The 91,265-nt window shown below is 71.6% G+C and carries 83 protein-coding genes, 2 tRNA genes and 1 riboswitch (1 of these 86 only partly in view); of the genes, 36 read left to right on the top strand and 49 right to left on the bottom strand.

Annotated features, from left to right (window positions below):
* The first annotated feature begins 166 nt into the window (after positions 1–166).
* From ABT057_RS28975 to ABT057_RS28965, 3 genes are all read left to right on the top strand, one after another.
* Positions 167–673: a GNAT family N-acetyltransferase gene (locus ABT057_RS28975; protein ID WP_352346548.1), complete on the top strand. Its 507-nt coding sequence runs from the start codon at positions 167–169 to the stop codon at positions 671–673.
* A 51-nt stretch (positions 674–724) separates the two neighbouring features.
* A riboswitch (cobalamin riboswitch) is annotated at positions 725–853 on the top strand.
* A gap of 125 nt (positions 854–978) precedes the next feature.
* A complete protein-coding gene (locus tag ABT057_RS28970) occupies positions 979–3,354 on the top strand; it encodes a ribonucleoside-diphosphate reductase subunit alpha (RefSeq protein WP_352346547.1) in 2,376 nt (791 codons plus the stop codon).
* The gene (locus tag ABT057_RS28965; protein WP_352346546.1) at positions 3,354–4,367 is read left to right on the top strand and encodes a ribonucleotide-diphosphate reductase subunit beta; all 1,014 of its coding nucleotides are present in this window, start codon (positions 3,354–3,356) and stop codon (positions 4,365–4,367) included. The genes ABT057_RS28970 and ABT057_RS28965 overlap by 1 nt, the downstream gene beginning before the upstream one ends.
* A 9-nt stretch (positions 4,368–4,376) precedes the next feature.
* Here the strand turns inward: ABT057_RS28965 and ABT057_RS28960 are convergent, their stop codons facing one another.
* Complete coding sequence (locus tag ABT057_RS28960; RefSeq protein WP_352346545.1) at positions 4,377–5,156, bottom strand: hypothetical protein; 780 nt, start codon at positions 5,154–5,156, stop codon at positions 4,377–4,379.
* Between the two features lie 30 nt (positions 5,157–5,186).
* On the bottom strand, positions 5,187–5,342 hold the full coding sequence (locus ABT057_RS28955) for a hypothetical protein (RefSeq protein ID WP_352346544.1): 156 nt from the start codon (positions 5,340–5,342) through the stop codon (positions 5,187–5,189).
* A 93-nt stretch (positions 5,343–5,435) separates the two neighbouring features.
* On the opposite strand from ABT057_RS28955, the gene ABT057_RS28950 reads away from it, so the two are divergent.
* Positions 5,436–6,407 (top strand): helix-turn-helix domain-containing protein, encoded by a 972-nt coding sequence (locus ABT057_RS28950; RefSeq protein ID WP_352346543.1) that lies wholly within the window; start codon positions 5,436–5,438, stop codon positions 6,405–6,407.
* A gap of 2 nt (positions 6,408–6,409) precedes the next feature.
* On the opposite strand, the gene ABT057_RS28945 is transcribed toward ABT057_RS28950, so the two are convergent.
* From ABT057_RS28945 to ABT057_RS28900, 10 genes are all read right to left on the bottom strand, one after another.
* Complete coding sequence (locus ABT057_RS28945; protein WP_352346542.1) at positions 6,410–7,786, bottom strand: bifunctional albaflavenone monooxygenase/terpene synthase; 1,377 nt, start codon at positions 7,784–7,786, stop codon at positions 6,410–6,412.
* Positions 7,783–8,880 carry an epi-isozizaene synthase gene (gene cyc1, locus ABT057_RS28940; protein WP_352346541.1) on the bottom strand — a complete coding sequence of 366 codons (1,098 nt, stop codon included), beginning with the start codon at positions 8,878–8,880 and terminating at the stop codon, positions 7,783–7,785. The genes ABT057_RS28945 and cyc1 overlap by 4 nt, the downstream gene beginning before the upstream one ends.
* A gap of 274 nt (positions 8,881–9,154) precedes the next feature.
* Positions 9,155–9,805: a peptide deformylase gene (def, locus tag ABT057_RS28935; protein ID WP_352346540.1), complete on the bottom strand. Its 651-nt coding sequence runs from the start codon at positions 9,803–9,805 to the stop codon at positions 9,155–9,157.
* A 94-nt stretch (positions 9,806–9,899) separates the two neighbouring features.
* Positions 9,900–10,880 carry a tetratricopeptide repeat protein gene (locus ABT057_RS28930; RefSeq protein ID WP_352346539.1) on the bottom strand — a complete coding sequence of 327 codons (981 nt, stop codon included), beginning with the start codon at positions 10,878–10,880 and terminating at the stop codon, positions 9,900–9,902.
* 105 nt (positions 10,881–10,985) lie between these two features.
* Positions 10,986–12,251: an HD-GYP domain-containing protein gene (locus ABT057_RS28925; protein ID WP_352346538.1), complete on the bottom strand. Its 1,266-nt coding sequence runs from the start codon at positions 12,249–12,251 to the stop codon at positions 10,986–10,988.
* Complete coding sequence (locus tag ABT057_RS28920) at positions 12,248–13,555, bottom strand: HD-GYP domain-containing protein (RefSeq protein ID WP_352346537.1); 1,308 nt, start codon at positions 13,553–13,555, stop codon at positions 12,248–12,250. Before ABT057_RS28920 ends, ABT057_RS28925 begins: the two co-directional genes overlap by 4 nt.
* Before the next feature lie 132 nt (positions 13,556–13,687).
* Positions 13,688–13,999 (bottom strand): mycothiol system anti-sigma-R factor, encoded by a 312-nt coding sequence (gene rsrA / locus ABT057_RS28915; RefSeq protein WP_352346536.1) that lies wholly within the window; start codon positions 13,997–13,999, stop codon positions 13,688–13,690.
* On the bottom strand, positions 13,996–14,856 hold the full coding sequence (locus tag ABT057_RS28910; protein ID WP_502973974.1) for a sigma-70 family RNA polymerase sigma factor: 861 nt from the start codon (positions 14,854–14,856) through the stop codon (positions 13,996–13,998). The genes rsrA and ABT057_RS28910 overlap by 4 nt, the downstream gene beginning before the upstream one ends.
* A 92-nt stretch (positions 14,857–14,948) precedes the next feature.
* A complete protein-coding gene (locus ABT057_RS28905; RefSeq protein ID WP_352346534.1) occupies positions 14,949–15,614 on the bottom strand; it encodes an alpha/beta hydrolase family protein in 666 nt (221 codons plus the stop codon).
* On the bottom strand, positions 15,614–16,429 hold the full coding sequence (locus ABT057_RS28900; protein ID WP_352346533.1) for an SOS response-associated peptidase: 816 nt from the start codon (positions 16,427–16,429) through the stop codon (positions 15,614–15,616). Before ABT057_RS28900 ends, ABT057_RS28905 begins: the two co-directional genes overlap by 1 nt.
* Before the next feature lie 50 nt (positions 16,430–16,479).
* Here ABT057_RS28900 and ABT057_RS28895 point away from each other — a divergent pair, with 50 nt between their 5' ends.
* The 4 genes from ABT057_RS28895 (at position 16,480) to ABT057_RS28880 (ending at position 20,076) form a co-directional block, all read left to right on the top strand.
* On the top strand, positions 16,480–17,202 hold the full coding sequence (locus ABT057_RS28895; protein ID WP_352346532.1) for a M50 family metallopeptidase: 723 nt from the start codon (positions 16,480–16,482) through the stop codon (positions 17,200–17,202).
* A 116-nt stretch (positions 17,203–17,318) separates the two neighbouring features.
* Positions 17,319–18,653 carry a 3-phosphoshikimate 1-carboxyvinyltransferase gene (gene aroA / locus ABT057_RS28890; protein ID WP_352346531.1) on the top strand — a complete coding sequence of 445 codons (1,335 nt, stop codon included), beginning with the start codon at positions 17,319–17,321 and terminating at the stop codon, positions 18,651–18,653.
* 2 nt (positions 18,654–18,655) lie between these two features.
* Complete coding sequence (rsgA, locus tag ABT057_RS28885; RefSeq protein ID WP_352346530.1) at positions 18,656–19,666, top strand: ribosome small subunit-dependent GTPase A; 1,011 nt, start codon at positions 18,656–18,658, stop codon at positions 19,664–19,666.
* Between the two features lie 86 nt (positions 19,667–19,752).
* Positions 19,753–20,076 carry a DMT family transporter gene (locus ABT057_RS28880; protein ID WP_352346529.1) on the top strand — a complete coding sequence of 108 codons (324 nt, stop codon included), beginning with the start codon at positions 19,753–19,755 and terminating at the stop codon, positions 20,074–20,076.
* On the opposite strand, the gene ABT057_RS28875 is transcribed toward ABT057_RS28880, so the two are convergent.
* Complete coding sequence (locus ABT057_RS28875; protein WP_352346528.1) at positions 20,070–20,690, bottom strand: TetR/AcrR family transcriptional regulator; 621 nt, start codon at positions 20,688–20,690, stop codon at positions 20,070–20,072. The two genes, ABT057_RS28880 and ABT057_RS28875, sit on opposite strands and share 7 nt — an antisense overlap.
* Before the next feature lie 140 nt (positions 20,691–20,830).
* Between ABT057_RS28875 and hisN the strand changes: the two genes are divergently transcribed.
* From hisN to ABT057_RS28845, 6 genes are all read left to right on the top strand, one after another.
* A complete protein-coding gene (gene hisN, locus ABT057_RS28870; RefSeq protein WP_352346527.1) occupies positions 20,831–21,631 on the top strand; it encodes a histidinol-phosphatase in 801 nt (266 codons plus the stop codon).
* A 192-nt stretch (positions 21,632–21,823) separates the two neighbouring features.
* A complete protein-coding gene (locus ABT057_RS28865; RefSeq protein WP_352346526.1) occupies positions 21,824–22,216 on the top strand; it encodes a CBS domain-containing protein in 393 nt (130 codons plus the stop codon).
* A 122-nt stretch (positions 22,217–22,338) separates the two neighbouring features.
* A complete protein-coding gene (locus ABT057_RS28860; protein ID WP_352346525.1) occupies positions 22,339–22,755 on the top strand; it encodes a Fur family transcriptional regulator in 417 nt (138 codons plus the stop codon).
* Positions 22,756–22,851: 96 nt separating this feature from the next.
* Entirely contained in the window at positions 22,852–23,619 is a 768-nt protein-coding gene (locus ABT057_RS28855; protein ID WP_352346524.1) for an ABC transporter ATP-binding protein, read from the top strand.
* A complete protein-coding gene (locus ABT057_RS28850) occupies positions 23,616–24,479 on the top strand; it encodes an ABC transporter permease (protein WP_352346523.1) in 864 nt (287 codons plus the stop codon). Before ABT057_RS28855 ends, ABT057_RS28850 begins: the two co-directional genes overlap by 4 nt.
* Positions 24,476–25,612 (top strand): ABC transporter substrate-binding protein, encoded by a 1,137-nt coding sequence (locus ABT057_RS28845; RefSeq protein WP_352346522.1) that lies wholly within the window; start codon positions 24,476–24,478, stop codon positions 25,610–25,612. The genes ABT057_RS28850 and ABT057_RS28845 overlap by 4 nt, the downstream gene beginning before the upstream one ends.
* A 41-nt stretch (positions 25,613–25,653) precedes the next feature.
* On the opposite strand, the gene ABT057_RS28840 is transcribed toward ABT057_RS28845, so the two are convergent.
* The 4 genes from ABT057_RS28840 to ABT057_RS28825 form a co-directional block, all read right to left on the bottom strand.
* A tRNA-Met gene (locus tag ABT057_RS28840) sits at positions 25,654–25,727 on the bottom strand.
* Between the two features lie 77 nt (positions 25,728–25,804).
* Positions 25,805–27,736: a tetratricopeptide repeat protein gene (locus ABT057_RS28835; protein WP_352346521.1), complete on the bottom strand. Its 1,932-nt coding sequence runs from the start codon at positions 27,734–27,736 to the stop codon at positions 25,805–25,807.
* Between the two features lie 207 nt (positions 27,737–27,943).
* Positions 27,944–28,017, bottom strand: a tRNA-Met gene (locus ABT057_RS28830).
* Positions 28,018–28,058: 41 nt separating this feature from the next.
* The gene (locus ABT057_RS28825) at positions 28,059–31,046 is read right to left on the bottom strand and encodes a UPF0182 family membrane protein (protein WP_352346555.1); all 2,988 of its coding nucleotides are present in this window, start codon (positions 31,044–31,046) and stop codon (positions 28,059–28,061) included.
* A 164-nt stretch (positions 31,047–31,210) separates the two neighbouring features.
* Between ABT057_RS28825 and ABT057_RS28820 the strand changes: the two genes are divergently transcribed.
* Complete coding sequence (locus ABT057_RS28820; protein WP_352346520.1) at positions 31,211–31,753, top strand: PPA1309 family protein; 543 nt, start codon at positions 31,211–31,213, stop codon at positions 31,751–31,753.
* 21 nt (positions 31,754–31,774) lie between these two features.
* Here ABT057_RS28820 and ABT057_RS28815 read toward each other — a convergent pair whose 3' ends face one another.
* From ABT057_RS28815 to ABT057_RS28800, 4 genes are all read right to left on the bottom strand, one after another.
* Positions 31,775–32,869 (bottom strand): YlbL family protein, encoded by a 1,095-nt coding sequence (locus ABT057_RS28815; protein WP_352346519.1) that lies wholly within the window; start codon positions 32,867–32,869, stop codon positions 31,775–31,777.
* A gap of 54 nt (positions 32,870–32,923) precedes the next feature.
* Positions 32,924–33,055 carry a hypothetical protein gene (locus tag ABT057_RS28810; RefSeq protein WP_352346556.1) on the bottom strand — a complete coding sequence of 44 codons (132 nt, stop codon included), beginning with the start codon at positions 33,053–33,055 and terminating at the stop codon, positions 32,924–32,926.
* 199 nt (positions 33,056–33,254) lie between these two features.
* Positions 33,255–33,716 carry a molybdenum cofactor biosynthesis protein MoaE gene (locus ABT057_RS28805; RefSeq protein ID WP_352346518.1) on the bottom strand — a complete coding sequence of 154 codons (462 nt, stop codon included), beginning with the start codon at positions 33,714–33,716 and terminating at the stop codon, positions 33,255–33,257.
* Between the two features lie 82 nt (positions 33,717–33,798).
* The gene (locus tag ABT057_RS28800; RefSeq protein WP_352346517.1) at positions 33,799–34,908 is read right to left on the bottom strand and encodes an SDR family oxidoreductase; all 1,110 of its coding nucleotides are present in this window, start codon (positions 34,906–34,908) and stop codon (positions 33,799–33,801) included.
* A 195-nt stretch (positions 34,909–35,103) separates the two neighbouring features.
* On the opposite strand from ABT057_RS28800, the gene ABT057_RS28795 reads away from it, so the two are divergent.
* Together ABT057_RS28795 and ABT057_RS28790 are read left to right on the top strand one after the other, a co-directional pair.
* Positions 35,104–36,570, top strand: coding sequence for a zinc-dependent metalloprotease (locus tag ABT057_RS28795; protein ID WP_352346516.1), 1,467 nt, complete (start codon positions 35,104–35,106; stop codon positions 36,568–36,570).
* On the top strand, positions 36,567–37,082 hold the full coding sequence (locus tag ABT057_RS28790; protein WP_352346515.1) for an NUDIX hydrolase: 516 nt from the start codon (positions 36,567–36,569) through the stop codon (positions 37,080–37,082). The genes ABT057_RS28795 and ABT057_RS28790 overlap by 4 nt, the downstream gene beginning before the upstream one ends.
* Positions 37,083–37,156: 74 nt before the next feature.
* Here ABT057_RS28790 and ABT057_RS28785 read toward each other — a convergent pair whose 3' ends face one another.
* From ABT057_RS28785 to ABT057_RS28770, 4 genes are all read right to left on the bottom strand, one after another.
* Positions 37,157–37,912, bottom strand: a complete 756-nt coding sequence (locus ABT057_RS28785) for an AIM24 family protein (RefSeq protein ID WP_352346514.1) — start codon at positions 37,910–37,912, stop codon at positions 37,157–37,159.
* A gap of 18 nt (positions 37,913–37,930) precedes the next feature.
* On the bottom strand, positions 37,931–38,611 hold the full coding sequence (locus ABT057_RS28780) for an AIM24 family protein (protein WP_352346513.1): 681 nt from the start codon (positions 38,609–38,611) through the stop codon (positions 37,931–37,933).
* 11 nt (positions 38,612–38,622) lie between these two features.
* A complete protein-coding gene (locus ABT057_RS28775) occupies positions 38,623–40,260 on the bottom strand; it encodes a TerD family protein (protein WP_352346512.1) in 1,638 nt (545 codons plus the stop codon).
* Between the two features lie 120 nt (positions 40,261–40,380).
* Positions 40,381–40,977, bottom strand: a complete 597-nt coding sequence (locus ABT057_RS28770) for a M48 metallopeptidase family protein (protein ID WP_352346511.1) — start codon at positions 40,975–40,977, stop codon at positions 40,381–40,383.
* 240 nt (positions 40,978–41,217) lie between these two features.
* On the opposite strand from ABT057_RS28770, the gene ABT057_RS28765 reads away from it, so the two are divergent.
* Together ABT057_RS28765 and ABT057_RS28760 are read left to right on the top strand one after the other, a co-directional pair.
* The gene (locus ABT057_RS28765; protein WP_352346510.1) at positions 41,218–42,447 is read left to right on the top strand and encodes a TOMM precursor leader peptide-binding protein; all 1,230 of its coding nucleotides are present in this window, start codon (positions 41,218–41,220) and stop codon (positions 42,445–42,447) included.
* Entirely contained in the window at positions 42,440–43,807 is a 1,368-nt protein-coding gene (locus ABT057_RS28760; RefSeq protein WP_352346509.1) for an ABC1 kinase family protein, read from the top strand. The genes ABT057_RS28765 and ABT057_RS28760 overlap by 8 nt, the downstream gene beginning before the upstream one ends.
* Before the next feature lie 32 nt (positions 43,808–43,839).
* Here ABT057_RS28760 and ABT057_RS28755 read toward each other — a convergent pair whose 3' ends face one another.
* The 5 genes from ABT057_RS28755 to ABT057_RS28735 form a co-directional block, all read right to left on the bottom strand.
* Positions 43,840–44,070, bottom strand: a complete 231-nt coding sequence (locus tag ABT057_RS28755) for a hypothetical protein (protein ID WP_352346508.1) — start codon at positions 44,068–44,070, stop codon at positions 43,840–43,842.
* A 106-nt stretch (positions 44,071–44,176) separates the two neighbouring features.
* On the bottom strand, positions 44,177–44,500 hold the full coding sequence (locus ABT057_RS28750; protein ID WP_352346507.1) for a putative WhiB-interacting protein: 324 nt from the start codon (positions 44,498–44,500) through the stop codon (positions 44,177–44,179).
* The gene (locus ABT057_RS28745; RefSeq protein WP_019072119.1) at positions 44,497–44,865 is read right to left on the bottom strand and encodes a WhiB family transcriptional regulator; all 369 of its coding nucleotides are present in this window, start codon (positions 44,863–44,865) and stop codon (positions 44,497–44,499) included. The genes ABT057_RS28750 and ABT057_RS28745 overlap by 4 nt, the downstream gene beginning before the upstream one ends.
* A 163-nt stretch (positions 44,866–45,028) precedes the next feature.
* Positions 45,029–45,352 carry a hypothetical protein gene (locus ABT057_RS28740; RefSeq protein WP_352346506.1) on the bottom strand — a complete coding sequence of 108 codons (324 nt, stop codon included), beginning with the start codon at positions 45,350–45,352 and terminating at the stop codon, positions 45,029–45,031.
* Positions 45,353–45,497: 145 nt separating this feature from the next.
* Complete coding sequence (locus ABT057_RS28735) at positions 45,498–47,735, bottom strand: ATP-dependent DNA helicase UvrD2 (protein ID WP_352346505.1); 2,238 nt, start codon at positions 47,733–47,735, stop codon at positions 45,498–45,500.
* Between the two features lie 171 nt (positions 47,736–47,906).
* On the opposite strand from ABT057_RS28735, the gene ABT057_RS28730 reads away from it, so the two are divergent.
* Positions 47,907–48,149 carry a mycoredoxin gene (locus tag ABT057_RS28730; RefSeq protein ID WP_352346504.1) on the top strand — a complete coding sequence of 81 codons (243 nt, stop codon included), beginning with the start codon at positions 47,907–47,909 and terminating at the stop codon, positions 48,147–48,149.
* Positions 48,150–48,205: 56 nt separating this feature from the next.
* Here the strand turns inward: ABT057_RS28730 and nudC are convergent, their stop codons facing one another.
* The 5 genes from nudC to ABT057_RS28705 form a co-directional block, all read right to left on the bottom strand.
* Positions 48,206–49,150, bottom strand: coding sequence for an NAD(+) diphosphatase (nudC, locus tag ABT057_RS28725; RefSeq protein WP_352346503.1), 945 nt, complete (start codon positions 49,148–49,150; stop codon positions 48,206–48,208).
* Between the two features lie 150 nt (positions 49,151–49,300).
* Positions 49,301–50,713, bottom strand: coding sequence for a dipeptidase (locus tag ABT057_RS28720; RefSeq protein ID WP_352346502.1), 1,413 nt, complete (start codon positions 50,711–50,713; stop codon positions 49,301–49,303).
* 10 nt (positions 50,714–50,723) lie between these two features.
* Positions 50,724–54,272, bottom strand: coding sequence for a UvrD-helicase domain-containing protein (locus ABT057_RS28715; protein WP_352346501.1), 3,549 nt, complete (start codon positions 54,270–54,272; stop codon positions 50,724–50,726).
* A 44-nt stretch (positions 54,273–54,316) separates the two neighbouring features.
* Positions 54,317–57,643 carry an ATP-dependent helicase gene (locus ABT057_RS28710; protein ID WP_352346500.1) on the bottom strand — a complete coding sequence of 1,109 codons (3,327 nt, stop codon included), beginning with the start codon at positions 57,641–57,643 and terminating at the stop codon, positions 54,317–54,319.
* A 168-nt stretch (positions 57,644–57,811) separates the two neighbouring features.
* Positions 57,812–58,198 (bottom strand): MGMT family protein, encoded by a 387-nt coding sequence (locus ABT057_RS28705; protein ID WP_352346499.1) that lies wholly within the window; start codon positions 58,196–58,198, stop codon positions 57,812–57,814.
* A 186-nt stretch (positions 58,199–58,384) separates the two neighbouring features.
* Here ABT057_RS28705 and ABT057_RS28700 point away from each other — a divergent pair, with 186 nt between their 5' ends.
* The 3 genes from ABT057_RS28700 (at position 58,385) to ABT057_RS28690 (ending at position 64,500) form a co-directional block, all read left to right on the top strand.
* The gene (locus ABT057_RS28700) at positions 58,385–61,111 is read left to right on the top strand and encodes a lysylphosphatidylglycerol synthase domain-containing protein (RefSeq protein ID WP_352346498.1); all 2,727 of its coding nucleotides are present in this window, start codon (positions 58,385–58,387) and stop codon (positions 61,109–61,111) included.
* A 124-nt stretch (positions 61,112–61,235) separates the two neighbouring features.
* Positions 61,236–62,783 (top strand): alpha/beta hydrolase, encoded by a 1,548-nt coding sequence (locus tag ABT057_RS28695; protein WP_352346497.1) that lies wholly within the window; start codon positions 61,236–61,238, stop codon positions 62,781–62,783.
* Positions 62,784–62,937: 154 nt separating this feature from the next.
* The gene (locus ABT057_RS28690; protein WP_352346496.1) at positions 62,938–64,500 is read left to right on the top strand and encodes an alpha/beta hydrolase; all 1,563 of its coding nucleotides are present in this window, start codon (positions 62,938–62,940) and stop codon (positions 64,498–64,500) included.
* A gap of 65 nt (positions 64,501–64,565) precedes the next feature.
* Here the strand turns inward: ABT057_RS28690 and moeZ are convergent, their stop codons facing one another.
* The 7 genes from moeZ to ABT057_RS28655 all read right to left on the bottom strand — a co-directional run bounded on the left by moeZ (position 64,566) and on the right by ABT057_RS28655 (position 73,340).
* On the bottom strand, positions 64,566–65,744 hold the full coding sequence (gene moeZ, locus ABT057_RS28685) for an adenylyltransferase/sulfurtransferase MoeZ (RefSeq protein WP_352346495.1): 1,179 nt from the start codon (positions 65,742–65,744) through the stop codon (positions 64,566–64,568).
* A 63-nt stretch (positions 65,745–65,807) separates the two neighbouring features.
* Positions 65,808–66,566, bottom strand: a complete 759-nt coding sequence (locus ABT057_RS28680; protein ID WP_352346494.1) for a spherulation-specific family 4 protein — start codon at positions 66,564–66,566, stop codon at positions 65,808–65,810.
* Positions 66,554–67,516, bottom strand: a complete 963-nt coding sequence (locus ABT057_RS28675) for an NAD-dependent epimerase/dehydratase family protein (protein WP_352346493.1) — start codon at positions 67,514–67,516, stop codon at positions 66,554–66,556. The genes ABT057_RS28680 and ABT057_RS28675 overlap by 13 nt, the downstream gene beginning before the upstream one ends.
* A gap of 286 nt (positions 67,517–67,802) precedes the next feature.
* A complete protein-coding gene (locus ABT057_RS28670; RefSeq protein ID WP_352346492.1) occupies positions 67,803–69,080 on the bottom strand; it encodes a hypothetical protein in 1,278 nt (425 codons plus the stop codon).
* Positions 69,077–70,795 carry a DUF3492 domain-containing protein gene (locus tag ABT057_RS28665; protein ID WP_352346491.1) on the bottom strand — a complete coding sequence of 573 codons (1,719 nt, stop codon included), beginning with the start codon at positions 70,793–70,795 and terminating at the stop codon, positions 69,077–69,079. Before ABT057_RS28665 ends, ABT057_RS28670 begins: the two co-directional genes overlap by 4 nt.
* 246 nt (positions 70,796–71,041) lie before the next feature.
* Positions 71,042–72,361 carry a DUF3152 domain-containing protein gene (locus ABT057_RS28660; RefSeq protein WP_352346490.1) on the bottom strand — a complete coding sequence of 440 codons (1,320 nt, stop codon included), beginning with the start codon at positions 72,359–72,361 and terminating at the stop codon, positions 71,042–71,044.
* 7 nt (positions 72,362–72,368) lie between these two features.
* Positions 72,369–73,340, bottom strand: coding sequence for an alpha/beta fold hydrolase (locus ABT057_RS28655; protein WP_352346489.1), 972 nt, complete (start codon positions 73,338–73,340; stop codon positions 72,369–72,371).
* A gap of 267 nt (positions 73,341–73,607) precedes the next feature.
* Here ABT057_RS28655 and ABT057_RS28650 point away from each other — a divergent pair, with 267 nt between their 5' ends.
* From ABT057_RS28650 to ABT057_RS28635, 4 genes are all read left to right on the top strand, one after another.
* Positions 73,608–73,838: an Rv3202a family protein gene (locus tag ABT057_RS28650; RefSeq protein ID WP_352346488.1), complete on the top strand. Its 231-nt coding sequence runs from the start codon at positions 73,608–73,610 to the stop codon at positions 73,836–73,838.
* A gap of 198 nt (positions 73,839–74,036) precedes the next feature.
* Positions 74,037–74,678 carry a TetR/AcrR family transcriptional regulator gene (locus tag ABT057_RS28645; RefSeq protein WP_069771643.1) on the top strand — a complete coding sequence of 214 codons (642 nt, stop codon included), beginning with the start codon at positions 74,037–74,039 and terminating at the stop codon, positions 74,676–74,678.
* 145 nt (positions 74,679–74,823) lie between these two features.
* A complete protein-coding gene (locus ABT057_RS28640; RefSeq protein ID WP_030784015.1) occupies positions 74,824–75,051 on the top strand; it encodes a DUF3107 domain-containing protein in 228 nt (75 codons plus the stop codon).
* A gap of 218 nt (positions 75,052–75,269) precedes the next feature.
* On the top strand, positions 75,270–75,542 hold the full coding sequence (locus ABT057_RS28635) for a hypothetical protein (RefSeq protein WP_352346487.1): 273 nt from the start codon (positions 75,270–75,272) through the stop codon (positions 75,540–75,542).
* A gap of 22 nt (positions 75,543–75,564) precedes the next feature.
* Here the strand turns inward: ABT057_RS28635 and ABT057_RS28630 are convergent, their stop codons facing one another.
* Positions 75,565–76,338, bottom strand: coding sequence for a ferritin-like fold-containing protein (locus ABT057_RS28630; RefSeq protein WP_352346486.1), 774 nt, complete (start codon positions 76,336–76,338; stop codon positions 75,565–75,567).
* Between the two features lie 520 nt (positions 76,339–76,858).
* Between ABT057_RS28630 and ABT057_RS28625 the strand changes: the two genes are divergently transcribed.
* Positions 76,859–79,102, top strand: a complete 2,244-nt coding sequence (locus ABT057_RS28625; protein WP_352346485.1) for a DEAD/DEAH box helicase — start codon at positions 76,859–76,861, stop codon at positions 79,100–79,102.
* A gap of 123 nt (positions 79,103–79,225) precedes the next feature.
* Positions 79,226–80,125: an alpha/beta fold hydrolase gene (locus ABT057_RS28620; RefSeq protein WP_352346484.1), complete on the top strand. Its 900-nt coding sequence runs from the start codon at positions 79,226–79,228 to the stop codon at positions 80,123–80,125.
* A gap of 38 nt (positions 80,126–80,163) precedes the next feature.
* On the opposite strand, the gene ABT057_RS28615 is transcribed toward ABT057_RS28620, so the two are convergent.
* Entirely contained in the window at positions 80,164–81,060 is an 897-nt protein-coding gene (locus tag ABT057_RS28615; protein ID WP_352346554.1) for an NYN domain-containing protein, read from the bottom strand.
* Positions 81,061–81,263: 203 nt separating this feature from the next.
* On the opposite strand from ABT057_RS28615, the gene ABT057_RS28610 reads away from it, so the two are divergent.
* The gene (locus tag ABT057_RS28610) at positions 81,264–81,416 is read left to right on the top strand and encodes a DUF8834 family protein (protein WP_007384531.1); all 153 of its coding nucleotides are present in this window, start codon (positions 81,264–81,266) and stop codon (positions 81,414–81,416) included.
* Positions 81,417–81,493: 77 nt separating this feature from the next.
* Here the strand turns inward: ABT057_RS28610 and ABT057_RS28605 are convergent, their stop codons facing one another.
* The 3 genes from ABT057_RS28605 to ABT057_RS28595 form a co-directional block, all read right to left on the bottom strand.
* A complete protein-coding gene (locus ABT057_RS28605) occupies positions 81,494–82,099 on the bottom strand; it encodes a MarC family protein (protein WP_352346483.1) in 606 nt (201 codons plus the stop codon).
* A gap of 52 nt (positions 82,100–82,151) precedes the next feature.
* Positions 82,152–83,009, bottom strand: a complete 858-nt coding sequence (locus ABT057_RS28600) for a PHP domain-containing protein (RefSeq protein ID WP_352346482.1) — start codon at positions 83,007–83,009, stop codon at positions 82,152–82,154.
* A 133-nt stretch (positions 83,010–83,142) separates the two neighbouring features.
* Positions 83,143–83,784, bottom strand: a complete 642-nt coding sequence (locus ABT057_RS28595; RefSeq protein WP_352346481.1) for a DUF6758 family protein — start codon at positions 83,782–83,784, stop codon at positions 83,143–83,145.
* 160 nt (positions 83,785–83,944) lie between these two features.
* Between ABT057_RS28595 and ABT057_RS28590 the strand changes: the two genes are divergently transcribed.
* On the top strand, positions 83,945–85,180 hold the full coding sequence (locus ABT057_RS28590) for an MFS transporter (protein ID WP_352346480.1): 1,236 nt from the start codon (positions 83,945–83,947) through the stop codon (positions 85,178–85,180).
* Between the two features lie 40 nt (positions 85,181–85,220).
* Here the strand turns inward: ABT057_RS28590 and ABT057_RS28585 are convergent, their stop codons facing one another.
* Complete coding sequence (locus ABT057_RS28585) at positions 85,221–85,805, bottom strand: suppressor of fused domain protein (RefSeq protein WP_352346479.1); 585 nt, start codon at positions 85,803–85,805, stop codon at positions 85,221–85,223.
* A gap of 473 nt (positions 85,806–86,278) precedes the next feature.
* Here ABT057_RS28585 and ABT057_RS28580 point away from each other — a divergent pair, with 473 nt between their 5' ends.
* A complete protein-coding gene (locus ABT057_RS28580; protein ID WP_352346478.1) occupies positions 86,279–87,424 on the top strand; it encodes a magnesium and cobalt transport protein CorA in 1,146 nt (381 codons plus the stop codon).
* A gap of 32 nt (positions 87,425–87,456) precedes the next feature.
* Positions 87,457–87,972 (top strand): hypothetical protein, encoded by a 516-nt coding sequence (locus tag ABT057_RS28575; protein WP_352346477.1) that lies wholly within the window; start codon positions 87,457–87,459, stop codon positions 87,970–87,972.
* A gap of 11 nt (positions 87,973–87,983) precedes the next feature.
* On the opposite strand, the gene ABT057_RS28570 is transcribed toward ABT057_RS28575, so the two are convergent.
* The gene (locus ABT057_RS28570) at positions 87,984–88,733 is read right to left on the bottom strand and encodes a hypothetical protein (RefSeq protein WP_352346476.1); all 750 of its coding nucleotides are present in this window, start codon (positions 88,731–88,733) and stop codon (positions 87,984–87,986) included.
* A gap of 199 nt (positions 88,734–88,932) precedes the next feature.
* Between ABT057_RS28570 and ABT057_RS28565 the strand changes: the two genes are divergently transcribed.
* The 3 genes in view from ABT057_RS28565 to ABT057_RS28555 are tightly spaced (at most 42 nt apart) and all read left to right on the top strand, a layout consistent with a single transcriptional unit that may run on beyond the window.
* Entirely contained in the window at positions 88,933–90,219 is a 1,287-nt protein-coding gene (locus ABT057_RS28565; protein ID WP_352346475.1) for a magnesium transporter MgtE N-terminal domain-containing protein, read from the top strand.
* A 6-nt stretch (positions 90,220–90,225) separates the two neighbouring features.
* Positions 90,226–90,825, top strand: a complete 600-nt coding sequence (locus ABT057_RS28560) for a DUF1003 domain-containing protein (RefSeq protein ID WP_352346474.1) — start codon at positions 90,226–90,228, stop codon at positions 90,823–90,825.
* Positions 90,826–90,867: 42 nt separating this feature from the next.
* On the top strand, positions 90,868–91,265 hold the 5' portion of the coding sequence (locus tag ABT057_RS28555) for an Mrp/NBP35 family ATP-binding protein (RefSeq protein ID WP_352346473.1). The gene runs 736 nt beyond the window's last position; 398 of the gene's 1,134 nt are visible here — the first part of the coding sequence; it begins with the start codon at positions 90,868–90,870; its stop codon lies off the right edge, out of view.

Below are 91,265 nucleotides of genomic sequence, written 5' to 3'. Positions count from 1 at the left end.
GGCTGCACACCTACAATCACCACCGCGGACACACCGCGCTGCAAGGCCAACCACCCGCCAGCCGCGTCCCCAACCTCACAGGGCAATACACCTAGGCCACCGCGTCGGAGGGCCGTCGGAGAATTCCGGCGGCCCTCCGTCTTGTACGTGGTGCACACTGCCCGGCATGGACATACAGATCAGGGAAGCGGACCCCGCCGAATACGAGGCCCTCGGCGACATCACCGCCCGTGCCTACCTCGACGACGGCCTCCTCGACTACGGCCTGGACGACGAGTACCTGCCCGTGCTGAAGGACGTCGCGAGGCGGGCGGCAGCCGCCGAGGTCCTCGTCGCCGTGGAGGGCGAGCAACTCCTCGGCGGTGTCACCTTCGTCGCCGCGGGCGGCCCGGTCGCCGACATCGCGCGTCCCGGTGAGGCCGAGATCCGCGCGCTCGCGGTCGCCCACGAGGCGCGGGGCAGAGGAGCCGGTGAGGCCCTCGTGCGGGCCTGTCTCGACCGGGCGAGGGCCACGGAGGGCTGCACGGCCGTCGTGCTGTCGACCCAGCGCTCCATGCACGCGGCGCACCGCATCTACGAACGGCTCGGCTTCGTCCGCACACCCGAGCGGGACTGGAATCCCGTGCCGCACTTGGACAACCTCACTCTGCTCGCCTATCACCTGACGCTCTGAAACCAGCCGACACAACATCTGGGGGTGGCGTGACGGGTGAGCACAAGATGTATGCTCATGCTCGCTGTCGTCGCAGGGGAATCCGGTGCGAATCCGGAACTGTCCCGCAACGGTGTACTCATCCGTGTTCGCACACGTATGGGAGTCAGTCCGAGGACCTGCCGACAGCGCGCCCCGGCCGTCCCGGCCCGGGTGCCTTGACGTCCGGGCCTCGTGGAGTGGGCCGGTGGACGCGACGCCGTGCGCGCTCGTGTGCTGCCCCCCGCCCTCCGCCAGGCCCCCTGCCGAGCGAGGGAGAGCCCCACGTGACCATCGCGCCAGCCGATCCGGCCTCAGCCATCCAGCCGGACATCGACGGTCCCGGGACCGCGCTGCTGCGGACCCTGACCGAGCTGACCGCCGACCTCCCCGACGCCGACCCCGGCCGGGTCGCCGCCGCCGCACTGCGCGGCCGGTCCGCGCGGGGAGCCTTCGACGAGGTCACCGCGGAACTGCGCGAGCTGGCCACGGAGGCGGCCGCCGGCCTGATCTCCGAGGACCCCGCGTACTCGAGGCTGGCCGCCCGGCTGCTGACGATCTCCATCGCCGCGGAGGCCGCCTCCCAGGGCGTGGCCTCGTTCACCGAGTCGATCGCCGTCGGCCACCGCGAGGGTCTCATCGCCGACCGCACCGCCGACTTCGTGACGCGGCACGCGGGCCGGCTGGACGCGCTGATCGACACCGGTGCCGACGACCGTTTCGGCTACTTCGGCCTGCGCACCCTGCACAGCCGCTACCTCCTGCGCCACCCCTACACCCGCAAGGTCGTCGAGACCCCCCAGCACTTCCTGCTGCGGGTCGCCGCCGGTCTCGCCGAGGACGACACGCCGAGGTCGGTGGACGAGGTCGCCGCGCTCTACGGGCTCATGAGCCGGCTCGACTACCTGCCGTCCTCCCCCACGCTGTTCAACTCCGGTACCCGGCACCCCCAGATGTCGTCCTGCTACCTCCTCGACTCGCCGCTGGACGAGCTGGACTCCCTCTACGACCGCTACCACCAGGTGGCCCGGCTGTCGAAGCACGCCGGCGGCATCGGTCTCTCGTACAGCCGGATCCGCTCCCGCGGGTCCCTCATCCGAGGCACCAACGGGCACTCCAACGGCATCGTGCCGTTCCTGAAGACGCTGGACGCCTCCGTCGCCGCCGTGAACCAGGGCGGGCGGCGCAAGGGCGCGGCCGCCGTCTACCTGGAGACCTGGCACTCCGACATCGAGGAGTTCCTGGAGCTTCGGGACAACACCGGTGAGGACGCCCGCCGTACGCACAACCTGAACCTCGCCCACTGGATCCCGGACGAGTTCATGCGCCGGGTGAACGAGGACGGGACCTGGTCGCTGTTCTCCCCCTCCGACGTGCCCGAACTGGTCGACCTGTGGGGCGAGGAGTTCGACGCGGCGTACCGGAGGGCGGAAGCGGCCGGGCTCGCCACGAAGACCATCCCGGCCCGCGATCTGTACGGCCGCATGATGCGCACCCTCGCGCAGACCGGCAACGGCTGGATGACCTTCAAGGACGCGGCCAACCGCACCGCCAACCAGACCGCCGAGCCGGGCCGGGTGATCCATTCCTCCAACCTCTGCACGGAGATCCTGGAGGTCACGAACGACGGCGAGACGGCGGTCTGCAACCTGGGTTCGGTGAACCTGGGGGCCTTCGTGGCCGGGGGCGACATCGACTGGGAGCGGCTGGACGAGACCGTCCGCACGGCCGTCACCTTCCTCGACCGGGTCGTCGACATCAACTTCTACCCGACCGAGCAGGCGGGCCGTTCCAACGCCAAGTGGCGGCCGGTGGGCCTGGGCGCGATGGGCCTGCAGGACGTGTTCTTCAAGCTGCGGCTGCCCTTCGACTCCCCGGAGGCCCGCGCGCTCTCCACCCGGATCGCCGAGCGGATCATGCTCGCCGCGTACGAGGCCTCCGCCGACCTCGCCGAGCGCGGCGGCCCGCTGCCGGCCTGGGAGCAGACCCGTACCGCGCGCGGGGTGCTGCATCCCGACCACTACGGCGTCGAGTTCACCTGGCCGGAGCGCTGGGCGGCGCTGCGGACGCGGATCGCGGCCGTCGGCATGCGCAACAGCCTCCTCCTGGCCATCGCGCCGACCGCCACCATCGCCTCGATCGCGGGCGTGTACGAGTGCATCGAGCCGCAGGTGTCCAACCTGTTCAAGCGCGAGACGCTGTCCGGTGAGTTCCTCCAGGTCAACTCCTACCTGGTGCAGGACCTCAAGAAGCTGGGCGTGTGGGACGCCCGCACCCGTGAGGCGCTGCGCGAGGCGAACGGTTCGGTGCAGGACTTCGTCTGGATCCCCGAGGACGTACGGCAGCTGTACCGCACGGCGTGGGAGATCCCGCAGCGCGGCCTGATCGACATGGCCGCCGCCCGCACCCCGTACCTGGACCAGGCCCAGTCCCTGAACCTGTTCCTGGAGACGCCGACCATCGGCAAGCTCTCCTCGATGTACGCGTACGCCTGGAAGTCGGGTCTGAAGACGACGTACTACCTGCGTTCGCGCCCGGCGACCCGGATCGCCCGCGCCGCCCAGGCGGCCGCACCGGCCACCGTCCCCGTACAGCAGGCGGCCGACCCCGACGCGGTCGCCTGCTCCCTTGAGAACCCCGAGTCCTGCGAGGCCTGCCAGTAATGTCCAGCCGTAACACCCATCTCCTCGACCCGGGCTTCGAGCTGACGCTGCGTCCCATGCGCTACCCGGACTTCTACGAGCGCTACCGGGACGCCATCAAGAACACCTGGACCGTGGAGGAGGTCGACCTCCACTCGGACGTCACCGACCTCGCCAAGCTGACCCCGGCCGAGCAGCACCTGATCGGCCGGCTGGTGGCCTTCTTCGCGACCGGCGACTCGATCGTCGCGAACAACCTGGTGCTGACGCTGTACAAGCACATCAACTCCCCGGAGGCGCGTCTGTACCTGTCGCGCCAGCTGTTCGAGGAGGCCGTGCACGTCCAGTTCTATCTGACGCTGCTGGACACCTACCTGCCCGACCCGGAGGACCGCGCCGCGGCCTTCGACGCCGTGGAGAACATCCCCTCCATCCGGGAGAAGGCCGGGTTCTGCTTCAAGTGGATCAACGAGGTGGAGAAGCTGGACCGCCTGGAGACCCAGGCCGACCGCCGTCGCTTCCTGCTCAACCTGATCTGCTTCGCCGCGTGCATCGAGGGCCTGTTCTTCTACGGCGCCTTCGCGTACGTCTACTGGTTCCGCAGCCGGGGTCTGCTGCACGGCCTGGCCACCGGCACCAACTGGGTGTTCCGGGACGAGACCATGCACATGAGCTTCGCGTTCGACGTGGTCGACACCGTCCGCAAGGAGGAGCCGGAGCTCTTCGACGAGGAGCTGCGGCAGCAGGTGACGGACATGCTGCGGGAGGCCGTCGAGGCCGAGCTGCAGTTCGCCCGTGACCTGTGCGGCGACGGCCTCCCGGGGATGAACACCGACTCCATGCGGCAGTACCTGGAGTGCGTCGCCGATCAGCGCCTCACGCGCCTGGGCTTCGCCCCGGTGTACGGCTCGGAGAACCCGTTCTCCTTCATGGAACTGCAGGGTGTTCAGGAGCTGACCAACTTCTTCGAGCGCCGTCCGTCGGCGTACCAGGTCGCGGTGGAGGGCACCGTGGACCTGGACGAGGACTTCTGACCCCGCACGTCACTTCAGGGTGACCGCGTCCCCGGCCGAGACGATCCGAGCGGTCGTCGTCGTGCCGGGGAAGTACCAGCGCCAGCTGCCGGCCGCCGTGACGGTGACCTTGGTGCCGAGTTTGCCGGCGCTGCCCGTCTTCACCGTCTTGACGGTGCTGTAGTGGGCGGTGCCGGCCTTCCGGAACTGGAGCCTGACCTGCTGCCCGGTGAACCCGTGGTACTTCAGGTCCTCCCAGTTGGCCCGGGACAGCTTGCCGGTGACGGTGAGCTTCGTGCCCTTGGTCACCTTCGTGGGCGTGATGACCGTGGTGAGCTTCGAGGCGCGCTTGACCTTGTACCGGGCGATGTTGTCGGAGATCCAGTAGTCGCCGTCGTTGGCCTTGACCGTGGCGTTGACCTGCCAGACACCGGCTGCCTTGTTGCTGTCGGTGTCGCTGTAGCCGGGGATCCAGGCCGGGGTGATGCTCATCGTGGCGGTGCACACCGACGTGGTCGACGACTGCTTCCTGCAGGTCGTGCCGGTCCATTCGGCGAAGCCGCCGCCCTCGGCACTGTACGCGTAGAAGGTGCTCGCATCCGTGAGCCCCTTGATGCCCGAGTTGTCCTTGGCCGTGACGGCCACCGGGAACGTGATGGTCTTCGAGGTCCCCACGATCACGTTCCTGCCGCCGTTGACGACCGTCTTCGTGACCCGCACGTCACCCCGGCCCTCGGCGTGCGCGCCGGTCGCCGTCACCAGGACGAGGGCCGCGGCCCCGCCGGCCGCGGCCCAGACTGTTCTTCGCATGGTCCTCCCCTGACAGTTGGTCAGAAGAGGCTACACGCGGGTGCGGATCAACCGTCCCGCGTTTCTGATCTCGCGGTCGACGCGCCGCTCGCGGACGAGGCCGGCCACCGACGGGGCGAGCAGGAGCGCCAGGATCCCGAGAACCGTGAGCATTCCGATGAGTCCTTCGATCTGGTTCGTGTTCATGGTCACCACTGTCGCGCCGGACGCTCCTGACCGGGAGTGGCAGGACTGCCGTACACCTTCAAATTCCTGCCACCGAGGGTGCAGACTGGAGGCATGCTGAAGAACGTGGCCGCGGTCCTGCTCGACGGGGTGCATCCCTTCGAACTCGGTGTCGTGTGCGAGGTGTTCGGTCTCGACCGCAGCGAGGAGGGGCTGCCGGTGTACGACTTCGCCGCGGTCTCCGCGGAGGGCCCGGTGCTGGGCACCCATGTCGGCGGGCTCACCGTCTCCACGCCGTACGGCCTCGACCGGCTGGAGGAGGCCGACCTGATCGCCGTGCCGGCCTCGGACATGAAAGTCGACCGGGGGGAGTACCCGCCCGAGCTGCTCGCCGCCCTGCGCCGGGCCGTGGACCGGGGCGCCCGGGTGCTCAGCATCTGCTCGGGCGTCTTCGTGCTGGGCGCCGCGGGGCTGCTCGACGGGCGGCGGTGTGCCGCGCACTGGCGGCACGCGGACCTGCTGGCCCGCCGTCACCCCCGGACGATCGTCGAACCGGACGTCCTCTACGTCGACGAGGATCCGGTGATCACCTCGGCCGGCACGGCCGCCGGCATCGACGCCTGTCTGCACCTCGTCCGCAAGGAGCAGGGGCCCGAGGTGGCCAACGGCATCGCGCGGCGGATGGTCGTACCGCCGCACCGGGACGGCGGCCAGGCGCAGTACGTCGCGCGGCCGCTGCCCCGGTCGTCGTGCGACACCGTCGGCGGGGTGCTGGCGTGGATGGAGGAGCACCTCGACCAGGAGGTCACGGTCGAACAGCTCGCCGCCCGCGCCCACATGGCCCCGCGCACCTTCGCCCGCCGCTTCCAGCAGGAGACGGGCACCACCCCCTACCGCTGGCTGCTGCGGCAGCGGGTGCTGCTGGCCCAGCGGCTGCTGGAAGCCACGGACGAGACGATGGACGAGATCGCCTGGCGCACCGGCTTCGGTACGGCGGGCGCTCTGCGCCATCAGTTCGTACGGTCCCTGGGCACCACGCCCAACGCCTACCGGCGGACCTTCCGCGGCCCGCAGGCGGCCGCCTGACGTCAGGGCCTGTCCGGCACCGCCCGCAGCAGCAGGCGGCGGGGGCGGAGGGTGATGCCTATGCGGGTGCGGGGGTCCGAGCCGGGGACGTGCTCGAAGCGGAACGCGTTCGCCACCGTCGCGGCGAGCAGCGTGAGCTCGGCCATCGAGAAGTGGTCGCTCGGGCACTTCCGGTTGCCGACGCTGAACGGCGCCATGGCGTGCTTCGGCACCGCCTCGGAACGGCCGGGCAGCCAGCGGTCGGGGTCGAACTCCGTGTTCCGTTCGTACGACAACGGATCGCGCTGGATCGCGTACGGACTGTAGATGATGTCGGCGCCGGCGGGAATGCGGTATCCGCCGAGCTCGGTGTCGGCCACGGCACGCCGGGTCAATATCCAGACGGCCGGATGCAGCCGCATGGTCTCGATGACGACATTGGCGGTGTGCCGCAGCTTTCGGACGTCGTCGAATGCGACCGGCCGGTCACCGACGACGTTTTTCACCTCGGTGCGGATCTTGTCCACCTGATCCGGGTGCTCGGTGAGAACGAGGAGCAGCGACATGACCAACGAGCCGACGGTTTCGCTGCCCGGGGTGAGTATCGCGATGACCTGGTCGTGGATCTCCTGTTCCCCGATCGGGTCGCCATTGTCGTCCTTCGCCTCCAGCAAAGCCGTCAGCAAATCGTCCGGTTTTTTACCGGAGGCACGGCGGTCGGCGACGATCTCGTCCACGAGCCGATGCAGATCGGCCAGTGCCCGGTTGAATTCGCGGTTGGCCGGAATCGGCACCCGATAAAGCGGTCCGAGGGGTACCACCATGCGCTGGTACATACCGGCGAACAGGGTGGCGAGCGCGGAGGTGATGCGCTCGGCGCGGGCGTCCATGTAGCTGCCGCGCATCAGACAGCGGGCGGAGATGCGCACCGACACCCGGAAGGACTCCGCGGTGACGTCGACGACCTCGCCGGTCGCCCAGCGCTCGACGAGCGCGTGCGCCTCCTCCTCCATGACCGGGCCGTAGGCGGGGATGGCGTCGAGCCGGAAGGCGGGCTGGATGGTGCGCCGCTGGCGCCGGTGCAGCGGGCCGTTGGCGGTGGCCACGCCCTCCTTGCCGAGCAGGCTCTCCAGGGACTCCCACAGGGGGCCGGCGATGATGTAGTCGGAACTGAGGGCGAGCGCCCCGGTGAGCTCCGGCGTGGTGACGGCGTACACCGTCTTGGGGCCCAGCCGGATGCGGACGACGTCGCCGTGGTCGCGCAGCCGGGTCAGGAAGGCCAGCGGATCTCGGGCCAGCTTCAAGCCGTGTCCGAGGAGTGGCACCCCGCCACCGGCCAGGGGTGGCTCACGCAGTTCGGGCACCTCGGGGGTGACGGGCTTCACCGATTCGACGGTCATTTCTCACCTGCCGCTTCGTTGTTGACGTACGGGGGCGTGGACCGGTCGTCCCAGCTGTCGACCATGTAACGGCCGGACTCGTGGTGGAACCAGTAGACGGAACTGAACCAGTTCCGCATGTTGGCGAGGCAGGCCCGTACGGCGGCGCCGATTTCCTTTCCGCGGACCGTCCCGTCGGACAGCCCTTCGGCGAGCCGTAACACGTCCTTTTCGACCGCGAGGAATTCTGTGATGCATTCCTCGACGCGCCGCCGGACTTCTTCCACCGCCTCTTCGAGGGTCAGTCCCTCATGGGTGACGAGACTTATTCCCAGGTTGTGCACCTCGTCGCCCGCTATTTCTTTCGGCAGCGAACAGAGGTCGTTGTACCAGGCGGCGAAATCCTGGCTCAGCAGAGCCGCCCGCCGAAAGGCCGGGTGTTTCCGCACCGGGTCCGGGAGTTCACGTCCGGCGCTCAGCTCCAGGAGGTCGTTCCAGATCCGGTGCGCGAAGGTGAGCCGGCGCAGTGCGAGGTATTCCTCGACGCCGGGGACCCTGCCCTCGACGCGATTGCGGAACTCCCGGTCGTACGCCTCGATCACGGAGTGGAAGTGGCGTGCGAACCGGGCGTTCCAGGTGCCGGGCAGGAAGGCGAACAGCCGGGTCGCGCTTTCCGCGAGAGCTGCGACCAGCGGATCCCGGTGATGCAGGTGGTCCGCCGGGGCGTCCAGGGCCGCGTGCAAGCGGAACCTGAGCCGCCGCCAGTCCGAGGCGCGGCCGTGCACGACGTCGCGGTCGTGCCGGTCGTCCCAGACGAAGAACCATGCGCTGTAGTCGGCTATGGCCTGGAGAACCTCGTCGGAGGCGCCGAGGTAGTAGCCCGCCATCAGGTCGGTGTAGCACAGTCCGTCGGCATATTCTTCGACCTTGGCCGCCGGCATGAGGCGTTTTTCCAGCAGCCAGGAGCGGGTCTTCTCCTGCAACCGGGGCCAATACGGATGCAGTTGCCGGGGAAAGGCCGCCTCGATGACCGGAAGAGAGAGCGAGGGCGGGACCGCGGGCGCGGCCGCCGTCGCCGTGGTGCTGTATGTGGTGCTGCATGGGAAAGCTGGCACGAACAACCCCTCTCAGCCGCCAGTGGGCACACGCCCCTCCCGCCGTGCCGGGCGTGCGCCGTTGCGTATCCCCGCACTTCCCATTCAGCACTACAACTGACGTCTCTGGGAACGGATTTGCTTCATTCACCATCCCGACACGCTGAGAATCCACTCGGGCGTGACTGGTTATCGATCAGCGTATGTGCATAAGCGATCGAACATGCGACGGACATACGAACGACGCCCGTCCGGGTGCTTTCCCGGCCAGGCGTCGTGGGTGAGCTGGCGTGGATCAGTCGTTGGCGACCACCGGGTAGCGGGGTTCGTTCTCGGCCATCTGCCGCAGGGCGTCCTTGCGTTCGCGCTTGGACAGCCGGTCGATGTAGAGGTACCCGTAGAGGTGGTCGGTCTCGTGCTGCAAACACCGAGCGAAGTAGCCGGTGCCGCGCACCTTGATCGGGTTGCCCTTCTCGTCCTGCCCGGTCACCTCGGCGTAGTCGGGGCGGGCGAGCGGCGCGTAGGCGGTGGGCACCGAGAGGCAGCCCTCGTTGCTGTCGTCCAGACGGCGCCTGTCGGCGGGCAGTTCGACCACCTTGGGGTTGCAGACCACACCGACGTGGCGCACGCCCTCGTCGTCCGGGCAGTCGTAGACGAAGACCTTCAGATCTACACCGATCTGGTTGGCGGCCAGGCCCACGCCCTCGGCGGTGCGCTGCGAGGCGAACATGTCGTCCACCAGCTTCAGCAGTGCGTCGTCGAACTCGGTGACGTCCTTGCACTCCTTGTGGAGGACCGGGTTCCCGACGACGGTGATCGGCCGCGAGGTACCGCGCTCGCGGTAGGCCTGCTCCCGCTCCTCGGTCTCCTCGGTGTCGATGACGAAGCCCTCGTCGTCCACGGGGAGCACGCCCGCGTGCTGCTGATCGGTGTCCTGCTGCGCCATGACCGACGTATGCCTTCCTGAACTGTGTCTTCTGGGGGCGACCCCCGGACCCCCGGTCAGGGGGTGAATGTGCGATACAGGGTACGGGGATCGGTCAGCAGACCTCTTCCAGATCCCGCCAGTCCCTCGAATCGGGGCTGTCGGCGACCCATCCGTCCAGCAGCCCCCTCACCAGCGCGGCCGGCGCGGCCACCCCGCACTCCCGCTCCGGCACCCACAGCTGCCCGTCGGTCCGGTGCCCGAGCGGCCCGGGATGCCCCGGCTCACTGTGGTCGTGCGGGTCGAGATGCTCGCCGTCGCCCTCGTCGGACGGCATCCGCGACTCCGAGCACATCCGGCACAGCAGCCGCACCGAGGACGACCAGTCCTCCGCCGCGAACCCCGCGTCCGCGGCCAGCTGCTCCAGCGCGTCCCGGTCGGCCTCCGTCGCCGCCTCCAGGAGGACCACCCAGGTCGGCACGGGCGACGGCGCCCACAGCTCGATCTCGTCGAAGACGGGGTAGGAGTGCCCGGCGGCGGTGGTCCGCTCGCCGTGCGGCACCCCGTCGTGCAGCACGACCTCGCCCCAGCGTCGGCCCGACGACGGCAGCGGGATCGACAGCACCTCCATGCGGGCGGGGTCCAGCCGCCGCCCCCACACCACCTCTGCCTCGCCCTCCGGCGACAGCCGTACGGCCGCGCTGCCCAGGTCCATGCCGGTGACCTCGACGGAGCCGGCCGCGCTGCCGGGCACCTGCAACCCGTAGGCCTGCCAGGCACGGCGGGCCAGCGGCCAGTCCTGGAGGGCGGTGGCGGCGATGCCGACGTTCCACCAGTCGGGGGCGCCGGTCTCCCGGTCGAGCAGGGCGACGGCGCGCAGACCGGCGGTGCGGGCCTGCTCCCAGTCGTGCCGGAACTTGTGCAGCAGGGCGAGGTTGAACCAGGACTCCGACAGCCAGGGCTCCAGATCGGCGGCACGTGTCAGCAGCGCGCCCGCGTCCTCGTACCGCCCGTCCCCGATGAGCGTGAACGCGCGGTCGGTGGCCTGCCGCCAGGAGGCGGAGGGCCGGTGCCGTCCCTTGCCGAAGATCCTCACGATTCCCGCCTGCCAGTTCCGTTCTGTGGGCTGGCCAGTGCCCCCGGACACTCTCTCCCTCGCATCCAACCACGTGTGGCTGGAAGGCCGCTCATTACCCATGGGTTACCCAGCCTTGGGCAGGGTCAGACAGTCCCGTGAGAGCACCCTGGCCAGCGCCTCCACGACCTCCGGCGCGTACTCCGTGCCGGTGCCCAGGCGCAGCTCCTCCAGAGCGGTGAGGGGCCCGCCCGGCCCGGCGCCCTGCACCTTCTCGTCGTACGCGTTCACCACCCGGACTATGCGGGCCGCCACCGGTTGCTCCGGGTAGGGGTCCGCCTGCCGCTCGACGACGGCGGCGACCTGGGCGCTCGCCCCCGTCTGGCGGACGACGGCCCCGCCGAGCAGCGCGATCCGCCGCTGCTCGGCCGCCGGGAGGCCGGCGGTGGCCCCGGCCGGGACCGGGTCGACGAGGCTGAGCTGGCCGATGTCGTGCATCAGGGCGGCGTGCTCCAGAACGGCTCGCTCGGCCTCCGGCAGCCCCAGGTCCCGGCCGACGGCCTGGCTGAGCGCGGCGACCCGGCGGGCGTGGCCGACCGGGGTGTATCCGGCGATCTCGGTGGCCCGGGCGAGGGAGGCGATGGTCTGCCGGTAGGTGGCGCGGACGGCGGCGTACCGGCGCAGGGACAGCTGGGTGAGCAGCAGCGGCACCGAGAAGACGGGCAGCGCCCACAGTCCTACGACGGCGACGGCGAGCGCCATCACCGCGCCGGTGACGCACACCGCCGAGCCGATCCCGGGCACCGCGCGCAGTTCGTCGCGCAGCAGCGGGGGGAACGGCCAGCCGGTGCGGGAGTGCGCGAGCGCGGCGGCGACCACGGCGTCGCACAGCACGGTCAGCACGAGCAGCGCCAGCAGGAGCAGGGCGTACCCCGGGCCCCGCCAGCGGTCGAAGACGCCGTGGCTGTAGAGGGGCTGGAAGCAGACGGCGGCGAAGCCGACGGCCAGGACGCGGCGGACCAGGTGGTCGAGGACGGGCCCTTGTCCGCGGGCGAGGTGGGGCACGCTGCCCAGCAGCGAGGCGGCGGCCACCACGGTGACCACCTGGGCGACCCCGTGGTGGGAGGGGTGGCCGGCGTGCTCGCCCAGCAGGGCGTACGACAGCGATCCGGCGGAGCCGAGCGGCGCGGCCTCGCGCAGCCCGGGCCGGGCTCCCCGGATCAGCTCACCGACGGCGACGAGCATCCCGAAGGCGAGGGCGACGGAGCGCTCCTCGAGGCCGGTGCGGAAGGTGACCATGAGAGACACGCCGGCGAGGAGCCCGGCGGTCGCGGTCAGGACGTGGGCGGTGCGCGCGGGAGCAGGGGTTTGTCGTGGGCGGTGTTCGCTCATCGGGCGACCCCCGGGCGGTCGGGCGCCGTCGGGGCGGGCACGGTGGGGTGGGTTTCGTCGGCGGTGACCACCGGGTGCCAGCCGTCCCGCTCGATCACCCGCACCAGGGCCGCCACCATTCTCGGGTCGAACTGTGTCCCCGCGCACCGCTCCAGCTCGGCCAGCGCGGTCCGCACCGGCCGGGCCCTGCTGTAGGAGCGGGTGGACGTCATCGCGTCGAAGGCGTCGGCGACGGCCACCACCCGTGCGGGTTCCGGGATCTGACGGCCCGCCAGTCCGTACGGGTAGCCGCTGCCGTCGATCCGCTCATGGTGGTGGAGGATCGCCGAGCGGGCCTCGCCGAGGAAGGAGATGCCCCGGGTGATCTCGTGGCCGTACTCCGGATGCAGCTCGATCACGCGGCGTTCCTCGGGGGTGAGCGGTCCGTCCTTGCGCAGCAGCCGGGTGGGCACGCCGAGCTTGCCGACGTCGTGCAGGATCCCGGCGAACCGGAGGACCTCCACCCGGCCCTCGTCCATGCCCAGTTCGCGCGCGATCAGCATCGAGGCCTGCCCGACGCGTTCGCTGTGGCCGCGCGTGTAGCCGTCCTTGATGTCGACGGCCTGCACCAGCGCGCGGATCGTCGCCCGGTGCGCGGCCCGCTCCCGGTGGTACTGGGCGAACACCCACCAGGAGACTCCCATGGGGAACAGCACGAGCAGCGCGGCCACCGGCCCGTAGGGGCTGCGCCACAGCACGGCCATCATCAGCCCGGCGAGCCCGTGCACGGCGAGCGGCGCGAGGGAGCGCAGGAAGAGTCCTCGGCAGACCTTCCGCGGCGGCAGCCCCTCGGCCAGTGCGAACATCCCGCCGTCCAGCACGGCGAGCACCGCGCAGAGGACGAGGACGGCCGCGCCCGCGGGCAGCAGTGCGTACGGCACGCCCGCCGCGGCCACGGCGTGCTGCCCGCCCAGCGCCGTATGGGTGTGGGCCGCGGCCCACACCGCGAGGCAGGAGCGGGCGGCCCGCCAGACGCGGCGCACCAGGGAGGGGCCCTGCTCGACATGCGACAGCAGGGCCCCGGTGAGCGGGACGAGCGCGGCGGCGGGCGGCGGCAGCAGAAAGGCGCCGGCGAGCAGCACGGAGGAAGGGGTCCCGGCGAACCGGCGCCGGGCGATCTGCTCGCCCCCGGCGTACACCGCGGCGAGGAGTGCCACGGCCCACCAGGGCGCACGCCGACCGGCGAGGAGGGGGGCCAGGCAGAGCAGGGAGGCGAGGGCGGCACCGGCGACGTAACCGCGCGCCCGCGCCGGCACTCCCTCCATGACGCCTCCCCAGCCGTGCCCGTGCAGGCCTCGTCCTGGTTCGGGAGCCTAGGGTGGCGTGGGGTGGCTGTGGGGCCGTATCACCCCTGGATTAGCACATTCGGGTGACGACGGCGCTTTCCGGCAGGAGTGTCACGATTCCTGCGGTGTGACCGGCGCGGCCGTCACATCGTGCTCCGGCACGGCCTGGCCCGAGCGGATCAGATCGATCCGGCCCATCACCTTCGCGCGAAGATCGCTCGGCACGTCGTCATGCCCGCAGCACCGCTTGACCAGCTTCTTCACGGCCTGCTCCAGCCCGTACTTCTCGAGGCACGGCGAGCACTCCTCGAAGTGGTGCTGGAACTTGTCCCGGTCGAGAGGGGGCATCTCGCTGTCGAGATACTCGTACAGGTGGTCGAGGACCTCACTGCAGTCCGTCTCGTGCGGATCTCCGCAGCTCATGAGCCCGAACCTTTCGCTTCGTTCGACTCTCCGGCGCCGGCCGGGACCAGCCCGCGCTCACGGGCGTAGTCCTCGAGCATGCCGCGCAGTTGACGGCGGCCCCGGTGCAGCCGGGACATCACCGTACCGATGGGTGTCCCCATGATGTCCGCGATCTCCTTGTACGCAAAGCCCTCGACGTCGGCGAGGTACACGGCGATGCGGAACTCCTCGGGAATGGCCTGAAGTGCTTCCTTCACGTCCGAGTCGGGCAGGTGGTCGAGCGCCTGCGACTCGGCGGAGCGCAGACCTGTCGACATGTGCGACTCGGCGCGGGCGAGCTGCCAGTCCTCGATCTCCTCGGCCGCGGAGCGCTGGGGTTCGCGCTGCTTCTTGCGGTAGGAGTTGATGAACGTGTTGGTGAGGATCCGGTACAGCCAGGCCTTGAGGTTGGTGCCCTCACGGAACTGGTGGAAGGACGCGTACGCCTTCGCGTACGTCTCCTGCACCAGGTCCTCGGCGTCCGCCGGGTTGCGCGTCATGCGCAGCGCGGCCGAGTACATCTGGTCGAGGAATTCGAGCGCGTCCCGTTCGAAGCGCGCGCTGCGCTCCGCGGTCGACTCGTCGCTCGCTCCCGCGTCCATGCCCTGGCCCTCGGGCAGCTCCGCCTGGCCGTTGTCGGTCCCTGCGTCGGTACCGGTGACCGGACCCACCTCCTCAAGATCGCGGGCAGGGCCGAAACCGACCCCACTCGAATCGGAGGATAGACGACTACCCGTGGCCGCCGCCCCTCGAATAGGGGTGGCCTTGGCCGCGTGCAGCACCGTCCAGTCCAGGTCAGTGCGGCTGCCACGGCTCGGGCAGATGGTCGAACCCATGCGGCGGACTTCCTCTCCCACGACGTCGGTGCTGCGTGTTCAGCACTTCTGTCCGGCTCAACAGCGGGCCGCGGCGCATCATTCCCGAAGCTTTACCCCAGTGACCCGGTCCACTTCACGACCGCGTCCGTGACGACCGCCACGGCCTCCTCCTGCCCGAGCCGTGCCCGCTTGGGCACCGCGAGGCCGTGATCGGCGTACGGCACCCGGACGAGTTCGTAGTCGCCCTCGGGGAACTCCTCGGGCCGGCCGAAGGTGTCGTTGCCGCCCTGGACGACGAGGGTGGGCACCCCCGCGCCGAGCAGTTCCCCGGCGCGCGACTTCTCCGGCCTGCCCGGCGGGTGCAGCGGGAAGCTGAGCGCGAGGACGGCACGGGCGCCGAGTTCCACGGCGGTACGGCAGGCCACGCGAGCGCCCGCGCTGCGCCCGCCGGAGATCACCGGGAGCCCTTTGCCCGCGACCGTCGGCCAGATGCCGCGCCAGCCGGTGTCGAGGGTCTTCGGCGCGGGCGCGACCTTCTTCCCGGCGACGCGCCAGGGCTGCTCGACGAGGGCGACGCTCACGCCGTGCGCCGGGAGGACGGCGGCGAGGGCCTTCAGGTCACGGGCCTCGATACCGCCGCCGGCACCGTGGCTGACGGCGAGGACGAGCCGGGGCCGCTTCGCGGGGTGCCAGGTGACGCGGGCGTCGCCGGCGTCCGTGGGGACGATCTCGCTGGTCTCGCTGGTCTCGCTGGTCTCAGTGGTCTCGCTGGTCATCAGAAGAGTGTGCCCTCCTCGGGCCCCTCCAGCTCCTTCAGCAGCTCCGCGTTGTTGTTGCGGACGTTGCTGACGGCGGAGGACACGGGATAGGCGCGCATCAGGCCGGCCGGCGGGGGTTCGAGGAGGGACCGCAGGTCGTCGGGGTCGGTGCGGGCCGGGTCCAGCCAGGCGTCCCAGCGGTCGGGGGTGAGCATCAGCGGCATCCGGGGGTGGATGTCGGCGAGGGCGTGCGGGCCGTCGGCGGGCGCGACGGCGAGCGGGGTCGTCTCCGCCTCGGTCGTGATCACCGAGCAGGTCACCCACCAGGCCTGCGGATGGTCGTCGGGCAGGGTCCGGTCCCGCCAGAACTCGTACAGCCCGGCCATGGCGAACACCGACCCGTCGGCCGGCAGCACGAAGTACGGCTGCTTGCGGGGCCGCTTCTTCTTCCCCTCCACCTCCAGCTCGCGTTCCTCCTTGGCGGTGACCCACTCGTAGTAGCCGTCGGCGGGCAGAACGCAGCGCCGGGCGGCAAAGGCGCGGCGGTACGACGGCTTCTCGTGCACGGTCTCCGCGCGCGCGTTGATCATCCGGGCGCCGCCCTCGGGCGACTTCGCCCAGGACGGCACGAGTCCCCACTTCAGCTTGCGCAGCTGCCGAACCGGGCGTTTGTCGCCGGCGTCTTTCAACGGACGGTCGAGGACGGCGTAGACCTCCTTGGTCGGCGCCACGTTGTAGTCGGGGGCGAGGGTCTCCTCGGGATCCCACTTCTCGATTTCAAAGATTCCCGCGAGATCCTCAGGCCTGCGACTCGCTGCATACCGTCCGCACATACGTGCCACACTGCCAGACTCGACACCACCAGAGGGAGCCACCGCCGAACATGGACAGCACCGCCGCCACAGCGCTGCCCGACCTCTGGGACCGGCTCCTCGGCACCCAGACCGACCCCGATCTGTGGGTGGTGATCGCCACCGCGGCCGCGGCCCTCGCGGTCGTCGTACCGCACCCCCTGTGGCGGATATCCCGCAACGCGATCACCATCGCGCACGAGGGCGGCCACGGCCTGGTCGCGCTGCTCACCGGGCGCCGGCTGACCGGCATCCGGCTGCACTCCGACACCAGCGGCCTGACCGTCAGCCGCGGCAAGCCGCACGGCATCGGCATGATCCTCACGGCGGCCGCCGGCTACACCGCTCCCCCGCTCCTCGGCCTCGGCGGCGCCGCGCTGCTCGGCGCGGGCCGCATCACCCTGCTGCTCTGGCTGGCGACGGCCCTGCTGGTGGCGATGCTGGTGATGATCCGCAACGCGTACGGCGCGCTGACGGTCGTGCTGACGGGGGGCACCTTCCTTTTGGTGTCGTGGCTGGCGGGCCCCCAGGTGCAGGCGGCGTTCGCGTACGCGGTGGTGTGGTTCCTGCTGCTGGGCGGCGTACGCCCGGCCTTCGAGCTCCAGATGAAGCGACGGCGCGGCGGGGCGGGCGAATCGGACGCGGACCAGCTGTCGCGCCTGACGCACGTACCGGCCGGGCTGTGGCTGTTCCTGTTCCACGTGGTGAGTCTGTGCGCGCTGATGGGCGGGGGAAGGTGGCTGCTGGAGATGTGACGCCCCGGAGGGGCGCGCACCACAGGGGCACGGGGCCGTGCTGATGTGCGGCTGCGCCGCGGGGCGCGACCAGCCACGACGGCGCCGTATCCACCCACCGGCACTAAAGTAGCCGCATGCCCGAAACCCCCGCACAGTCCACCGCCACCGCCCCATGGCCCGCCCCCACCGCGAGCGAGGCCGTCGACGCGACGGTCCACGTGCCGGGGTCCAAGTCCGTCACCAACCGCGCCCTCGTCCTCGCCGCCCTCGCCTCCGAGCCGGGCTGGCTGCGCCGCCCGCTCCGCTCCCGCGACACGCTGCTGATGGCCGAGGCGCTGCGCGCGATGGGCATCGGCATCGAGGAGGGCGTGGGCCCGGACGGCACCGGTGAGGCGTGGCGCGTGCTCCCGGCGGGGCTGCACGGCCCGGCCACGGTGGACGTCGGCAACGCGGGCACGGTGATGCGCTTCCTCCCGCCGGTCGCCGCCCTCGCCGACGGCCCCGTCCGCTTCGACGGCGACCCGCGTTCGTACGAGCGTCCCCTGCACGGTGTCATCGACGCGCTGCGCGTCCTCGGCGCCCGGATCGACGACGACGGCCGGGGCGCGCTGCCGCTGACGGTGAACGGCTCCGGTGCGCTGGACGGCGGCCCGGTGGAGATCGACGCCTCGTCCTCGTCCCAGTTCGTGTCGGCCCTGCTGCTGTCCGCCCCGCGCTTCAACCAGGGCGTGGAGGTCCGCCACACCGGCTCCTCGCTCCCCTCCATGCCGCACATCCGGATGACCGTGGACATGCTGCGCACGGTCGGCGCGCAGGTGGACACCCCGGAGTCGGGCGGCGAGCCCAATGTCTGGCGGGTCACGCCGGGGGCGCTGCTGGGCCGGGACCTGACGATCGAGCCGGACCTGTCGAACGCCCAGCCGTTCCTGGCGGCGGCGCTGGTGACGGGCGGCCGGGTGGTGATCCCGGGCTGGCCGGACCGCACCACGCAGCCGGGTGACCGGCTGCGCGAGATCTTCACCGAGATGGGCGGCTCCTGCGAGCTGGCCGACCACGGCCTCGTCTTCACCGGTTCCGGTGCGATCCACGGCATCGACGTCGACCTGAGCGACGTCGGTGAGCTGACCCCGGGCATCGCGGCGGTCGCCGCCCTCGCCGACTCCCCCTCCACGCTGCGGGGCGTGGCCCATCTGCGGCTGCACGAGACGGACCGGCTGGCCGCCCTCACCAAGGAGATCAACGAGCTCGGCGGGGACGTCACGGAGACGGCCGACGGCCTGCACATCCGTCCGCGCCCCCTGCACGGCGGGACCGTCCGGACCTACGACGACCACCGCTTGGCGACCGCCGGTGCGATCATCGGCCTGGCGGTGGACGGTGTGCGGATCGAGAACGTGGCGACGACGGCGAAGACCCTGCCGGACTTCCCCGAGCTGTGGACCGGGATGCTCGGGGTTCAGGGACTTTAGCCATGCGCCGCTACGGCAAGCACACCGACGAGGACGACATCCGCAGCCGCCCGAACCGCAAGGGCAACCGGCCCCGGACCCACATCCGGCCCAAGCACGAGGACGCCGCGCCGGGCATGGTCCTCACCGTCGACCGCGGCCGTCTCACCTGCCTCGTCGAGGACCGGATCGTCATGGCGATGAAGGCCCGTGAACTGGGCCGCAAAGCGGCGGTCGTGGGCGACCGGGTCGCCCTGGTCGGCGACCTGTCCGGCAAGAAGGACACCCTCGCCCGGATCGTCCGCATCGAGGAGCGCACATCGGTGCTCCGCCGCACCGCGGACGACGACGACCCGTACGAGCGGGTGGTCGTCGCCAACGCCGACCAGCTGGCCGTGGTCACCGCCCTCGCCGACCCGGAGCCCCGTCCCCGGCTGATCGACCGCTGCCTGGTGGCGGCCTACGACGGCGGACTGACCCCGCTCCTGGTCATGACGAAGTCGGACCTGGCGTCGGCGGACAAGCTGCTGGAGCTGTACGGCCACCTCGACATCCCGTACGTCGTCACCAGCCGCGAGGAACTGGAGAACGGCGACGCGGCCGACCGGGTGCGCGAGCTGCTGGCCGGCCGGATCACGGCGTTCGTCGGGCACTCGGGCGTCGGCAAGACCACCCTGGTCAACGCGCTGGTCCCGCAGGCACAGCGGCGGGTGACCGGTCATGTCAACGCGGTGACCGGCCGCGGCCGGCACACCACGACCTCGGCGCTGGCACTCCCTCTGGCGGGCACGGACGACTGGGTGATCGACACCCCGGGCGTACGGTCCTTCGGCCTGCACCACGTCGACCCGTCCCGGGTGATCCTCGCCTTCCCCGACCTGGTGCCCGGCACCGAGGGCTGCCCCCGCGCGTGCAGTCACGACGAGCCGGACTGCGCGCTGGACGCGTGGGTCGCCGAGGGCCACGCGGATCCGGCCCGCCTGTACTCGCTGCGGCGACTGCTGTCGACCCGGGAGCGCACGGAGGGCGACTGACCTCCGCGTTGTTTGTGGGGCGGCAGGTCCGGTAAGTGCATAATCGCACCGAGCCGGACCGGGCAGTACACACGGGAGGACAGCACATGGCGTGGCTGCTGGTCATCGTCGCAGGACTGCTCGAAACCGGCTTCGCCGTGTGTCTGAAGCTGTCGCACGGCTTCACCCGGCTCTGGCCCACCGTCGCCTTCTGCGCTTTCGCCCTGGGCAGCTTCGGTCTGCTGACCCTCTCCCTGAAGAAGCTGGACGTCGGCCCGGCCTACGCGGTGTGGACGGGCATCGGGGCCGCGGGCACCGCGATCTACGGCATGGTCTTCCTCGGCGACCTGGTCTCGATCCTGAAGATCGTCTCGATCAGCCTGGTGATCATAGGGGTGATCGGGCTGCAGCTGTCGGGCTCGGCTCACTGAGACCCGTTGGTGTGCCGTTGCAGGACGCACCGGACCAGATCCCCCACCCCGCCCTCGCCCGCCGGCGGGGCCGCCACACAGGACAGGGCGAGTCGGACGGCGAGTTCGCAGCCGCGGGCCAGGTCGGCTGCCTCCGCCCGGGCTGCGCCGGGACCGCCGAGCACGGTGACGGCCCGGTCCCGGACGGCCACGACCAGGTCGCCGGGGGACGGCAGCGGCCCGTCCGCCCGCCGCTGCGCCGGCACGGCGGAGGAGGACGGGACCGCCGAGAGCGTCGGCGAGGGCAACCGCTCGCTCCAGCAGCCGGTGAGCACGGCCCGTACGAGCGGGTTCTCCCCTGCGGCGGAGGTGGTCCACTCGGCGGTGGCGACCAGCCGCTCGCGGATGTCCCCGGGTACGGCCAGGGCCCGCTCGACACCGGCGAGGTAACCGTCGGCCTCCCGCCGCACCAGTGCTCTGGCCAGGCCTTCCTTGCTGCCGAACTCGTTGTAGAGCGTCTGCCTGGACACTCCGGCGGCCGCCGCGACGTCCACCATCCGCACCGCGGCCCACGGCCGCAGGGCGAGCGCCGAGAAGGCGGCGTCCAATAGGGATTCCCGCGCTGCAGGCATCATCGCCTCCCGGGGCGAGCGGATGCTGCCCAGGGTTGACGCGCGCGGGGGCACTGTCAAGGGGCCGGGAGGGCAGTCACGGGGCCGGACCGGACCATGGCCCGATGTAGCCCCCCGCTCCCCCGCCGGATACCGTTCGTGCCATGCCGGACTACCTCGACGACCTCCGCCTCGCGCACGTCCTCGCGGACGCCGCCGACGCCGCGACCATGGACCGTTTCAAGGCCCTCGACCTCAAGGTCGAGACCAAACCGGACATGACTCCGGTGAGCGAGGCCGACAAGGCCGCAGAGGAGCTGATCCGAGGCCAGCTCTCCCGCGCCCGGCCGCGGGACGCGGTCCTCGGGGAGGAGTACGGCATCGAGGGAACGGGCCCGCGCCGCTGGGTGGTCGACCCGATCGACGGCACCAAGAACTACGTCCGCGGGGTTCCCGTCTGGGCGACCCTGATCTCCCTGATGGAGGCCGGTGAGGGCGGCTACCAGCCGGTCGTCGGCGTGGTCTCGGCCCCGGCCCTGGGCCGCCGCTGGTGGGCCGCGAAGGGCTACGGCGCCTTCAGCGGCCGTAGCCTGTCCTCCGCCACCCGGCTGCACGTCTCCCGGGTCTCGAAGCTGTCGGACGCCTCGTTCGCGTACTCCTCGCTCTCCGGCTGGGAGGAGCGCGGCAACCTGAACGGCTTCCTGGACCTGACCCGCGACGTGTGGCGCACGCGCGCGTACGGCGACTTCTGGCCGTACATGATGGTCGCCGAGGGCTCGATCGACCTGTGCGCCGAACCGGAGCTGTCCCTGTGGGACATGGCCGCCAACGCGATCGTCGTGACGGAGGCCGGCGGCACGTTCACCGGTCTCGACGGCCGCCCGGGCCCGCACAGCGGCAACGCTGCCGCGTCGAACGGCCTGCTCCACGATGAGCTGCTGAGTTATCTCGACCGGCGCTACTGAACCCACACCGGGAACCACAGATGAGCGCGTGCGCCCTCAATTGGCCCTGCGCGCCCTCTTGTTGACCCTGCCTTTACCTGAGACTCTGAGGATCCCCCCACTTGTGAACTTGTGAATCGATGCACTTGCGGACCCGCCCCCGCGGCGGCCCCCGCCGGACGCACCGGTTCCGGTAGGAGGTGGCTCCATCCCATGCTCGTCCGCGACGCCATGAGCACACTGGTCCTCACCATCGGCCCCGACCACACCCTCCGCCAGGCCGCCGCCCTGATGTCCGCCCGCCGGGTCGGCGCGGCCCTCGTCCTCGACCCGGACGCCGGCGGAATGGGCATCCTCACCGAGCGGGACATCCTCAACTCCGTCGGTCTGGGCCAGGACCCGGACACGGAGCGCACCCACGCCCACACCACCAACAACGTGGTCTTCGCCGCAACCACCTGGACACTGGAGGAGGCGGCCGAGGCCATGGCCCACGGCGGCTTCCGCCACCTGGTCGTCCTCGACGGCGGCGAACCGGCGGGCATCGTCTCGGTCCGCGACATCATCCGCTGCTGGGCCCCGGCGCGACAGCGCGTCCCCGCCTGAGCCCGCCCCCGCACCACCGGCATGGACAGTCCCGATCCCATAATGGACAATGTCTAAGTCAGGGTTCGCTCCAATATGACACCTGATCGGGAACTGTTCCCCCTGCTGTTAGGCTGGTGCGCATGAGTGACCTTCTGGAACGGCTGCGCGGACGCGGATGGCGGATGACCGCGCAGCGACGTGTCGTGGCCGAGGTCCTCGACGGTGAGCACGTCCACCTGACGGCCGACGAGGTGCACGTCAGAGCTGTCGCCAAGCTGCCCGAGATCTCCCGGGCCACCGTCTACAACACGCTCGGTGAGCTGGTCTCGCTCGGCGAGGTGCTCGAGGTCGCCACCGACAAGCGCGCCAAGCGCTACGACCCCAACGCGCACCGCCCGCACCACCACCTGGTCTGCGCCCGCTGCGGCGCGATCCGTGACGTCCACCCGACCGGCGACCCGCTGGCCGACCTCCCCGACTCCGAGCGCTTCGGCTTCTCCGTCTCGGACGTCGAGGTGACGTACCGCGGCGTCTGCCCGAACTGCGCGGCGGCCTGACAGCCCCTCCCGAAGCCCCGGCATCCTCCGCGGACGCCGGGGCTTCGTGCCGCACGCGACCTTCCGGAATCTGACGGGTCGTCATATCGTCGCCCCGTGGGAGAGCCGTATCCGAAACTCAGCGCACACGATCTGACCCGAACCTTCGGCCGGGGCCCGGGGGCGGTCGACGCCCTCGGCCCGCTCGACCTGGCCGTCGCCCCCGGCGAGTTCCTCTGTCTCGTCGGACCCTCCGGCTGTGGCAAGTCCACCCTGCTGCGCATCGCGGCGGGCCTGCTGCGCCCGAGCACCGGCACCCTCGAGATCCGCACGAACAGCCCCCGCCCGGCCGCCATGATCTTCCAGGACTACGGCATCTACGACTGGAAGACCGTCCGCGCGAACGTCCGCCTCGGCCTGGACATCCAGCGCGTCCCCCGCCGCGAGGCCGACGCCAGGGCCGACGACTGGCTGGCCCGCATGGGCCTCGCCGACTTCGCGGGCGCCTACCCCGCGACCCTGTCCGGCGGCATGCGCCAGCGGGTGGCGATCGCCCGCGCCCTGGCCGTGGAACCGGAGATCCTGCTGATGGACGAACCCTTCGCCGCCCTGGACGCCCAACTGCGCACGATCCTCCAGGACGAACTCCTCGCCCTCACCCAGACCACCCGCACCACCACCCTCTTCATCACCCACAGCCTGGAGGAGGCGATCCTCCTCGGCGACCGCGTCCTGGTGATGTCCGCCCGCCCCGGCCGGATCATCGCCGAACGCCAACCGCCGTTCCCCCGGCCCCGCACCGGCGCGATCCGCACGACACCGCAGTTCACAGCCCTGCAGGGCGAGCTGTGGGAGCTGCTGAGGAGGGAGGCGGTGCCTACGTGAGCACGCTGACGAAGAGCGCCGGGGACGCGGTACTGGTCCGCCGCCCGGGCCCCGAGGAACTCCATCCCGCACGCACCCATCGCCGCCGCAGAGCCCTGGAGCTGTCCCTCGCGCTGGCCGTCCCCGCCGTCCTGATCCTGCTCTGGCAGCTGGCCGCGTCGCGCGGCTGGATCGACGACCGTGTCTACCCGGCCCCCTCCACCATCCTCGCCGACGGCTGGGACCGGGCCGCCGCGGGCGACCTGTGGCCGGATGTGCGGGCCACCCTGCAACGCGTCCTGGCGGGCTACGCGATCGGCACGGCGGCCGGCTACGCCCTGGGCCTGCTGATGGGATCGCTGTCGCTGGTCAGGGCCGCCCTGGAACCGCTCCTGGACGCCCTGTACGTGGTCCCCAAACTGGCCCTGCTCCCGATCTTCCTCAACATGTTCGGCCTGGGCGAGGGCCCGCAGGTGGCCCTGGTCGCGGCGACGGTCTTCTTCTTCGTGTGGATCTCCACCATGGCGGCGGTGATGGCGGTCCCCACCAGCCACCGCGACGCCGGCCGCGTCTTCGGCGCCTCCCCGTGGCAGATGTTCCGCCACGTCCTCCTCCCGGCCTCGCTCCCGTCGGTCCTGGTGGGCGCGCGCATCGCGGCGGGCGTGGCGGTGCTGGTCATCGTCGCCTCGGAACAGATAGCGGCGACCGACGGTCTGGGCCACCTGATCTTCGACTCCCGCGCGCTGTTCCAGAACGACGTGATGTTCGTGGGCATCGTGTGCGTGGCGGCACTGGGCGTGCTCTTCTCCGAGGCCGTACGGCTGCTGGGTCGCCTGCTGACGCCGTGGGCACCGCGGGACAAGGGAAGGGGACGGTCATGATCCGTGGGATGTCCGGCGTCCTGGTCGTCGTGGGCGCACTGCTGCTGTCCACGGGGTGCGCGGACGAGAAGGAGCCGCCGGTGTCCACCGCGCCCCGGACCATCCGTCCCGTGGCAGGCTGCGGCACCGGTTCCTGGACCGACTCCTCCGACCTGTCCCCGACCCGCGCCCCGGCCCGTTGCGAGCCGGGCGCCCCCGCACCCGAACCGCTCGCGAAGAAGCGGAAGCTGACCATCGCGACGGGCACGCTGAGCGCGGAGTACCTGGCACCGCTGGAGGTCGCGCTGGACAAGGGCGAGTTCGCGAAGGAGGGCCTGGACGTCGAACTCAAGGTGCTCCCGACCCCCGACGCCCTGCCCCTGCTGGCCAAGGGCGAGGTGGACGCCCTGTGGGCGGCCCCGGAGGCGGCCGTGATGAACGGCGTCAAGGGCGGCTTCGACATCCGCTGGGTGGCGGGCAACTTCTCCCCCGACCCGGCGTCGAAGAGCGGCCTGTGGGTGAAGCTCAAGGACGGCGAGACGGCGGCGGACGTCCCCATGTCCGGCCGCCGGCTGGGCACGATGATCGGCAAGGGTTCGGTGATCGCGTACCCGATGGAGAAGGCCCTCAAGAGCCACGGCGGCGACCTCTCCCGCATCCGGTACCAGCAGCTGGGCTCGGCGGACGTCCTGACCGCCCTGCAGAACGGTGGCGTGGACTCGGCCTGGCTGCTCGACCCGGTCTGGCGCAGGGTGGACGGCGACCCGTCCTACGCCTTCCTCGGCGGCCAGCCCCAGGGCGAACCGCTGGGCGGGCTGCTGTACGGCCCCAAGCTGCTGAACGACGACGTCGACGCGGGGGTGGCCCTGCTGAGGGCCTACATCCGCACGGTGAACACCTACTTCGCGGCGGACTACAAGAAGGACGCGGCGTTCGTCGGCTACCTCTCCGGACTTCTGAAGATCGACCGCAAGATCCTGGAGTCCACCCCCGCCCTCCGCATGGACTGGGAGATCCGCGCCGGCACCACGGACCGCCTCCAGGCCGCCTACGCGGCCCAGGGTGTGACGGAGGGCACGCCGCTCCCGGAGTCGAAGACCGTGGACCGCAGCCTCTACGCGGAAGCCGTGGGCCACAACGGCCGCAACGACTGAGGGCCGGAATCCGTATCCGGATTCCGGCCCTCGGCCTTCAGTAGCGGGGACAGGATTTGAACCTGCGACCTCTGGGTTATGAGCCCAGCGAGCTACCGAGCTGCTCCACCCCGCGTCGATGAATGCAACGTTACGTGACGAGGGAGGGCAGAAGCAAATCAGTTGTGCGCAGTCCGCTTCCCGCCCCGCCCCTCACGCCGACAGTTCCTCCCTGAGCGCGTCCCGCAGCCGCGCCGCCCGCTCGGTGACCTCCCCCGGCCCCAGCGCCACGGCCCGGTCGGCCCACCGCTTCCCCTCCGCCAGTTCACCCCGACGCGCGTAGACCAGGGCCAGCCGCAACGCCGCCCGTCCGTGCCCGTCATCGGCCGCCCGGGTCCACCACACCACCGCCTCCGGCTCGCTCCCCTCCCGCACCAGAAGCAGCCCCAGATTGAACGCCCCGTTGCGCGAACCGGCCTCGGCGGCCTCCCGGTACCACCGCGCCGCCTCGCACACGTCCCCCCGCGCCGCGGCCAGCATCCCGACCCGCACCTGCGCCCGCCGGTGCCCCTGCTGGGCCGCCCGCTCGTACCACTCCTCGCACTCGGTCTTCTCGTGCACGATCTCGCCGAGCTCGTGCGCCGGCTGCGGCGGCCGGCGCGCGTCCAGCACGGCCGCCAGCCGGTACGCCGCCTCCGCGCTCCCCCCGCCGGCCGCGCACCGCAGATGCCGTTCCGCCTCCCGCTCGTCGCCCTCCCGCAGCCGGGCGATCCCGACCTGCAGCGCCGCCTCGGTGTGCCCGGCGGCCGCCGCCCGCTCGTACCACCGCAGCGCCACGGCGTCCTCGCCCCGCCCAGCGAACAGGATCCCGAGGTTGAAGGCGGCGTCGACGCTCCCGGCCTCCGCCGCCTTGGAGAACCAGGGCTCGGCCCCGGCGGTGTCCCCGACCTGGAGCAGCAGAATGGCCAGCGCGTTCGCGGCCTCCCGGTGCCCGGCGTACGCCGCCCGCCGGTACCACTGCTCGGCCTGCGGGGTCCGCCCCTGCTCGGCGCAGAGCAGCCCGAGGTTGTAGGCGCCGTTGTCGTCCCCGGCGTCCATCGCGGCCCGGTACCAGCGCTCGGCGGTCTGGGTCTGTCCCCGCTCGGCGTGCAGCGCCCCCAGGGCGTTCGCCGCGTTGCCGTCGCCGTCCTGGGCGGCCCGCAGCCACCAGATCGCCGCGTTCTCCGTGTCACCGGCGTCGCGCAGCAGGAACCCGAGCGCGCAGGCGGCCCGCGCCTCACCGTCCTTGGCAGCGGTCAGGTACCAGCGTCCGGCCTCCTTGAGCTCGCCCCGCCGCTCCAGGATCGAACCGAGGTGCAGCGCGGCCCGCTGATGCCCGCGCGCGGCGGCCTGCCGGTACCACTGCTCGGCGTCGGCGCACGACGGGACGCCGTCACCCGCCGCGCCCTCCTCCGTGGCCGGAACGCGGCTCTCCCCGCCCTCCCTGACGCCTCTGACGTCCCTGTCGCCTCTGTCTCCCCTGTCGTCCCTGCCGCCTCTGCCGTCGTTCGGCCCACGCTTGTGTTCCAGTGCCCGCGCAAGGCGGTACGCCGCCTCCCGGTGTCCCCGCTCGGCGGCGGCCCGCATCCATCGCTCGGCCCCGGCGTCCCCGCGGTGCTCCAGCAGATCGGCGAGGGCGTACGCCCCCAGCGCGTGCCCCTGCTCGGCGGACTGGCGCAGCCAGTACTCGGCGGCCGGTTCGTCCCCGCACTCGCGGCAGTGCCGCCCCAGCGCGTGCGCGGCCGCGGCGGAGCCGGCGACGGCGGCGATCCGCCACCATCCGGCGGCCTCGTCGGCGTACCCGCGCTGGTGCAGGAGCACGCCGAGATTGTTGGCCGCGGCGCGGTCGCCGGCCGCGGTGGCCGCACGCAGCTGCGGCTCGGCGCCGTCGAGGTCGCCGCGCCGCAGCAACATGGCCCCGAGGACGCTCGACGCCTCGGCGTCGCCGGCCTCCGCCGCGAGCCGCAGCCGCATCTCCTCGACGGCCTCCCCCGTCTCGACGGCCATCGCCGTCTCCCCCGTCTCGTCCGGGGTCACTTCCTCACCGGAAGGCTGCACAAACCGCCCTGTCTCGAACAGAGTTGCCTTGTCCCCCATAACGTCCATCGTCGCACCACCTGCAACCCGGGTACACCTGGTATACCGCAGCCAGTGAGGTCACTTCAGCGTTTTGTCGACATGCCCACAGAGAGACAAGTCAAACACAGTTCACCCAACTCGCCATACCGGCGCGGCGGTCCGTCTGCCCGGTACATGCGTTCGCACACCACGAAGGCCCGGATCCGTTTTCCGGATCCGGGCCTTCGTTTGCAGTAGCGGGGACAGGATTTGAACCTGCGACCTCTGGGTTATGAGCCCAGCGAGCTACCGAGCTGCTCCACCCCGCGTCGTGTGAAACAACCGTATCACGACGCGGAGGTGGTCCTGATCAGCCGCTGCTACCTGGGCTGCTGCTCGGGCTGCTGGTCGGACTCGGACTGCCGCTGGGAGCAGGGCTCGCGGTCGAGCCGCTGCCGGCGCTGCTGCCCGGACTCGGGCTGCTGCTCGCCTTGTTGCCCTTGTCCGCCTCGGTCTGCGCGTCCTCGGCCCGCTTCAGCGCGGCCTCGAGATCCTTCTGCGCCTTGCCGTACGCCTCCCAGTCGCCCTTCTTGAGGGCGTCCTGCCCGGCGGTGAACGCCTTCTGCGCGTCGTTCAGCGCCTCCTGGACCGTCGGGTTGCCGGACGTCGGCGGTGTCGTCGTACCCCCGCCGTCGTTCTCCGGCGGTGTCGCACTCTCGGCGCCGAAGACCTTGTTGAGGGCCTGATCGAGGGTGTCCTCGAAGGCGGTGTTGCCTCCGAAGGTCACCAACACCTTTCTCAGCAGGGGGTATTTGAGTCCGCCACCCCGTACGTAGATGGGCTCCACGTAGAGCAGGCCCCCGTCGAGCGGCACCGTCAGCAGGTTGCCGTACTCGACCTTGGAATTGCCGCGGCTCAGCAGGCTGATGGTCTCGGCGATGTCCTGTTCGGAGTTGAACTGGCTCTGCACCTGTTTGGGGCCGTTGACCGTGGTGTTCGTCGGCAGTTTCAGGATTCTGATCTTGCCGTAGTCGGGACTGCCCGCCTCCGCGTCGACCGACATGAAGGCGCTCAGGTTGTCCCGGCCGTTCGGGGTGAACGTCGTCGTCAGCGAGAACACCTGCGAGTTCTGGTCGGGCATCTTCATGCTGAGGTAGTACGGCGGCACCGCGCTGCCCGACTCGTTCGTCGGGTCGTCCGGCACCTGCCACACCTCGCTGCCGCTGAGGAACGTCTGCGCGTCCTCGACGTGGTAGCGGCTGAGCAGCTCGCGCTGGACCTTGAACAGGTCCTGCGGGTACCGCAGATGGGCCATGAGGTCGTCCGAGATGTCGCTCTTGGGCTCGACCGTTCCCGGGAAGGCCTTCATCCAGGTCTTCAGGACCGGGTCCTGGGTGTCCCACTGATAGAGCTCGACCTTGCCGGTGTAGGCGTCGACAGTCGCCTTCACCGAGTTCCGGATGTAGTTGACCTGGTTCTGCTGGGCCACCACGGCGCGCGAGTTGTTGTTCGCGGTCAGCGAGTCGGCCGTGGTGTCACCGAGGGTCGTACGGGAGGCGTACGGGTATCCGTTCGTCGTCGTGTACGCGTCGACGATCCACTGGATCCGGCCGTCCACCACGGCCGGGTAGGCGTCGCCGTCGATGGTCAGCCACGGCGCGATCGCCTCGACGCGCTCCTTCGGCGTCCGGTTGTACAGGATCCGTGAACCCTCGCCGATCGCCCCGGAGTAGAGGATCTGCGGCTCGCCGAACGCCACCGCGTACGCCGCCCGGTTGACCGGGTTGGAGAGACTGACGCCGCTCTTGCCCGTGTAGGTGTAGGTCCGCTCGCCGCTGTCGTCGGAGTAGTCGATCTCCTTCTGGGGGCCGCCGACGATCGAGTACTCGGTGGTCTTCTCGCCGTAGTAGATGCGCTGTTGGTACGTCCCGAGGTCGCCCTTGGACGGCAGGTCGTACTCGGTGAAGACCGGGCGGCCCTGGTCGTCCGCCTCGGTGCCCTTGGCGGCGACCACGCCGTAACCGTGGGTGTAGCGGAAGTGGTCGTTGATCCAGTTGTTCTTCGGGATGCCGTTGAGATTCAGCTCGCGCAGACCGATGACCGTGTCCTGGTCCTTGCCGTCCTTGCTGTACCGGTCGACATCCAGATTGGTCGGGAACGCGTAGTAGTTCCGGATCTGCTGGAGCTGCTGGAACGTGGGCGACACGACGTTCGGGTCCATCAGGCGGACACTCGCCGTGGAGTCGACGACGTCGCGCAGCTTGGTCTTGTCCTTGGTGGGGCTCGTGCCGGCGTAGTCGCTGACCTTGGTGTCGTCGATGCCGTACGCCTCACGCGTCGCCTTGAGGTTCTTCTCGACGTACGGCGCTTCCTTGGCCTGCTCGTTCGGCTGGACCTGGAACTTCTGGACGATCGCCGGGTACAGCCCGCCGATGAGGATCGCGGAGAGCACCATCAGGCCGAAGCCGATGACGGGCAGCTGCCAGGTGCGCCGCCACAGGGTGGCGAAGAACAGCAGGGCGCAGATGACGGCGATGCAGAACAGGATCGTCTTGGCCGGCAGGTAGGCGTTGGCGTCGACGTACCTGAGGCCCGTCCAGCTGTCGGTGGCCTTGAAGTCGCTGGACTTCACGGCGAGACCGTACCGGTCGAGCCAGTAGGCGACCGCCTTCAGCGCGACGAAGATGCCGAGCAGCACCGAGAGATGTCCGGTGGCCGCGGAAGTCGCCCGCGCGCCGGGGCTGGTGACGCGCAGCCCGCCGTACAGGTAGTGGGTGAGCGCGGCGGCGATCAGGGAGAGGATCGTGGCGGCGAAGCCGAAGCCGAGCAGGAACCGGTACCAGGGCAGGTCGAAGGCGAAGAACGACACGTCGAGGTGGAACTGGGGGTCCTTCTGGTGGAAGGGCACGCCGTTGACCCACATCAGCCAGGTGCGCCACTGGCCGGCCGCCGAGGCGCCCGCGATCAGGCCCACCAGGGCGGCGATGCCGAGCAGCAGCCACCTCTTGTAGGGCCTGATGCCCATGCGGTAGCGGTCGAGGCTCTGCTGTTCCGCGGACATCGCGGCCATGGGCGGCTGCACCCGGTGGGCCAGCCAGATGTTGAAGCCCACCGCGAGGGCCATCAGCAGACCGAAGACGAAGAACAGTCCGATCTTGGTCCAGAGCGTGGTGGTGAACACCGACGAGTAGTTCACCGACCGGTACCACAGCCAGTCCGTCCAGAACCCCGCGAACATGGTGAACGCCATGCCGAGGACGGCAAGCACGCCCAGTGTCATGAGGAGGGTCCGGACCCGCCGGGACGGGCGGCCCACTCTGATCCGCGGCCCTGTCGGGCCTCCGCCGCGGTCCGGCATCTGGAAAGCCAAGGTTCGCACCTCGAAGTCGCTGTTTGATCCGTCAGGCCCGCGTGTTCGTGGACCGTACGTGGCCCCCCGTGATCGTGGACCCACACCTATGCAACTTACTCACCGTTTACTCGGTTCCCGATTCCGGCCAGGAACGAGAGAGGATTGTGACCATGTCCAACACTCCCATGGCGGCGAGTCCGCTCACCTGGGCCGTGCTCGAGATCGACGAGTACGCCTCCGGCCTCGGCTGGGACCAGCCCGCCCGCCTCTTCGCACTCGTAGACACCGCACGGCTGCGGGCTCAGGAACCCGCGCTCGCCGCCCAGCTCGGCCTTGACGACGCGCCCGAGACCACCGGTCTCACCCCGATCGAGCAGGACGAAGTGCCAACGGACAAGCCGCTCGACGAGTTCCTCGCCACGATCGCCTGGCCGGACGCGGTCGTCGGCTGCGCGCTGACCGTGGAGCGGCTGATGCTGCCCCCGTCCGCCGAGGCCCAGGTCCCGCAGGGGCTGAGCGAGGCGAAGCTCGCGCAGTGGGTGGCCGAGCATCCGGACCGCCAGGAGGTCCGGATGACGGTGGCGGTCCTGCGCGACGGCACCCGCGACTCGGCCCTGCGTCTGCGCGAGAAGGACGCGCCGACGGAGGTCCTCACGGGCGCGGGCCTGGTCCCCGGCCTGGCGGAGGCGCTGTCGGCGACCTTCGAGGAGTAGCCGCCGGGCTGCCCGCCGGTGTTACTTTCCGGTGCACTTCGGCAGTTCGGCGGTGTCGCCGCTGCGGAGGTCCTCGAGGGCGGCGAGGGCGTCGTCGATGGTGTTCACCTTGACGAGCCTGAGCCCCGAGGGGGTGTCCTTGGCGGCGGCCGCGCAGTTGTCCGCCGGGGTGAGGAAGTACTGCGCCCCCTGGCTCCTCGCGCCGACGGTCTTCATCTCGATGCCGCCGATCGGCCCGACCTTGCCGTCGTCGTCGATGGTCCCGGTACCGGCGACGAACTTGCCGCCGGTCAGGCTGCCGGGCGTGAGCTTGTCGTAGATCCCGAGCGCGAACATCAGCCCCGCGCTCGGCCCTCCGACATCGGCGAGCTTGATGTCGATGCTGAACGGGAAGGTGTGGTCCGTCCCCGCCGAGATCCCGACGATCGCCCGCTTCTCACCGCTGTCGTCGGAGGTGGCGGTGGTGATGGTGACGTCCTGGGTCTTCGTGGCGGTCTTGTTCGCCTTCTCCGCGGCGGCCTGCTCCTTGGCCGGGACGATCCTGAAGACGACGTCCTGCCCCGGCTTGTGCTTGGTCACCAGCTTCGCCACGTCGCCGGGCTCCTTCACCGTCGTACCGTCGACGGCCTTGATCACATCCCCGGCGTGCAGCCTGCCCTCCGCCGGGGACCCCTTCACCACGGTCGAGACGATCACCCAGGACGACACCGGGATGTCCAGCTGCTCCAGGGCGGCGACCTTGGCGCTCTCCTGGGACTGGCTGAACTCCTCGGCGTTCTCCTGGGTGGACTGCTCCTCGGTCTTCCCGTCGGGGTAGAGCGTGTCGTGCGGCACGACCTTGTTGTCGTGCGCCAGCCACCCGTAGACCGCCTCGACGAGGTTCATCCGGTAGTCGGCACTGGTGACCCGCACCGTGGTCATGTTCAGGTGGCCGCTCGTCGCATAGGTCTTCCGCCCCGCGATCTGCAGCACGGGCTCACCGCCGTGCTCGCCCAGCGTGTTCACCGTCGGCCCCGGGGACATCTCCGAGTACGGGACTTTGATGAGCACTCCCGCGCACAGGAGCGCGATCAGCATCAGGGTGGAGGCGAGCATCGTCGCGGTGCGGCGTGGCATGGCACGACAGTACGGGACGCGTCTGTCAGCGCACCGTCAGGGCCGCCACCCGGGTCAGGTACCGGAGTGCGACTTCTCCATGGCTGCCCGGAAGCGGGCGTATCCGTCCAGCTCGGGTCCGTCGCCGCGGGTCCTGCGGGTGCGGTTGGCCCAGCTCCCCCACAGTCCGGCAGCGATCGCAGCCACAAGCGGAATCAGCAACCAGGCGAGCGCCGCCATGCCGACCTCCCAACCCCGTACCGCAACTGACTGATCAGCAGATTAACCATCCGCACTGACAACGCTCACGGCAGGGGTGCGGTTACGCAACCGGAGGTCGCTGTGCCGAGCGGCTCGAGCGGGCTGGGGGGAACCTGGTGGACGGGTTCTGGACCGGGTGGGCCGCTCAGCAGGCCCCCACCCACTCCTCGGTCCCGTCGGAGAACTTCTGGTGCTTCCAGATCGGCACCTCGTGCTTGAGGTCGTCGATCAGCTTCCGGCAGGCCTCGAAGGCCTCCCCGCGATGCGGACACGACACCGCCACGACCACGGCGAGATCCCCCACGCCGAGCTCTCCGACCCGGTGCACGGCCGCCAGCGCCCGCACCGGGTACTCGGCGACGACCTTCTCCGCGACCCGTCGCATCTCGGCCTCGGCGCTGGGATGGCACGAGTACCCGAGCGCGTCCACATCCGCACCGCCGTCGTGATTCCGCACGGTCCCCACGAACAACGCGATCCCCCCGGCCGCGTCGTCCCCGACGGCCCGGAAGACCTCGTCCAGCGAGAGCGGGGTGTCACGGACGGCGATCAGCTTGACGGGATCCTGCGCGGCCGACTCGCCGGGATGATCGTTGGTGGATGCCATGCCTCCATCGTGCCGCACGCCCCGAAGCAGGGGAAATGGCGTCGTCACGCGGTACGCGCGCGTGCGGGTTCCCGCCCCGCCGTCACCGACGCCGCGCCTTCCGGGCCCTCCGCACCACCGCCGCCGCGCCCAGCAGCGCGACCGTCGCCCCCGCGGCCCCCGCCGCCGTCGCGTCCTTCCGCCCCAGCCGCCGCCCGGCGACCGTGTGCCGCCCGGCCACCTCCTCCAGCAGCTCCGCGAGCACCTCCTCATTGGTCCACTGCGCCCGCCACCCCGCGTCGTGCAACCGCGACCCGCTCACCACCCACGGGTACATCGTGTACGCCAGATCCCCCGCCGGAGACGGCGTCAGCCCGATCCGGTGCAGGCGGGCCGCCGCACCGAGCGCGACCGCCGACGGCAGCTCCATCCGCCGGATCCCGCTGAGCTCCTCCACCTCCTCCTGCTCCAGCCAGCCGTCGCACCCGACGGCCAGTTCCCCGTCGACCTTCTCGAGGACGGCGTACTCCAGAGCGCTGCACAGATCCTCGACATGGCAGAACTGCCAGGCCGGCCGGGACCCGGCCACGACCAGCAGCCGGGGCGACTCGAAGTACCGGGTGAGCGCCGTGTCCGTACCGCCCACCAGCACCGCCGGCCGCACCACGGTGACGTTCAGCCCCGGATGCGCGCGAGGCGCCCGCCGCGCCAGCCGCTCGATCTCCAGCAGGTCCCCGACGCCCGTCGCCTCCGCCGTCGCCCGCAGCTCGGCGTCCTCCGACAGCGGCAGCTCGTTGTCCTCCAGCGCCCCGTAGACCATCGCGGAGGTGCACAGCACCACCCGGTGCACCCCGGCCGCCGCGGCCGCGGTCAGCACGGTCTGCGTACCGCGCACGTTGTAGGCCGTCCGGGCGGCGCTGTCACTCCCCAGGTCGAGATCGAGCGCCAGGTGGACCACGACGTCCGCCCCGCGCAGCTTCTCGGCGATCGCCGGATCACGGACGTCGAGGATGTGCCACTGCGCCGCGTCGCACTCGCCCCGCCGCTCGTCGATGGCGACGACCTGCCTGACCTCTTCCGAGGCGGCGAGCCGCTCGGTGAGCAGGGCGCCGACCCCGGTCGCGGCGCCGGTCACGGCGACGACGGGCCCGCGCGAACCGCCCGGGGTTGAGCGGTTTCGCGCTGCGCGAACCTGCGGATCTGGGGAACTCACCAGGTGTCTCCAGCGGTTGTCTTGGCATACGGGCGCGAGTGACGCGTACGTACCAGTGGCATCCATCCTGCCGCAGGCCAGGAGTCGGCGAAGCACCGAGGCCCGATCGAGCCCCGGGGTGTCTACGCTGGGTGGTGTTGCAGGGCAGCCGCGCCGCCGGGCCAGAACCGGTGGCCTTACCAGCCGAGGAACCCCGTGAGTGACACCCCATTCGGATTCGGCCTTCCGCCGGAGGAGCCGGAGGACGGCGACGAGGGCAAGAAGAAGGACCAGCAGAGCGGCGGTGATCAGGGACAGGCCAACCCGTTCGGTTTCGGCGGGCTGCCCGGAGGCGGCGGCTTCGGCGGTCCGGGTGCCGACAATCCGCTCGCAGCCATGTTCGGTTCACTGAACCCCACCGATCTCGGCGCCGCGTTCCAGCAGCTGGGCCAGATGCTCTCGTACGAGGGCGGTCCGGTGAACTGGGACATGGCCAAGCAGATCGCCCGCCAGACGGTCTCGGGCGGCACGTCCGACGGCGTCAAGGACGCGAGCATCGGCCCCGCCGAGCGCACCGCTGTCGAGGAGGCGGTCCGTCTGGCCGACCTGTGGCTGGACGACGCGACGTCGCTGCCATCCGGCGCCGGCTCGGCCGTGGCGTGGTCGCGCGCGGAGTGGGTCGAGGCGACGCTGCCCGCGTGGAAGGAGCTCGTCGACCCGGTCGCCGAGCGGGTCGGCGCCGCCATGGGCGATGTCCTGCCGGAGGAGATGCAGGCCATGGCGGGCCCGCTGATCGGCATGATGCGCTCGATGGGCGGCGCGATGTTCGGCTCGCAGATCGGGCAGGCCGTCGGGGTGCTGGCGGGCGAGGTCGTCGGCTCGACCGACATCGGTCTGCCCCTCGGCCCGGCCGGCCGGGCCGCGCTGCTGCCGCTGAACATCGAGTCGTTCGGCAAGGACCTGGGCGTGGCACAGGACGAGGTGCGGCTCTATCTCGCCCTGCGCGAGGCCGCCCACCAGCGGCTCTTCGCCCATGTGCCGTGGCTGCGCTCGCACCTGTTCGGCGCGGTCGACGGCTACGCGCGAGGGATCAAGGTCGACACCGCCAAGCTGGAGGACGTGGTCGGCCAGTTCGATCCGCAGAACCCGGAGCAGCTGCAGGACGCCCTCCAGCAGGGCATGTTCCAGCCGGAGGACACCCCGGAGCAGAAGGCCGCCCTGGCCCGTCTGGAGACGGCCCTCGCCCTCGTCGAGGGCTGGGTGGACGCGGTGGTGCACGCGGCCGCCAAGCCCCGTCTGACGTCCGCGGACGCGCTGCGCGAGACCCTGCGCCGCCGCCGCGCGACGGGCGGTCCCGCGGAGCAGACGTTCGCCACGCTGATCGGTCTGGAGCTGCGCCCGCGCCGGCTGCGTGACGCCTCCCGTCTGTGGGCCTCGCTGACGGACGCGCGCGGGGTGGACGGCCGGGACGGCCTGTGGGCCCACCCGGACATGCTGCCGACGGCCTCCGACCTGGACGACCCGGACGGCTTCGTGCACCGCGAGCAGCTGGACTTCTCCGAGCTGGAGAAGATGCTCGGCGAGGCCGGAAGCGCCGGCCCGGCCGACAGGCCGAACCTGAAGAAGGACGAAGACTCCACGCACGACTCCACCGACGACCCCGAGGGCGACGACACCGAGTGAGCCTGTTCGACGACGCGGTCCTCGTACTCAAGGGCTACGAGGACCAGACCGGCCTGCGGCAGACCTACCTGGACCACCTGGCGGCCCACCCCGACGGCATGTGGAAGGCCTGCGGGGCCGGTCACATCACGGCGAGCGCCCTGGTGATCGACCCCTCGCGCGGCCGTGTGCTGCTCACGCTGCACAAGAAGCTGCGGATGTGGCTTCAGATGGGCGGCCACTGCGAGCCGGCCGACGAGACGCTGGCTGCGGCCGCGCTGCGCGAGGGGACCGAGGAGTCCGGCATCCCGGGGCTGGAGCTGCTGCCCGGCGGTCCGGTGCGCCTGGACCGGCATCTGACACCCTGCGCGTGGCATCTCGACGTCCAGTACGCGGCGCTCGCCCCGTCCGGCGCCGTGGAGGCGATCAGCGACGAGTCCCTCGACCTGCGCTGGTTCGCCTACGACCAGGTGGCGGAGGTGGCGGACGAGTCGGTCGTGCGACTGCTGGAGACGACCCGCGCGCGGCTGTGAACCACGCCGCACGCGTAAGGGGCGGTCACCCGGGTGACCGCCCCTTACGTCTGGCTTCCGGACGTCGCGGGTGCTCAGCTCCAGACGTTGCCCTGGTTCTGGGCCCGGGCCCCGTGCTGGCCCATCCCGTACTGCGCGGCGAGCCCCGAGCCGATCTGCGCGTTCTGCGGCGGCAGCAGTTCGCTGGGCTGCACCAGGGCGAAACCGCTGCCCATGAAGCTGAGCTCCCAGCCCTCACCCGTGTTGCCGCGCCTGCGCCACACCCCGGAGGAGTGCGTCTGGGCCTGCATCTGCACGCGCAGCCCGGTGGACCAGGCGACGATGGCGTCGGCGTCGCAGTTGACGTACCTGTCGGGCGTGACCTGCATCATCAGCGGCGCGCCCGAGGTCATCAGGGCCACCCGGCCGCGGCCGGTGATGTTGAGCTGGTACTTCCCGGAACCGGAGATGCCGTAGAGGCTGTCGACGGCGATGACCTCGTGGTGCAGCGAGGAGTCCATGGCGAGGACGTAGCTGCTGTCGACGGTCAGCCCGTCCTGCTCGACCTCGACGAGGTGGACGTACTGGGCGAGGTTGGCGAGATAGACCGTGCCCTGCCCGTGGCAGCGCATGAGGTCCAGGCCCTCGCCCGTGTAAGCACGCGCGCGTCCCTGCTGGTTGCTCTGGTACTCGGCGTCGAACTCGACGAGGCCCTGGTAGGCGACCATCGTGCCCTTGCGGGCGAGGATGTCGTCGTGGCCCTCCATGACGACGCGGAGCATCTGCTTGTTCTGCAGGCTCCAGCGTTCCTGGGTCTGCGAGTCGTTGTGCGCGAAAAGTGAGCTCTGCATGGCGTTTCTGGCTCCCCCTCAGCCCCGGATCCGGAGGCGGTCGGTGCTGTCCTCGCTGGGCTGGACGACGACGATGCCCTGGCCCGAGAAGGCCATCTGGTAGGCCTCACCGCTGCCCCGGCCGATGAGCGACTGCGCCTTGAAGCTGCGCTTGCCCTTCACCTTGAGGTTCGGGGACCAGGCGACGAGCGCGTCCGGGTCGACATACGTCTCGTCCTCGCCGCCGCCGCAGTCGACGACGATCGGCGTGCCGCGGGAGGTGAGCGCGACCCAGCCCTGCCCGGAGATCTTCGTGTTCCACAACCCCTGCCCCGCGAACTTCGCGAGGCCCTTCACCCGCTCGACGCCCCACGTCAGATGCGCGTCGAAGGCGAGCAGGTTGGTGGCGTTGACGGAGATGCCGTCGCCATTGAGGTTGATCACGACCACGTTCGCGCCGTAGTCGGCGAGGTAGAGCAGTCCGTCCCCGGTGCACTTCATCAGGGGCGCGCCCTCGCCGGTCATCCAGTCGCGGGCGATCTGGCGCACGGCCGGCGGGTTGGGCTCGTACTGGACGAAGCCCTCGTAGGCGACCATAGAGCCCACGCGCGCGAAGAGGTCGTTCCCGGTCTGCATGGCGACCTTCAGCATGTGACTGCCGTGGTTCTCCATACGGGCGGTGACGGGTGCGGGGGCGTAGCCCGCGAGCGGCTGGTTCATGACGGGCTCCCTCAGACCTCGTACGGCTGGACGACGATGAAGTTGCCGGGCGCGCCCCGGAACTGGAGGTTGACGCTCTCCCCGGTGTCGCCCGCGTAGGCGTTGCGGCGCATCCGCACCTGGCTGGAGACGATCACCTGGGCGGCGGCCGACCAGGCGACGACGGCGTTGCAGTCGGCGAACGTGGTGGGGGTGACCGGCAGGACGACGGGCGTGCCGTGCGTCTTGACGACGATCGTGCCGGTGCCCTGGAACTGCATGGTGAACAGCGCGCCACCGGGGATGCCGTGGCCCTCGATGCGGCGTACCTCGTACTGGAGGCTCTCGTCGAAGGCGAGGACGTTCTCGGCGGAGACGCAGATCGCGTCACCCTGGAGTTCGATGGGGTGCAGATGGGTGGAGTTCTCGGCGAGGAACACCTGACCCTGGCCGGTACAGCGCATCAGCTGCATCTCCTGGCCGGTCGCGTTGCCCACGATGCGGCCGGCGAATCCGGCGCCCTTGTAGCCGAAGTCGACCTTGCCCTGGTAGAGCACCATGCTGCCCTGCCGGGCCAGCACGGGCTGGCCGCCGATGCCGAGATCGACACGGATCAGCTTCTTGTTCTGCTGCGTCCAGCGCTGCCCGGTGGGCGTCTCCCTGTACTTCTGCAGCGCGGCGGTGACTCCGGCGCCGCCCTGGGGCGCACCCTGCGGTACGCCGTAGGCCTGCTGGCCCGGAACCTGTCCGAACGGGGGCTGCTGGCCGTAACCGGGCGGCATCGGGGCCTGTGGCGGCATCGGGGCCTGCGGGGGCTGCGGTGCCTGCGGCTGGCCGTAACCGGGCGGCGGCGGGGCGCTGGGCTGGCCGTAGGGCGCGGGGGCCGGGGCCGGCGGCGGCACGGGGGCTCCGCCGGGCGGGGCCATGGGCGCGACGATGGTCGGCGCGGCGTGCACCGAGGGCGCGGGGGCGGGAGTCGGGGCGTGCGGCGGCGCGAAGCCCTGCGCCGCGGGCTGTGGCTGCGGGACGGGAGCAGGCGCGGGTGCGGGGGCGGGCGCCGGCGCGGCGAAGGCGGGCGGGGCGAAGCCGGGGGCCGCACCGGTCTGGGGCTGCTGCGGCTGAGGGGCGGCCGGCGCCTCCTCTTCCGCGACCTCGCCGCCGAAGTTCTTCAGCAGCGCCTCCAGACCGCCGTCGAAGCCCTGTCCGACGGCCGCGAAGCGCCACACGTCCTTCAGGTAGAAGTCGCCCAGCATCACGGCGCGCTCGGTGGAGAACTCCGAGCCGTCGAACGCGTACCGGGCCACCTCCTCGCCGCCCGCGACGATCCGGATGTACCCGGGGTTGATCTGCGACATCTGTCCGGCGCCGTCGATGGTCGCCGTGAAGGACAGCTTCTGGATCTGCGGGGGGATCCGGTCCAGGGTGACGCGGAACGACTCCGTGTCGCCCGCCTGGACGCCCAGGAGCTGGATGGACTCCTCCGGGGACTTCGGCTGGTTGAAGAAGACGAAGTACCGGTCGTCGGAGAGCCGTTCGTCGGCGTCGAGGCCGAAGCAGCTGATGTCGAAGCTCAGGCCGGGGGCGGAGATCTGCACGCCTACGTACAGATCGGTGCCCGCGGTGAGGTCACTGATCCTGGCCTTGTGGCCGCGTTGGAATTCCCTGGCCATGCGTAACGACCGTCCCCCATCCCGAATGCGAGTGCGTCGCGCCAGGCTAACGGCAAACTCCGACAACGGACGATGTCGGTACAGACCCGGTACACAACCGGCGCCCCGGTACGGGACGGCTCACTCCTCGCGCGCGCCGGACACGTGAGGCAGTCGTTCCGCGGCGGCCACACCCTCGAGGTAGCCGCGGGCCCGCTCGGTGCGCGGGTACGCCTCCAGCAGCCGCCAGAAGTCGGGGCCGTGGCCGGGCACGAGCAGATGCGCGAGTTCGTGGGCGAGTACGTAGTCGACGACGTACTCGGGCATGCCCTGCAGCCGGTGCGACAGCCGGATGCTGCCCTCGGCCGGTGTGCAGGAGCCCCAGCGCGTGTTCTGGTTGGTGACCCAGCGCACCGAGGCGGGCCGCGCCCGGCCGCCGAAGTACTGGTCCGACAGCCGCTCGGCGCGCTCGGCCAGCTCGGCGTCGCCGGGCACCCGCCGGCTCTCCTGGGCGGCGAGCTTGTCGAGCATGACGCTCACCCAGCGTTGCTCCTCGGCCTCGGACATCCGGGCGGGGATGAGCACAATGGTGCGATCACCCTCGCGGTACGCGGAGACCGTCCTGCGTCGACGGGCACTCCGGCGGACCTCGATCGGGGTCGCCCCCGAGCCGCTCGGCGGCTGGCTCGTCGTGCTGCGCTGTGGCGTTCCGGCGCGGTGCAGGGGGTCGGCGGGCACGCCCCGACGTTACCCGCTGCACACGGGGGAAGTCCCGACTCCGGGACGGTCGGGTTCCGATCCCGCACCCCCGGTTTGCCTCGTACGACGGATTTGTACGATGAATGCCGCTGCCTGTGGACAACTTTCGGCAGGTCTCGGCGGCGCCGGGCATGCTGGCACTCGTCGGCGGAGCGAGGACGCCCCACGCTCCCGCTCCGCCGGCCCACGGGGAGTTTCCAGACATACGGGGGCCTTTCGATGCATCCGATGGTGAAGCCCGCACTGCGGCGCGGCTGGCGGGACCTGAACACCGTGCAGTTCGGGATGACACCGGCGCACGCGCTGACACTCGGCCCGGTGGACACGGCCACGGGCAGTTTCCTCGACCTGCTGGACGGCACCCGCGGGCTCGCGCTGCTGCGTGAGGAGGGCCGGCGCATGGACCTGCCCGACGGCCATGTGGACCAGCTGGTGGAGCGGCTGGCGCGAGCGGGTCTGCTGGACGACGTGCGCGGCGGCGGACCGGACGCGGCGGCTCTGCGGGAGAAGCGGGAGGTCCTGGACCGGCTCCGACCCGATCTCGCCTCGCTGCAGCTGACCACGTCGGCGCCGGGCGATGCCCTGGGCCGGCTGGCGGCCCGGCGCCGGCAGCGGGTGCAGGTCCGGGGCGCCGGCAGAGTCGGATCGGTGCTGGCCGCGCTGCTGTCCGGCGCAGGGGTCGGCGAGGTGGACGTGCGCGACGGCGGCCTGGTGGAACCGGGGGACGTCGCACCGGGCGGGCTGCCCGCCGAGGCCGTCGGCGAGCGCCGCGACGAGGCCGCCCGCCGGGCCGTGCGCCGGGCCGCCCCGGACCGCCCGCCCCGCGGGAGCACCCGGACCGGGGCCGGGGAGGACCCGCCCGCCTTCTCCCTGGTGATCATCGCCCCACGTGACGACGTGTCCGTGCACGCACCCGCCCCGCCCGCGGCCGACCCGCTGATCGCCTCGGGCACCCCGCACCTGTACGCCGGGGTGGTGGAGGCGACGGGTGTCGTCGGCCCGCTCGTCCTGCCCGGCGAGACGGGCTGCGCGGGCTGTCTGCAACAGGCGCGCACCGACCGGGACGCGACCTGGCCCCGGCTGGTCGCACAGTGGCAGTCGGGGAAGCGGCGCCCGGCCCGGGCCTGCGACCTGACGCTCGCCACGACCGTCGCCGGACTCGCGGCCGCCCATGCCCTGACCTTCCTCGACGGCCGGGTCCCCTCCACCGCCGGAGCCCGCTGGGAGGTCTCCCTGCCCGCTCTCCAATGGCATGCTCGACCGGTCCGGCCGCACTCCGCATGCCCCTGCGGGGCGTCGCCGACAGGTGAGCCGGAGAAAGGTAAGGGGGAACACACACCCGAAGACACGGGATCGCACGAGACAATGGCGGGGCAACTGCATTCGAAGGCATTACGTCGTACGACAGTGACGGCGCGGCAGGCTGGGACTTGGAGGGCGCATGTCTGATCTTCCCCGGAAGGCGGTCACCCGGACCGCCAAGCTCGCCGCGCTGCCCCTCGGCTTCGCAGGCCGGGCGACCTGGGGCCTGGGCAAGCGGATCGTGGGCGAGTCCGCGGAGATCGTCGGCCGTGAGCTGCAACAGCGGACCGCAGAGCAGTTGTTCAAGGTCCTCGGCGAGCTGAAGGGCGGCGCGATGAAGTTCGGGCAGGCCCTGTCCGTCTTCGAATCGGCCCTGCCCGAGGAGGTCGCGGGCCCCTACCGCGCGGCCCTGACGAAGCTCCAGGACGCGGCTCCGCCGATGCCGACCCGCACGGTGCACTCCGTGCTCGCGCAGCGGCTCGGCGAGGACTGGCCGGATCTGTTCCTCGAGTTCGACGACAAACCGGCCGCGGCGGCCTCCATCGGCCAGGTGCACCGCGCGGTGTGGCACGACGGCCGGGAGGTCGCGGTCAAGGTGCAGTATCCGGGAGCAGGCGAGGCGCTGCTCTCCGATCTCACCCAACTCAGCCGCTTCGCCCGCCTGTTGGGACCCCTCATCCCCGGTATGGACGTCAAGCCGCTGATCTCGGAGCTCAGGGACCGGGTCTCCGAGGAGCTGGACTACGGCCTGGAGGCCCAGGCCCAGCAGGCCCACGCGGAGGAGTTCGCGGGCGATCCGGACGTGGTGGTCCCCGCGGTGGTGCACCAGTGCGAACAGGTCCTGGTCACCGAGTGGATCGACGGCGTCCCGCTGTCCGAGGTGATCTCCGACGGCACCCGGGAGCAGCGCGACCGCGCCGGTCAGCTGCTGTCCCGGTTCCTCTTCTCGGGCCCGGCCCGCACCGGCCTGCTGCACGCCGACCCGCACCCCGGCAACTTCCGGCTGCTGCCCGGCGGCCCGGACGGCGAGGACGACTGGCGTCTGGGCGTCCTGGACTTCGGCACGGTCGACCGGCTCGCGGGCGGTCTGCCGCAGCCGATCGGCGAGTCCCTGCGCATGACGCTGGCCGGCGAGGCGGACGCGGTCTACGAACTCCTGTGCACGGAGGGCTTCGTGAAGGAGTCCATCGAACTGGACCCGGACGCGGTCCTCGACTATCTGCTGCCGATCATCGAACCGGCCCAGGCGGAGGAGTTCACCTTCACCCGCGGCTGGATGCGCAGCCAGGCAGCCAGGATCGCCGACCCGCGCTCCCCCGCCCACCAGTTGGGCAAGCAGCTCAACCTGCCGCCGGCCTATCTGCTGATACACCGGGTGACGCTCAGCACGATCGGTGTGCTGTGCCAGCTCGGTGCGACGGTGCGGCTGCGGGACGAACTGGAGGAGTGGCTGCCGGGGTTCGTCCCTGAGGAGGACCTCGCGGAGGAGTCGGTGGCGGAGGCGTGACACGGGCGGTGCCCGGCGGATGCCGGCGCCGCTCACCACCAGTCCGAGTCCAGGCGCCCTTCGATCGCGCGGAGGTTCTCCCGGGAGCAGTCCTCGCAGAAGTGACACCGAACGCCGTTCTCCACGGAGCAGGTCCAGGTGACAGGCGGTGGCCCGTCGGCCGCGACACCGCAGCGAGCGCAGGCCGCCTCGGCGGGCTCCGCCGCGGAGCCCGCCCGGTCGGTGTCCCGGGAGGAGCCGTAAGCACTGGAAGAGCCGGTCACCCTGCGACGATACGCCGCGGGGGCCGGTCCGTTCGGACGGTCCGGCCCCCGCGGGCTGAGTTTTCGCCTCCCCGGCCGGGGAGGCCACCGCTTCCGGTGTACCGGGTTACTGCATCACGGCCATGGCGAGCGCCCGGCGGGCACGCATCGAGGCGCGCTCGGCCCTGCGCTGCATCCGGCGGGCGGCCGCCAGGCGCGCGGCCGGGCGGTGCCGCTCGGCCTCCCGCAGTCGCTCATGCATATGCGCACGAGCCAGGGCTTCTGGAATGAGTTGCATCTCTCGGGTCCTGTTCTGACGCGAGTCGCTCGCGCCGGTGGTGGTGACGTCTTCGATCGCGGAGCCTGCGGGCTCGCTGGTGAATGGCTTCATCGGGGCCTGCTTCTGGGGGTCTTGCGTGAGGGGGCGGTCGATCGTTCCTGCGGTGTTCATGCCGTGACCGGGTTCTTGCGCGGGCGGCCACGCGGCCGCTTCCGGGCGACGACGACACCCTGGACGAACAGCTCGCCACCCCAGACGCCCCAGGGCTCACGCCTCTCCTTGGCGCCGGCGAGGCAGGCCTCGATCAGCGGGCAGGTGCGGCACAGGGACTTGGCGTACTCCACGTCCGCGGGCGACTCGGCGAAGAAGACCTCCGGGTCGTAGGAGCGGCAGGGGACGGGCACGCCGAGGTTCTCGATGGCGTCGTCGAGCGCGGTGAGCGCGGTGAGCGGGGTCAAGGTGGAGTCCTCCGTGAGACCGGGCGGGGGGATCGTTTCGGAAGGCGGTACGGACGGGGCGTGCGCTTCGAGTTGCACGGTTCGTCTTCCTCGTCTGTCGGTCCGGCCCTGTTGGGCCGGGTATCGGCGTTTCTTGTCCCGAGGCCCCTTCGCCCGTCTGTCCCCAGTGCGGGGACAAACAGAAGGGCCGCGGATCCCGGATGGGGTTCCGCGGCCCTGAAGGCGCCGGCCTGATCGACGATCAGACTGGATCACTCCAGGGTTCTGGCCCACGGAAGGCCCACATCAGGTGGTGGTGCGTCGTCTGCTTCCGGACTCCGGCACCGGCCGCCGTAAAGGCATAGGCCTGCGCCTGTGCCCCTACTGCTTCCAGTGCCTTGGTCGGTCGCTCATCGCTCTCGCGGACCGGCAGGCCCGCGGGGGCAAGGGAGGAGGACGCCGACCGGCCGGCACGGATGCCGGACAGACCGGTGCCCAGGGTGGAGGCGCCGAGCATGCACAGGGAGACGATCGAGCGATCGGTCAGTTTGGCGGCATTGATGGAGCTGCTGTTGATGATGATCACTGGAATCGCCTCCTCTCGGCGTCTCGGGGGACCGGGGTTGAGCCCTGTCCGACGGATATGTAAGTAGAGCACGGAAGTAGGGCCTCGGAGAAGGCCGCCGCTTCCGTGTCTAAGAACCTATGGGGATTGCCGGGGCATGCGCAAACTATTTTTTCGACGAGTTCGCGTCCTTGCCCGACTGGTCCCCTTCTGCCTCGTCCGGGAGCCGTTGGCCTGCGCAGATGGCCAGCACATCGGCTCCATAACGGTTGAGCTTGCGTACTCCGACCCCCGGAATCCGCGCGAGCTCCCCGGCCTCGCCGGGGACCGCCTCGGCGATGGCCGTCAGGGTCTTGTCTGTGAAGACGCAGTACGCCGGCTGCCCGCTCCGCCGGGCCTGGACCGCCCGCCACTCCCGCAACCGCTCATAGACCCCCTCGTCCATGTCGGAAGGGCAGTCCTCGCAGCGCATCAGCTTCATCTCACCGGCGTCGGTCAGGGTACGTCCGCAGACCCGGCACCGGGCCGGGGCACGCTGTGTGCGGCGCGGCACGGCCGGGGTGCCCACGGCTGCCGCGCCGAAGCCCCGCTCGACACCTCCTCCGACGGCCCCGCCCCCTCGGGCGGCTCCCGTGCCGGAACCGGGCCGCAGTCCGTCCAGGAAGCGGCTGGGCCGACGGCTGGGACGCCCGCCGGGCGAGCGGGAGAGCGCCCACGAGACATGCAGGCGCTCACGGGCCCGGGTGACGCCGACGTAGAGGAGCCGGCGCTCCTCCTCGACCTGCTCGTCGGTCTTGGCGTACGTGATCGGCATCATGCCCTCGGCGACCCCGACCAGGAAGACGGCGTCCCACTCCAGGCCCTTGGCCGAGTGCAGGGAGGCGAGGGTGACACCCTGCACGGTCGGCGCGTGCTGCGCGTTCGCCCGCTCGTCGAGCTCGGCGACCAGATCGGCGAGGGTGGCACCGGACCTGGCGGCGGCGAAGTCCTGCGCCAGGTTGACCAGCGCGGCCAGCGACTCCCAGCGCTCCCTGACGGCTCCGGAGCCGGCCGGCGGCTGTGGGGTCCAGCCCTCGCCGGAGAGAACGGCACGCACCTGCGAGGGCAGGTCGACGGCGTCTTCCAACAGCGTGTCGTTGCCCCCGAAACGCGCCGCGCCGCGCAGGGCGACGGAGGCCTTGCGCACCTCGGGCCGGTCGAAGAACCGCTCGGCGCCGCGTAGTTGGTAGGGCACGCCGGCGTCGGCGAGCGCCTGTTCGTAGGTCTCGGACTGCGCGTTGGTGCGGAACAGCACGGCGATCTCGGCAGCCGGGACACCGGCTGCGAGGAGCTCCCGGATGCGGCGGGCCGCGCCCTCGGCCTCGGCCGGCTCGTCGGTGTACTCGGTGTAGACGGGCTCGGGCCCCGCCGCGCGCTGCGAGACCAGCTCCAGGCGATGGTCGGCGGCGCGGCCGCGGGCCTGCGAGAGCAGCCCGTTGGCGAGGTGGACGACCTGAGGGGTGGAACGGTAGTCGCGGACGAGCTTGACGACGGTGGCGCCGGGGTGGCGGGTGCGGAAGTCGAGAAGGTGGTCGGGGGTGGCGCCGGTGAAGGAGTAGATCGTCTGGCTGGCGTCGCCGACGACGCACAGGTTGTCCCGGTCGCCGAGCCACAGCTCCAGCAGGCGCTGCTGGAGGGGGCTGACGTCCTGGTACTCGTCGACCACGAAGTGCTGGTACTGGGCGCGGACCTGCTCGGCGATGTCGTGCCGGTCCTGCAGGACGGCGACGGTCAGCAGCAGGACGTCCTCGAAGTCGATGACCCCGCGGTCACGCTTGAGGTCCTCGTAGGCCGCGTAGAGCTGGGCGATCTCAGCGGGGTCACGGGGGGCGTCGCGACCCGCCTTGGCGGCGGCGAGAGCGTAGTCGGCGGGGACGGTCTGGGTGACCTTGGACCATTCGATCTCCGCGGTGGCGTCCCGCAGCTCGCCGCGGTCGAGGCGGATGCGGCAGGCGGCGGCCGCGTCGGCGACGAGCTGGATCTTGCGGTCGATGAGCCGGGGCAGGGAACCACCGATGGCTTTCGGCCAGAAATACTGGAGCTGCCGCAGCGCCGCGGAGTGGAAGGTGCGGGCCTGGACTCCCTGCGCGCCGAGCTGACGCAGCCGGCCGCGCATCTCCCCGGCGGCGCGGTTGGTGAAGGTGACGGCGAGCACGCTGGGCGGCTGCAGGATCCCGGCGCGCACGCCGTAGGCGATGCGGTGGGTGATCGCCCGGGTCTTGCCCGTGCCCGCCCCGGCCAGCACACACACCGGACCGTGCAGCGAGGTGGCCACCTCGCGCTGCTCGGGGTCGAGCCCGTCGAGCACCGCGTCGGCCGAGTCCGGTTCCTGTGGGAAGAGAGAGGAGTGCGTTGCTGCTGTCACACGGCCATGCTGCCAGGTCCGCGGAGAGGGGCGCGCAGGTTGTCCACAGGCGGGACCCCGTGGTCGTACTAATGGGGCGAGCAGCCGCCGTCCGGGAATGGCAGCCCTTTCACGTACGTTCACCCCGTGCGAGCACCCGCCGCCCCCGACCGCCGAAGGAGCACAAAAGACATGCTGGGCACTGTGACGATGTACAGCACCACGTGGTGCGGCTACTGCCAGCGGCTGAAGAAGCAGATGGACCGCGAGGGCATCGCGTACACCGAGATCAACATCGAGCAGGACCCGGCGTCCGCGGCGTTCGTGGAGAAGGCGAACGGCGGAAACCAGACGGTACCGACCGTTCTGTTCGCGGACGGTTCGACGCTGACGAATCCGTCGCTGGCGCAGGTGAAGCAGAAGATCGGCGCGTAGGCGGTTCACGCACGCAGGAAGGGGCGTCCCGGGGTGGGGCGCCCCTTCCTGCGTCGTCAGACGAAGTTGCGTGTCGGCAGCGGCTTGCCGTACCAGAGCTCGATCAGGCGGGCCGCGATCGAGATGCCGTACGGCGGCAGGACCTCGCCGGACTCGAAGGCGGCGCCCAGTTCGTCGCGGGAGAACCAGCGGGCCTCGTGGATCTCGTCGCCGTCGACCTCGATGGTGGTGGAGGTGGCGCGGGCCATGAAGCCCAGCATGAGGCTGGACGGGAACGGCCAGGGCTGGCTGGCGATGTACTCGACCTGGCCGACGCTGACACCGGCCTCCTCGAAGACCTCGCGGCGCACGGCCTGCTCGATGGACTCGCCGGGCTCGACGAAGCCCGCGAGCGTCGAGAAGCGGCCTTCGGGCCAGTGCACCTGCCGGCCGAGCAGGATGCGGTCCTCCTCGTCGGTGACGGCCATGATCACCGCGGGGTCGGTACGCGGGTAGTGCTCGGCGCCGCAGGCGGGGCAGCGGCGGATGTGGCCGGCCGCGGCGATGACCGTGCGCTCGCCGCAGCGGGAGCAGAAACGGTGGGTGCGCTGCCAGTTCTCCAGGCCGACCGCGTGCACCATCAGGCCCACGTCGCGGGGCGACAGCAGCAGCCCGGCCTCGCGCAGTCCGGCCGGGCGCGCGGACTGGTCGATACGGCCGGGCAGGGTGTCCTTCTGGAGGGCGAAGTAGCTGACACCGTCCTCGTCGGTGCCCAGGAAGTAGCGGTGCGCCTCGGTGAGGGGGGCCTCGAAGGAAGGCGTCATCACGAGCTCGGTCCTGCCGTCGGACGTCTCGTCGATGAGGACCTGGCCGCCGGAGACGACGAAACAACGCGTCGTCGGGTGGCTCCACGCCGCGGCGAGCCAGGCCTCGTCGAGCCGGTGGTGGGCGGCCCGGTCGATGCCGCTCGGCGCGGTGAGCGAGATGGGTCGGTCGGCGTTCTGGTCGGTCCAGGTGGTCACGGGTGCTTCCAACTCCCCCGGTGGAACGGTGGTTTCGGCGGGTGGTTCAGCGGGACGTGCGGGAGGGGGCGACCGGGTCCGGTGCGGCGCTGCGGTGCGGTCTTTCCAGTGTGCGCCGTGCGCGGACCGGCTCCGGGCCGAGCGGGGTCGTCAGGGCGCATGGCGCCAGTTGTCCGCCAGGTCGCCCCAGAGGTGAGCGGTGGTCTCCACGCCCTTGAGGAGGAGGTCGAGCTCGACCTTCTCGTTGGGTGCGTGCCAGCCGTCCGAGGGGACGGAGATGCCGAGGAAGAGCACGGGGGCGCCGAGGACTTCCTGCAGGTCGGCGGCCGGTCCCGAGCCGCCCTCACGGGTGAAGCGGACGGGCCCTTCGAAGGCGCGGCCCATGGCCCGGACGACGGACTGCAGGGCGGGGTGGTCCAGCGGGGTCAGGCACGGGCGGGTGGCCGGGCTGAAGGCGATCTCGTATCGGATCCCGGCGGGGATCTGCTCGGCGGCCCAGGCGCGGACGGCCTTCTCGATGTGGTCGGGGTCCTGGCCGGCGACCAGCCGGAAGGACAGCTTCACGAAGGCGGAGGACGGGATGATCGTCTTGCTGCCGGGGCCTTGGTAGCCGCCTCCGATGCCGTTGACCTCGGCGGTCGGGCGGGCCCAGATGCGCTCCAGGGTGGTGTGTCCGGCTTCGCCGTGGGTGGCGTGCGATCTGGCGGTGCGCAGCCACTGGTCCTCGTCGAAGGGCAGTTCGGCGAAGAGTGCGCGCTCGCGGTCGGTGAGTTCGACGATGCCGTCGTAGAAACCGGGGACGGCCACCCGCGCGTGCTCGTCGTGCAGGGCGGCCACGAGGCGGGCGACCGCGGTGGCCGGGTTGGGCACGGCGCCGCCGAAGGAGCCGGAGTGGATGTCCTGGTCGGGCCCGAGGAGGCGGATCTCGCACTCGGCGAGGCCCCTCATTCCGGTGCATACGGTGGGGGTGTCCTCGGACCACATTCCGGTGTCGGAGACGATCACGGCGTCGGCGGCGAGCCGCTCGGCGTGCTCCTCGACAAGGGTGCGGAAGTTCGGGGAACTGGACTCCTCCTCGCCCTCGATCAGCAGCTTGAGGTGGACGGCCGGGGAGCTGCGGCCGGTGGCGGCGAGGTGGGCGCGGACGCCGAGGGTGTGGAAGAACACCTGCCCCTTGTCGTCGGCCGCCCCGCGCGCGTGGAGGCGGTTGTCGCGGACGACTGGTTCGAAGGGGTCGCTGTCCCAGCCGTCCTCGCGGGCGGCGGGCTGCACGTCGTGGTGGCCGTAGACCAGGACGGTGGGCGCCTCGGGGTCGTCGGAGAGCCACTCGGCGTAGACGGCGGGTGCGCCCGGGGTCTGCCAGACCTCTGCGGTCGGGAAGCCGGTCTCCTTCAGCTTCGCGGCGAGCCAGTCCGCGCTGCGCCGGACGTCGGGGGCGTGGTCGGGCTGCGCGGACACCGACGGGATGCGCAGCCACTCGGCGAGGTCGTCGAGGAAGGCGGCACGGTGCTGCTCGATGTACGTGCGGACGGCGCTGACGGCACTGTCAACGGGATGGCTCATGGTCACGAGCCTATCGGCCCGCACCGACATCCTCGCCGGGCGGTTGCGCGCCGTTTGCCTGGCCGGCCGGTCCCGCGCGGTCCTCCTCGGCGGCGTCCGCGCCCGTCAACAGGCGCTCCAGCGCGGCCCGATCGGGCAGGGCGTCGGGCCGGATCACGTCGCCGGTGCGCACATAGAGGAACGCCGCTGTGACGGATTCCACGGGAACACCCTGCTGTTCGGCCCAGGCGAGGCGGTAGAGCGCGAGCTGAAGGGGGTCGGCGGTGTGGGCGCGGTGGGTTTTCCAGTCGATGATCTCGTACGTCGCCGTAGGGCCGTCGCCGTCCTTGTAGACGGCGTCTATCCGGCCCCGTACGACGCGTCCGGCGAGGGTCAGCTGAAAGGGGGCCTCGACGCGGTGCGGTGTGCGACGGGCGTACTCGGTGCGTTCGAAGGCCTCCTTGAGGGCCTGAAGGTCCTGTTCGTCGGCGATCTCGGCGTCGGCACCGGGCAGCTCGTCGGGTTCCAGGAGCGGAAGCGTCAACTCCTCGTAGCGGGCCTCCACCCATGCGTGGAACCGGGTGCCACGCCGCGCGGCCGGTTGTGGGGGGCGTGGCATGGGGCGCGCGAGTTCCTGCGCGAGACCGTCGGGGTCTTCGGCCAGGCGCATCACCTGCGAGGCGGTCAGCGTCGTCGGCAGGGGCACGTCGGTGACGCTGCTGCGGGCGCGCAGGAGCTCGCCGGCGAGGGCGTCGAGGTCACGGTCCCAGGAGGCGACCGCGCGGGCCTCCTCGGGGGTGAGCCGGGGGCGGGCGGCGGGGATCTCGGGGGCCGTGGCCTGGTGGGGGACGGAGGGGCGGGCGGTGGCCCAGGTGTCCCGGTCGCCGGGGTCCTGGTCGAGCCCGCTTCCGGGTTCCTCGGCGAGCCCGCCGTCCGGGCCGTCGGCGAAGGGGCCGTCCTCGTCGTCGAAGGGGTCGGTGTCGTCGTAGGGCGGCTCGTCCTCGTCGGGTGGCGGGGGCCAGTCCGGGTCGTCGTAGGTGTCCGGGTCGTGCGACGCGGCGGGTGGGCCCGCCGCGTGGCGGGCGAGGTCGTCCAGATGGGCGAGGACCGTCCTGGCGGCGGCGTGGCGGCGGGCGAACGCGGCCTGGTCCAGGGGGAGCGGCCAGACCTGGTCGGCGGTGGTCCGGTGCAGGGTGGGGTTCTCCGCGTCCTCCTCCGGTTCGTCCGCCCACGCCTCGATCTCGCCGTACCCGGCCGCGCAGTGGTCGTACAGGGCCTGGAGGAAGCCGGAGGGGCCGCGGGGCTTCTTCTGGGTGGGGCCCCACCAGTGGCCGGAGCCCAGGAGCAGGGAGCGGGGGCGGGTGAAGGTGACGTAGCCGAGGCGGAGTTCCTCGGTGTGCTGGTGGTCCTTCATCTCCTCGTGGAAGGACTTCATGCCCCGGGAGTCCCAGGAGCCGATGTCGGGGAGCGTGTCGGCGTCGCCGCGCAGTTCGTGCGGCAGCACCTTGGCCTGGGCGGTCCACTTCTCGCGGCCCTGGCCGCTGGGGAAGGTGCCGGTGACCAGGCCGGGGACGAGGACGACGTCCCATTCCAGGCCCTTGGACTTGTGCGCGGTGAGCACCTTGACGGTGTTCTCGCCGCCGGGCAGCGCGTTGTCGAGGCCCTTCTCGTACTGGGCGGCGGTACGCAGGAAGCCGAGGAAGGCGAGCAGGCTCGCCTCGTTCTCCGCCGCGGCGAAGGAGGCGGCGATGTCGAGGAAGTTCGACAGGGTCTCGCGGCGGCGGGCGGCCAACGCGTGCGGGGAGGCCGACAGTTCGACCTCGAGGCCGGTGACGGCGAGGACGCGGTGCAGGACGTCCATCAGGGGATCAGCCAGGGAGCGGCGCAGGTCGCGCAGTTCGGCGGCGAGGCGGGCGAACCGCACGCGCGCGTCCGGCGAGAAGGGCAGGCCGTCGGTGTCTCCCCCGTCCAGTGGGGTTTCCAGGAAGGTGTCGAGGGCGTCGGCGAGCGATATCACCTCGGCCGGGTCGACGCCTTCGACGGCCTCGGCGAGCCGGCGGTCCGGGTCGTCGCCGTCGCCTCCGCGCGCGTGGGCGACGAGGAAGCGGGCCCTGCGGCCGAGGAGGGCGAGATCCCGCGGGCCGATGCGCCAGCGCGGGCCGGTGAGCAGTCGCACCAGGGAGGCGTTGGCGCCCGGGTCCTGGAGAACCTCGCAGACGGCGACCAGGTCGGCGACCTCGGGCAGATGCAGCAGTCCGGAGAGGCCGACGACCTCGACGGGCACGTCCCGCGCGACCAGCGCGCCCTGGATCTCGGCGAAGTCGGTGGCCGTGCGGCACAGGACGGCGATCTCGCCGGGTGCCTTGCCGGTGTCGACGAGGTGGGCGACGGAGTCGGCGATCCAGTCGATCTCCTCGGCGTGGGTGGTCAGCAGGGCGCAGCGGACCAGGCCGTCGCGTTCGGCGCCGGGGGCCGGGCGGAGGGCCTCCACGCCCGCGTGCATGGCGCGCAGGGGTTCAGCAAGGCCGTTGGCGAGGTCGAGGAGGCGGCCGCCGCTGCGGCGGTTCTCGCTGAGTGCCTGGCGGGCGGCGGGCCGGCCGTCGGCGTGGGCGAAGTGCTCGGGGAAGTCGTCGAGGTTGGCGACGGAGGCGCCGCGCCAGCCGTAGATGGCCTGGCAGGGGTCGCCGACGGCGGTCACGGGGTGGCCGGTGCCGCCGCCGAACAGGCCGGCCAGGAGGATGCGCTGGGCGACCGAGGTGTCCTGGTACTCGTCCAGCAGGACCACGCGGAACTCGTCGCGCAGGATCCGGCCCACGTCCGGGACCTGGGCCAGCTGCGCGGCCAGGGCGATCTGGTCGCCGAAGTCGAGCAGGTCGCGCTCGCGTTTGGCCGTGCGGTAGCGCAGCACCAGGTCGGCCAGTTCACGCCGGGCGGCGGCCGCCTCGGGCACCTTGCGCAGGTCGGCGTTGGTGAGCTTGGCGCCTTCGAGGGTGTCCAGCAGTCCGGCGTCCCAGGCACGCAACTCCTCGGGGCGCACGAGGTGTTCGGCGAGCTCGGAGTCGAGCGCGAGGAGGTCGCTGACCAGGTCGGCGAAGGACCGGGTGAGCGACGGGTAGGGGCCGGGGGCCTCGCGCAGCACGCGCGCGGCGAGCTGGTAGCGGGTGGCGTCGGCGAGGAGCCGGGACGTCGGCTCCAGGCCGACGCGCAGGCCGTGGTCGGTCAGCAGACGGCCCGCGAACGCGTGGTACGTGGAGATCACCGGCTCGCCCGGCGGGTGGTCCGGGTCGATGACGTCGGGGTCGGTGACGCCCGCCCTGACGAGCGCCTTGCGGACCCGCTCCGCGAGTTCACCGGCGGCCTTGTTGGTGAAGGTGAGTCCGAGGACCTGCTCCGGGGCGACCTGGCCGGTGCCCACCAGCCACACCACGCGCGCGGCCATCACCGTCGTCTTGCCCGATCCGGCTCCGGCCACGATCACCTGCGGCGCGGGCGGCGCGGTGATGCAGGCCGTCTGCTCCGGGGTGAACGGGATCCCGAGGAGCTCCTTGAGCTGCTCGGGATCGGTGATGCGGGCGGGCATGATGAGAGGCTAACGGCGGCCACTGACATTCGAGGACACACCGCTCACTCCACCACGTGCCGCCCCTCGGGCCGAGAGCTGCAGGACGCCTTGAAGGCGCAGTGCTTGCAGTGGTCGCCTGCGGTCGGCGTGAACCGTTCGTCGAGCACCTTGCCGGCTGCCGTGGCGAGCAGGTCGCCGATCCACTCCCCCTCCAGCGGCTCTTGTGCCTGGACCCTGGGCAGCGTCTCGCCACCGTCCTTCTGTGCTGCGCCCTGGCGGAGCTGGACGAGTTCGGCGCCGCCGGGCTGCGGCCGCGCGCCGTCGAAGGCGTCGTCGACGGCGCCCTCACGGACAGCCAGCTGATAGACGGCGAGCTGGGGGTGACGGGCCACTTCGGCTCCCGACACCTTGCCCTTGCCGGTCTTGAAGTCGACGACGTAGGCGCGGCCTTCGCCGTCCGCCTCGACCCGGTCCATCTGGCCCCGGATGCGGACCTCGTAGTCGCCCGCCTCGAGGGTGACGTCGAAGTCGTGCTCGCTGGCGACCGGGGTGCGTCGGGTGCGGTCCATCACATGCCACTTCAGGAAGCGTTCGAGCGCCACGCGCGCGTGTTCTTTCTCCTGGGCGGACTTCCAGGGTGCGTCGAAGGCGAGCGCGTTCCACACGGAGTCGAGGCGTTCCATGAGGACGTCGAGGTCGGCGGTGGTGTGTCCGGAGGCGACCTCGTCGGCGAGGACGTGCACGACGTTGCCGAAGCCCTGGGCGACGGTGGCCGGGGCGTCGGCCTTCACCTCGCGGCCCAGGAACCACTGCAGGGCACAGGTGTTGGCGAGCTGGTCGAGGGCGCTGCCGGAGAGCACCACGGGCTGGTCCCGGTCGCGCAGCGGCACCTTGCTCTCGGTCGGCTCGAACATGCCCCACCAGCGGTGGGGATGCGCGGACGGCACCAGGGGCCGGCCGTCCTCGTCGGCGAGCGCGGCGAGGCGGGCGAGGCGGTGTGCGGCGGCCTCCCGGAGAACGGCGGAGGCGCGCGGGTCGACGGTGGTGGCGCGCAGTTCGGCGACGAGCGCGGCGACCGCCAGGGGGCGGCGCGGGCGGCCGGTGACGTCCCTGGGTTCGACGCCGAGCTCGGTGAGGAAGCGGGACGGCTGGTCGCCGTCGTCGGCGGGTGCCTTCACGGCGGTGACGACGAGGCGCTCTCGCGCGCGCGTGGCGGCGACGTAGAAGAGGCGGCGTTCCTCCGCGAGGAGCGCGCCCGGGGTCAGCGGCTCGGCGAGCCCGTCGCGGCCGATGCGGTCGGCCTCCAGGAGCGAGCCGCGGCGGCGCAGGTCTGGCCACAGGCCTTCCTGGACGCCCGCGACGACCACCAGGCTCCACTCCAGGCCCTTGGCGCGGTGGGCGGTCATCAGGCGCACGGCGTCGGGGCGCACGGCACGGCGGGCGAGGGTGTCGGCGGCGATGTCCTCGGCCTCGATCTCGGCCAGGAAGTTCAGGGCGCCGCGGCCGCCGGTGCGCTCCTCCGCGCGGGCGGCGGTCGCGAACAGCGCGCAGACGGCGTCCAGGTCGCGGTCGGCGTTGCGGCCCGCCGCGCCGCCGCGCCGGGCGGCCCGCTCCAGGCGGGTGGGCCAGGGGGTGCCCTCCCAGAGGTCCCACAGCGCCTCCTCGGCGCTGCCGCCGCGCGCGAGGCGTTCACGGGCCGTCGCGAGGAGCGCGCCGAGGCGCTGGGCGCCGCGTGCGTACACCGGGTCGTGGGTGACGAGTCGCTCCGGTTCGGCCAGGGCGCGTGCGAGCAGTTCGTCCGAGGGCGGTGGCAGCGGGTCGCCCGCGGCCCGCTCCTCCTCGCGCAGGGCGCGCCCCAGGCGGCGCAGGTCGGCGGAGTCCATGCCGGCGAGGGGGGAGGCGAGGAGGGTGAGAGCGGTCTCGGTGTCGAGCCAGCACGAGGTGTCCTCGTCGCTCTCGTTCGCGCCGTCGGCGTCTTGGTGCTCCTCCGGCCGTACCGACGCCTCCGCCACCGCCCGCAGGGCCGTCAGCAGGGGCGCGACCGCCGGTTCGTGGCGCAGGGGCAGGTCGTCGCCGTCGATGTCGAGGGGGACCCCGGCCGCGGTGAGGGCGCGGCGGACCGTCGGGATCGTGCGCGAGCCGGCGCGCACCAGGACGGCCATCTCGCCCCAGGGCACGCCGTCCTCCAGGTGGGCGCGGCGCAGGATGTCGGCGACGTTGTCCAGCTCGGTGCCGGGGGTCGGGTAGGTGTAGACCTCGACATGGCCGCCCTCGCGCGCGGCGGAGAGTTCGCGGTGGGCTCGGACCTTCTCGGCCGGGAGGCGGGTCAGGGGCATGCGCTGGGTGAGCAGCCGGGTGGCGGCCAGCAGGGCGGCATCGGAGCGGCGGGAGGTGCGCAGGACCTCCACGGGGGCCGGGCGGCCGTCGGGGTGCGGGAAGGCGCGCGGGAAGTCCAGGATGCCGTTCACGTCGGCGCCGCGGAAGGTGTAGATCGACTGGTCGGGGTCGCCGAAGGCGACGAGCGTGCGGCCGCCGCCGGCGAGGGCGTGCAGCAGCCGGACCTGGGCCGGGTCGGTGTCCTGGTACTCGTCGACGTACACGGCGTCGTACTGCGCGGCGAGCCGTTCGGCGGTCTCGCGGCGGTGGGCGAGGAGGACCGCGCGGTGGACGAGTTCCGCGTAGTCGATCACGCCGTGCAGGTCGAGGACGTCGAGGTACTCGGCGAGGAAGGCGGCCGCGGCCCGCCAGTCGGGGCGGCCGATGCGGGCGGCGAAAGCGTCCAGGGCCTGGGGGCCGAGGCCCAGTTCGCGACTGCGGGCGAGCACCGCGCGGACCTCGTCGGCGAAGCCGCGCGTGGTGAGGCAGGCGCGCAGTTCGTCCGGCCAGCGCACGTGCGCGAGGCCGAGCCGCTGCAGATCGAGCTGGCCGGCGAGCAGTTCACGGACCGCGACGTCCTGTTCCGGTCCGGACAGCAGCCGCAGCGGCTCCGCGAACAGGTCGCTGTCCTGGTGGGCGCGGACCAGGGCGTAGCAGTACGAGTGGAAGGTGGTCGCCTGGGGAGCGCGGGCGGCGCCCATGCGCAGCGCCATCCGGTCGCGCAGTTCGACGGCGGCCTTGCGGCTGAAGGTCAGCACCAGCACGCGCGCGGGGTCGCCGCCGCGGGCGATCCGGGCCGCGACGGACTCGACGAGCGTGGTGGTCTTGCCGGTGCCGGGGCCGGCGAGGACGAGCAGCGGGCCGGAGGTGTGGTCAACCACGGAGCGCTGTGCGGCGTCCAGACCAGGGGGATCCGTCCGGGCCGGCGGGGTACGCACCAGTCGGTAAGCGCCACGGCTCCCCTGTCGTCCCTGGGGGTGCGACAGGCGCCTGGTGGAGGAAGAGGAGCTCACGTGGTTCGCCGGTCCTGGTGGTTGTGCTGGTTGGCCGAGGGCCGCTTTCTCCGCCCCGTGCCCCTCGAACGTACGCCATGCCACCGACGTGCCGGGTTTCTCCGGTTTATCGGGTTTCCCCCATATGGCCCAAGGGGTCCCCTCAGGGGCGCCCGATGGCGGAAGCTGTCAGGTGTGAGTGTCCGCGCGTTCGCCGCCGTCCCAGCGCGCCCGTCCCATGTCGAGGCGCGGCAGGTGGCCCTGGGCGGCCCTGCTCGCCTCCTTCAGGGGGGTGCCCTCGGCGCGGTAGCGGTCGAGCGCGCGCAGTTCGTGGCCCGGGAGCAGCGCCCCGTCGGCGCGCACCACACGCCACCACGGCACGGCGCCGCCGTAGAGGGCCATCACCCGGCCGACCTGCCGGGGACCGCCCTCCTCGAGCCACTCGGCCACGTCGCCGTACGTCATGACCCGGCCCGGCGGGATCAGCTCGGCGACCTCGAGGACCCGCTCGGCGTACTCCGGCAGCGCGTCCGCGTCCTCCGCGGGGCCCTCGTCAGGGATGCTCTGCTCGCTCATCCGCCCCATCCTGCCCCACTCCGCCGACAATGCGACCGCGTCGCGACTGTGCGTGACCCTCGCCCCCGGGCGGCGCTTCGGGCAGACTGTGCGCCCCCGCGTTTGCACCCTGATGCCCCCGTGTGTCGGTGGGGCATGCCACCATCGTGCGGGCGGTGACCGGTGATACGAGATCAAGAAGAGACGATGAAGCAGCAGGGTGTGCATCCCGAGGACGCCGAGGGCACCTCTGACGCCGCGTCGCGCCCGGACGGCCCCCGGAGCCCGGACGGCCCGGACGGGGCCCGGGCAGGTGTGCCCGGCGAGGATCGCGAGGAAGTGCACGTAGACGAGGTCGAGGGCGACGAACCGCTGCTCCCCGCGCGCGTGCACCGCCCCTCCGACCTCATGCGACTGCTGGTGGGCGTGCTCGCCGTCATCGTGCTGCTGGGCATCGCGGCCTTCGCACACGGGACGACCTCGGGCCTCGAGCAGGACATCAACAAGGGCACCGGTCAGGCGCCCGATCTGCTCATCAAGATCGCCGGTCTGGCGTCCAGCATCGCGATCCTGCTGGTGCCGGTCGCCTTCGCGATCGAGCGGCTGATCAAGCGGGACGGGCTGCGGATCGCCGACGGTGTGCTCGCGGCCGTCCTCGCGCACGGCGTGACACTGGCCACCGACCTGTGGGTCGCGAAGGCCGCCCCGGACTCCATCCAGGAGGCGCTCACCCAGCCCTCCCCCGGCGACATCCACGCTCTCACCGACCCGGTGCACGGCTATCTCGCGCCCGTCATCGCCTACATGACGGCCGTCGGCATGTCGCGGCGGCCGCGCTGGCGCGCGGTGCTGTGGATGGTGCTGCTCCTCGACGCGTTCTCGATGCTGGTCACCGGCTACACGACACCGTTCTCGATCATCCTGACGGTGCTGATCGGCTGGACGGTGGCGTACGGGACGCTGTACGCGGTCGGCTCGCCGAACGTCCGCCCGACGGGGCGGACGCTGCTGGCGGGGCTGCGGCACGTCGGCTTCCACCCGGTCAGCGCGGCCCGCGAGGAGGCACCGGACACCCCGGAGACCGGCGACCGCGGCCGGCGCTACTTCGTCACCCTGGAGGACGGCCCCCCACTGGACGTCACCGTGGTCGACCGGGAACAGCAGGCGCAGGGGTTCTTCTACCGGGCGTGGCGCAATCTGACCCTGCGCGGCTTCGCCACCCGGAGCAGCCTGCAGTCGCTGCGCCAGGCCTTGGAGCAGGAGGCGCTGCTTGCGTACGCGGCCATCGCGGCGGGCGCCAACGCCCCCAAGTTGATCGCCACCTCCGAGCTCGGCCCCGACGCCGTGATGCTCGTCTACGAGCACACCGGCGGCCGTACGCTCGACTCGCTCACGGACGACGAGATCACCGACGAACTGCTGCGGGACACCTGGCACCAGGTGAGCGCCCTGCAGTCCCGGCGCATCGCGCACCGCAGGCTGGTGGGCGACGCGATCCTGGTGGATCGTTCCGGCACGGTGATCCTCACCGATCTGCGCGTCGGTGAGATCGCGGCCGGCGATCTGCTGCTGCGCATGGACACCTCACAACTGCTGGTGACGCTGGGCCTGCGGGTGGGCGCCGAGCGCGCGGTCGCCTCTGCGGTGAGCGTGCTCGGCCCGGACGCGGTCGCGGACTGTCTGCCGATGCTCCAGCCCATCGCCCTGAGCCGCTCCACGCGCGCGACGCTGCGCAAACTGGCCCGGGAGCGCGCGCAACGCGAGCGCGAGGCGGTCCTCGAGGCGTCCCAGCAGGCCAAGCAGGCCCGTCTGGACGCCGGGCACGAGGAGGAGCCCGTCTCGGAGAAGGCCGGGAAAAAGGCCGTACGCGCGCAGGCGAGAGCCGACAAGCGGGCCATCGACGAGGCGCTGGAGGAGGCTCGCGAGGAGGATCTGCTGACCCAGATCCGGCATCAGGTGCTGCTGATCCGGCCGCAGGCCCCGGTCGAGCCGGCCCGTCTCGAGCGGGTGCGGCCGCGCACCCTGATCAGCTTCATCGCCGGTGCGATCGGCGCCTACTTCCTGCTCACGCAGCTCACGCACATCGAGTTCGGACCGCTCGTCGCCAACGCCGAATGGGGCTGGGTGGCGGCGGCCGTGCTGTTCTCGGCACTGAGCTATGTCGCCGCGGCGATGAGTCTGCTGGGGTTCGTACCGGAGCGGGTGCCGTTCCCGCGGACGGTCGCCGCGCAGGTCGCGGGCTCGTTCGTGAAGATCGTGGCACCGGCCGCCGTCGGCGGGGTCGCTCTCAACACCCGCTTCCTGCAGCGCGCGGGTGTGCGTCCAGGGCTCGCCGTGGCGAGTGTCGGCGCGTCACAGCTGTTCGGGCTGGGCTGCCACATCCTGATGCTGCTGTCGTTCGGCTATCTCACCGGCACGGAGAAGACACCGTCGCTGTCGCCTTCCCGCACGGTCATCGCGGGGCTGCTGACCGTGGCGGTACTCGTGCTCGTGGTGACGTCCGTGCCGTTCCTGCGGAAGTTCGTCGTCACGCGCGTGAGGTCGCTGTTCGCGGGCGTCGTGCCGCGCATGCTCGACGTGTTGCAGCGGCCGCAGAAGCTGGTCACCGGCATCGGCGGCATGCTCCTGCTGACGTTCTGCTTCGTGATGTGCCTGGACGCGTCGATCCGCGCGTTCGGCACCGAGTCCTCCTCGATCAGCATCGCCAGCGTCGCCGTCGTCTTCCTCGCCGGCAACGCGCTGGGCTCCGCCGCCCCCACGCCGGGCGGTGTCGGCGCCGTCGAGGCGACCCTGACGGTCGGTCTGATCGCGGTCGGCCTGCCCAAGGAGGTCGCCGCTCCCGCGGTGCTGCTGTTCCGGCTGCTGACGCTGTGGATCCCGGTGCTGCCCGGCTGGCTGGCCTTCAACCACCTGTCCCGCAAGGGCGCCCTCTAGGGCTGTGACCGGACGGTTCGCCGGCTCGAACCTTTCCGACCAACACCACTGAGCGCAGGGGCGGCCGTACCTCGTACGGCCCGCGCCCCGCGCGCGTGGGCGGGCACGACCCCACGATGGGATCATGCCGACCTCCTCCCGGCTGCGCGCCGCCGCCCTGACCGCGACCGCCCTCCTGCTGTCCTCCCTGGTGGCCGGCTGCGGGGACGACCCGGGCGACGACGAGGACCTCACGGCTCAGAAGCTGGACTGGAAGGACTGCCCCGCGCCGTCCGCGTCGGAGGGCGACGGCAGCGCCCCGTCCCCGCTGCCGGACGGCGACCCGTGGCAGTGCGCCACTCTGAAGGCACCCCTGGACTGGGACGACCCGAAGGGCGACACCATCGGGATCGCGCTGATCCGGGCCGAGGCGAGCGGCGACCCGAGCAGGAGGATCGGCTCCCTGATCTTCAACTTCGGCGGGCCCGGAGGGTCGGGCGTCAGCAGCCTGCCCGCGTTCGGACAGGACTACGCGGCCCTGCGCACCCGATACGACCTGGTGAGCTTCGACCCGCGCGGAGTCGGCCGCAGCGCCGGCGTGAAGTGCGAGAACGACCAGCAGCTCGACGCGTACTTCCAGCAGGACACGACACCCGACGACGACGCCGAGCGCACCGCCCTGCTCGACAACACCAGGGACTTCAACGCAGCCTGCGAGAAGAACTCCAAGAGGATCCTGCCGCAGGTACGCACCACCGACGCGGCCCGCGACATGGATCTCATGCGCCAGGTCCTCGGCGACACCGAGCTCCACTACTTCGGCATCTCCTACGGCACCGAGCTCGGCGGCGTGTACGCCCACCTGTTCCCGAAGAAGGTGGGTCGCGTGGTCTTCGACGCGGTCGTGGACCCGACGCAGAACCCCGAGCAGGGCGCCCTCGGGCAGGCCCGGGGCTTCCAGCTGGCGCTCGACAACTACGCCGAGGACTGCACGTCCAAAGCCGAGGACTGTCCGGTCGGAGACACCGCTCAGGACGTGAAGGACCGGATCGCCAGGCTGCTGAAGGACCTCGACACGAGGCCGATCCCCGGCGTCTTCCCACGCAGCCTGACCCAGAGCGCCGCGACCAACGGCATCGCGCAGGCGCTCTACTCCAAGGACTTCTGGGAGTACCTCACCGAGGGACTGGCGGAGGCGTACGACGGGGACGGCCGGATCCTGATGCTGCTGTCCGACTCGCTGAACGGCCGCAGCGCGAACGGCGAGTACAGCAACATCGCCGCCGCCAACACGGCCGTCAACTGCTCCGACGACAAGCCGCGCTACTCCGTCGGTCACGTGGAGGACCGGCTCCCGGAGTTCCGCGCCGCCTCGCCCCTGTTCGGGAACTGGCTGGCCTGGTCTTTGGTCGGCTGCACCGACTGGGCCGTACCCGGAGCCGCCGACCACCCGGACGTGAGCGCTGCGGGGGCGGCGCCCGTCCTCGTCGTGGGCAACACCGGCGATCCGGCGACCCCGTACGAAGGGGCGCGCAGGATGGTGGACGCGCTGGGCAAGGGTGTCGGCGTCGAGCTGACCTACAAGGGGCAGGGGCACGGCGCGTACGGCAGCAGGAACAAGTGCGTGCGGACGGCCGTGAACGGATACCTGCTGAACGGCGCGGTGCCGGCCGCGGGCACCGTCTGCTCCTGACGCCACCGCTGCGGAAAACCCCTCAAATCCACGAAGAAACAGCAGGTCAAAAGGTTATCCACAGGCTCCGACAGGTGTGCTGGAATCCGCCTACCATGGCCTGACAGCCGTCCCGCCACCCGGCGCGGACGGTCCGTGAGGGGGGAAAGGGCACATGGCGCGATTCCTACGGTGGGCGGCGGCGGGCGCCGCCGCCGCACTGCTGGTGGCGGGCTGCGGCAGCGGCTCGTCGGACGGGGGGCGGGACGACAAGGGCGGGAAGGCCGACGCAACCCCGTCCGCCGCCTCCTCGGGCACGGCCACGGCTGCCGCCCTGCCGGCCTCGCTCACCGGGCAGAAACCCGGCTGGGGCCGCTGCAGATCCACCGCGGACTCCGCCGCGCCCGGCAGCGACTGGCAGTGCGCCACGCTGAAGGTCCCGCTGGACTGGTCGAAGCCGGACGGCCGGACCATCTCCCTCGGGCTGATCCGCGCCAGGTCCCGGGCGAGCGGCAGCCAGCGGATCGGCTCGCTGCTGTTCAACTTCGGCGGCCCGGGCGGTTCGGGGGTGTCGACGCTCCCGGCGTTCGGCTCCACGTTCTCCTCGCTCCGCGAGCACTACGACCTGGTGAGCTGGGACCCGCGCGGGGTCGGCGCCAGCGAGGGCATCCGCTGCCGCAGCAACAAGGACATCCAGGCCGCCGAGTCCCTCGACGCCACCCCGGACACCCCGGCCGAGGAACAGACGTACCTCCAGGACGCCACCGGCTTCGGCAAGGGCTGCCAGAAGGCCGCGGGCGAGCTGCTGGCCCATGTCTCGACCACCGACACCGCCCGCGACATGGACCTGATGCGGCAGGTCCTCGGCGACCCGAAGATGCACTACTTCGGCATCTCCTACGGCACCGAGCTCGGCGGCGTGTACGCCCACCTGTTCCCGAAGAACGTGGGGCGGCTGATCCTGGACGCGGTCGTCGACCCGAGCGCCGACACGGTGGGCCACGCCGAGAACCAGGCGCGGGGCTTCCAGCGGGCGCTCGACGACTACCTGAAGTCGACGGGCCAGGACCCCGAACAGGGCAGCAAGAAGATCGCCCGCCTCCTGGACCGGCTGGACAGCAGACCGCTGCCGACCGCCGACGGCCGCAAGCTCACCCAGACGCTCGCCGTCACCGGCATCGTCCTGCCGCTGTACAGCAAGCAGAGCTGGCCGACGCTGACGAGTGCCCTGGAGTCGGCGCAGGACGGTGACGGATCCGAGCTGCTCTCGCTCGCCGACGGCTACAACGAGCGGGACCCTTCGGGGAACTACGGCACGACGACCCATTCCCAACGGGTCATATCGTGCTTGGACGACAGGCAGCGGCCGACCGCGGAGGAGACGAAGAAGCGGCTGCCGGAGTTCGAGAAGATCTCGCCGGTCTTCGGCGACTTCCTGGGCTGGGACACGGCCGGCTGGTGTCACGACTGGCCGGTGGCCGGGCAGTACGACACCCCGGAGGTGAGCGCGGCGGGTGCGGCGCCGATCCTGCTCGTCGGCAACACGGGGGACCCGGCGACGCCGTACGAGGGCGCCCGGAAGATGGCGGACGAGCTGGGCGAGGACGTCGGGGTGCTGCTCACCTGGAAGGGCGAGGGGCACGGGGCGTACGGCAGTGGCAGCGACTGCGTCGACGCCACGGTGAACGCCTACCTGCTCAAGGGCACGGTCCCGAAGGACGGCAAGGTCTGCTCATGACGGCGGCGGGGGCTTCGGGCACCCGTGGTGCGCGAAGCCCCCGCCGACCGGAAGGGCAGCCAGGGTCAGTAGACCGGCTTGCTCGGCTCGATCTGGTTGACCCAGCCGATCACACCGCCACCGACGTGCACGGCGTCCGCGAAGCCCGCGGACTTGAGCACCGCGAGGACTTCCGCACTGCGGACACCCGTCTTGCAGTGCAAGACGATCTTCTTGTCCTGCGGCAGTCCTTCCAGGGCGGTGCCCAGGAGGAACTCGTTCTTCGGGATCAGCCTGGCGCCCGGGATGGAGACGATCTCGTACTCGTTCGGCTCGCGGACGTCGATGATCTCGATGTTCTCGCCGTCGTCGATCCACTCCTTGAGCTGCTTGGGAGTGATCGTCGAGCCGGCCGCCGCCTGCTGGGCCTCCTCGGAGACGACGCCGCAGAAGGCCTCGTAGTCGATGAGCTCGGTGACGGTCGGGTTGTCGCCGCAGACCGCGCAGTCCGGGTCCTTGCGGACCTTGACCTGGCGGTACTGCATCTCCAGGGCGTCGTAGATCATCAGACGGCCGACCAGGGGCTCACCGGTGCCGGTGAGGACCTTGATCGCCTCGGTGACCTGGATGGAGCCGATGGACGCGCACAGCACGCCCAGGACACCGCCCTCGGCGCAGGACGGAACCATGCCCGGCGGCGGGGGCTCCGGGTACAGGCAGCGGTAGCAGGGACCGTGCTCGGACCAGAACACCGAGGCCTGGCCGTCGAAGCGGTAGATCGAGCCCCACACGTACGGCTTGTTCAGCAGGACGCAGGCGTCGTTGACCAGGTAGCGGGTGGCGAAGTTGTCCGTGCCGTCGACGATCAGGTCGTACTGGCTGAAGATGTCCATCACGTTCTCGGCCTCGAGCCGTTCCTCGTGAAGGATCACGTTCACGTACGGGTTGATGCCCTTGACGGAGTCGCGCGCGGACTCGGCCTTGGAGCGGCCGATGTCGGCCTGGCTGTGGATGATCTGCCGCTGCAGGTTCGACTCGTCGACCTCGTCGAACTCCACGATGCCGAGCGTGCCCACGCCCGCCGCGGCCAGGTACATCAGCGCCGGCGAGCCCAGCCCGCCGGCGCCCACACAGAGCACCTTGGCGTTCTTCAGCCGCTTCTGCCCGTCCATCCCGACGTCGGGGATGATCAGGTGGCGGGAGTACCGGCGAACCTCGTCTACGGTGAGCTCAGAGGCTGGCTCGACCAGGGGTGGCAACGACACGGGGACTCCGTTGGTCGGTCGATCACAACAGTTGTTCTGCGTGTAACAGTGCCACGGCCTTTTTCATTCCGAGACACCCGTTCCGATCCGCGAGACGAATTCGTCCCAGTAACCGGGCATGCCCTCCCAGGGATCGCACAGCCCGCCGCGGTCGCCCCGGTCGGTGAACCAGATCGTCGCCGCGCCCTGCCAGCGGGCGATGCGCAGCGCTTCGTCGAGGTGGCGGCGGGGCACGCCGTGGACCAGGTGGCAGAACCGCTCGGGCGGATGGTCGGCGGTCCATTCGGCGACCTGGGACCAGCGGTAGTCGGTCCACGGGCCGCAGAAGGTGACCAGTTGGTCGGCGTGCTCGGCGTAGCCGTGGTGCGGGTGGGTGCCGTGGCCGAGGACGATGTGGGACGCGTCCCGAAGCGTGCGCAGGGTGGTGACGGCACGGCGGATCTCGGGGAGCGCGTCCCGCCCGGCCGGGCAGCGGTCCAGGAGGAAGCCGTCGACCTGGTACCAGTCGAGATAGCGCTGCGCGTCGGCGACGAGCTCGGCGAAGGGGCGGAGTCCGTGGGCGGTGTCGAGACGGCCGAGGACGCGGGTACCCGCGTTGCGCAGCCGGCCCGCGGCCTGGAGGCAGTGCGGGTCGGGGTGGACGCCGGGGCCGTCGGCGACGTTCAGGACGACCCAGTGCAGGGGCGGTCCGGGGCGGGCGAGGTCGCCCCACTCGGCCGCCGCGAGGAGGGGGTGGGCGATGCCGGGTACGCCGAGGCCGGTGCGGAGGTCGGTGGTGCCGGTGCCCGCGGCGCCCGCCGGGGCGCCGGTCAGATACGACATGCCGCCTCCATCCAGATGTCGGCGAGGGACTCCTCGAGGTTGATCCGGGGCCGCCAGCCGAGCCGGTCGCGGGCGGTGCGCACATCGGCCTGCTGCCAGCTGCCGCAGCCGTCCGGGTACGGGTACGCGACCGGGGCCGCGTGGTCGGAGTCGGGGCGGGGGTGGCCGATGGCCGGGCGGAGATGGGCTCCGGGCGGGGCGTCGAGTTCGTGGAGGGCGCCGCCGTATCCGGCCACGCGGGCGAGGATCGCGGCGGCGTCGCGCAGCCGGACGGCGCGGCCCGAGCCGATGTTGATCACGCCCTGCGCGGCGGAGAGCGAGGCGGCGTGCACCGCGCGGGCCACGTCGCGGACGTCCACGAAGTCGCGCTGGGCGCCGAGTCCGCCGAGTTTGAGTTCGCCGTCGCCGGCTTGCATGGCGCGGCGCATGGCCTCGGCGAGGCGGCCCAGCGGGGATCCGGCGGGCGTGCCGGGTCCGGCCGGCGAGAAGACCCGCAGGACGACGGCGTCGAGACCGGAGCCCAGGACCAGTTCGGTGGCGGCGAGTTTGCTGACGCCGTACGGGCCGCCGGGGCGGGGGACGGCGTCCTCGGCGGTGGAGGAGCCGGGCTGGCTCGGGCCGTACTCCGCGCCGCAGCCGATCTGCACCAGACGGGCGCCGCAGCCGCTGCGGCGCAGTGCCTCGCAGACGGTGGCGACGGCGACGGTGTTGTGCCGGGTGAGTTCGCGGGCGCCGCCGCGGGTGGCGCCCGCGCAGTTGACGACGACCTGGGGGTGGACGGCGTCGAGGAAGCGGGTGAGCGCGCCCGGACTGCCGGAGGCGAGGTCGAAGCGGACGTCGGCGTCGTCACCGCGGCCGAGCGCGGTGAGCTGGACGGCCGGGTCGGCGAGCAGACGGTCGGCGACGAAGCGGCCGAGGTAGCCGCCGGCTCCGATCAGCAGAACCCTCATCGTGCGGCTCCCGGGGTGTGCGCCGCGGCTGTCGTCCGGGGGGCGTGGGCTCCGGTCGTGCCGTGTGCTCCGACTGCTCCTGTGACCGCGGGGGCTCCTGCGACCGCGGGTGCCCCGGTGGGTCCGGTCGCTCCGGATCGGGAGGTGGTCATCTGGTCTCTCCTTCGAGGGTGTTGCGGATTGCCTGCGGCTGGGTGGAGGAGCGCGGGCGTCGTGCGGTCGTCCGGGCACGGTGGGGGTGGCGCTGCGCGCGGAAAGGGGGTCGGGGGGTCCGGGCGGCGGGGCGTCAGCACGGTGGGGCCGTTCGGGCGTGGGCCGAGGCCGTGGTCAGCGTGCGGGTCGCGTGGACCAGCAGGGTGAGGGCGGCGGCCGAGCAGACCAGGGCCGGGACGCCGGCGGGGCCCCAGCCGGTCACGAGGGTCTCGACGGGGACGGCCAGGAGGCCGCAGCCGGGGAGACGGCCCGCGAGGACCGTGGCCACGGCCAGCACCTCGGCGCCGGCTGCGGCCGCGAGGACGGTCGCCGGGGCGTGCGTGAAGCCGTGCACGGTGAGGAGGCGGGCGAGGAACAGCAGCGCGCCCAGGGTGAGGACGGGGGTGTAGGCGCCGGGCTCGCCCCGGGCCGCGCCGCACAGGGCGGTCAGCGCGGTGAGCGCGCCCATGAACAGGGCGAACACGCCGAGCAGCAGCGGCTGTACGGAGGCCGTGAACTCCTCCAGGCCTCGGCTGACGTCGAGTCGGCGGCGGGCCCGGGAGGCGAGGAGACGCGCGCACGCGGCGGCCGGCGCGCAGGCCAGGGTGAGGGTCAGCAGGGGCGCTGTGGCGAGTGGCCAGGGGCCGTCCGGAGCGCCGGTGGGCAGCGTGTCGGGGCCTCCTTCCACGGCGGCTCGCAGGAGACCGTCGCCGAGGGCGGCGTAGGCGAGGAGCCAGCAGGTCCAGGCGCCGGCCCGCAGCCGGTCGGGCCGGCTGCCGCCGTGCGGGCCCAGCGGGCCCTTGCGCAGTGCCGCGCACAGGGCGAGGGCCACCGCCAGGACGCCCGCCGTGGCCACGAGGAGGCGGGCCCGCCCCTGGGTGAGGTGCAGTCCGGTCACCGCCGCCGCGCACAGGGCGCCCGGCAGCAGGGTGAGCAGAGCCCGGTGCGGGCGGGGGCGCGGGAGCGCGCTGGGCGCCGGGCGCGTCGGGGTGTCGCCGTCCCGGGGGACGCGGGCGTACATCTCCTCGGCCAGGGAGAAGACGTCCCGGTGCCGGAAGCGGACGGCGGTGCGGTCGGTGACGCCGTGTGCCTCCAGACCGGCCGCGATCTCCAGCGGGTCGACGGCCCGTTCGCACAGGTCGCGGTGCCGGTGCATCAGCGCCTTCACCGGGTCCGCCGTACCGCCGCGGCGGGCCGCGGGAGGCCGGTGCCGGGCGGAGGACCGGTCGGGGACGGGGGACGGATCAGGGGCAGGGGCCCGGTCAGGGGCCGGGTCGGAGGTGGTGGGCGGGGCCAGGGTGCGCGACCGCTCGTTGCGGGCCTCGCCCTGTTCCGGGGTGCCCGGTCGGTCCAGTTCGCCCAGCCCGCTCATCGCGCCCCCTCGGTGAGGGTGAGGGGGGCGACGGCCGCTGTTCCCCGTACCGGCGGGCCGGCCGCCCAGCCCGGACCGCGCCGGGCGGTGACGCGTGCCCCGAGGCCGGTCCAGCGGCCGGGCAGCCGGGCCTCGGCCGGGACGGCGAAGGGACGGGGGTCGCCCGCGGCGTCGAGGACGACTCTGCGGACCGGGTTCCGGGAGACGACCTCGAGGTAAATGCCGCGAAATGCCGCGATGTTCTGCTCGACCGTGAAGAGTTCCAGTGCGCGTGCGCGGGCGGCCGCGCCCAGGCGCGCACGGCGCTCGGGGTCGCGCAGCAGTGCTCCGCATGCCTCCGCGAGCGCCCGCGGGTTGCGGGGCGGGACGACGAGTCCGGTGCCGCCGATGACCTCGACCACCGCGCCGACATCCGTCGACACCGTCGCGCGGGCGCAGAACATCGCCTCGGCCAGTCCCGCCGGGAAGCCCTCGACGACGCTGGACAGGACGACGACGGCACCGGCCGCGTAGGCCTCCGCGAGGCCGGGTGCCTCCGGGTCGCCGATCTCCGCGAAGGAGACCGGGTTGTCGCCGACGGCGTGGGGGCCCTCCGCCTCGTCGGGGAAGAGCTGTGCGGCGAGCATCCGGCAGTGGCCGAGGTACGCCTGCCCCTCGGGCCCGGCCGGTGCGCCGATGATCCTCAGCCGCGCCCTCGGCTCGTCCTTGCGGATCAGCGTGAAGGCGTGCAGCAGGGAGACCAGGTCCTTGGCCGGTTCCACCCGGCCGACCCAGACCAGGGTGTGCGGATCGGCGGTGTCCGGGGCGTCGCCCACCTCGGCGAAGCGGGCGGCGTCCATGCCCGGGTGGACCGTGCGCACTTTGGCGCGGTCGGCGCCGCAGCGTTCCTGCCAGCGGCGGGCGTGCGCGTGGCCTGGTGTGACGAGGGCCGCCTGCCGGTAGACCTCGGTGGCCAGCCGGCCGTGGAAGGCGGCGAGCAGGGCACGCACCACGGGTGCCGCCTCGGCGGAGGGGCTGCCGGAGCCCAGGTAGTGGCTCCGCAGCCGCACCCCGTACTCCGTCACGACCAGCGGTACGTCGAAGAAGTGCCGCGCGAGCAGCCCGGGCAGCGCCGCCGCTCCGCCGGACGCGGCATGGCACAGGTCCACCTCTCCGAGGCCGCCGGCGTTCCCGGCGCCGCCCCCTTCGCGGTACCAGTCCAGCGAGAGGGGGCGCAGCGCCTGCTCCAGATGCGCGGCCACGGTGAGCAGTTCGGGTACGCACGCCTCGCGCGCCGTGCGCGGCGCGCCGGGTGCGCGACAGGCGCGCTCCAGGGCGCGCACGGCGTCCTCGGAGCGGAGGGCGCCCACCAGTCCGCCCTCGTCACGGGCGAGTTCGGCCAGTCCGTACAGGCCGCTGGCGAAACGGTCCGCCTGAGAGGTCGGGCCCTCGCACAGGGCGGCCGCGAGTTCCCCGTAGCACTCGGTGAAGCGCCGGCGTGCACGCCTGCCGTACGCGACCCCGTCCTCCTCCGCCGTCCACAGGGGCGCCGTGCGCACCTGTCCGACGTGTGGTGGAAGCTCGACGCAGCCCGCTTTCTCCTGTGCTCGGCCACCGCTGAGGGCGTAGATTTCGAACTCGTGCTGCCCGAGCCCGCGCACGAGCCGGTCGCACCAGAGTCCGGCGTCACCGCTCACATACGGATAGCCACTCTCCGTCAGCAGTCCGATGCGCACGCACGCACCCCCGATCTCCCGTCAGAGGAGCCGTCGTTGGTCCGGCGGCTCGCAGCGGGAAGAACGTATGCGGACAAGGCGGTGGCGCGACGGACGGTTGTCCATCGCGCCACCAAAAGGGGTGAACGGTCGTAACTTTCCCGTGCGGGCGGCGTTCGGTCGCGCTAAGAGATCGGATGAACGCGAAACGTCACTCCGGGACGGCGGGCCGGCCGCCCCGGAGCCCACCGGACCGGTGAGCCGGCGTCAGCTCCGGGGGTAGGGCCAGGGGTTGGGCAGACAGTGGATCCCGTCGTGGTCGAGGAACTTGGTCTGCTGCTGCATGACGGGCGCGAGGGCGCCGTCCTTCTGGCAGTTCTCATGGTGTTTGCCGAGCCGGTGACCGACCTCGTGGTTGATCAGCATCTGCCGGTACGCGTGGATCTCGTCGCCGTATGTCGTCGATCCCTGCGCCCATCTGTACGCGTTGATCATGACGCGTTCGGTGGCGGCCGAGTCGCAGGAGACGTTGTCCTCGGTGGTGTCCAGGGCGGACTTGGCACACCAGACGGCGGTGGTGCCGGGGCTGGCGAGGGTGATGACGAAGTCGGGCGTGCCGGAGCTGATCCGCTCGAAGGTGCGCGCGCCGTCGTGCGCCCAGCTGCGGTCGTCGTTCAGCGTCTTCTGCACGGCCTGCGCGAAGAGCGTGCCGTCGAGACCGAGCCCCTCTTCCACGTCCACCCGGTAGGTGTACTTCCGCCCCTTGCCGGGCGCCTTGTCGACGCCGGGGATCACGTCGAACTTCCCGGACCCCTTGAGCCCCGCGGCGAGCTTGTACTTGGTGTCCATCTTCTGCTCGTACGTCAGCGTCACGGCCGTCGGGGACGAGGACGCGGAGGGGCTGGGCACGGCGGAGCCCAGGGCGCCGCCGGCCGCCGACCGCGACTGGACGCGATCGTCGTTCCGGGCACCGGTGACCTGCCCGGCCACCACCACGGCCAGCACCGTCGTGACCGCGGCGGCCGCGATGCCGGTGAAGGCCCGCCCCTTGGTGCCCTTGGCGTCCGCGGGCGGTGTGCCGGGCGGCGCGTCGCCGTCCGCACCGGTGTCCGCCGGGGCGGGGCGGACGTCCACACCCGGATCCCGGTCGGTTCCGGAGACGGGCAGGCCCGTCGAGGCCGTGACGGTGACGTTGTCCCGCGCGCGCGGGGCCGGCCGTCCCCCGCGCGTGAAGACGTCCTCGTCCTCGTCGCGGTCGAAGGCGTCGAGGTAGTCCTGGCGAGGTCCCCGCCGCGGACCCTGCGGGGGCGCCGGCCGCTGACGCGGTATCACCGGCTGCTGCCCGGAACCCCCCTGACGGGTCCTCAGGTCGCCCCAGCCGCCCCCGGCCTCCCGTTGTTCGGGGTGCCCGCCGCGGACCCGTGGAACGCCGTGCGCGGGGGTCCCGTCGGGGTACCTCGGGACGCCGTGCGCCGGCGTGCCGTCGGGAGTCCTCGCAACACCGGTCGCGTCGGGGGAGTCCGAGGGGTCGGACGAGTTCTTGGGCGCACTCTTGGCGGCCGGTCCGCGCCGGCTGTGGCGTCCCACGTCTGCCTCAGCCCCTCGCGGTCGTGTCGGCGGTCACGGCGTGCAGTTCCCGGAACGCCATGGCGACGGTCTCCGGGTACTCCATCATCGCCACGTGCCCGGCGTCGGGCAGTGTGAGCAGACGGGAGCCGCGGAACGCCCTGGCGGCCCGCTGGGCCATGCGGAAGCCGACGAGCTGGTCACGGCCGCCGTAGACCAGCAGGGTCGGGGCGAGGACCCGCTCGGCCTGCCGCCACAGCCCGTGCTGGCCGCCGAGTGTGTAGGCGCTCAGCACACCGCGGGTGGAGCGGGTCATCGCGTCCCAGAAGTACGGCAGTTGCAGCCGCCGCTCCAGCTCCTCCACCGCGTGTTGGAACGCCTCCGGGGAGACCCGGCCGGGATCGCCGTAGCAGAGCGCCAGGACGCCTCTGACCCGTTGCTCGGCCGTCCACTCCCGGGTCAGGCGGGTGAACAGCGCGGCCACGCCGGGGAGGCCGACGAGACCCGTGGGGAGGGCGGTGCGCTGCACGCGCAGCTCCGGCAGGGCGGGCGAGACCAGTGTGAGGGTGCGCACGAGGTCGGGGCGCACCGCGGCGACGCGCGTGGACACCGCGCCGCCGAGGGAGTTGCCGAAGAGATGGACGGGTCCGCGGCCGGCCGAGTCGAGATAACGGATCACGGCACGCGCGTGTGCCGTGACGGAGTAGTTGCCGTCGTCCGGCGGCGGAGAGTCGCCGAAGCCGGGCAGATCGACGGCCTCGCTCGCCACGACCCCGTCGAGCAGCTCCATCAGCGCGGACCAGTTCAGCGAGGAACCGCCGAGGCCGTGCACGTACAGCGCGGGTTCGAGGCCTTCGCGCGCGGGCGGCCTGGACCGGACCGTCAGAGTGACGCCCGGCAGCCCGACCGACCGCAGTCTCTCCCCTTCCGCGACCCTGACGGATGCCGCCTTCGGCAGCACACTGGTCGGCGGCACGGACGGCAGCTCGGTCGAAGACATGCGGGCAATGTTACGAGACGATCACGCGCGACTTTGTGTGTTCGCCGTCACAGGTGCGGCCACGGCTACGGATGGGACACCGTGGAACGCGCAGCGGTACCGGCACACACGGAAGCGTCCCCGTGCCGGCACACACGAGAACTCGTACCGGCACACATGAAGGGCACATCGCATAGCGTCCGAAACCGGTGTCTCCTAGGCTCGTACCGAGGGCACCCGCTTGTGGCCCCTGCGTGTTCCAGGGACGTTCGTAGAAGGGAGCCCGCCATGACCGCCGACCCCACCGACCCCACCGACCCCGAGACCTTCGCGGAAGAGGACGACGACTTCGGAGAGATCGACGTCGAGGCGCCGGAGAACGACGCCGCCGAGCAGTACGCGGACGTCTCCCCGGAGCGGGACGACCCGCTGGAGGAGGTGGACCCCGCGCGGGCGAACGAGGCGGACCTCGTCGAACAGGCGCGCGTGGTCTCCCTGGACGAGGACGACTACCGCTGACGTCGTCCCGGCATGCCGAACGGGAGCGGGGAGGAGGGGACGCATTCTGCCCGGACCGTCCCGGTTCAAAACCTTCTGTACGGCTTTTGTGATCGTCCGGTCCGTGAAATTCTGCGCTCGCACCGCGCGCCACAGGGTTACCGAAAAGTACGATGGCGGCGCGGCGCTCACCGCATGAGGACGACTTTGGGAGGCGGCGTGACAGCCATCGAGCAGACAGAGGCGGCACGCCCGCGAGGCACGCGCCTGCCGCGCCGTGCCCGACGGAACCAGCTGCTGGGCGCCGCCCAGGAAGTCTTCGTGGCGCAGGGCTACCACGCCGCCGCCATGGACGACATCGCCGAGCGGGCCGGCGTCAGCAAGCCGGTGCTCTACCAGCACTTCCCGGGCAAGCTCGACCTCTACCTAGCCTTGCTGGACCAGCACTGCGAGTCGCTGATCCAGGCCGTGCGGGGCGCGCTCGCGTCGACGACCGACAACAAGCAGCGCGTCCGCGCGACGATGGACGCCTACTTCGCGTACGTCGAGGACGACGGCGGAGCCTTCCGGCTGGTCTTCGAGTCGGACCTGACGAACGAGCCCGCGGTGCGCGAGCGCGTCGACAAGGTCACCACCGAGTGCGCCGAGGCGATCTGCGAGGTCATCGCCGAGGACACCGGCCTCTCGCGCGCGGAGTCGATGCTGCTGGCCTCCGGTCTGGGCGGCCTGGCGCAGGTCGTCGCCCGTTCCTGGCTGCACAGCGACCGCAGCGTCCCGCGCGACCAGGCGGTGCAGCTGCTGGCCTCGCTGGCCTGGCGGGGCATCGCCGGTTTCCCGCTGCACGGCACCGATCAGCACTGACCGCACCCGTCCCGCGCGTTTGTTCCCGCTCGCTGTTCGCTCCTGGCGTGGACGGGCGCGCGGTACACGTCCCCTCACCGGGCTAATGTGTGCAGCGTACGGCGCGGACGCCCGCGCACCTCATGACCGTCGGAGGGACATAGCCGTGGAGGTCAAGATCGGCGTGCAGCACGCGCCCCGCGAGATCGTTCTGGAGAGCGGTCAGACTCCCGAGGAGGTCGAGCGCGTGGTGGCCGAGGCACTGGCCGGCAAGTCGCAGCTGCTCAGCCTCGTGGACCAGCACGGCCGCAAGGTCCTGGTTCCGGCCGACCGCCTGGCCTACGTCGAGCTGGGCGAGCCCGCCCCGCGCAAGGTGGGCTTCGGCGCGCTGTAGGCAACACGCATCGGGGGAAGGGGCCCGGCGGTCGGCACGACCGCCGGGCCCCTTCCCCCGTCCGCATCCTCCATGCACGGCGTGCCCTCACCCGCTGCACGCACGCGTGTTCACGGACGGCCCACAAGTCGCCCACAGATGAGGATTGCATTCCGCAGGTCACGGGTATGACGGGCTACGACTTCGGTGCACGGCTCCATCGCCCGGGAGGGACCTTCATGATCTTGGAAGCGCTCGGCTCCGCTGTGCTGGGTCTCGCACTCGCGTTGGCCGCGCTCCAGCGCCTGTCCCACCGCCTGCCGGTACGCACCCTCGTCGTCGCGACGGGCGTCGCCGGAGCCCTGTTCGGTGACTTCGTCACCCACAGCGCGCTGGGCCCCGGCACCCTCCTGCTGAGCCTGCTCGGCGCGGCGATCGTCTCCGCCGCGTCCCTCTCCCTGCTGCTGCGCCCCGCCGGCCGACTGCGGCGACGATCAGCCTCGCCGGCGTAGCCCGGTCGCTAGTGCAGCGGCACTAGGCCGCCAGGCCCAGGGCCGCCATCCGCTTGGTGTGGGCCTCGGTGATGCGGGAGAACATCCGGCCGACCTCGGCCAGGTCGAAGCCGTCCGCGACTCCGCCCACCAGCATCGTCGACAGCGCGTCCCGGTCCGCGACCACCCGCTGGGACTGGGACAGGGCCTCGCCCATCAGCCGCCGCGCCCACAGCGCGAGCCGTCCGCCCACGCGCGGGTCGGCGTCGATCGCGGCCCGCACCCGGTCCACCGCGAAGCCGGCGTGCCCGGTGTCGTCGAGCACGGCGAGCACCAGGGCGCGCGAGTCGGTGTCGAGACGCACCGCGACCTCACGGTAGAAGTCGCTGGCGATCGAGTCGCCGACGTACGCCTTGACCAGGCCCTCCAGCCAGTCCGAGGGGGCGGTCTGCCTGTGGAAGCCGTCGAGCGCGGCGACGAACGGCTCCATCGCCAGCGTCGGTCCCTCGCCGATCTCCGTGAGCCGGTCGCGCAGCCGCTCGAAGTGATGGAACTCCGCCGACGCCATCTTCGCCAGCTCCGCCTTGTCCTCCAGCGTGGGCGCCAGTTTGGCGTCCTCCGCGAGCCGCTCGAACGCGGCCAGCTCGCCGTACGCGAGCGCCCCGAGCAGATCCACGACCGCGGCCCGGTACTGCGGATCCGCCGAGGCGCTCGCCCAGTCCTGGGCGGCGATGCCCGTGGGGGCGTCGGGCTCGGGGGCGGCAGCGGACTCGGCGGGCTCGTCGGGCGCGTTGTCAGGCTTGTCAGAGGTGGTCATGCTGCGCACAATAGCCCGCTCGTCGCGGGGCGGAAGTCCCTGGTCAGTCAGTGCGTCCACGAGGACCCGGACGACCGCCTCCGACGGTGTGACAACCACAACGTGACCGAATCGGCCATCGCGTGTGCACGATTCCGGGGTATGGTGGTAATGCGCCTGCCGAATATTCGACGGGCCGCACGTATGAGGATGCCCGGTCGGTGGCCCGATCGGCTCCGACCCGACAGCCCTCCCTGGCCGTACGGCACTTCGCGTACGACGACCGGAGGGACACCCTCCAGCGGTACGAGCGCTAGAGCGTCGGCAGAGGTCCCGTGCCATACGGCTTGCCGCAAGCGGTTGGCCCGAAGGCAGCCGACGTCCCCGGCACGGTCCGTCAAAGACCCCCGCGCTCGCCTCGCACCGCGCACACAGAAGAGGCAGCACCCTGACTACGACGTTCCGAGAGCTCGGAATCCTTCCCGAGACCGCCGAGGCCCTGGAGGCCGTCGGCATCACCAGCCCCTTCCCCATCCAGGAGATGACGCTCCCCGTGGCCCTTTCGGGCACGGACGTCATCGGCCAGGCCAAGACCGGCACCGGCAAGACGCTGGGCTTCGGCCTTCCGCTCCTCGAGCGCGTGACCGTCCCCGCCGACGTCGAGGCCGGCCGCGCGAAGCCCGAGGACCTCACCGACGCCCCGCAGGCGCTCGTCGTCGTCCCCACGCGCGAGCTGTGCACCCAGGTGACCAACGACCTCCTGACCGCGGGCAAGGTGCGCAACGTGCGCGTCACCGCGATCTACGGCGGCCGGGCCTACGAGCCCCAGGTCGAGGCCCTCAAGAAGGGCGTCGACGTCGTCGTCGGCACCCCCGGCCGGCTCCTGGACCTCGCGGGCCAGAAGAAGCTGAACCTGCAGCACATCAGGTCCCTCGTCCTCGACGAGGCCGACGAGATGCTCGACCTGGGCTTCCTGCCCGACGTCGAGAAGATCATCAACCTGCTTCCGGTGCGCCGCCAGACCATGCTGTTCTCGGCGACCATGCCGGGCGCCGTCATCGGTCTCGCCCGCCGCTACATGTCGCAGCCCACGCACATCCGCGCCACCGCGCCGGACGACGAGGGCGTGACCGTCGCGAACATCTCGCAGCACGTGTACCGCGCGCACAACATGGACAAGCCCGAGATGGTCGCGCGCATCCTGCAGGCCGAGGGCCGTGGCCTGGTCATGGTCTTCTGCCGCACCAAGCGCACCGCGGCCGATCTCGCCGACCAGCTCCAGCAGCGCGGCTTCGCCTCCGGCGCGGTCCACGGCGACCTCGGCCAGGGGGCGCGCGAGCAGGCGCTGCGCGCCTTCCGCAACGGCAAGGTGGACGTCCTCGTCTGCACCGACGTCGCCGCCCGCGGCATCGACGTCGAAGGCGTCACCCACGTCATCAACTACCAGTCCCCCGAGGACGAGAAGACGTACCTGCACCGCGTCGGGCGTACCGGCCGAGCGGGCGCCAAGGGCATCGCGGTCACTCTCGTCGACTGGGACGACATCCCGCGCTGGCAGCTGATCAACAAGGCGCTGGAGCTCAGCTTCAACGACCCGCCGGAGACGTACTCCACCTCCCCGCACTTCTTCGAGGAGATGAACATCCCCGCGGGCACCAAGGGTGTCCTGCCGCGCTCGGAGCGCACGCGCGCGGGGCTCGACGCGGAGGAGCTGGAGGACCTGGGCGAGCCGGGCGGCCGCGGTGCACGCGGCGGCCGGGGTGGCCGAGGTGGCCGGGACGAGCGCGGCGGCCGGGGCGAGTCCCGTTCCGCCGAGCGCGCCGGCGAACGCGAGCGCCCGGCCCGTACGCCGCGCCGCCGCCGTCGCACCCGCGGCGGAGCGGGACTCGACGGCACGCCGGAACAGACCACGTCCCCCGTGTCCCCGGTCTCCGCGACTCCCGCTGTCACCACGCCGGAGTCGGCGCCCGTGGCCGAGGAGGCCGCCGCGCAGACCCGCACCCCGCGCCGCCGGCGTCGTACGCGGAGCGGGGCGGCCGCCGAGGCCGTCGCCCTGACGGCCACCGCCGCTCCCGAGGCCGCCGAGACGGCCGTGACTACGGCGGAGGGTCCGGCTCTGGACGCCCCGGAGACCGCCTCGGTCGCCGAGGCCACCGAGACCCCGGCGAACCCGCGCCGCCGCCGCACCCGCAAGTCCGCGGAGGCCGCGCCGGCCGCCACGGTCCCCGTGGTGACGGAGCCGACGGCGGCGGAGGCGGCCCCGGCCGCCCCCGTCGCGGAGCCGGCCGCGGAAGCCGCCGTGGACACCGCGGAGGCCGCTGAGGCCAAGCCGCGCCGCCGCACCCGCAGGACGACGGCTCCGGCCGCCGCCGAGGCGACGGTCGCGACGGTGGACACGCCCGAGGCCGCCGAACCGGCCAAGCCGCGCCGCACCCGCAAGGCCACGACCGCCACCCCGGCGGCCGAGACCGCCGCCGAGACCGCCGCCGAGAGCGCCCTCGACACGGCCGAGGCCACCGAGGCCAAGCCCCGCCGCACCCGCAAGACCGCGACGAAGGCAACGGCACCGGCACCGGCACCGGCACCGGCACCGGCACCGGCCACGACAACCGCCGACATCCCCGCCCAGGCCACCCAGGAGCCGGAGACCAAGCCGCGCCGCACCCGCAAGACCGCGGCCACGGCAGCCACCGCCGCCACCGCCGTCGATGCCCCGGCCGTGGCCAAGCCCCGCCGCACCCGCAAGGCGACGGCCGCCGCAGCGGAGCAGCCCGCCGACGGCTGACGGACGGACGGCCGCTCGGCCGGTGAACGGCCCGACGGCCCGGCCCCTCCCTCGTGGAGGGGCCGGGCCGTCGGCGTTCGGCGTGGCGTTCACGGACCCGGGCCCGCCGGGTAGCCTCGGCACGTGACCAGGCCGACCGACAGCACCTCGAGCCCCTTCCCGCCTCCCCCCGGTGCCCGTGCGTACCCGCTGCGGACCGCGCGCGGTGACTTCGCGGTCGTCGACTCCCCGGTGGCCGCCGGTGTCGAACAGCGGGGTGTCGCGCTCCTGTTGCCCGGGTTCACCGGCAGCAAGGAGGACTTCCACCAGCTGCACGAACCGCTGGCCGCGCGCGGCTACCGGACCGTCGCCGTGGACGGACGCGGCCAGAACGAGTCCGAGGGACCTGCCGAGGACGAATCCCCTTACGCTCGTGTGGAGTTGGCCCGGGACGTGCTTGCGCAGGCGGCCGCTCTCGGCACGCCCCTGCACCTCGTCGGGCACTCCCTCGGCGGCCAGATCGCCCGCGCCGCCGTCCTCGTCGACCATTCCCCCTTCGTCTCGTTCACGCTGGTCTCCTCGGGTCCGGCAGAGATCTCCGAGTCGCAGAAACAGCGCGTGAAACTGCTGCACGACGCGCTCGCGGTGATGACGATGCCCGAGGTGTGGGGGGCGATCCTGGCGATGGGCCCGCCGGAGGAGGTCGGCGGTCCGGCCCGCGGCTTCGGCGACCTGGAGCAGCTGCGACTGCGCTGGCTGAACCACAAACCCGCCCAACTCCTGGCCACAGGGCGCCAGTTGTGCACCGAGCCGAACCGCGTGGCCGAACTCGCCGCCGTCCCGCTGCCGTTCCACGTTCTGTCGGGCGAGCGCGACGACACCTGGCCGGTGACGCTCCTGGACGACATGGGCGTGCGGCTGCGTGCGCACCGGACGGTCGTCGCCGGCGCGGAACACTCGCCGAACCTGGACCGGCCCCTGCCGACGGCCGACGCCCTCGCCGGCTTCTGGGACAGGCACCCCCGGCAAAACCCGTACCGGTGACCGGCACAAACAGCACGAACCGCACGAACCGCACGAAGCTAGTACTGCGTCTGCACGTGCTCCCAGAATCCGTCCCGCAGCGCGCGCCGCAGATCGGCCTGGCCGCGCAGCGAGTACTGCAGGATGCCCTCGGCCTCCACCAGGAGGTCCTGGTCGACGGAGCCGGGCAGATAGGGATGGCCGGGCAGCAGCTCGACCAGTGCCTCGCGGCCCCGCGCCACCAGCCACTTCGCCGCGATCTGGGCGCCGACGAAGCGGACGTCCTCGCGGGTGGGCCGGCTCCCGTTGCTCGCCTCGTAGGCCGGGGCGGTGCGCCGGGCGACGTACGGCTTGAAGAAGTCGAGGTCGAGGGTGCGCTGGCTGTCGACCTCCCAGAGCAGCGGTTCGGCCTGGTTGCGCCCCTCCGGTGCCTCGATGCCCCAGAGGTGGACGCGGGCGCCGTAGCCCTGGGCGGCCTCGACGGCCGAGACCAGGTCCTCGTCGCCGCCGAGCAGGGCCGCGTCGCTGATGGCGCGATGGCGGGCCAGTGACTCCAGGTCGGTGCGGATCAGCGAGTCGACGCCCTTCTGCTGGTTGTTGGCGTTGAGGTTGCCCAACCGGACCTTCACGTCCGGGAGTTCGGCGATGGACTGCTGCTCGGCGGTGTGGATCCGGCGCCGGGCGCCGTCGTACCAGTAGACACGCAGCAGCCTGCTGTCCGCGAAGATGCTGCGGGCTCGGTCGATGAGCGCCTCGATGAGCCCCTCCGCGTCGAGGTCGAAGGCCCGGCGGTCCTCCGTCCCGGCGATCAGCCGGCCCGCGGCCGCGTAGAGATACCCCGCGTCGACGAAGATCGCATGGGTCGAGGGCGTCTTGGCCACCTCGGCGAGCATGCGGGTCAGCAGCTCGTTCGTGCGGTCGATGCGGGCGGCGAGGGCCGCGAGGTCGTCGTTCATCGCCTCCATTCTTCCGGCGGTCACGCTGCGAACACAACCGGTCCCGTTCAGTCGAACCACGGTCTCTTACTCGCTAGTAATTAGCCGTTCGAAAAATTTCTTTAGCGTAGGGAATGTTTGTAACACGCATCGCGTTGACTCCTCATGTAGCAGCAAGCACCAGCAATCCTCAGCAGGAGGATGACCAGACGAAGGGAGAAGCCATGCGCTTCGAGATCATGCGACTCGACGACGTCGACGGCACGCCCGTGGACAGCACCGTCGTGGACGCGGCCTCCGTCAACCGGATCGTTCAGCAGGCCGCCGCCATCGGGCAGCGACTGTGGATCCGTCCGGCCGACACCTCGGCCTCGTAATCCACAGGTCCTTACAGAGACTTCAGAGCCCCGCACGGCGTCGACCGCCGTGCGGGGCTCTGCGTTCACCAGGGCAGTCAGCTCCCCTGGACCACCTGGGTGACACCGTTGATGATCTGCTGTACGGCGATCGCTGAGAGCATCATTCCCGCGAGCCGGGTCACCAGGACCACGCCCCCGTCCTTGATGAGCCGGATGATCAGCAGCGAGTAGCGCATCACGAGCCACAGCACGACATGGATGGCGAGGATCGCCGCCCACACCGACACCTGCGTGGCGACGCCGTCGGCCTTCTGCACGGCCAGGATGACGGACACGATCGCGCCGGGACCGGCCAGCAGGGGCATCCCCAGCGGCACCAGCGCGACATTGACGTCCTTGGTCTGCTTGGGCTCGTCGGTCTTGCCGGTGAGCAGGTCGAGCGCGATGAGCAGGAGCAGCAGTCCGCCCGCGATCATCAGCGCGGGCACGGAGACGTGCAGGTAGTCGAGGATCTGGTGGCCGAGGAGGCCGAAGACGGTGATGACCCCGCCCGCCACGCAGACCGCCTGGAAGGCCATCCGCTTCTGCACCTTGCCGGGACGTCCGGCGGTCAGGGCGAGGAAGATCGGGGTGATCCCGGGGGGATCCATGATGACGAAGAGGGTGAGGAAGAGAGAGCCGAAGACGGCGACGTCGAACATCAGTACAGGGGCCTTGCGGGAAGAAGAGAAGGTGGACGTGCGGGGGTGAGCCTCAGGCTCCGCCGGTCCCCGGCACCGGGAACGCGCCCGTCGCCCGCCGGGTGATCTCCCCGTACACCTCGGGGTCCGTCGTGTACTCGCCGAGCACGCACGTCTTGCGGCTGCCGTGGTAGTCGGACGAGCCCGTGACCAGCAGTCCGAGGTCCCGCGCCAGCCCGCGCAGCCGCGTACGCGTCTCGTCGTCGTGGTCCATGTGGTCGACCTCGATGCCGTCGAGACCGGCGGCGGCCATCTCGGCGATCGCCGACTCCGGCACGGTACGACCCCGCTTGGCGGCCCCCGGATGCGCGAAGACGGTGACCCCGCCCGCACCCTTGACCAGCCGGATCGCCTCGAAGGGGTCGGTCTCGTGCTTCTCCACGAAGGCCCGTCCGCCGTCGGCGAGCCAGCCTTCGGTGAAGGCGTCGCTCACGGTCGGCACGACACCGAGCTCGACGAGCGCGGTCGCCACGTGCGGACGCCCGACGGATCCCTCCCCCGCGATGCGCGCCACCTGCTCCCAGGTGACGGGCACGCCCAGCTCCTGGAGCTTGGCGACCATGGCCCGCGCCCGCGGCACCCGGTCGTCGCGCACCAGCTCGCGTTCGGCGAGCAGGGCGGGCTCCTCGGGGTCGAAGAGGTAGGCCAGCATGTGCATGGAGACGCCGTCGATGCGGCAGGACAGTTCGGCGCCGGTGACGAGGGTGAGCCCGCCCGGCAGCGCGGCCAGGGCGTCGGCGTACCCGCGGGTGGTGTCGTGGTCGGTCAGCGCGACGACGTCCAGACCGGCGTCGGCGGCATTGCGCACCAGCTCGGCCGGGGTGTCCGTACCGTCGGAGGCCGTGGAGTGGCAGTGCAGATCGATGCGCACGAGCGAACTCCAGGGCGGGCGGAACGGAAGGGACGCCTCAGCATAGCTGAGATTCGAACACCCTTCGTCATGGTCGAAACACGGGATCACCCCCTACATGCACGACCGGAAACCCGAGCCCGGCAACCCGCCCCTATGGCTTGAGCAGGCGCGGCGACAGCGCCCCGCAGGGCACCAGTTCCACCTCCGCACCCGCGTCCCGCAGATCGGTCAGCACCAGTTCGTCGTACATCAGCAGTCCGGACTGCTCGGGCCACACCACGGCCCACAGCCACAGACCCCGCGCCTCGCCCGCGAACACCGCCCGGTCGTCCGGGGTGGCGGAGACATGCCAGAGCGGGGTGGGCCGGCCGGCCGCCAGCACCTTCGCCTGCGGGGGTTTCTCGACACTCATGTACGGCCCCGGGTCCGGCCCGTCGACACCGGCGTACCGCGCCCCGAGGCCGACGCCGAGTTCCTCCGCGACCAGGATCAGCTCGCCCATGCCGCCCAGCGGGCCGGGTCCGGAGCAGGCCACGGCGGTGGCGCGACCGCCGCTGCGGTCGTCACCGGCGTAGGTCACGCCCGTGAACAGCCAGCCCACCGGCAGGGGCCAGGGCATCCACACGGGCACCTGCGTACGGTGCACCACCACGCTGAGGGCCTCGACGCTGGGCGGGATCACGGGCTGCAGCGGATGTACCGTCCCGTGCACATCGCACTGCCAGGAGTCGGAGAAGAGTCCGGGAGCCCTGACCCGGCCACCACACTTCGGGCAACTGGGTTCGCCCCTCATAGGGCCCCACGGTCCTACCCGAGCAGGCCCACGTCAAGGACGATCACCCGTCCGGACGGAAGCGGTTCAACGGAAACCACTAGATGTAACTTGCATTAATTAGCCCACCTAACTTACTGTGTGTATATACCAACCATTGTCGTCCGGACAGGAGAAAGCGATGGGAGCGGAGCACGACCCCTTCGACGAGGGAGCGAACGGGCTTCTACGACAGCCGGGCGCGGTCTGGGCGACCGCCGGCGCCTCGGTCGTCGCCTTCATGGGCATCGGCCTGGTCGACCCGATCCTGCCGTCCATCGCCCAGGGCCTCGACGCCACAGCCGGCCAGGTGTCCCTCCTCTTCACCTCCTACTTCCTGATCACCGCGCTCGCGATGCTGGTGACCGGCTTCGTCTCCAGCCGCATCGGCGGCCGCCGGACCCTGCTGCTCGGCCTCGCCCTCGTGGTCGTGTTCGCGGGCCTGGCCGGCACCTCCGGCTCGGTCGCCGAACTCGTCGGATTCCGCGCCGGCTGGGGCCTCGGCAACGCGCTCTTCGTCTCCACCGCCCTCGCGGTCATCGTCGGCGCGGCCGCGGGAGGCAGCGCGGCCGCGATCCTGCTGTACGAGTCCGCCCTCGGCCTCGGCATGGCGTGCGGACCGCTGCTGGGCGCGCTGCTCGGCGACGCCAGCTGGCGCTACCCGTTCTTCGGCACCGCGTTCCTGATGGCGGTCGGGTTCCTGTGCATCACGGTGTTCCTGAAGGAGCAGCCGAAGCCGGCCCGCCGGACCTCGCTGCTCGACCCGGTGAAGGCGCTCGGCCACGGGGGTCTCGCCTCGGCCGCGGCCTCGGCGTTCTTCTACAACTACACGTTCTTCACCGTGCTGGCCTTCACGCCCTTCGTGCTGAACATGAGCCCGTACCGGTCGGGGGCGGTGTTCTTCGCGTGGGGAGTGCTGCTCGCCGTCTTCTCGGTGGTCGTGGCACCGCGGCTGCAGAAGCGCTTCGGCTCGCTGAAGGTGCTCGGCGGCTCGCTGCTGCTGCTCGCGGCGGACGTCCTGGTCCTCGGCTACGGCGACCACACCACCGCGGTCGTCTGCACGATCCTGTCCGGCGCGTTCATCGGCCTGAACAACACCGTCTACACCGAGTTGGCGCTCGGTGTGTCGGACGCCCCGCGCCCGGTGGCGAGCGCCGGCTACAACTTCGTGCGCTGGTTCGCCGCCGCGGCCGCGCCCTACTTCGCCCCGAAGATCGAGGAGTGGACCGACATCCACGTCCCGTTCGTGGTCGCGGCGGTCACCGCGGTCGTCGGCGCGGCCGTGGTCGTCGTACGGCGCAAGGCACTCGCACACGACGCGGAAGAACTGACGCCGCGGCACACGACCGAGGACTCGGTCACCGTCTTCGCCAACTGACGGCTTCCGGCCACCGGTTGGTGACGTTCCTCACGGGATGTCAGTCGAGCGGGACGGACCTGCGGGAGGGATCCCGCAGGTCCGTCCCGCTCGTCAGCCACCGCTCCTGGAGCGCCTGGGCGCCGTGGACGCGTTTCCAGGCGGCCTCGTTCGCCGTCATGGGGAGCAGCGGCAGGAAGCGGACCGGGTCGCGCGGCTCGTCGAGGGCGAGATCCTCGACCAGACCGCCCGGTTCGGCGACCAGCACCGAGCTGAACGGAGCGCCGGGCCACAGCGGTCCGCCGACGTCGAGGGAGGCGCCGGGCGCCACCACCACGCCCTCGACCTGCGGAGACGCGGCGAGCACGGCGAGCGGGCGGAGCACCTTGTCGGTGTCGGCGAGCCCGCCGCGCACCGAGAGGACCAGCTCGGCGCGCGGGCCCTCGACCGGGTCGACGAGCATCGCGGCGGGGTCCGTCATCGGCTGCGCGGACATGCCCAGCGTGGCGTAGCGGACGATGTCGCCCTCGTGGAAACGGAGTACCTCGACACGGTCCGCGCCCAGGAAGGTGACCGCCGCGCGGGCGTCCGGCTCACCCAGCGCGGTGCGCAACCGGGCCTCGACGAGAGGAAGAACATCAGCCATGTCGCGAGCATAGAACTCGTCAGTAGCGGGCAAAGCGGCGGCTTGACACTTCGGTCGGCTGATACTCTTGCCCGGTGGTTCGGGGCAGCACGCAGAAGCGTCGCGATCTTGCCTCGACGCCGATGGGACTCCCTTACGAGGGACCGGCTGGAGGAGGTGGGGCTGTCATGGATCGAAGTCACCCGTGCAGTACCACTCGCTCTTCCGGCCTCTGACGCAGCTGCTTCGGCCGACTGCCGCCTTTCTGCTCGCTTCTTCGCGCGGAAGAGCACTTCGTTTTCCCTGATCCGTCTGATCTGTTCTCTGATCCGTCTGATCTGTCTGGTCTGAATCAGTAACGAAGCTCGCCACCGCGACGGTGCGGTGCTCCCCGCTTTGTGGACGTGCCAAACATCCGCAGTCAGGACGTCCTCATTCCGGGTAGTTCCACCCGTCACAGCGGCCTTTCGTTGCCCGACGCGAAGGAGCCTGCCATGTCGATGATCCGCGACCTGCGTGCCGTGGTCCGTCCGGCCCGTCCCTCCCTGCTCAAGGGCGGTGTCCGCAAGGGCGGTACGCGCATGGACAACGGGGCGTACGACGCCACCCGCGACCCCGCCACCCCGTCGGCCGTCGTCGACTGCGCCGTCTACCGCGACGGCTCCCGCGTCGAGTTCACGCACTCGCTCACCCCGCAGGAGGCCATGCGCCAGGTCCGGCGCGACGGCGGCTTCGTGTGGATCGGCCTGCACGAGCCGACCGAGGCCGAATTCGCCGGTATCGCGAGCGAGTTCGGGCTGCACCCGCTGGCCGTGGAGGACGCCGTCCAGGCCCACCAGCGTCCCAAGCTGGAGCGGTACGACGACTCCCTGTTCACCGTCTTCAAGACGATCCACTACATCGAGCACGACCGGCTCACCGCCAACAGCGAGATCGTGGAGACCGGTGAGGTCATGTGCTTCACCGGCAAGGACTTCTTCATCACCGTCCGGCACGGCGGCCAGGGCTCGCTGCGCGCGCTGCGCCACCGCCTCCAGGACGACCCCGAGCTGCTCGCCAAGGGCCCCTCGGCGGTACTGCACGCGATCGCCGACCATGTCGTCGACGGATACGTCGCGGTCGCCGACGCCGTGCAGGACGACATCGACGAGGTCGAGACCGAGGTCTTCTCGCCGGGCCGCAAGGGCACCCCGCGCGGCACCGACGCCGGCCGGATCTACCAGCTCAAGCGCGAGGTGCTGGAGTTCAAGCGGGCCGTCTCCCCGCTGCTGCGGCCGATGCAGCTGCTGAGCGAGCGGCCGATGCGGCTGGTCGACCCCGACATCCAGAAGTACTTCCGGGACGTCGCCGACCACCTCGCCCGCGTCCAGGAGCAGGTCCTCGGCTTCGACGAACTGCTCAACTCGATCCTGCAGGCCAACCTCGCCCAGGCCTCCGTCGCGCAGAACGAGGACATGCGCAAGATCACGTCCTGGGCGGCCATCATCGCCGTACCGACGATGGTGTGCGGGGTGTACGGCATGAACTTCGACTACATGCCGGAGCTGCACTGGAAGTTCGGCTACCCGGTCGTCATGACGGTCATGGTCGGCCTGTGTGTCGGCATCCACCGCACCCTGAAGCGCAACGGCTGGCTGTGACCGCCCCCGCGCGGGCCCTTAGGCTGGGCGGCATGACAAGCGAGCTGCTCGGGCAGGCCCTCGTCGAGGAGGCCACCAAGAAGTCCGGCCTCATCTGGGTCAGGGGCACCGGCGAACCGGCCGCGCGTGCGCTGTGGCACGTGTGGCACGAGGGCGCCGCCTGTGTGATCGGCGACGGGCCGGGCGAGCAGCCGCTGCCGGGACTGGTCGAGGGCGGTTCGGCCGAGGTCACGGTCCGCAGCAAGGACAAGGGGGGCCGGCTGGTCTCCTGGACGGCGAGGGTCGTACAGCTCGCACCCGGCTCACCCGAGTGGGACGCGGCCGTCGCCGAGCTGAAGGGCAAGCGGCTCAACGCGCCCGACGGCGAGGCGATGCCGGGGCGGTGGGCCCGGGAGTGCCGGGTGGTGCGACTGGAGCCGACGGGGGCGACGCTGCCCCTGCCCGAAGGCGATCTCGCGGCGCGGCCCGTGCCGTCCCCCGCCACCACCCGTGAGCCGGTCCCGGCGGGCCTGCCGAAGCTGCTGCTGAGAAAGCGGCGCAAGAAATAGTCCAGCGGCGGTCAGGACGTCGGCAGCTGCTTGCCGTAGTCGACCGTCGCGCCCTTTGCCGGCTCCTCCAGGGCGAAGTCCTTGCCCCAGGCGGAGAAGCTCAGGGTGCCCGCGCCGCCGCCGCGCACCAGGCGCAGCGGGTACGGGTCGCCCTCCAGGGAGACGTCCAGCGTGCCGCCGGAGCCGCCGTCTCCGGTGATGCGGATGGTGCGCACACCGGACTGCTCGTGGTGTCCGTCCGTCTTCACCGAGCCGTGCAGGGTCAGCAGACCGTCGAGGAGGAGGTCCTTGTCCGTGAAGCCGCTGAACTTCTTGTACGAGGGGTCCCCCGTCGGCACCTTCACGTACTTGTCGTCGAGCTTGTCCGCGGCGGCCGTGTCCGAGCCGCCGCCCGCGGCCTTGCCGTCCTCATCGTGCTTCCAGAACGCGGCGTCCGCCTTCAGGTACAGCTGCTCGCCGACCCGCAGCAGGTGGAACGTGGTCCCCTCGGCGGTGACCGAGCCGGTGCCGCCGTCCGCCTTCAGCCGCATGTCGAGCCGGTATGTACGGCCGCTGGTGACCACGGTCCCCGACAGCCGTACCGCGTCCACCGAACCGGCGGCGGCCCTCGTCTTCGTCTGGATCTGCGCGGCGGGCAGCTTGCCCACGCCGTTGGTGCCCTCGTCCGGATCCTCGGCGCACCCGGTGAGACCCACGGCAAGTGCGCACACGGCGCTCACCAGCGCGGCCCGGCGGGTACGGCCCTGGGGAGTCACAGTCACAGGGAGGGCTGCCTTTCTGCGGGGGTGTGCTGGGCGGCGTACGGCAGCGTACCGGGGTCTCCGGGCCCGCTCGGAACGGGTCCGTCCGGAGCCCTCACCAGGGCGTATCCGATCGGGACGGGCTAGCCTGAAGCCCGCAGGAGCGGGCAATTCGGAAGGCGACTCAAAAGGCGTTTCAAAAAGGCAAGGAACCACAGCCATGGCAGCCGGTGTCCCCCGGATCTTCGTCTCGCACCTCGCCGGTGTTCCCGTCTTCGACCCCACCGGCGACCAGGTCGGCCGCGTGCGCGACCTGGTCGTCATGCTGCGCGTCGGCCGCCGGCCCCCACGGGTGCTCGGTCTGGTCGTGGAACTGTCCACCCGCCGCCGGATCTTCCTGCCGATGACCCGGGTGACCGGCATCGAGTCCGGCCAGGTCATCACCACCGGTGTGCTCAACGTCCGCCGCTTCGAGCAACGGCCCACCGAGCGGCTGGTCTTCGGGGAACTGCTCGACCTGCGGGCCACGCTCGTCGAGACCGGCGAGGAGGTCACCGTCCTCGACGTGTCCATGCAGCAGCTGCCGGCCCGCCGGGACTGGGAGATCACCCGCGTCTTCGTCCGCAAGGGCCGAAAGGGCGGCGCGTTCCGCCGCACGAAGGGCGAGGCGCTGACCGTGGAGTGGTCGGCGGTCACCGGCTTCTCCCTGGAGGAGCACGGGCAGGGCGCCGAGAGCCTGCTGGCCACCTTCGAGCAGCTGCGCCCCGCCGACCTGGCGAACGTCCTGCACCACCTCTCGGCCAAGCGGCGCGCGGAGGTCGCCGCCGCCCTCGACGACGACCGGCTCGCCGACGTCCTCGAGGAACTCCCGGAGGACGACCAGATCGAGATCCTCGGCAAGCTGAAGGAGGAGCGCGCCGCGGATGTCCTGGAGGCCATGGACCCCGACGACGCGGCCGACCTGCTCGCCGAACTGCCGACGGCGGACCAGGAGCGGCTGCTGAGCCTGATGGAACCCGCCGACGCGGCCGACATGCGGCGCCTGATGTCGTACGAGGAGCACACGGCGGGCGGTCTGATGACCACCGAGCCGATCGTCCTGCGGCCGGACGCCACCGTCGCCGACGCCCTCGCGCGGGTGCGCAACCGCGACCTGTCCCCCGCGCTCGCCGCCCAGGTCTACGTCTGCCGGCCGCCCGACGAGACCCCGACGGGCAAGTACCTCGGCACGGTCCACTTCCAGCGGCTGCTGCGCGAACCGCCGTACACCCTGGTCAGCGCGATCCTCGACGGTGATCTGCAGGCGCTCGACCCCGAGGCCGAGCTGCCGGTCGTCGCCGGGTTCTTCGCGACGTACGACATGGTCGCGGCGCCCGTCGTGGACGAGGCGGGTTCGCTGCTCGGCGCGGTGACCGTGGACGACGTGCTCGACCACATGCTGCCGGAGGACTGGCGGGAGACCGAGTTCCACCTCGACGACTCAGAAGAGACGACGGGGAAGGGGTGACTCCGCATGTCTCCCGAGCGTGAGAACACCCGTGAGCGCGAGCGGACGCCCGCGGGCGCGACCGCCACCAGCCGCCCGCGCGCCCGGCTCGACCAGCCACGCCCACCGCGGCGCCGGCTGGTGCCCGAATGGGACCCGGAGGCCTTCGGCCGGCTGTCGGAGCGGATCGCGCGCTTCCTCGGCACCGGACGGTTCATCGTCTGGATGACGGTCGTCATCATCGTGTGGGTGCTGTGGAACGTGTTCGCCCCGCACGACCTGCGCTTCGACAACTACCCCTTCATCTTCCTGACTCTGATGCTGTCCCTCCAGGCCTCCTACGCGGCCCCGCTGATCCTGCTCGCGCAGAACCGGCAGGACGACCGCGACCGCGTCAACCTGGAACAGGACCGCAAACAGAACGAGCGGTCCATCGCCGACACCGAGTACCTCACCAGGGAGGTGGCCGCCCTGCGCATGGGCCTGGGCGAGGTCGCCACCCGCGACTGGATCCGCTCCGAACTGCAGGACATGCTCAAGGAACTGGAGGAGCGGCACAACGGTCAGCACGGGAAGGTGGTATTCCCGGCGGATCGGTCGCCGGGACGTGACACAGACGACCGCTGAGGGGCTGGCCGCGCGCCCCCGTGCGCGCCGTACCATCGTCCTATGGCTAGCGAAGACGCGGTGCGCGAGGCACTGGCGACGGTGAACGACCCCGAGATCAACCGCCCCATCACCGAACTCGGGATGGTCAAGTCGGTGGAGATCGGTGTGGACGGAGCGGTCGCGGTCACCGTGTACCTGACGGTCTCCGGCTGCCCGATGCGCGAGACGATCACGCAGCGGGTGACCGAGGCGGTCTCCCGCGTCGAGGGCGTCACCCGGGTCGACGTCACGCTCGACGTGATGAGCGACGAGCAGCGCAGGGAGCTGGCGACCGCCCTGCGCGGCGGCCAGGCCGAGCGCGAGGTCCCCTTCGCCAAGCCCGGCAGCCTGACCCGGGTGTACGCGGTGGCGTCCGGCAAGGGCGGCGTCGGCAAGTCCTCGGTGACGGTGAACCTCGC

The sequence above is a fragment of the Streptomyces sp. NPDC002588 genome (assembly GCF_040295925.1).
GTDB lineage: Bacteria > Actinomycetota > Actinomycetes > Streptomycetales > Streptomycetaceae > Streptomyces.
The sequence above is the reverse complement of the archived record's forward strand: the minus strand, read 5'-3'. Positions and strand labels throughout refer to the sequence as shown.

Excerpts from the sequence above, each read along its gene's own strand:
- ABT057_RS28975 (WP_352346548.1), top strand. The coding sequence starts at position 167 with ATGGACATACAGATCAGGGAAGCGGACCCCGCCGAATACGAGGCCCTC.
- ABT057_RS28965 (WP_352346546.1), top strand. The coding sequence starts at position 3,354 with ATGTCCAGCCGTAACACCCATCTCCTCGACCCGGGCTTCGAGCTGACG.
- ABT057_RS28960 (WP_352346545.1), bottom strand. The coding sequence starts at position 5,156 with ATGCGAAGAACAGTCTGGGCCGCGGCCGGCGGGGCCGCGGCCCTCGTC.
- ABT057_RS28955 (WP_352346544.1), bottom strand. The coding sequence starts at position 5,342 with ATGAACACGAACCAGATCGAAGGACTCATCGGAATGCTCACGGTTCTC.
- ABT057_RS28950 (WP_352346543.1), top strand. The coding sequence starts at position 5,436 with ATGCTGAAGAACGTGGCCGCGGTCCTGCTCGACGGGGTGCATCCCTTC.
- ABT057_RS28945 (WP_352346542.1), bottom strand. The coding sequence starts at position 7,786 with ATGACCGTCGAATCGGTGAAGCCCGTCACCCCCGAGGTGCCCGAACTG.
- def (WP_352346540.1), bottom strand. The coding sequence starts at position 9,805 with ATGGCGCAGCAGGACACCGATCAGCAGCACGCGGGCGTGCTCCCCGTG.
- ABT057_RS28925 (WP_352346538.1), bottom strand. The coding sequence starts at position 12,251 with ATGAGCGAACACCGCCCACGACAAACCCCTGCTCCCGCGCGCACCGCC.
- ABT057_RS28920 (WP_352346537.1), bottom strand. The coding sequence starts at position 13,555 with ATGGAGGGAGTGCCGGCGCGGGCGCGCGGTTACGTCGCCGGTGCCGCC.
- rsrA (WP_352346536.1), bottom strand. The coding sequence starts at position 13,999 with ATGAGCTGCGGAGATCCGCACGAGACGGACTGCAGTGAGGTCCTCGAC.
- ABT057_RS28910 (WP_502973974.1), bottom strand. The coding sequence starts at position 14,856 with ATGGGTTCGACCATCTGCCCGAGCCGTGGCAGCCGCACTGACCTGGAC.
- ABT057_RS28905 (WP_352346534.1), bottom strand. The coding sequence starts at position 15,614 with ATGACCAGCGAGACCACTGAGACCAGCGAGACCAGCGAGACCAGCGAG.
- ABT057_RS28900 (WP_352346533.1), bottom strand. The coding sequence starts at position 16,429 with ATGTGCGGACGGTATGCAGCGAGTCGCAGGCCTGAGGATCTCGCGGGA.
- ABT057_RS28895 (WP_352346532.1), top strand. The coding sequence starts at position 16,480 with ATGGACAGCACCGCCGCCACAGCGCTGCCCGACCTCTGGGACCGGCTC.
- aroA (WP_352346531.1), top strand. The coding sequence starts at position 17,319 with ATGCCCGAAACCCCCGCACAGTCCACCGCCACCGCCCCATGGCCCGCC.
- rsgA (WP_352346530.1), top strand. The coding sequence starts at position 18,656 with ATGCGCCGCTACGGCAAGCACACCGACGAGGACGACATCCGCAGCCGC.
- ABT057_RS28880 (WP_352346529.1), top strand. The coding sequence starts at position 19,753 with ATGGCGTGGCTGCTGGTCATCGTCGCAGGACTGCTCGAAACCGGCTTC.
- ABT057_RS28875 (WP_352346528.1), bottom strand. The coding sequence starts at position 20,690 with ATGATGCCTGCAGCGCGGGAATCCCTATTGGACGCCGCCTTCTCGGCG.
- hisN (WP_352346527.1), top strand. The coding sequence starts at position 20,831 with ATGCCGGACTACCTCGACGACCTCCGCCTCGCGCACGTCCTCGCGGAC.
- ABT057_RS28865 (WP_352346526.1), top strand. The coding sequence starts at position 21,824 with ATGCTCGTCCGCGACGCCATGAGCACACTGGTCCTCACCATCGGCCCC.
- ABT057_RS28860 (WP_352346525.1), top strand. The coding sequence starts at position 22,339 with ATGAGTGACCTTCTGGAACGGCTGCGCGGACGCGGATGGCGGATGACC.
- ABT057_RS28845 (WP_352346522.1), top strand. The coding sequence starts at position 24,476 with ATGATCCGTGGGATGTCCGGCGTCCTGGTCGTCGTGGGCGCACTGCTG.
- ABT057_RS28835 (WP_352346521.1), bottom strand. The coding sequence starts at position 27,736 with ATGGACGTTATGGGGGACAAGGCAACTCTGTTCGAGACAGGGCGGTTT.
- ABT057_RS28825 (WP_352346555.1), bottom strand. The coding sequence starts at position 31,046 with ATGCCGGACCGCGGCGGAGGCCCGACAGGGCCGCGGATCAGAGTGGGC.
- ABT057_RS28820 (WP_352346520.1), top strand. The coding sequence starts at position 31,211 with ATGTCCAACACTCCCATGGCGGCGAGTCCGCTCACCTGGGCCGTGCTC.
- ABT057_RS28815 (WP_352346519.1), bottom strand. The coding sequence starts at position 32,869 with ATGCCACGCCGCACCGCGACGATGCTCGCCTCCACCCTGATGCTGATC.
- ABT057_RS28805 (WP_352346518.1), bottom strand. The coding sequence starts at position 33,716 with ATGGCATCCACCAACGATCATCCCGGCGAGTCGGCCGCGCAGGATCCC.
- ABT057_RS28785 (WP_352346514.1), bottom strand. The coding sequence starts at position 37,912 with ATGCAGAGCTCACTTTTCGCGCACAACGACTCGCAGACCCAGGAACGC.
- ABT057_RS28780 (WP_352346513.1), bottom strand. The coding sequence starts at position 38,611 with ATGAACCAGCCGCTCGCGGGCTACGCCCCCGCACCCGTCACCGCCCGT.
- ABT057_RS28775 (WP_352346512.1), bottom strand. The coding sequence starts at position 40,260 with ATGGCCAGGGAATTCCAACGCGGCCACAAGGCCAGGATCAGTGACCTC.
- ABT057_RS28765 (WP_352346510.1), top strand. The coding sequence starts at position 41,218 with ATGCATCCGATGGTGAAGCCCGCACTGCGGCGCGGCTGGCGGGACCTG.
- ABT057_RS28760 (WP_352346509.1), top strand. The coding sequence starts at position 42,440 with ATGTCTGATCTTCCCCGGAAGGCGGTCACCCGGACCGCCAAGCTCGCC.
- ABT057_RS28750 (WP_352346507.1), bottom strand. The coding sequence starts at position 44,500 with ATGAACACCGCAGGAACGATCGACCGCCCCCTCACGCAAGACCCCCAG.
- ABT057_RS28730 (WP_352346504.1), top strand. The coding sequence starts at position 47,907 with ATGCTGGGCACTGTGACGATGTACAGCACCACGTGGTGCGGCTACTGC.
- ABT057_RS28720 (WP_352346502.1), bottom strand. The coding sequence starts at position 50,713 with ATGAGCCATCCCGTTGACAGTGCCGTCAGCGCCGTCCGCACGTACATC.
- ABT057_RS28715 (WP_352346501.1), bottom strand. The coding sequence starts at position 54,272 with ATGCCCGCCCGCATCACCGATCCCGAGCAGCTCAAGGAGCTCCTCGGG.
- ABT057_RS28705 (WP_352346499.1), bottom strand. The coding sequence starts at position 58,198 with ATGAGCGAGCAGAGCATCCCTGACGAGGGCCCCGCGGAGGACGCGGAC.
- ABT057_RS28700 (WP_352346498.1), top strand. The coding sequence starts at position 58,385 with ATGAAGCAGCAGGGTGTGCATCCCGAGGACGCCGAGGGCACCTCTGAC.
- ABT057_RS28695 (WP_352346497.1), top strand. The coding sequence starts at position 61,236 with ATGCCGACCTCCTCCCGGCTGCGCGCCGCCGCCCTGACCGCGACCGCC.
- ABT057_RS28690 (WP_352346496.1), top strand. The coding sequence starts at position 62,938 with ATGGCGCGATTCCTACGGTGGGCGGCGGCGGGCGCCGCCGCCGCACTG.
- ABT057_RS28680 (WP_352346494.1), bottom strand. The coding sequence starts at position 66,566 with ATGTCGTATCTGACCGGCGCCCCGGCGGGCGCCGCGGGCACCGGCACC.
- ABT057_RS28675 (WP_352346493.1), bottom strand. The coding sequence starts at position 67,516 with ATGAGGGTTCTGCTGATCGGAGCCGGCGGCTACCTCGGCCGCTTCGTC.
- ABT057_RS28670 (WP_352346492.1), bottom strand. The coding sequence starts at position 69,080 with ATGAGCGGGCTGGGCGAACTGGACCGACCGGGCACCCCGGAACAGGGC.
- ABT057_RS28655 (WP_352346489.1), bottom strand. The coding sequence starts at position 73,340 with ATGTCTTCGACCGAGCTGCCGTCCGTGCCGCCGACCAGTGTGCTGCCG.
- ABT057_RS28650 (WP_352346488.1), top strand. The coding sequence starts at position 73,608 with ATGACCGCCGACCCCACCGACCCCACCGACCCCGAGACCTTCGCGGAA.
- ABT057_RS28635 (WP_352346487.1), top strand. The coding sequence starts at position 75,270 with ATGATCTTGGAAGCGCTCGGCTCCGCTGTGCTGGGTCTCGCACTCGCG.
- ABT057_RS28630 (WP_352346486.1), bottom strand. The coding sequence starts at position 76,338 with ATGACCACCTCTGACAAGCCTGACAACGCGCCCGACGAGCCCGCCGAG.
- ABT057_RS28625 (WP_352346485.1), top strand. The coding sequence starts at position 76,859 with ATGACGCTCCCCGTGGCCCTTTCGGGCACGGACGTCATCGGCCAGGCC.
- ABT057_RS28615 (WP_352346554.1), bottom strand. The coding sequence starts at position 81,060 with ATGAACGACGACCTCGCGGCCCTCGCCGCCCGCATCGACCGCACGAAC.
- ABT057_RS28610 (WP_007384531.1), top strand. The coding sequence starts at position 81,264 with ATGCGCTTCGAGATCATGCGACTCGACGACGTCGACGGCACGCCCGTG.
- ABT057_RS28605 (WP_352346483.1), bottom strand. The coding sequence starts at position 82,099 with ATGTTCGACGTCGCCGTCTTCGGCTCTCTCTTCCTCACCCTCTTCGTC.
- ABT057_RS28595 (WP_352346481.1), bottom strand. The coding sequence starts at position 83,784 with ATGAGGGGCGAACCCAGTTGCCCGAAGTGTGGTGGCCGGGTCAGGGCT.
- ABT057_RS28590 (WP_352346480.1), top strand. The coding sequence starts at position 83,945 with ATGGGAGCGGAGCACGACCCCTTCGACGAGGGAGCGAACGGGCTTCTA.
- ABT057_RS28585 (WP_352346479.1), bottom strand. The coding sequence starts at position 85,805 with ATGGCTGATGTTCTTCCTCTCGTCGAGGCCCGGTTGCGCACCGCGCTG.
- ABT057_RS28580 (WP_352346478.1), top strand. The coding sequence starts at position 86,279 with ATGTCGATGATCCGCGACCTGCGTGCCGTGGTCCGTCCGGCCCGTCCC.
- ABT057_RS28575 (WP_352346477.1), top strand. The coding sequence starts at position 87,457 with ATGACAAGCGAGCTGCTCGGGCAGGCCCTCGTCGAGGAGGCCACCAAG.
- ABT057_RS28565 (WP_352346475.1), top strand. The coding sequence starts at position 88,933 with ATGGCAGCCGGTGTCCCCCGGATCTTCGTCTCGCACCTCGCCGGTGTT.
- ABT057_RS28560 (WP_352346474.1), top strand. The coding sequence starts at position 90,226 with ATGTCTCCCGAGCGTGAGAACACCCGTGAGCGCGAGCGGACGCCCGCG.